The organism is Aeromonas sp. CD (assembly GCF_033349375.1).
Classification (GTDB): Bacteria; Pseudomonadota; Gammaproteobacteria; order Enterobacterales; family Aeromonadaceae; genus Aeromonas; species Aeromonas hydrophila.
On sequence record NZ_CP137631.1, the window covers coordinates 3,854,132 to 3,968,359 of the forward strand.

Here is a 114,228-nt window from a genome sequence, read left to right on the forward strand (position 1 = left end):
TCGGCGGCCGTGAGCCCGGCCTGGGCCAGCGCCATCTCCATGCAGAGCTGCATGGTCTCCTGCTGGGGCTGGGTCACGTGGGCGGCATCGCAGTTGGTGGCAAAGCCCACCAGCTCGGCGAGGATGGTGGCTCCGCGCGCCTGCGCATGTTCCAGCTCCTCCAGCACCAGGGTGCCGGCCCCCTCGCCTATCACCAGCCCGTCCCGCTGCCGGTCAAACGGACGCGGCGCCAGTTCGGGGTTGTCGTTCATCTGGCTGGTGGCAAACAGGGTATCGAACACCACGGCCTCCGACGGGCAGAGCTCCTCCGCCCCGCCAGCCACCATCAGGGTCTGGTAGCCGTGCTTGATCGCCTCATAGGCGTAGCCGATGCCCTGGCTGCCGGAGGTGCAGGCGCTGGAGGTGGGAATGACCCGCCCGCGCAGGCCGAAGAACAGCCCGGTGTTGACCGCCGCCGTGTGCGGCATCATCTGCACATAGGTGGTGGCCGTGATGCTGGCGGTGCTCTTGTCGTTGAGCATGACCCCGAAGGCGCGGATGGGATCCGTGCTGCCGGTGGAGGAGCCGTAGGCGATGCCGGTGCGCCCGTCGGTGAGCGCCGGGTTGTCCAGCAGCCCTGCCTGCGCCAGCGCCAGCTCGCTGGCGACGGTAGCCAGCTGGGACACCCGCCCCATGGCGCGGGTCTTCTTGCGCGGATAGTGGGCCGGCAGCGTGAAGTCCGGAATGGGGGCCGCCAGCCGGGTGTTGAGGCCGTCGTAGATGGCCCACTCCGGCATGTTCACCACGGCGTTGCGCCCCGCCTGCAGGCGGGCCCGCACACTCGGCCAATCCTGCCCGAAGGCGGTCACCCCGGCCATACCGGTCACCACGACCCGCTTCATACCATGCCTCCGTTGATGGAGATGACCTGACGCGTGACATAGCCGGCGATGTCGGACATCAGGTAGGAGACCAGCCCGGCCACCTCGTCGGCCTGCCCCATCCGCTTGAGCGGGATCAGCTTCAGCGCCTCCGCCTTCACCTCCTCGTCCACCATGCCGGTGTCGATGAGGCCGGGGGCCACGCAGTTGACCGTGATCTTGCGCTTGGCAAGCTCCAGCGCCAGCGCCTTGGTGGCGCCCATGATGCCCGCCTTGGCGGCGCTGTAGTTGACCTGGCCCCGGTTGCCCATCAGCCCGGACACCGAGGAGATAGTCACGATGCGCCCACCCCGGCGCAGGCCGATCATCGGCATGATGCAGGGCTTGAGCAGGTTGTAGAAGCCGTCCAGGTTGGTGTGTAGCACCCCGTCCCACTCCTCGTCGGTGAGGGCAGGAAAGGCGCCGTCACGGATGATGCCGGCGTTGCAGACCACGCCGTAATAGGCGCCGTGCTCGGCCATGTCGGCCTCCAGCTGCGCGCGGCAGCCCTGCCGATCGGCGATATCGAACTGGAGCAAGCGCCCCTGCCCACCGGCCGCTTGCAGGCTGGCCAGAGTGGCTTCGGCCCCGCCCCGATCGCTGTGGTAGTGCACCACGATGGAAAAACTGTCGGCCGCCAGCTTGAGGGCGATGGCGCGGCCTATCCCCTTGCTGGCGCCCGTGACCAATACGCTAGAGATCATGAAGCTTCCTCAGGCTAACAAATCGGACAATTCGCCGGAGCTCGGCTGGTAGGTGGAGAGTCGCGCCTGGGCGCACTCCTCCCCCGCCAGCAGGATCCGGCAATCAAAACTGGCCATGCCGCCGTCTTGCAACAGGCAGCAAGCCTCGATGGTGAGCAGGCTGCCGGCCGCAAAGGCGGGGCACAGGCAGCGATACTTGCGACTGCCAAGCAGCATGCCGATGCGCACCGGCTCGCCGCGCAGACGCCCCTGCATGCCGGCCCAGGCGGCGATGGTCTGCGCCATCAGCTCGATGCCGACCCAGCCGGGCAGGTTGCCCTCGCCATCCAGCAGCAAGGCATGGCGGGCACCGATGCGGGTCTCGCAGCGCGCCTGCTGGGCATCCGCCGCGCAGAGCCGATCCAGCAGCAGCATGGGGGCCTGATGGGGCAGCAGGGTCTCGATGGCGGGCAGTGAACCTGGCTCATTCATGGTGAACGCTCCCAAGCAGCAGGCTGACATTGTTGCCACCAAAGGCAAAGGAGTTGGAGAGCACCCGGGGCGCCGCGAGCGGCACTTCACCGCTCACCAGCCGGATGGGCGCCAGCGCCGGATCTGCCGTCGTCACCCGCTGGGGCGGTAGCGGCAGGGCGCGCTCCAGCAGCAGGCAGGCGAGCGCGGCTTCGATGGCCCCCGCCGCCCCCAGGGCATGACCGGTGAGCGGCTTGGTGGAGCTACAGGGTACCTCGGCTCCAAACAGCCGATGCACCGCCTGGCTCTCCATGGCGTCGTTGAGGCGGGTAGCGGTGCCGTGCAGGTTGACGTAGCCCACCTGCGCCGGCGTCAGGCCCGCCTGGGCCAGCGCCATCTGCATCGCCGCCTCGGCGCCGATACCGTCTGGATGGGGCGCCGAGATGTGCCAGGCATCGGACGATTCCCCCGCCCCCAGCAGTGCCAGCGGCGCAGGCGTGTTACTCAGCACAAACAACGCCGCCCCCTCGCCGATGTTGATCCCCTGGCGCGCCTCATCAAACGGCTGGCAGCGCGCACAGCTGAGGGACTCCAGGCTGTCGAAGCCGTTGAGAGTGAGCCCGCACAAACTGTCGGCGCCGCCCACCAGCACGGCGTCCACCAGCCCGGCCGCCAGCAGCCGCTGGCCGCTGATGAAGGCGCGCGCGCTGGAAGAGCAGGCGGTGGAGATAGTCCAGGCCGGCCCGGTCAGGCCGAGGTGGCGGGCCAGAAATTCGGACGGCGAGCCCAGCTCCTGCTGGCGATAGTCAAAGGCGGGCGGCACGGTCTCCCCGCGCCGGGCGGCGGCCACCGCCAGCTCGGCCTCACCGATCCCGGCGGTACTGGTGCCTAGCACAAGGCCGACACGGTCGCTGCCAAAGGTGGCCAGCGCCTGATCGAGGGCGGGCCGCACCTGGGCCAGCGCCGCCAGCAGCAGCTGGTTGTTGCGCGAGGCATAAGGGGCCAGCGCCGCCGGCATGGCCGGCAACTCGCCCTCCACCCGCCCCACCGGGGTCTGGCGGCCATCCAGCAGCGGCGCCCGGTGGCGATCCAGCGGGCTCACGCCCGACTGCTGCCAGGCCAGCAGCGCCTCGGCGCTGGCATCGCGCCCCATCCCCAATGCCGAGACGAGGCCATAGGCGGCGATATAACAGCTCATTGGCTCAGGGTCTCCAGTTGCAGGCGGTAGCGGAATACGTGCTGCTGCAGGCCGACCGGCTCGCGCACGCCGTCGACGTCGCGGTAGCGGATTTCGGTCACCAAAGTGCCGTCAGGGGCGCGCAGCCGGCGCAGCGGCCCTTCGTCACGCAGCGTCCAGCCCGGTGGCAACTGCGACTGCCAGCTGGCGAGCGGCCAGTAGCAGAGCATCACGTCCGCCAGCACCTGGCTCACCGGCGGCATGCCTGTAGTGAGCAGCGGGCTGAGCTGGCGGGTGGAAATCCCCTGCTGGTCATAGCGCACCAGAAACAGCCGCACCCCGCTCGGGGTCAGCCCCACCAGGGTCAGCTGGCGGCCGTCGGCCTCCAGCACCGTCATCAGCTGGTGAGTGCTCTCCCCCACGCTGGCGGTCAACAGCTGCTGGCGATAGAAGGGGGCGGCCAGCACGGGGGCCGGCAGCGTCATGACGGTCCCCTTGTCGAGATAGGCGGTCGGGGTCGGCTGGCTGCTGCAACCAGCCAGCAAGAGAATGATAAAGGCGAACAGTGGTCTCATGGTTGCTCCTGCTCCCGGTGGCCCTGCACCGGCGGGGTGCATGCCGGCTTGTCCAATCCCTGTTTATCCAGCACCAGAGGCGACAACAGGAAGGCGGTAAAGATACCGCCGCTCAGCACCAGACCAAAGCCCGCGATGGCAGAGGTGTGGCTCAGCGCCAACAAACCGAACGAAAGCTGGGTGGTCAGGTTGGCCAGCAGGATGGCGAACATGGTCGAGCGCTGGCGCAGGGGATCCCCCCCGCTGTAGGCAAAAAACAGGCTGTAGTCGATGCCGATGCCGAAGATGAGGCTCATGGCCAGCACCCCGAACAGGGTGAGCGGCTGGCCGCAGGCGGCCAGCAGGGCCAGCCCGGATCCCAACGAAAACCCGCTGATCAGCAGGATCCGCCCCCCCTTGCGCCAGCCGAAGCGGGCCCACAGCAGCCCCCCCACCAGGGCGATCGCCACCAGCAGCAGTTCGGTCAGCTTGACCCGGTAGTGGGCGAACAGCTGGCTCCACTGATTGCGCGGATCCTGCCAGAACACCCCCTCCTGCCCCTCGGCCAGGGCCGCCACGGCGGCCGCATCGGTCACGCCATTGACCGGCAGCCAGAGCGCCACCCGGCCATCGGCCATGGTATGCCACAGCAGCCGGCTGCCCTCGCTGACCGGGCTGGCCAGCCACTGCTGCGGGGTCAGAGGGTGCCAGGGACGAGGCTCGGCCTTGACCGGCACCCCGGCCTGGTTGAGCCGCGACACCACCTCGGGCAACAGACCCGTGAGGGCGGCGTGATCCGCCTGCTGCCGCGCCAGCGAGGACAGCCACTGGGCCAGTGACACGAAGCCCGTCAGCTGACCCTCTGCCTTGGCTTCGGCCAGTTTGCGGCCCATGGCCTCGAGCCGCTGCAGCGCCGTTTCACCATCGGCCGCCGTCACCAGGAAGCCGGTCATGCCCCCCTGCTGGCCGGTGAGGCGCTGGATCTGCCGCTCCTGGGCCTGCAGCTCGACGGGCAGCGGTTGCAGGCGAGCGATGTCGTCATCGACGGCCAGCCGGCTCAAGCCCGCGCCGATCAGGGCCAGCCAAAGCAGGGGCACACCCCAGCGCAAGAGACGCCACTCGCGCCACCATGTGAGCCAGAGCGCCATCGGCACCAGGATGCGCGCCTCCCGCTGGGGCAAGGCACCGAGCCAGAGCGGGAACAGGCAGAGCACGGTAATAAACGAGGCCGTCAGACCCACCAGGGCGCACAGCGCCATCTGCTGCAAGCCGGGGAAGGGGGCAAGCCAGAGCAGGCCATAGCCGACCAGGGTGGCGAACAGCGCCATCGAGAGGCTTGGCAGCAAACGGGCGCGGGTCTGGTGAGGGCTCTCCTGCAACCCATGCAGGCGCCGCTCGGTCAGGAAGTGGATCCCGTAATCTATGATGCCGACCAGGCTGGAGCTGATCACCAGGGTGAACATGTGCACCTCGCCAAACCACAGCAGCACCGCCAATACCCCCCAGGCGAGGCCGACGGCGATGGGCAGCAGGGAGATCCAGAGCGCCCGCAACGAGCGAAACGCCAGCCACATCAGCAGCAAGACCCCGACCGTGGAGCCGAGCCCTATGGTGGAGATGTCCTGCTGGGCCAGCTCGCTGGCATGCTGGCTGTAGAAGAGGGTGCCACGGCGCAGCAGCTCCACGCCCGGAAACTCGGCCTTGAGGTGTTGCTCCGCCTCGTTGAGCCGGCTCAGCAGCTCGCTGTTGCGGGCAAGGTCGAAGGCCGACAAGTCCAGCTCGGCGCGCAGCAGGTACCACTGCCGCCCGGCCTCGTCCCGGCTGATCAGCCAGCCGTGGTCGAGGCGCAGGGGGCTGGCCATCTGCCCCTGCACCGCGGCCCGAGTCAGCAGCAGGGGATCCGCCTGCCACTCGGTGCGGGAGACGCCGCCAAAGGGGCTGTAGATCTGGCCGAGCACCCACTGGCTCCAGACCTCTGGCCCTGCGGCCAGCCGCGCCCGGCTGCCATCGTCGAGGTGCTGCCAGCCATAGTCATAGATGAAGCCTTGCCAGGCGGAGGCCAGCTCCGGCTGGGCGGCGCGCACCGCGCTGAGCTCGGGCAGGGACTGCAGGTTGTTTGCCCACGCCTGCGCCGCGGCCAGCCCATCCTGCCCCGCCGGCAGGCTCAGCATCCAGACAAGCTGCCTGTCGACCTGGCGCAGCAAGCCCTCACGCAGGGCGGGATCCAGCGCGGAGCGCTCCTCGTGGGGCAGCAGGTCCATCAGGCTGGTGTTGATGCGGCTGTGGGAGAGTTGCCAGCCGAGCAGCGCCAGCGCCAACGCGCTGAGCAGCAGCCAGAGCCAGGAGAGCCAGCGCCAGGTGGTTTCAGCTTGCAGCAAGAGGGGCTCTCCTCGTCCCGGCGGGGGCGCCGCGCTGGCGCGTCATCGTGCTAGTGGGCAGCAAAGCGGGCCTGCTCCTCAGGGGTCAGCGGCAGGGCGCGATCCCGCCAGGCCGTGAAGCGGATGCGGGTGCTGTCACCCTGCTTGTCGGCGATGAGCAGCTGCTCCAGCTGCCCCTGCCCGCTCAGGGTGAGGCTGGCAAACACCTTGTCGAGCGGTGCCAGGGTCGGCACCAGCACCAGCTGCCAGCCCGCCTCCGTGCTGTGAAAATCGATGCTGAAGTAGCGGCTCAGGGTCGCCTCGTCCGAGCCGAACAGCGCCAGCAGCATCTGGCTGAACTCCAGCAGCTGCGGGTTGTCGATGACGGTGGCGGGCTGGCCCGCCATCTGCTGCACCATGCGCGTCGGCGTCAGGACAAGGGTCAGCGGGAAGGGTTTCTGCTGCTGCCACCAGAGCCCCTGATCGCGCACCAGCAGCAGCTCGCCGGAGGCTTTGAGCGGCTGGCTCAACCCCGCCACCTGTTTCTCCTGCTCGAAACTGGCCTGCTTGGCTTCGTTCAGGGCGAGCAGTTGCTGCACCTCGGCCCGACTCAGGGGCGCCGCCTGCAGCGGCCATGTCAGCAGCAGGAGCAGACCGGCCAGCAGCGGCCTTGTCAGCCGGCTCATTGGCTCACCCCCAGCTTGTCCAGCAGCACCTGGGGTGAGGCCAGGCACATCTCGCCGCTCGCCTTGCTGACCGCCACCTGGATGCTGTAACCCTTGCTGGTGCGGGTGCCGCTCACGGCGTCGCTCAGCAGGTAGTCGATCTTCAGGCGGTTCTGGTACTCGGTCAGGGTGGCGCGTACCCGCACCCGCTGGCCGAAGCGCAGCGGCGCCAGGTACTTCATCCGGGTGTCGATGATGGGCCAGAGGTAGCCGGAGGCCTCCATCTGCGGGTAGTTGTAATCGATGAGATCGAGCAGGGCGCAGCGGGCCAGCTCGATGTAGCGAAAGTAGTGGCCGTGCCAGGCAACCGCCATCATGTCCACGTCGTGGAACGGGATGGTCACCTCGATCTCGGCACTGATCTGCCAGGGTTCATTCTGCATGGCTTGTCTCATCAATAGTGACCTTGTCTCAGTTCCGGTTCGGCCCATAAAGGGGATAGTGGCGCTGGCGAATGCGGGCGATCAGCGCCCTCAGTTCGGGCTCGAGCCCCCGATCTTCCAGCAGCGGGGCAAACTCGGCCCGCACCTGCGCGACCATGGCGGCCAGCGCCGTGCCAAGCGGGCGGGTGAAGGGGGTCGGCCGGGCCAGGCGCAGCTCCACACCCTGCACCGCCGCCAGCAGGCAGGCGGCCGCCACCTGTTCGGTCAGGGTCAGCACCCGCAGCGCATCGCGCGCCGCTATGGTACCCATGCTCACCTTGTCCTGGTTGTGGCACTCGGTGGAGCGGGAGAAGACGCTGGCGGGCATGGTCTGCTTGAGCGCCTCCGCTGTCCAGGCCGAGACACCGATCTGCACCGCCTTGAAGCCGTGGTTGATCATCTGCCGCTCCTCTGGCGCGCCGGAGAGGTTGCTCGGCAGGCCGCCGTTGAACTTGCTGTCCACCAGCTGGGCCAGCTGGCGATCCAGCAGGTCGGCCAGGTTGGCGACGGCCGCCTTCATGCTGTCCATCGCCATGGCGATGTGGCCGCCGTAGAAGTGGCCGCCGTGCATCACGTGCTCCCCCTCGCCATCGATCAGCGGGTTGTCGTTGGCGCTGTTGAGCTCGTTTTCGATGAGCTGGCGCCACCAGGGCAGGCTGTCGGCCACCACCCCGATGACGTGGGGGGCACAGCGCAACGAGTATCTGTCCTGCAGCCGGTCGCTGTGGCGCGGCAGCTCGCCGGCCACCAGATCGTCCCTCAGCCAGGCCGCGATGCCTTGCATGCCAGGGTGCGGCTTGGCGGCAAACAGCCGCTCGTCGAAGTGGAAGGCGTTGCCCCCCATGGCGACGCTCACCAGGGCGGTGATCCGGGTCGCCAGCCGCATCAGGTAGTCGGTGCGGGCATAGGCAAGACAGGCCAGCGCCGTCATCACCGAGGTGCCGTTCATCAGCGCCAACCCCTCTTTCGGCCGCAGGGTCAGGGGGGCGACCCCCAGCTCCCGATAGACCTCGGCGGCGGGGCGCAGCACACCATCATGATGAAGCTCGCGCTCCCCCACCAGCACGGCGGCGACGTAGGAGAGCGGGGTGAGATCGCCGCTGGCGCCCACCGACCCCTCTTCGGGAATGCGCGGCACCAGATCCTGCTCCAGCAGCCAGCAGAGCCGCTCGAGCAAGGCCGGGCTGACCCCGGAGACCCCCTGCGCCAACGAGCAGAGCCGGGTCGCCAGCACGGCGCGGGCGGCATCGAGCTCGAGATCCGCCCCCAGCCCGCAGCCATGGAAGCGGGTCAGGTGCAGCGGCAGCTCAGGCACCAGCTCGGTCGGCACCGGCCGGGTCACCGAGTCGCCGTAGCCGGTGGTCACCCCATAGATGACCCCCTCTTCGGCCAGCAGCCGGTCGAGAAAGTCGGCGCCCCGCTGGATGCGGGCCATGAAGGCGGGATCCGGATTCAGTGCGGGGGTGGCGCGCCCTTCGGCCAGCGCCACCACGTCCTCTATGGTCAGCGGCTTCGCGCCGAAGGTGACCCTTCTCATCTCACTCTTGTTCATCGGTCAGCTGCCAGAAATCAAAAAAGTTGAACCAGTCCAGCGGGGCCTGCAGGCAGTGATGCTGCAGGCGATCGGCATAGGCCTGCACCCGGGACGCAAGAATCTGTTGGCGCCCTTGCCGTGGCAGGGGTTGGCCGTCGGCAAAGGGTTCGAAATGCACCCGAAAGCGGCCCTGCTCCTTGAGGCCGAACATCAGGTAGACCGGGCAGCCCAGCACGCTGCTGAGCACGAAGGGGCCGAGTGGAAAGGGCGCCGGCGCGCCGAGAAAGTCGGCCCAGATCACCCGCTTCTCCCGGGTCACCGAGGTGCGATCGCCGACGATCACCACCCACTCCCCCCGCTCCAGCTTCTCCTTGAACAGGATGGCGGTATCGGCCCCCAGCTCCTGCACCTGGATGAGATTAAGGTGCGAATCCGGGTTGATCTGTTTGAGCAGGGCGTTGAAGCGGGCCGCATGGCGGGTGAACACCAGCGCGTTGATGCGCAGCCCCTGCTTGCGGCTGCCAAGGGCGCGGCACAGCTCCAGATCGCCGAGGTGGGAGCCCAGCAGCAGCACGCCCTGACCGCTGTTGATGGCCGCCTGGTAGTGCTCCGCCCCCACCAGCTCCACCTGCTGCTCGGTGATGTCGCCGCGCCAGCCGGCCAGCTTGTCGAGTGCCGCCTCGCCAAAGCGCAGGAAGTGGCGAAAGCTCGATCGCGGCTCAGGGGGCAACGCCACACCGCTCCCATCGGCGAAGGACTCGAGGCGGGTCAGATAGGCTTGGGATGCCTGGCGCTGGGCACGGCCGGTCAGCCAGAAGTAGCCGATGACCGGATAGAGCAGCAGGGAGAAGCCGCGCCGCCCCAGCAGGCGATAGCTGGTCAGCATGATCTGCATGCCGAGCAGCGATCCCCGCTCCGGGGTGCGCGACCAGTGGGTGCGCCGCTCGCGCCACAGCTGCGCCGCCCGGGCGCCGAGGCGGCGGGGCCAGCGACAGAGGCGCAGCAGCTGATCCCACAGCAGGCGGCACACCAGCCGGGTATGCATCCAGGAAATGTCGCGGTTGTCGCGCCAGAGCTGGAAGTGGGAGCTGCCATCGGCGGGATAGATGACCCGGGTCGGCACGAAGCGCACCGCCACCCCGGCCCAGTAGAGGTGCACCATCACCTCGGTGTCAAAATCCATCCGCCGGCCGATCGCCACCCGTTCGAGCAGCGCGCAGGTGGCCGCCAGCGGATAGACCCGAAAGCCGCACATGCTGTCCTTGATGGCGAACGACAGCGTCTCGATCCAGACCCAGACATGGGTGATGTAGCGGCCGTAGAGGCGCCCCTTGGGCACGGAATCATCGTAGAGCGGGCGGCCGGAGACAAGCGCCGCCGGGTGCTTGTCCGCCTCGGCCAGCAGGGCCGGAATGTCCGCCAGATCGTGCTGGCCATCGGCATCCACCTGCAGGGCGTGGCTGAAGCCGAGTGCATGGGCGCGGCGCAGCCCCGTCATCACGGCGCCGCCCTTGCCCTGGTTGTGGGGGTGGCGCAGCAGGGTGACCCAGGGGTAACGCGCGGCCAGCGCAGCCAGCTCGGCGGCGGCGACCGACTCGCTGCCATCGTCGACCAGCAGGCAGGGCAGCCCGTATTCGGCCAGCCGTGCCAGCACGGCGGCCAGCGGGCCGGCGTGGTTGTAACAGGGGATGAGAATGCAGGGCGTCATGGGAGCAACCGCACCCGTCCGCTGCTCGCCGGCTCATCGTCGAGCAGATAGCTGAAGAGAAGCTGCCCCTTGTCCGCCTGCCACTGCAGGCGCAGGCTGCACTCGGCCCCAGGGCGCAGGGGGCGCTGGAACTTGAGCTGATCCACCCCGTGAAACGGCTGCGCCAGCTTGAGCAGGCTGGCGGCATAGTACATCACCCAGTGGAGCTGGGTCACCCCGGGCAGCAGGGGCGCACCGGGAAAATGGCCTGCAAACCAGGGCAAATCGGGATCGAGCCGCAGTTGCAGGCGCACCCCGTCGGCCAGCGTCTCGCAGGCCAGCACGGTGGGCAAGGTGTGCGCTGGCAGAGTGTCAACCGAGAGGCTCATCGAACAGCTCCTTGAGTTGTGACCAGGGGCGCTTGCCCTGGGCGTTGACGGGCATCTGCTCGACCCGGCGCACGCTGCGCGGCAGGGCGACCGGCTCGAGCCAGGGACGCAGCTGCTGGCGCAGGGCCAGCAGGAAACGCCCGGGACCGAGCTCGGCCCAGCGGGCGGCGCCCAATTCGCTCAGCACCAGCACGGCGCCGAGGATCTGGCGCTGGCCCTGCTGCAACGGCAGCACGGCGGCTGCCTCCACCTCCGCCAGCCCCTGCAGGCGCGCCTCCACCTCGTCGAGGGAGATGCGCTTCTCCTCCAGCTTGACCACCCGATCCTGGCGGCCCAGCAGCTCGAAACCGCCCTCGTGCAAGGCGATGCGATCGGCGCAGGCCAGCCACTCCGCCGTTGGCAGGAAGGGGGAGCGCAGCAGCAGACCCTGCTCCAGGCCGACTCGCACCTCGACCCCGGGCAGCGTCGTCCAGGGGGTCTGTACCTGGTGGCACTGACGCCAGCCGATGCCGCCGGTCTCGCTGCTGCCGAAGATCTCCACCGGCAGCTGACCGAACAGCTGTCTGGCCTGCTGGGCATCGCCCGGTTGCAGGGGACCGCCGGAGGAGACGATCAGCCGGCAGCCGGCGGCAGCAATGGCCGGATCGAGCCGGCTCAGAAATGCTGGCGAGGCGATCAGGCACCAGGGGGCCGTTTGCAGCGCCAGCTGCTCCGGGTAGTCGATGCTGCGGCGATCAAAGGGGCGGCCGAGGCCAAGCGGCAACAGAATGCGAAACAGCAGGCCGTAGATGTGCTGGTGGCTGACGCTGGCCAGCACTCGGGTGCCCGCCAGCCGCTCGCCCCACAGCGCCATCTGCACCCGCAATTCCGCCTCCAGCTGGGGCCAGGCCTTGGGGATTGCCTTGGGCTCGCCGGTGGAGCCGGAGCTGAACAGGGTGAGACTGAGGCGCTCGGGCGACAGAGCCTTGCCGTCTGCCTCCGGTTCGTCATCCACCGCCAGCAGCGGCAGCCTGAGCTGCGCCGCCGTGAGCGCCGTCCCCGGCAGCTCGCCGTCGGTGAGCAGGCCGTCGAACTGGCTCTGCAGCGCCTGCAGACCGGCCAGTCGCTGATGACCCGGCAGGATGGCCCTGTGCCCGCCGAGGGCGCAGGCGAGCAGCGCCTGGGCAAACAGCAGGCTGTCATCGAAACAGAGCGCCCAGCGCATGCCGGGCCGATCCGGGCCGGCCAGACGGGCCATTGCCCGCGCCAGCTGCAGGCTGCCGCGGCGCAGCTCGGCCAGGGTGACCTCGCCATCCGGGCCGAACGCCACCACGCGCTCGCCATCCCGCTGCCAGATAGTTTGCAGCAGGGTCATGGGGCCAGCCTCTTGAGCAGGCGGCGGCGCACCAGATATTCAGCGCCCATCAGGCCGCCCATCAGGGCGTAGCTGATGAGGCCGTTGTAGAGGCTCCAGAGCGCCAGATCCCCGTGCCAGATGGTGAAGGCCGCCAGTGCGCCGTTGATGACGAAGAAGCCGCACCAGACCTGGGTCACCCGCCGGGTGTAGCCGATGGCTGCCGGCGGCAAAGCGGGATCCTGCAGGCGGGCCAGCCGCTCCACCAGGCTCATGGGACGGGTCAGGCTCCAGCCGAACAGGCAGAGCAGCGCCAGGCTCACCGCCAGCGGGTAGTAGAGCAGCCAGTGCCGGGCGCTGAACAGGGCTGACAGCAGGGTCAGCCCCAAGCCGATGCAGGCCAGCAGGCGGCCCAGCCAGAGCCACTCCGGCAAGGGGCCGAGCCGGACCCGCCCCTTGAGCAGGCCGGGCAAGAGTCGCAGCGAGAAGATGAGCAGCAGACCGAGCAGCAGCGGGGTCTGACCGGCGTGGGTCAGCCCCCAGTAGACCGCCAGCGGGTAGAGCAGCAGGGCACCACCGGCCAGCCAGGAGAGCCAGCGCATCATGGCAGGGCGTGCACCGGCATCAGGCGTCGGCCAGCAGACGCTCGACCGCATCCACCACGTCGTTGACGCTGCGCACCGACTTGAACTCCTCCGGCTTGATCTTCTTGCCGGTCAGCTTCTGCAGGTGCACCACCAGATCGATGGCATCGATGCTGTCGAGCTCGAGATCCTGATAGAGACGGGCCTCGGGGGTGATGGCCTCTTCGTCGACCTCGAACAGCTCGACGAGGGCAGCCTTGATCTGGGCAAAGATGTCGTCACGGGTCATGGCTCAGGCCTCCCCTTTCGACTGGGCCTGCACCAGCGCGACCAGCGCCGCGACGGAGGCGAAATGACGACGGGTATTTTCATCCTCGGCGGAGAGCACGATGCCGTAGCGGCCCTTGATGGCAAGGCCCAGCTCCAGCGCATCGATGGAGTCCAGCCCCAGGCCGTCACCGAACAGCGGCGCCTGACTGTCGATGTCGTCAGGGGTGAGCCCCTCGAGGTTGAGGCTGTCGATGATGAGTTGTTTTATCTCTAGATGCAGGTCTTGCATAACTGTTCCACATGCTGTCATTGAGGCCCCGGTTGCAGGGCCTGGGTGAGAAACCGGGTCAACTGGCGGGCGGCCAGCGCACTGCTCTGGCCGGTGGCGACCACCTCGTCCGCCGCCACTTGCTGCAGGAATTCTATGGTGAAAATCGGCTTATTTTCCGGGATCTTGAACCATTTGTCCTGCTTGGTGAGAAATCGGGTGCTGCAGTGGATCCGCACCAGTTGCAACGGCACCTGGCTGCGCACCGCCAGCTGGGCCGCACCGCGCTGCAGCTTGATGGGTTCGCCCGGAGTGGTGCGGGTTCCTTCCGGGAACACCAGCAGCAGGCCGCCGGCCCGGATCCGTGCCTGGCACAGGGCCAGCAGATCCTCCCCTGCCACGTTGGGCAGGTAGTCGGCCGCCCGTACCACGCCGCCGATGAAGGGGTTGCGCCAGAGGGACTGCTTGACGATGCAGTCGCACACCGGCATCTCGGCCGCCAGCATGACGTAATCGAGCAGGCTGGGGTGATTGGCCACCACCAAGGCGCCACGCAGGTGAGCGGGCATGCCGCTCACGCGGTAATCGAGCACCCCCCAGCCACGCAGCACGCCGAGAAACAGCCGAAAGCTGTGGCGAATGGTGAGCTGGGCCAGGGTACGACGCCGCTCGCCGCGCAGACAGAGCGCCAGCAGCGGAAACCAGAACAGGGAGAGCAGCAGACCGCCCACCCCGAACAGGGTGAAGCCCAGAGCCGTGCCGATCAGCCGCCAACCCCGATTCAGCAACGCTGCCATGTCCACTCCTGACGGTCGTCAGCGAGGAGCAGGGTCGGCTCGCCTCGCAGCAGGGCACGCCAGCAGGCCAGACTCTGGGGCAGCGGGCGGGCGGCCGACTCGACGGTGCGACACGCCCCCGCGCAGCGCCACTCTTCGCCCGCCGTCAGCACCAGCCCCAGCGCGTAGGGTGGTGCCTCCTCCGCCAACCAGGGGCGGTGAAACGCGGGCACCGGCCCCTCGAAGGCCACCAGCAACACCCGACGGGCACCGGCCTGCAGGGCGCAGACCGCTTCGGTCAGGCCCGCCATCAGGCTGTTCTCCCCCGCGGCCAGCGAGGTCATGGGGATGGCGGCCTTGCCCTGAATGGAGCAGAGTCCGGCGGCGGTGTTGTGCACCGACATGGAGAAATCGGTGGGCGACAACGCCTGCCCGTCCGCCAACGCCTGCAGCAGGGTCATGGAGCGGGCCAGCTCGCCGTGGCGGCTGACGAAGACGGCACTGTCTATCTGGTGGCGGGCCAGCAGGCTCAGCCCCACCTGCACCGCCAGCCGGGCGCCCTGACTCAGGCGGCGCGCCATCATCATCGGCAGCAAGGGGGTGGCGGGAAACGGCGGGTCGACCGGCCAGCGGCCCTGCTGCGCCCACGCCTGCCAGGCAGCCTCATCGGCCAGACCGGGTGACAGGGCCTGACTATCCAGCAGCGAGAAAGAGAGCATGTTTCGGGCAACCTGTCCTTACATCGATGGGTGGACGCGAAGACGATAAAAGGCACTCACCCGGCGGGCAGTGCCTGCTCCACGACATTGAATGGCGTCATCGGCTTAATACCGGCGGATAATACCATTATTCATCAAAAATAATAGCCAGCGCAGATTATCAACCGCCTTGGTGATTGAAAATAAACTATTTGTGTTGTCTCATTGCCACGCCCAAATTGATGAATATCCTTCCCAAGGAAAATATTATGAAACTCATTAATAAAATATCCCTGCTGCTGGCCTGTGCCCTGCTTGCCGCCTGCTCCACCAGCCAGCCAATTCGCAATATGGCAGCCAATCCGGTGCCCTTCAATCTGACCGAAGAACAGGTGGCCAATGCCATTATTACGGCCGGCATCAGCAAGAGCTGGGTAATGCGCCAGGAGCAGCCAGGACTAATTCGAGGCCAGGTCAATGTGCGCCAGCATCAGGCGGTGATCAATATTCCTTATAGCGCTCGCGATTATTCCATTAATTATGTGAGCAGCGTCAATCTGGACGACAAAGGCAAGGGCAGCATCCACCGCAGTTATAACCGCTGGGTACTGGGTCTGAACCAGGCCATTCAGGCGGAACTCGCCCGCACCCAGAGCCGCTGATCCGGCAGGAGCCACCCCGTGAATCACTATCAGGCGGATCCCTACAACGCGCTGGAAGCCATCAGCGAGGCCCAGAAAATCGCCTTCGGGCCCATGCTGTTTCAGGCCAGCTGGTGCCTGCGTGAAACCGGGGTATTGGCCTATCTCGAGACCCGCGGCTCCCAGGGGGCCGCGCTGGCCGACATCGCCCAGGCGTGTCAGCTCAGCGAATACGGCGCCGGCGTGCTGCTGGACATGGGGCTCGGCGGCGGACTCTGCTATCTGAGCGAGGAGCACTATGTGCTGGGCCGGGTCGGCAAATACCTGCTGCACGACGCCATGAGCCGGGTCAATCTCGACTTCACCCAGCACGTCTGCTATCAGCCCCTCGCCCACCTGCTCGACGCCATCCGCGACGGCACCCCGGCCGGTCTGCAGGAGTTCGGCCCCTGGCAGACCCTCTATCCGCACCTGAGCGAGCTGCCTGAACCGGCCCGCCGCAGCTGGTTCGCCTTCGATCACTTCTACTCCGACTGGGCCTTCCAGCAGGCACAGGACAAGGTGTTCGGCTACGAGCCGCGCCACCTCTACGATCTGGGCGGCAACACCGGCAAGTGGGCCATCGCCTGCGCTAGGCGGGATCCGGCGCTGCAGGTCACCATCCTGGACTTGCCCGAGCAGCTGGCGCTGGCCCGCCGCAACATCGAGGAGGCGGGGCTGGCGGCGCGGGTGCATGGCCACCCGGTGGATCTGCTGCAGGCGGGCCCCCTGCCCGGCGAGGCGGATATCTGGTGGATGAGCCAGTTTCTCGACTGCTTCAGCCACGCGCAGATCGTCGCCATCCTGAACCGGGTCCGGCTGGCCATGAAACCGGACGCCCGGGTCTGCATCCTGGAGCTGTTCTGGGACAGGCAATCCTTTGAAGCCGCCAGTTTCAGTCTCAACGCCACCTCCCTTTACTTCACCTGTCTGGCCAACGGCAACAGCCGCTTCTACCACTCCAAACAGCTGTACCAGTGCCTGCGCGAGGCCCACTTTCACGTGGAGGCCGAGCACGAGATCCCGGGGCCCGGCCACACCCTGCTGGTTGCCCGCCCGTTGCACACGAGGCCATAATGCCGCCATCGGCATGGAGATGATGATGAAACGAAAAGGAGCACGGCATGAGGCGTGACTGCATGACCCTGATGGCGATCGGCCTGGTTCTGGGCAGCCTGCTCGGCGGCTGCGCCGACATCAAGGAGGCGGGCAGAACAGTGGGGCACACCACCCGCAACGTGACCCGCGAGATTGGCCACACCACCCGCGACGTGACCCGGGAGATCGGCCACGGCACCCGGGATACCGTCAAGAAGGTCGGGGATGAACTGAGCAAATGAAAACAGGGGCCGCGGCCCCTGTTTTCATGATGCTCATGACCAGGCTCAGTTGCCCCACATGGCCATCAGCTGAGACTCCATGGCCTCTTCCTGCTCATCCGGCAGCTCGGCGAAGAAGTCCAGCCCGGTCTGCTCCTCCACCGCATCCACCGTCACTATGTAGTCTGCCAGCTTGCTGGCCGACACGTTCTGCTGCGGCAGGATGAAGGCGATCGCCTCCTTGTTGGCCACATCCATCACCACCCGGTAATAGGCGTGGGGCACGGTCACGCCGTTGCCGATGGAGGCGTCGGAGTTGGTGAAGATGGGGCCGGTGATCACATAGACATCCTGATAGGCGATGGCCCACTGCCGGGTCTTCTCTTCCAGGATGCGCCAGGCCCCCTGGTTGAGCGCCGGCAGTTGCGGGGTCATGTTGGTCAGCAGGAAGCTCTGCTTCATGGTGGTGGCGGTGGAGCGCATGTCCGCAGCCGGTGCCTGATGGCCGCGGTCATAACCTGAGCCCTTGTAGTCGGCCAGGGTGGCGCGGAACTGCACCGGCACCTCCTTGTCCTCGGCAAAGGCATCCTTGCGCGGCACCTGGCCCTGGGCGCTGGTGGCCGTCATTCGATAAGAGACCCAGTCAGAGACCTTGGTGTCGTAGTTGTAACCGGCGGCATAGCCGTCCCGGCACAGCAGTTGACTGGATTGGCTGGGCACCCCGAGCTTGACGTGATCCTTGCATTGGAAGCCCGCCGCCAGGCTCGGGAAGGTGGTGAGAGTGAATCCGATAGCCAGAACTAATTTATTGATATTATTCATTATTATGCCACTCCTTGTATTAGGCGGAGTGATTTGACACCAGGTCGGATGAGTAAGGCAATCGAACAAATTGTGAGCGTGTCGGAAATGTGAAGAGGGCTGCAAATCGGTAAAATCGCCGTCGCCAGCTGGGGGATTGTCATCCCTTTGTCATTGTGTAGTGCAGTAACTTCGAGAGACTTATCAGATAGATAGGAACAAAAAAGCGGAGCCGGTGGCTCCGCTGTAATCATCACTCCCGCTCAGCTCTTGACCTGAGGCCTGGGGGTATCGGGTTGGGAGGGCGGCAGAATAGGCAACACTATCTGCGGCTGCTCGCCGGTCAGGCTCTTGAGGTAGGCGGTCATGTCGTCCGCCTCCTGCTCGCTCAGGGTCTGGCCGAGCTGGATGTCCGCCATGACCTGCACCGCCTCCTTCAGATCCCACACCGAGCCGTCGTGGAAGTAGGGATAGGTCAGCTCGATGTTGCGCAGGGTCGGCACCTTGAACCAGCCGATGAACTGCTTCTCGCCGGTCACCCCCCCGCGTCCCTGGGCCGGGTTGTCGGTCTTGAACGGCTTCACCAGCCCCATCTTCTGGTAGGAGTTGCCGCCGATGGCCACCCCGTTGTGGCAGGCGGTGCAGCCCTTCTCCTTGAACAGCTGATAGCCCTTCAGCTGCTGCGCGGTCAGCGCCTTGGCATCCCCCTTCAGCCAGCGATCAAACGGCGCATTGGGGGTGACCAGGGTCTCCTCGAAGGCGGCGATGGCATCGGTCACCTCGTCGATGCCGAAGTCCGCCTTGCCGTACACGGCGCTGAACCGGGCCCGGTACTCGGGCAGGGTGTGCAGGGTCTCCACCGCCAGCTTGTGGGTGAAGGCCATCTCCAGCGGGTTCTCGATGGGGCCCGCCGCCTGCGCCTGCAGATCCTTGGCGCGCCCATCCCAGAACTGCACGAAGTTGAGGCTGGAGTTGAGCACGGTGGGCGAGTTGATTGGCCCCTCCTTCCACTTGTGGCCGAGGGAACTGACCTGGTTGTCTACCCCGCCGGTGGCCAGGTTGTGGCAGGAGTTGCAGGAGATGGCGTTGGATTTGGAGAGCCGCGGCTCGAAGAACAGCATCTTGCCCAGCTCGACTTTTTCCGGTGCGCTCACCTTGGCCGCTTCCACCGGCTGGATCGGCTCGTTCGCCCACCCCATCCCTGGCAGGCCCAGCGCCAGCAACAGACAATATTTATTCATTTTTTCTCTCTCCCTTGTGGCTGTGCATAACAGCAGCCTCAGCCTGCCCGGGAAAGCCTGTGCATTATTTGTTCAAGATCAAATGAGACCAACAAAAACCATATTAAAAACAATGAATTAATATATTGCAGACGGACTGATGGCGGGGACTTGCGCGGCAAAAAAGAGCTGAATTCCGATGAGTGAATTATGAGCAAATTCATCTGCGATAACAGCCAATTAATTAGATTGCTGTCATTGAATAAAGCGATTATTCAATATGCAGGCGTGACCGCCCATTATTTAGATTCATCTTGAATGCATCATAAATATCGTCGGCGATCACCCAGCCAATAATAAAAATACCGTCTGATCTTCTGTATCCCGCAATTCAGATGATGCCTTCCGTTATTTCCTCGTCAATGCAGGAAACGGATCGCCGTGCTTTTCAATCAAGATAAGGATGTATGATGAGAAAGTCCCTGTTGGCCGCCGCCCTGTTGCTCTGCCCCGCCGCCTTCGCCGCCCCCCCCCATTGGGAATACAGCGGTGAGGCCGGCCCGGCGCAATGGGCCAGACTGACCCCGGAATTTGGCCAGTGCGCGGGCAGCAACCAGTCGCCGGTCAACCTCGACGGTCTGGTCGAGGCCAAGCTGGCCCCGCTGGAGTTTCACTACCTGGCAGGGGGCCGCAGCGTCACCAACAACGGCCACACGGTGCAGGTCGACTATGCCCCGGGCAGCCGCCTTGAGCTCGACGGCATGCGCTTTGAGCTCAAGCAGTTCCACTTCCACGCCCCCAGCGAAAACCTCATCAAGGGCCACTCCTATCCGCTGGAGGGGCACCTGGTGCATGCCAACGCCAAGGGTGAGCTGGCGGTGGTGGCGGTGATGTTCGAGCCGGGCCAGGCCAATGCTGCCCTGAGCCAGGCCTGGCAGGTGCTGCCAGCCAAAACGGGAGCGAGTCACGCCTTCAAGGAACCGATCTCGGCCGAACAACTGCTGCCCATCAAACGCGACTACTACCGCTTCAGCGGCTCGCTGACCACCCCGCCCTGCTCGGAAGGGGTCCGCTGGCTGGTGATGAAGCAGCCGGTGCAGGTGAGTCAGGCCCAGATCGACGCCTTCAAGGCGGTGATGCACCACCCCAACAACCGCCCCGTGCAGCCGCTGCACGGTCGACTGGTGCTGCAATAACGCCCCCGGCAACTCACAGAGCCAACATAAAAAAAGAGGGCCCGCGGGCCCTCTTTTTTGTTGCGACAGCGGATCAGAGGCTGGCGGCGATGCGCGCCCCCAGCGCGGCGTTGTTCAGTACCAGCTGAATGTTGGCCGCCAGCGAGTTGCCGCCGGTCAGTTCGCACACCCGGGCCAGCAGGAAGGGGGTGGACTCCTTGCCCTTCACCCCCTGCTCGTCCGCCTCTCGCAGTGCCTGGGCAATGGCAGCGTCGATGTCGGCCTTCGGCATGGCAAACTGGGTCGGGATCGGGTTGGCCACCACGGCGCCGCCCGCCAGCCCCAGCTCCCACTTGAGGCGCAGCGCCTCGGCGATCGCCGCCGGGCTCTCGAGGCGGTAATCCACCTTGAAGCCGCTCTCGCGGGTGTAGAAGGCGGGCAGCTCCTCGGTCTGGTAGCCGATCACCGGCACGCCCTGGGTCTCCAGGTACTCCAGGGTCAGGCCGATGTCGAGGATCGACTTGGCACCGGCGCAGACCACCGCCACCGGGGTCTGGGCGAACTCCTGCAGGTCAGCCGAGATGTCGAAGGTCTCCTGGGCACCGCGGTGCACCCCGCCGATGCCGCCGGTGGCGAACACCCGGATCCCGGCCATGGCGGCAATGATCATGGTAGAAGCCACCGTGGTCGCCCCCAGCCCCTTGTTGGCCAGCACGAAGGGAATGTCGCGGCGGCTGCACTTGGTGGCGGCATGACCGGCCCGGCCCAGCGCTTCCAGCGCCCCCTCATCCAGACCCACCTTGAGGCGGCCATCCAGGATGGCGATGGTGGCCGGCACGGCGCCGTTGTCGCGCACCACCTGCTCTACCTGGCGCGCCGTCTCCACGTTCTGCGGATAGGGCATGCCGTGGGAGATGATGGTGGACTCCAGGGCCACCACCGGCTTGCCGGCAGCAAGGGCTTCAGCGACGACCGGTTGGATATCGAGGTAAGCGTTCAACATGGGTACTCCTCCAGCATGCGTTCAACGGCGGCCTTGGATAGGCCGGAAAAGACGGTATCGGAACAATTGACGGTGAGGGCGGCACAACCGAGGGCGAACCGGGTTGTCTCCATGATGCCCTGCTCCTGCAACCAGGCGTGGGCCAGCCCTGCCATGAAGGCATCGCCGCCGCCGGTCACGTTGACGACCGGGCTGCCGAGCACGGGCAGATGGCCCTGGCACTCCCCGTCGCTATAGAAAATTCCCTGATCGCCGAGGCTCAGGAACAGCCGCTGCACCCCGGCGCGGTGGAACCAGGCCGCCGCCATGGGCCAGGTGTCGGATCCCTCGATGGTGAAGCCGCACAGCTGCTCCGCCTCGCTGCGGTTGGGTTTGAGGGTGTGGATGCGGTGCAGCCAGGGGCGGATCTTCTCCACCTTGGCCACCGAGACGGTGTCGACGAAGATGATGTGCTCACCCTGGCGCTCGAACAGCCAGTCGAGGGTGTGGGTGGCGAGGTTGGTGTCGAGCACCCAGAGCCGGGCCGCGCCGAGAAAACCGCTCAAGGGGGTGAGCCGGGCCGGGGTGAGCTGCTCGATGATTGCCATGTCGTTGACGGCGCAGCTCATCTCGCCGCTGCCATCGTGCAGGCTCAAGTAACAGGAGGTCGCCTGCCCATCCAGCATCAGCACCTGGCGCACGTCGACGCCGGCACGCTGGGTCACGTCCAGCAGATGATGGCCGTATTGATCGTTGCCCACCGCGCTCAGCAGCCGGGTGTCGGTGCCAAGCCGAGCCAGGTTCTCGGCGATGTTGCGCCCCACCCCGCCGGCCGAGGTGCGTACCTTGCCGGGGTTGGAGTCGCCGATGCGCAGGTTGTCGTGGCTGCAGCCGCAGATATCCATGTTGGCGCCGCCGATCACCACGGCGTAGGGCCCTTCGCGCAGCACGTAACCACGCCCCTGCACATAGCCCTGGCGCATCAGGCTGGAGATATGGCTCGCCAGCGCCGAGCGGCTGATGCCGAGCCTGTCTGCCAGCTCCTGCTGGGCAATCATGGGGTCCTGGCGCAGCAGGGCGAGGATCTCTTGCTCACGTTCCGTCATAGACAAACATCCAGTTACAAACGTTTGTCCATTATTTCCGAAAAACGTTTACCCGCCATCGCCTCGTGCAAAAATTGTCGACTTGCGCACAAAAAATCACCGGGCAAAACCCGGTGACAGGAAAACGGTTTTCAGATGGTGCCATTCACCCCAGCAACACCCAGACCTCGCCGGCACTGTGCATCACCGGCCAGCAGGCGACCCGCAATGCCGGGTCGTCCAGGCAGCGGCCATCTGCCAGGGCGTAACGCTGCTTGTAGAGCGGCGAGGCCACTACCGGCTCGCCGTCGCAATCCCCCACCAGGCCGCGGCCCAGTACCGCCACCCCGGTCAGGGGATCCACCGCGTCCAGCGCATAGACCCGCTCGCCAAGCCGGAACAGCGCCAGCGCTCTGCCCCCCAGCCAGGCGCTGCGCCCCGCCTGCTCCGGCAGGGCGGCCAGCTCGCATGCCCGCAGCCACTCGCCATGCTCCGATGGCAACATATCGTCCTTGAGTCTGTTCATCCCATTCTCCCGTTCCTTATGACTGCTGCCCAACTCACAGCTACCGTTCATACCCTCTCCTTGATGCCGATGGCTGGCTTGCAACCCGCTGACCCCGTTCATACCCTCTCCTTGATGGTGATGGCTGGTGTGCAACCCGCTAACCCGGTTCATACCACCGCCTTGACTGCGATATCCGGCACCCACTGACCCCGCTCCTCTCGCCGTGGCGGCGTCTGATCCTCGGGCCGGTTGACGAAGGCCTCGAACAGTTTGAGCTTGTCCGGATCCGCCAAGGTGCTCTTCCACTCGCACTGCCAGCTGCCGACTATCCCCTCCATCATGGCCTCCAGCTCGGCGCCGATGCCGAGCCGGTCCTCGATGATCACCGACTTGAGGTAGTCGAGCCCCCCCTCCATGCCCTCCATCCAGACCGAGGTGCGCTGTAGCCGATCGCCGGTGCGCACGTAGAACATCAGCAACCGGTCGATATAGCGGATCAGGGTCTGCTCGTCGAGGTCGGTGGCGAACAGGTCGGCGTGGCGCGGCCGCATGCCGCCGTTACCGCACACATAGAGGTTCCAGCCCCGCTCGGTGGCGATGACGCCGATGTCCTTGCTCTGGGCCTCGGCGCACTCCCGGGTGCAGCCGGAGACCGCAAACTTCAGCTTGTGGGGAGCCCGCAACCCCTTGTAGCGGTGCTCCAGGGTCTGGGTCAGGGTCATGGAGTCCTGCACCCCGTAGCGGCACCAGGTCGAGCCGACGCAGGACTTCACGGTGCGCACCGACTTGCCGTAGGCCTGACCGGTCTCGAACCCCGCCGCCACCAGCTCGCCCCAGATGGCGGGCAGCTGGTCGACCCGGGCGCCGAACAGATCGATGCGCTGGCCACCGGTGATCTTGGTGTAGAGGCCGTACTTGCGCGCCACCTCCCCGATGGTGATGAGGCCGTCCGGGGTGATCTCCCCGCCCGGGATGCGCGGCACCACCGAGTAGGTGCCGTCCTTTTGCAGGTTGGCGAGGAAGGCGTCGTTGGTATCCTGCAAGCCGCGGTGGGGCTGCGCCAGCACATGCTCGTTCCACAGCGACGCCAGGATGGAGGCGACCGTCGGCCGGCAGACGTCGCAGCCAAGGCCATGGCCGTGTTTGTCGCGCAGCGCCTCGAAGCTCTTCAGCTTGCCAACCCTGGCCAGGTGATAGAGTTCCTGGCGGCTGTGGGCGAAGTGCTCGCACAACCCCTTGTCCGCCTCAACCCCGAGATCCTCCAGGGTCTGCTCCACCACCTGCTTGAGCAGGTTGCCGCAGCCGCCGCAGCCGGTGCCCGCTTTGGTGCAGCTCTTCACCGCCGCCAGCTCGTGATTGCCCGCCTTGACGGCGGCCACCACGGCTCCCTTGCTGACGTTGTGGCAGGAGCAGAGGATGGCGCTGTCCGGCAGCACCAGGGGCGCCGCCGCGCCGCCCGCCGCCCCCACCAGCAGGGAGAGCGGCGGCTGGGGCAGTGCCACCCCATTCTGGTAGTACTGCAGCAGCCGCTCATAATCGGCACCGTCCCCCACCAGGATGGCGCCGAGCAGCCGGCTCCCCTCGCCGTCGGTCACCAGCTTCTTGTAGATGCCGTTGACCCTGTCCAGCAACAGCAGCTCCTGGGCCCCGGCGGTGCTGGCGTGGGCGTCGCCGATGGAACCCACGTCCACCCCCATCAGCTTGAGCTTGGTAGACATGTCCGCCCCCGCGAAGCGGCTCTCGCCGCCGCACAGGCTGGCTACGGCGGCCCGGGCCATCTGGTAGCCGGGGGCCACCAGCCCGAAGATGCGGCCCTGCCAGAGCGCACATTCGCCGATGGCGAGGATGGCGGGATCCGAGCTGTGGCAGCCGTCGTCGATGCAGATGCCGCCGCGCTCGCCGACGCTCAACCCGGCCTGCCGGGCCAGCCCGTCGGCGGGTCGGATGCCGGCCGAGAACAGCAGCACATCGGTCTCCAGGTGAGAGCCATCCTTGAAGCGCAGCCGGTGGCGGGCCTGCTCCCCATCCTCGATGCACTCGGTGGCCTTCTCCACCAGCACCTCGACCCCGAGCGCCCGGATCTTGTCCCGCAGCACGGCGCCGCCGCTCTCGTCGAGCTGCACCGGCATCAGCCTGGGGGCGAACTCCACCACCCGGGTGCTGAGCCCGAGCAGGCGCAAAGCGTTGGCCGCTTCCAGCCCCAGCAGGCCGCCGCCGATCACCACGCCGCTGCGCGCCCCGGCGCAGGCCTCGCGGATGGCGGCGAGATCTCCCAGGGTACGGTAGACGAAGCAACCGGCCCGCTGATGGCCGGGAATGGGGGGCACGAAGGGGACCGAGCCGGTCGCCAGCACCAGTCGGTCGTAACCGAACTGCTCGCCACAGGCCAGGGTCAGGGTGCGGGTGGCTCTGTCCAGCACCTCCACCTCGGCCCCCAGCCGCAACGCTATGCCCTGCGCCTCGTACCAAGCGGGATCCGCCATCCGCAGCGCCTCGGGCGCCTTGCCGCCGAATACCTCGGAGAGGTGCACCCTGTCGTAGGCGGAGTCCGGCTCAGCGCCGAATACCGTCACCTCGAAACGCTCGAGGCCACCGGCAGCCACCAGCTGCTCGACAAAGTGGTGACCCACCATGCCGTTGCCTACCACCAGCAGCCGCTGTTTCTCCATCCTCTCGGACGACTCGACGCAGTGATGGTCCATCTCATCATCCATGCCGTTACCCACCACCTGCACTCTCTGCTTGTTGTCCATATTTCTCTTCCTTGAATAGATGGGCTCAGGCCCGGCGCTGGCTGCGAACTGGCTCGGCCACCTTGAGGGGCGTCACCTTGCGCTGCTTCTCGTAGAGGAAGCGCAGCACCTGCTGGCGCAGCTTGTGATAGTGACCATCGTCCGCCAGGGCCACCCTGTCCCTGGGCCTTGGCAGGTCCACGGTCAGGATCTCGCCGACGGTGGCACTGGGGCCATTGGTCATCATAACGATGCGATCGGAGAGCAGCACCGCCTCGTCCACGTCGTGGGTGATCATGATGACGGTATTGCCGAGCTCGGCCTGGATCGCCATCAGGGCGTCTTGCAGATGGGCACGGGTCAGGGCATCGAGGGCACCGAACGGCTCGTCCATCAGCAGCACCTTGGGGGAGAGCGACAGGGCGCGGGCGATGCCGACCCGCTGCTTCATCCCCCCCGACAGCTCGTGGGGCATCTTCTGGCTGGCGTGCTCCATCTGCACCAGGGAGAGGTAGTAGTCCACCCGCTCCGCCACCGCCCGCCGGTTCGGCTCAACCTGCCCCACCGCCAGCGCCACGTTCTGCCGGACGCTGAGCCAGGGCAGCAGGGCATGGTTCTGGAACACCATGGCCCGCTCCGGGCCCGGCCCCGCCACCTCGCGCCCGTCGAGGATGATGCCCCCCGTGGTGGGCTCCAGCAGCCCGGCCACCAGGTTGAGCACGGTACTCTTGCCGCAGCCGGAGTGACCGATGAGGGAGACGAACTCCCCCCGCTCGATGCGCAGGTTGACCCGGCTGAGGGCCTCGAAGCGCCCCTGCTCCGTCTCGAACGAGATGCCGACGTCGCTTAACTGCAGATAACTCTTCATTGGCTCTTCTCCCGCCTGAATATGGAATTGGTTGTTAACGCAGCACCTGGCGCTTGTCCCAGGACAACCACTGCTGCAGGGCCAGCATGCCTTTGTCCAGGGCGCAACCGATGAGGCCAATGGTGATCACCGCCACCATGATGCGAGCCAGCGAGGCCGAGCCGCCGCTCTGGAACTCGTCCCACACGAACTTGCCGAGCCCCGGGTTCTGGGCCAGCATCTCCGCCGCGATCAGCACCATCCAGGCCACCCCCAGGGAGAGCCGCAGCCCGGTGAAGATCATGGGCAGGGCGCCGGGCAGCACGATGCGCCGCACGTGAGTCACAAACGACAGCCGCAGCACCCGGCTGACGTTGTGCAGATCCCGGTCCAGCCCCGCCACCCCGACGGCGGTGTTGATCAGGGTCGGCCAGAGGGAGCAGAGGGTCACCGTCAGCGCCGAGGTGAGAAAGGACTTGGCAAGCCAGGGAGTGGGGCTGGCGTAGAGGGCGCTCACCACCAGGGTGATGAGCGGCAGCCAGGCCAGGGGCGACACCGGTTTGAGCAGCTGGATCACCGGGTTGGCGGCGCGATAGAGCCCCTGATTCATGCCAAGCAGTACGCCGCACGGGATGGCGATCAGGGTCGCCAGGCCAAAGCCGCACAGCACGGTGAGCAGGCTGGTCCCTATCTGATCGAAGAAGGTGGGGCGTCCTGTGTAGGGACGCAACTTCACCTCGGCCGCCGGATCCGCGGCCAGCCGCTCGGCGTTGCGCACCCGCTGGCGCTCGAGGAAGGCGTTCGCCTTCTCCCGCTCGGCCAGGTGATCCTGACCCAGCGACCAGAGCTGGCTGGCGGTGGCGAGCGGCCCCGGCAACGTGCCCAGGCTGGTCTGTACCTGGCTCGCCCCCCACTGCCAGAGGCCGAGGAACAGCAGCATACCCAGCAGGGGCTGCACCAGGGTTTTCCAATCAATGACTTTCCACTGATGTCGTTTCATTGCGCGCTCCTCGCTCATTGCACCCGCTCATCGCCCTTGAGGCCGATGGCGAACTGCTGCAGATAGGCGTTGGGGTGGCGGCCGTCGTAGATGAGGCCGTCGATGAAGCCATCCTGAGGGCCGCGATAGCCCTGCTCGCTGGCAAAGTCGGGGAAGTCCTGCGCCTTGAGCTTGCCCTCGGCGATCAGCGCCTCGGCGGCCTGGCGGTAGACCTCGGGTTGATACACCGCCTTGGCCACCTGCTCGAACCAGGCATCCGGCTTGGCCTCGGGGATCTGGCCCCAGCGCCGCATCTGGGTCAGATACCAGATGGCGTCCGAGTAGTAGGGGTAGGTAGCGTGATGGCGAAAGAAGACGTTGAAGTCCGGCAGCTGGCGCACGTCCCCCTTGCCGTACTCGAAGGTGCCGGTCATGGAGCTGGCGATCACCGCCTCGTCGGCCCCCACGTACTCGGGCTTTGCCAAGAGTCTGGCCGCCTCGCGCCGGTTGCCGTTCTGCTCGGCATCCAGCCACCAGGCCGCCCGCAGCAGCGCCTTCACCAGCCGGATGTGGGCGTTGGGGTGGCGCTCGGCCCACTGCCGGGTGACGCCGAACACCTTCTCCGGGTTGTTGCGCCAGATCTCCTGATCGGTGATGACCGGCACCCCGATCCCCTTGGCAAGCGCCTGCTGATTCCAGGGCTCCCCCACGCTGTAGCCGGCGATGGTGCCCGCCTCCAGGGTGGCAGGCATCTGCGGTGGCGGGGTGACTGACAGCAGCACATCCGCCTGGCGCTGGCCCGAGTTGTCCCCCAGTTTGGGCGCATAGAAACCGGGATTCAGGCCGCCGGCCGCCAGCCAGTACCTGAGCTCGTAGTTGTGGGGGGAGACGGGGAACACCATTCCCATGTTGAACGGCTTGCCCGCCTGCCGGTATTGCTCCACCACCGGCTTGAGGGCGGCGGCACTCACCGGCGCCGGCACCTTGCCCGCCACCGGCTTGGGCAGTTGGGTCGCCATGGCTGCCCACACCGGCTTGGCCACCGTGATGGCGTTGCCGTTGAGATCCATGGCAAACGCCGTCACCAACTCGGCCTGGGTGCCGATGCCGATGTGGGCCGCCAGGGGCTGGCCCGCCAACATCTGGGCGCCGTCCAGCTCGCCATCGATCACCCGATCCAGCAGGATCTTCCAGTTCGCCTGGGCCTCGAGGGTGACATAGAGCCCTTCGTCCTCGAAATAGCCCCGCTCATAGGCCACCGCCAGCGGCGCCATGTCGGTCAGCTTGATGAAGCCGAGCTTGATCTCCTCCTGCTCGGGCGCCCCCACCACGGCCAGCGCCGGCAGTGACAGCACCGCCAGCAGCATCCCCGCACATCCTTGTCGTCTGTTCATGCCATTCCCTCGCTCGGTTCCTGTTCCGGGCTGCCGCCCGCCTGCCTCGTTGCAGGATGACGACCAAAAAAAAGCCCCACCGATCCGGGATCGGTGAGGCTTCTTTGCCCTGTTGCCGGTGGAGCCTTGCGGCCTCACCACTGCGTCTTGTTCTGTCTGTTCGTTAATTCACTTTCCGTGCCAATCTGACCGAACCACCGTTGGCGGGCCCTGAGCGGCCCGGGCGCCCATTCCCTCTCCGTTTCTGCGCCTCAATGAGGCGCAGTTGCACCAAAACGGTTTGCCAGTCCCTTCAGAACCGGTTCGCGATCTGTCACGAGAGGTCGTCAGCAAGGTAAAGAGCAGCGCAGGAACCGGAGTTTATAGACATAAATGAGGATTCCGAGCAGCACATGAGCCTTGATCACGGCCTCGCAGTAGGAGCGTGGACCCGGTTCTCAGGCGGGCAATGCCTGCAGCAGTTGCCGTGCCAGCTCCCCCAGGCTCAGGTGGCGGCTCATGGCGGTGCTGCGCATCAGCCGGTAGGCCTGCTCCTCGTCCAGCCCCTGATGGCGCATCAGCCGCCCCTTGGCCTGCTCGATCAACCGCCGCTCCACCAGTTGCTGGCGCAGCTCGCTTTCGGTTCGGGCCAGCGCCTGCACCATGGCCAGCTGGCTGCGGGCGAGGCGCAGCCACTGCTCCACCGGCTCCTTCTCCCCGCACGGGTGGGGCACCAGCAAGACTCCCTGTTGCAGCAAGGCCTGCTGCGCCTCGCCCCCCAGCCGCTCGCAGAACAGCAGGCGCGGCATGTCAGGCCAGAGGGAGAGACCGAGCCGCGTCTCGGCGTCGAAACGGCGACTGCTGACGAGCAGGGCATCTCCCTGCCCATCCGGGCTCAGCAGCTGGCGAGCGTCGAGGATCCTGGGCTGATGGCCATACTGGCTGACCAAGAGGGCCAGCCGGTTGGCCTGACCCGGCTCGTCGGCGTGGATCAGCAGTCGGGAAACGGGGCCAGCGGGGCCCCCTGAAGTGAGAATGGTCATGGCGCTCCTTGCCAACGGCATTCGATTGGTCTGCCACCACTGTGGTCTGTCACCACAGAGGCAACATGAGCGCCAACTGTTTGAATCTACCCCCTTTTTATTCCTCTGGAGGTAGTAGAGGTAGAGAGGGAACGGCGGCTCAGGCCACCCGATCCAGCGCCTGTCCCAGCAGGCCCTGCAGCTCGGCGCGCAGGCGCACCACCTCCCCCATGATCATCAGCACCGGGCTTTGGCCGAGCAGGGCCCCGGCGGCCTGCGCCAGCCCGTCCAGCCGGGTCGCATGCACCTGCTGGCGGGCGCTGCAACCGGCCACCACCAGCGCCACCGGCAACTCAGGTGAGGCACCGGCCGCCAGCAACCCCTGCCGGATCTCGGCCGCCCGCTCCAGCCCCATGTAGAACACCAGGGTGTGACCGGCCCGGGTCAGTCCCTGCCAGCCCTGATAGTCCCGCTCGTCCATCAGGTGGCCGGTGACCAGAGTCAGGGAACGGGCCAGCCCCCTGTGGGTCAGCGGGATCAGGCTGCTGGCGGCGCAGCCGAGCGCCGCCGTGATGCCGGGCACCAGCTCGGCGGCGATGCCGTGGCGCGCCAGGTGCAGTGCCTCCTCGCCGCCACGACCGAACACCAGGGGATCGCCCCCCTTGAGCCGCACCACCCGCTTGCCAGTGCGAGCCAGCGCCAGCAGCAGGGCGTTGATCTGCGCCTGACTCGGGCTCGGCTCGCCACAGCGCTTGCCCACGTCGAAGCGGGCCGCCCCCTGGGGAATGCGGGCCAGGATCTCCTCTCCCACCAGGCGGTCATAGACCACCACCTCCGCCGCCTCGATCCGCTGCAGCGCACGCAGGGTCAACAATTCGAGCGGACCGGGACCGGCCCCTACCAGACTGATTTGGCTCATCACAGACTCCTTGTATCCCGTCTTAAACGGTGGCGATAAAAACATGCTTGATCAACAGCTTGTCGATCTCTGGCAGGCAGGTTCCGCAGTTGCTGCCGCAGCCGAGCAGGGCCTGCAGCCCCGCCAGCTCGCTCACTCCCTGCCGCACGATGGCGTCGACGATGCGCTGCTCCGACACCCGCAGACAGGAGCAGATCAGCCGGCTCTCCCCCAGCAGGGCCGCGCTCAGGGTCTGGCTCAGGGCTCCCGCCTGCAGCGGGGTGCCGAGCAGACTCGCCAGCAGCTCGACCTTGATGTCCGGGCGCCGATCCCCCACCAGCAACAGGCCGTCGATGCGATCCCCGGCCAGCGCCACGGCGAGCCAGCCCGACGCCAGCGGCAGTCGCAGCCAGCGCCCCTGGGTTGCCAGCCGCTGCCACAGGGCGTCGGGCGCCTCTGACCAGGAGGCCAGCAGGGTGCAGTTGCCTTCCGGCAACGGGCGCCTGGCCCACCAGTCCAGCGGCTCGCCCCAGTCTCGCCGACCGAGCCAGAGCCCCTGCCAGCGAGTCGGCTGCGGCTCGGCCCACACCCGGCCCTGCTTGAACATGGGCTGGCCGGAGAGGGGATCCACCACCGCGGCAATGAGGCGATTGACCGCCCCCAGACTGCACTGGCTGTCGGTCCAGTGCATGGGCAGGAAGGCCTCCCCCTCCCTGAGCCCCTCGTCCAGCCCGACCAGCAGCCGCGCCTCCCCGAGCGCATTGTAGAGGCGCACCAGATCCCCCTCCTTGAGCCCCAGCGCCAGCAGGCTGGCGGCGCCGAGCAGCACCCTGGGCCATGGCTCGGCCTCCTGCAGGCGCGGTACGTGGCCGGTGCGGGTCATGGTGTGCCACTGATCCCGCAGCCGACCGGTATTGAGTAACAAGGAGAGGCCCGCCAGCGGCTGCACCGCTTCTGGCGCGGCGGCAGGCTCGGGAGGAAAGAACTGGGCCAGGGGCAGCAGACGGGCGCGGCCATCCGGGGTGGCGAAGCTCCCGTCCTCGAACAACCGGGCCCGGCCCCGTGGCCAGCGAGCATTGACCGGCCAGCTCAGGGGCGCCAGCGCCTCGAACTCGGCGCGGCTGAGATGCGCCAGCCCGGAGATGTCGAACTGGCGTTGCCCCTCGTTCTCAAAACCCGACAGGGCTGCATGCTCACAGAAGATGTCGTGCTCGTGCTCATAGGCAAACCCTTCGCCGAAGCCGAGCCGACGAGCCAGCTGGGTCAGCGCCCACCAGTCGGGTCTGGCCTCCCCCGGCAGGGGCAGGAAGGCGCGCTGGCGGCTGATGGTCCGCTCCGAGTTGGTGACGGTGCCGCTCTTCTCCCCCCAGGCGGCGGCGGGCAGCAGCAGGTGGGCGAGGCGCGCCGTGTCGGTGTTGGCGGTCACCTCGGAGACCACCAGCAGCTCGCAGCGAGCCAGCGCCTCGCGCACCCGGTTGCCGTCGGGCAGGGAGACTGCCGGGTTGGTGCCGAGTACCCAGAGTGCGCGGATCTCCCCCCGGTGCACCTCCTCAAACAGCTCGACCGCCTTGTGGCCAGGGCCACCCACCATGGTCGGGCTCTGCCAGAAACGCTGCACCCGATCGAGCTCGGCCTCGCCAAAGCCCATGTGGGCCGCCAGCTGGGTCGCCAGCCCGCCCACCTCGCGCCCGCCCATGGCGTTGGGTTGCCCCGTCATGGAGAAGGGGGCCGCCCCCGGCTTGCCGATGCGCCCGCACAGCAGATGGGCGTTGATGATGGCGTTGGCCTTGTCCACCCCCTGGTTGGACTGGTTGATCCCCTGGCAGAACAGGCTGACCGTTTTGGGGGTGCTGGCAAACAGCCGGTAGAAGCCGAGCAGATCCCCCAGCGCCAGATCGCAGCGCTGGGCCACCGCCTCCAGCTGCCAGGCCGGGTCATCCAGCGCCGCCGCCAGCGCCTCGAAGCCGCTCACATGGCGCGCCACGTAATCCTTGTCCCAACCGTCGTGATCGAGCAGATAGCGGCACAGACCGTTCCACAGCGCCACGTCGCTGCCGGGCCTGAGGGCGAGGTGCAGGTCCCCCTGCTCCGCCGTCATGGTGCGGCGTGGGTCCAGCACCACCAGCCTGAGCTCGGGGCGCCGCGCCCGCGCCTGCTGCAGACGACGAAACAGCACGGGGTGGGTCCAGGCGGTGTTGGCGCCGGTGATCACCACCAGATCCGCCAGCTCCAGATCCTCGTAACAGGCCGGCACCAGATCCTCGCCGAAGGCACGCTGATGGGCCGCCACCGCCGACGACATGCAGAGCCGGGAGTTGGTATCCACGTTGGCGCTGCCGAGATACCCCTTCATCAGCTTGTTGGCGACGTAGTAATCCTCGGTGGTGAGCTGGCCCGACAGGTAGATGCCGATGGCCTGTGGGCCGGATTCGGCCAGAATGGCGGCGAAACGCTCCGCCAGGGTATCCAGGGCCTGCTCCCAGCCGATGCGCTGCCCCAGCCAGCGCGGATAGAGCAGGCGATCGGGAAAGTCCAGACTCTCCAGCAGGCTGGCCCCCTTGACGCACAGAGCACCCGCGTTGGCCGGATGCCCCTCATCCCCCTGCAACTGCCAGCCATCTCCCTCCCGGCTCAGCCGGATGCCGCAGCCCACTCCACAATAGGCACAGGTGGTGTTCATTCCCTTGCTCCTCGTCGTCCGACTCCCCATCCCTGGGTCGCCGCTGCCATGGCCCATAAAAAAAGCGCCCGCCCCCGCAGGGGACGGACGCCTTTGTCCGGATAAGCCGCATTTACTCTCTCCTGGGATAACTGCAAGCCCCGCGCCAGGATGCAAGGTGCGCCTGGACGGCGATCGGCAGCGAGCGGCTGCGCCGGGACGGTGCAAGCGCCCCCTTGTTGGGCCCGTCAGGCGGGAGTTCATACCCAGGCTGGGCAAGGGGCGGTGCGGGAGTATAATGCGGCCGCCACAGAGGAGAGCGAGATGAGAGAGTCAGACCACGAATGCCTGCCACCACAGGGGAGCGAGCCGGAAGCGCACGGCGACGCAGGCTATTGCTGTATCGGGCTGGTCAACCCCAAGTCACCGGAGAACGTGGGGGCCGTGATGCGGGCCGCCGGCTGCTACGGGGCGGACGAGGTCTACTACACCGGCAACCGCTTCGAGCTGGCGCGCCGCTTCGCCACCGATACCAAGCAGATGGTGGAGAAGATCCCCCTGCTCGGGGTCGACGATCTGATGGAGATGGTGCCGGCCGGCTGCACGCCGGTGCTGGTGGATCTGATCGAGGGGGCCACCTCGCTGCCGGATTATGTGCACCCGGCGCGCGCCTTCTACATCTTCGGCCCGGAGGACGGTACCCTGGATCCCGCCCACTTCAAGGCGGTGCAGGAAGTGATCTACGTCCCGACGCACGGTTGCATGAATCTGGCGGCATCGGTCAACGTGATCCTCTATGACCGGCTGGCCAAGCGGCTGCGTGCCAAGTAAGCAGCAGAGGCTCTACGTAGCCAACCCAAGGGCTGCATGAACCTGGCGGCCTCGGTCAACGTGATCCTCTACGACCGGCTGGCCAAGCAACTGCGTGCCAAGTAAGCAGCAGATGCTCTACGTAACCATACCCCAGGGCTACATAAATCTGGCAGCCTCGGTCAACGTGATCCTCTATGACCGGCTGGCCAAGCAGCTGCGCGCCAAGTAAGCAGCAGGTGTTCTACGTAACCACACACAAGGGCTGCATGAACCTGGCGGCCTCGGTCAACGTGATCCTCTATGACCGGCTGGCCAAGCAACCGAGACGCTGACAAAAAAGCTCCTGAACAGGTAGCGCAGGGCGCTTTAGTTGCCAGGGGCTAGCCTCTGTTCCTGCTGTTCGATGAAATCGCGGTAGTAGTCATAAAGCCGGTAGCGTCGGTAGATCTCGGCCAGGGTGCCGTGTCGCACCAGGTTGACCATACCTTGATCCCAGAGCTGTTGCAGGCTGCGCCCCTTCTCGGTATCGGTAAAGATGGGGTAAGTCGGGATCCAGCGCAGGAAGATGCGCTGCATGTTGGCGGGAATGGAGTCCGCCGAGTAGAGCACCCCGGCAGTCAGGTAGTAGCGATAGCGCTCCTTGGCCAGCAACTGCAGCGCCATGTCGTGGCTGTCGATCTCGTGCCAGCGCATGGAGACCGGTATGTACTTGTCAAAGGCCCAACCCCGCAGCCATACCACCCCCTGCCCGCTCAAGCTGTGTTCCCCTTGCCACTGGGGCCGCCACTTCTTGAGCATCAGCACCGTCAGATCATCGGCCGAGGCGGGATGGTGGGGTTGCAGCACGCCGCTCACCTCATCCCGATAGACCCCCATCGCCATGTCGCCCCCTTTCTGGGCGATCACCGCCAGGGCCCGCTTGTAGGGCACGATACGCGGCATGACCTGGTAACCGTTGGGCTGATAGATGGCCCGCACTATGTCCAGATAGACGCCCCTGCCATCCGGCTGGCAGAAGCCAGGCCAGTCATCGCAATAAACATCGAGGGGATCGGCCCGACCCGGCCAGCAAATCAGCAACGTCAATGAAAGCAACAAACGAATCATGTCTTACCGTTTCTCCGCAGGCGATGCCGTTTGCAGACGCGCCCATACCATTCCTCATGATATGAAGATCTACCGGCAACGCACCTCTTTTTCCCGGTTTTGCGAGCGAGTCGAGGGTTATTGCCCGCTGAATCGGTATTATTGACAATAAGATTCATTAGTAACCCAACATAGGGGAGCCTTCATATGCCATCCATTAAAACCCTGCTCTGTCCGGTCGATTTTTCCCAGATGTCACAAGCCGTGCTCGACTATGCCGTATTCATGGCCCAGAGCCACAAGGCCGAACTCAAACTGGTCCACGTGGTGGATCAACTGCACGGCTTCGACAGCTACAAGATCCTGCACATGACCGCCATCGAGATCACCCACGAGATGGAGCGTCAGGCCAAGAGCCAGATGAAGGAGCTGATCGCCAGCCTGCCGATTCCGGCCACCTTCGAGGTGCGTTTCGGTCGCGCCGCCGACGAGATCGTCGTGCAGGCCAAGGAAGAGAAAGCCGACCTGGTGGTGATGGGCAGCCACGGCCGCTCCGGCATCAGCCATCTGCTGGTAGGCAGCGTGGCCGAGTCCGTGGTGCGCCATGCCCCCTGCCCCGTGCTGGTGGTGCGCAAGTAGCCGCCACGCCAGACTCACTGCAAAAGGCCAGCATTTGCTGGCCTTTTCTATTTAGGCTCCCGGGCCGGCCTCAGCCGTGGGCGTAGATGACACTGCCCCCCTTGATGATGTCGATGATGGCCCTGGATTGCTCCTTGGGCAGTGCGGGGCAGCCCCAGCTGCGGCCCAGCTTGTCATATTTGCGCAGATGGCGCGGGCTGGCATAGTCGGCGCCGTGCACCACGATGGCCCGCTTGCGGGCATTGCTGTTCTGGCCCGGGCTCAAACCATCGAGGCGCAACGAATAGCCGTGCTTGCCCTGATAGGTCTCGGCGGTGCGATAGACCCCGAGCGAGCTCTTCATGGAGTTGAACTGGTTGGAAAACTGGTTGGCGGCCAGCTCGCCCGAGTTGCGGCCATGGCTGACCCAGGTGTGGTAGAGCAGCTTGTGGCGCTTCACGTCGATGACGAACAGCCGGCGCATGGTCGAGGGTTTACTGTAGTCGATGATGGTGAGAATGGGTTTGCGCTTGTGGCGCACGCTCTGGTAACTGGTGATGGCCTTGCGAAATACCTGTTTGTCGAGCTTGCCGGCCAGCCCCAACTGGCGGTAGAGATCCTGATCCCAGCTGGCGTGGCTGTTGCTGCTGAAGCAGAGCGCCCCCAGCAGCAGCGGCAACCCCAGCCAGAGCGCGCCCCAACGCTTCATCCAATCTGTTTGCTTCATCCTTGAATCTGCTCCCGTTTTTGTGGCTAGCGCAGCGCTCAAAATATCGCCACACCTCGCTGGATAGTTATATGCAAGCCCCTGATAGCAGGCAAGAAAAAAGCAAAAAAATGCCGACCTGAGTCGGCATCTTCACACAGGACCACAAAGGCGTCAGGCGCGACTCAGATAGTCCGCCAATCCCACCCACTTGTAGCTGGTGAGTTCGGTCAACCCCATGGGGCCGCGGGCGTGCAGCATCTGGGTCGAGACCGCCACCTCGGCGCCCAGCCCGAACTGGCCACCGTCGGTGAAGCGGGTGGAGGCGTTGACGTAGACCGCCGCCGAACCGGCCCCGTTGACGAACCGCTCGGCATTGGCCAGATCGTTGGTGAGGATGGCATCGGAGTGGCCGGCGTTGTGCTCGCGCATATGGGCCAACGCCTCGTTCACATCCGCCACCAGCTTGACCCCCAGGGTCAGCGAGAGCCACTCGGTATCGAAGTCTTCCGGGCCGGCGGCACGCAGGCTGTCGGCGCCCGCCAGCAGCGGCATGGCCTCCGGGGTCGCGACCAGGGCCACCTTGCGCTCGTTCATCAGGCCCACCAGCTGCGGCAGCAGGGTCGCGGCGACCTTCTCGTGCACCAGCAGGCTGTCGAGGGCATTGCAGGCGGAGGGGCGCTGCACCTTGGCGTTGTCGATGACCGCCAGGGAGCGCGCCAGATCGGCGCTCTCGTCCACGAAGATGTGGCTGATGCCGAAACCGCCGATGATCACCGGAATGGAACTGTTCTCCTTGCACATCTTGTGCAGCCCGGCGCCGCCGCGGGGGATGATCATGTCCACGTAGCGATCGAGGCGCAGCAGCTCGCCCACCAGCGCCCGATCCGGGTTGTCGATGTATTGCACCGCATCGCGCGGCAGGCCGGAGGCCGCCAGCGCGCTCTGGATCACCCGCACCAGCTCCAGGTTGGAGTGGAAAGTTTCGCGGCCGCCACGCAGTATGCTGGCGTTGCCGGTCTTGAGGCAGAGGCTGGCGATGTCGATGGTGACGTTGGGACGCGCCTCGTAGATGACGCCGATGACGCCGATGGGCACCCGGCGGCGGGAGAGGCGCAGGCCGTTCTCCAGCACCCGGCTGTCGATTTCGGCCCCGACCGGATCGTCCAGAGAGATCACCTTGCGCACGTCCGCCACGATACCGGCCAGCCGGGCCGGGTTGAGCAGCAGCCGATCCAGCATGGCGTCTGACAAACCCGCCGCACGGCCGGCGGCGATGTCTTTCTCGTTGGCGGCCAGGATCTGGTGGCTGCGTGCCTCCAGCTCGTCGGCGATGGCGGCCAGCGCCCGGTTCTTCTGCGCCGTGCTGACGGTGGCCAGCTGATAGGCGGCTTCACGGGCCGCCAGCCCCATTTTCTCCAGACTCATCTCTCTTCCCTTTGGTTCTTGCGGGGCCGCCCGATGGTGGCGTCCCCCCTTATCTTGATGTGCCGCTGCCCTTGCGTGGCAGCGGCTGGCGACTCACAGCAGCACCATATCGTCGCGGTGGATGGCCACGGCACCGTAGCCGTAACCCAGCACCTGTTCGATGTTGTCCGAATGGACGCCGCGCAGCTTGTCCAGCTCCAGATGATTGTAACGGCAGATGCCACGCGCCAGCTCGGCCCCCTTGGGGTCGAGAATGCGCACCACGTCGCCACGCACAAAATCGCCTTTCACCGCCACTATGCCCTTGGGCAGCAGGCTGGAGCCCTTCTCCTGCATGGCGGCCACGGCGCCCTGATCCACCTGCACTTCGCCGTGGGGAGGAGGCCCTGCCAGGATCCAGCTCTTGCGCCCTTCCAGCGGCGACGCCAGCGCCGGGAACAGGGTGCCGATGCGCTCGCCCTTGGCGAGACGGCCGACCACTTCCGGCATCTGGCCAGTGGCGATCACCACGTTGACGCCGGCGCGGCGCGCCACGTCGGCGGCCTGCAGCTTGGTGGCCATGCCGCCGGTACCGAGCCCGCTGACGCTGTCACCCGCCAGCTTGCGCAGGGTGTCGTCGATGGTCTGTACCTCTTCGATGAGCTGGGCATCCGGGTTGGTACGGGGATCGGCGGTGAACAGCCCCTTCTGGTCGGTGAGCAGGATCAGCAGATCCGCATCGGCCAGGATGGCGGCGCGAGCGGAGAGGTTGTCGTTGTCGCCCACCTTGATCTCAGCGGTCGCCACCGCGTCGTTCTCGTTGATGACCGGGATGATGCGGTGATCGAGCAGGGTACGCAGGGTGTCGCGGGCATTGAGGTAACGCTCCCTGTCCTCCAGATCGGCGCGGGTCAGCAGCATCTGACCGATGTGCAGCCCATAGAGGTTGAACAGATCCTGCCATACCCGGATCAGCTGGGTCTGGCCGACGGCCGCCAGCATCTGCTTGTTGGGCAGGGTTGGCGCCAATGGAGGGTGGCCCAGATGCTCACGGCCGGCGGCGATGGCCCCCGAGGTGACCACCACGACCCTGTGGCCGTGACGGTGCAAGGCTGCACACTGTCTGACCAGCTCAACCATGTGGGCACGATTGAGCTGGGAAGATCCCCCGGTGAGCACGCTGGTGCCCAGTTTGACGACTATGGTTCTGTTTTCCATGGGAGCAAAAAGGCTGAAATATAAGGAATCCCTTTATACCCACGGCCCTGTTGCCCTGCAAGGCAATTAACACCAGGGCAGCGGCGGGGGCAGGCAAAGCGGAGCAAGCGGCAAAGAAACGCCCCGCCAGCCGATGGGTGGCTGGCGGGGCGGCGGGTCATCAGGCGGCGGTGACGGTCAGCTCGTTGGTGACCTGCTCGGCGGGAGCGAGCTGGCAACCAAGCTGGTGCAGCTTGTCACTGATGAGCTTGTAGAAGTGGTTGAGGGTACGTTCGACTTCAGCCTGATGTTTCTTGGGCAGCGGCTTGTTGAGCCACTCCCCTTCGGCGTTGTAGAAGCCGACCTGATAGTGATAGCTGAAGCTGTGATCCTGCTGCTCCAGCACCAGCCACCAGCCCCAGAATTCCCGTTTGTCCGGCGCCGGCTTGGCGCTGACACAGACGGAAAGGCAGTCGAAACGGTAACGCCCCTCTTCACACAGGTCCTCACGTAAATAGGGGCCAATCGCGGCAAACAGCCTCAGCAGTCGCTTGTAGGTCACTCTTTCTGACATGTTAACCTCCCTGTTGAACAAGCCACATCACCCTGGGATGACGTTATATTTTAGCGCTATATCATGTACATAGGTGCTTCTTGAGCCAGTCGACCATCTCTTTCAACGCCTCGTCGTATACCTCCAGCAAGGGTTGCTTGTCGAACACCACCGCCTTGCCGTTGCGGCTGGCGGACGCCAATGCCCGGACATCCTGCTCGGGACAAATAAAATCTTTCTTGTGTCCAATACTCAATATCGGCACGGAAGTGCGAGTCCCCAGCAATCCTTGCGTCTTGAGTGAAAATACCTGGCACTTGGTACGCAGCGACTCCCACTGGGCTGCATCGGCCCCCAGCCGGTTGGCCAGCCCGTCCCGCATCATGCGCGGGCAGCGGGCAAACATCTCCTGATTGGTAAACACCTGATTGACGCCGGCGCCGATGCAGACCACGGTCCTGAGCTTGAACGGCTCGATGAAGGCGAGGCGCGCCGCCACATTGCCCGCCAGGCGAAAACCCACCATGGCGATGCGCTGATGATCGACCCAGGCCACTTCGGACAGATGATTCAATACCGCCTGATGCAGCCGGCTGGTGTCCTGCACCAGCGGCCAGTGCTCGGCATAGCCGATGCCCGGCATATCGAGCGACAACATGCCGATGCCGTTGGGTTCCAGGCACTTGAGATAGAAATTGAGGAAATCGACCTGCAGCGAATCGATGCCACCGCTGACGATGACCAGAGGCACCGGCTTGTCGGTGGTCGGCAGATGCAGGTAGCCCTGAATGTGCTTGCCGCGAAACGGCACCTGCAGCTCCTTGAGCGGCACCTTGAACAGGCGTCCCGCCTCGCGGTAGGCCATGTTGCCGAGCAGCTGGGCCTGATCCGCCAGCTCGTCATTCTTCAGATGGGGATAGCTGGCGATGGAGTAGTAGCGCACCGCCTTGAGCAGGCTCTTCAGAGCGGCGGCCCGCTCGCCCTGTGCCACCAGCTCGCGACCCCGGTTGAAGTAGCGGCCGGCCAGCTGGCTCCACTCATAGACCCAGTTGCCGGGCACATAACCCTTGATGGTATCCAGGAAGCGCTCGTGGGTACGCTCGCCCTCTCCCATGGCGATGCAGGCCAGGGTCTGCTCCACCTCGACCGGGTCCGCCCCCTGCCAGGCCCAGGTCGGCCGGCGCAGCAGACGATACCAGCGCGATGACATGGAACCGTCGATGAAGGTCTCGTCGACAATGTCATCCTGCTCCGCGACCGGGCTGGAGTTGGAGACTTCCGAGGTCTCCAGCACCTTTTTTACCCGGGTAAAGAGCTTCTCGGTCAGGTTAAGGTCGTCGTTCAAGTCCAAAGCTATTACTCATACTGTCATGCAATGGCTCCATCTTAACCACTTTTCCCGCCCGGCAGCCAGTTGCACCACAAAAAAACAGGGCTCCATATAGGAGCCCTGTGAAGCTGATTCGCTGCTTACTCTTCGTCGCAGATCGGCGTGGCAAACTCCAGCGCCATATCCCACGGCTGTTCGATCCAGGTGTCTTGCGGGATGGCAACTTCGAAGTCATCCAGCAGTTGCTCACCCATCGGCTTGGCGAAGATCGCGATGAACTTGGCCTTGGGGTAGAGCTCGCGGATCGCCTTGGCGGTGGTGCCAGTGTCAACCAGATCTTCCACCACCAGCCAGCCTTCGCCGTCACCGGCGGTGGTGGCGGCCTTCACCACCACCAGATCACGCTGGTTGTTGTGGTCATAGCTGGAGATGCACAGGGTTTCGACGTTGCGGATGCCAAGTTCACGCGCCATCAGTGCAGCCGGTACCAGGCCGCCGCGGCTGACCGCGATGATCCCTTTCCACTGGCTGACGGGCAGTTGACGACGGGCCAGACGGCGCGCTTCACGTTGCAGGTTGTCCCACGACACATAAAACTTTTTCGGCATACTATCGATCTCAACGAGTTATAAAAACAATCACTTAAGACTTGAAACCCCGTGCTGATGCACGTGATTTCGTTAATGCTGACGGCCCTTTTTCCCAAATTCGGCTTGCACCGCGGCCGCCTCGGGAGAAGACCCTCGGCAGCGAAAACAGATGCAATGGAAGCAGGATGGGCAGAGCTGGCGGTCATGTCACAGAGGGGGCAGGACCGCAGACAGGCTGTTGGGCGGGCATGATACCATCGTTTGCGGATAAATTGACTGGCAAACGTATGCGAAATGCAGGAAAAAATCGAAGCAAGTCCGGCTGACTCCCTCTTTTTCCCTCTCCCGGGCTGAGTTCGCCGAGCAGCAGATAAAAAAATAGCAGGGGGAGGATGGATTCCTCACTCGCCTGCTGTTTTCGATCTGCCTGTCAGCCCGGCCGGCAACCTGCCTTAACGGCGGCTGGCGTAGGGGTTCGGATAGTTGAAACCCTGGGTATAAAGAGACTGGGCGAACCAATAGGTTGAATTGCTGCCTGACATCATAAACTCCTGATTGCTTAACAAGTTACGTACCTTAATGCGGGTTCAGATCCTTGAACGGACACTCGGTTCCATGGAGGCGCACTTGCTTTGCTTCGGTTCCCTGGAGGCATTCATCGTCATCCTGACGGGTGGCGAACCACGGTCGTTAATTTACCAGCCGGCGCCATAAACTCAATATTTTTGTGATGAGAGTCACAAATTTTCTTTTGTGCTGGTTCGTTTCATCCATACCGGAGCTGTACGCTGCCATTCCCCCGCTTGCCAGCACAAGCCGCCCGCAATTTGCGCTGATCGCTCACATTTTTGTGTGATTGACTGTATTATCGTTATCCTCTTGCTCGCCCCGCTACCGGGGCCCTGTCATCTTCCGTGCTGGTAAGGAGTCCCGACGTGGCACAGCTTAGTTCTCTCTCTCCCAAACTGATTTGGCATTTCTTCGAACAGATCTGCTCCATCCCCCACCCTTCCAAGCACGAAGCCCAGCTGAGCGCCTGGATCGTCCAATGGGCACAAGGGGAAGGTCTGGCGGTCAAGCAAGATGCCGTCGGCAACATCATCATCAAGAAACCGGCCACGCCGGGGATGGAAAACCGCAAGGCCGTGGTGCTGCAGGCGCACATCGACATGGTGCCGCAGGCCAACGCCGACACCCAGCACGACTTCACCAAGGATCCCATCGATGCCTACATCGACGGTGAATGGGTCACTGCCCGCGGCACCACCCTGGGCGCCGACAACGGCATGGGCATGGCTGGCTGCCTGGCCGTGCTGGCCGACAAGACCATCAAGCACGGTCCGCTGGAAGTGCTGCTGACCACCGACGAAGAGACCGGCATGACCGGCGCCTTCGGTCTGGAAGCGGGCTGGCTGGAGGGCGAGATCCTGCTCAACACCGACTCCGAAGAGGATGGCGAAGTCTACATGGGCTGCGCCGGCGGGGTGGATGCCAATATCCGTTTCCCGCTGGAGCTGGTCGCCGCTACCGAGGGTGAAGGTTTCGAGCTGCTGGTCAAGGGCCTGCGCGGCGGCCACTCCGGGGTCGACATTCATCGCGGCCGCGGCAACGCCAACAAGCTGCTGGTGCGTCTGCTTAAGGCCGCCGAGCCGCTGGGCGTGCGTCTGGCCGAGATCCATGGCGGCACCCTGCGCAACGCCATCCCGCGCGAGGCCCGGGCCAAGCTGCTGGTACCCGCCGCCAGCGTCAACGAATTCAAGGCCCTGGTTGACCGTTATACCGGCATCTACCAGAGCGAGCTCGCCGCCACCGAAGCCAACCTGACCGTGCTGCTCACATCCCAGGAGAAACCGGCCCAGCTGATGAGCGAGTCCCTGCAGGCCCGCCTGCTGGACTCCCTGATGGCCTGCCCGAACGGCGTCATCCGCATGAGCGATGCCATCCCAGGCGTGACCGAAACCTCCACCAACCTGGGTGTCATCAAGACCCAGGATGGTGAAGTGTACGTACAGTGCCTGATCCGCTCCCTTATCGACTCCGGTCGCGAGAGCGTCGAACAGATGACCCGCTCCCTGTTCAATCTGGCTGGCGCCAGTTGCGAGTTTACCGGCGCCTACCCGGGCTGGGCACCGAACGTGGACTCCCCAGTAATGGCGCTGGTACGCAACAGCTACCAGACCCTGTTCGGCGAGATGCCGAACGTCATGGTGATCCACGCCGGCCTCGAGTGCGGTCTGTTCAAGAGCGCCTACCCGGAGTGGGACATGGTCTCCTTCGGCCCGACCATCCGCGGCGCCCACGCCCCGGGTGAGAAGGTGCACATTCCGGCGGTCGAGCGGTTCTGGCAACTGCTGGTTCACGTGCTGGAACAGATCCCGGCCAAATAAGCCCGCAGGCCAAGGCCGACCGGCCACACCACATACCCCGCCAGGTGCGGGGTATTTTTTTGCCTGCTCCCGCCAGCCCTTGGCATGTTTCCCCTCAAAACCGCCGGACTGCTCTGCCGTCCCCCATCCGTGGCTCATCCAGACCCGTCAGCCAGACCACGGGGATCAATCTGAGAGCCTGCTGAAACCGTCTCCATAAGCAATCTTGGATTTGAAAACCCTTTCTATGATTTATGTAAATTTACAACACAAAAAGTTGATCCAGCTCACAGAAGACCATAGGATCAAAGCGTGATCCAGGTCACAGATAACAAATCAACGACAGAGCAATGAGGTGAATATATGTTTGAGAATCTGGCAGTTCTGTTCCACCTGAAGGGTGTAACCAGCAAGAAAGGCGTCGTAGAGAAAGATACCTATGCGCCGGCAACCCGCAACTACTACTTCCGCTATGGTGCCTGATGCCGCCAGCGGGCAATTTCGTGAAAGCGTGATCGAACATTTTAGTAGTAAAATTACAAAAAACAGCAATCCACACAGCAGCCATCCCCTTGCGGGGGAGCTGTCCTGCCCTGGCCAGATGTTCCACGGCCAAACCTGAACTCCAACCATGAAGATGGGGCCCGCAGGCCCCATTTTTTATTCGTTGTTTCCCGTGCCATCTTGCTGCGATGCGGGCACCGGCATCATACCGCCTTTCCCAGGGGGATCGCCTCGGCCAGCGGCAACGGCGTGTGGCAGGCCACCTGATGATCGGCCCCGTCGCACGGCTGCAGGCTCGGCGACTTGGTGCGGCACAGCTCGCCGGCGTAAGGGCAGCGTTGATGAAAGTGGCAGCCGCTCGGCGGCGAGATGGGAGACGGCACATCCCCCGTCAGCAGGATGCGCTGGCTGCGCCGACGCGGGTCCGGCACCGGAATGGCCGAAATAAGCGCCTGGGTATAGGGGTGGCGGGGTGCCAGATAGAGCGACTGGGCCTCGGCCAGCTCGACGATCCGGCCCAGATACATCACCGCAATCCGATCCGAGATGTGTTTGACCACCGACAGGTCGTGGGCGATGAAGATGATGGCGAGGTTCATCTCCCGCTGCAGGGTGAGCAGCAGGTTGACTATTTGGGACTGCACCGACACATCCAGCGCCGACACCGCCTCGTCACAGACCAGCAGCTTGGGCTTGAGGGCGATGGCCCGGGCGATCCCGATGCGCTGGCGCTGGCCGCCCGAAAACTCATGGGGATAGCGATCCACCGCGCTGCCGGGCAGCCCCACCTTCTCCAGCAGCTCCTGCACCCAGACGCGCCGCTGTTCGGCGTTGCCCTTGCCGTGGATGACGAAGGGCTCCTCCAGGATCTGCCCCACCGTGTGACGGCTGTTGAGGGATTCCGCAGGATCCTGAAACACGATCTGCATCTCCTGGCGCAAAGATCGCATCTCCTTGGGCCGGAGGTGGGTGATGTCGCGCCCCTCGAAGGTGATGGTGCCGGCGGTCGGCTCGAACAGCTTGAGCAGAGTGCGCCCCAGGGTCGACTTGCCGCAGCCGGACTCGCCCACCAGCCCCAGCGTCTCCCCCTGCTTGAGATCGAAGCTGATGCCGTCCACCGCGTAGACGTGATACTTCTTGCGCAACAAGCCACCGCCCAGCTGGAAGTGCTGCTTCACGTCGCGCACCGATAAAAGCGTCTTCATACGGCTAGCTCCCTCCAGTGGTGGCAGGCCACCCCATGCCGCTCGGCGAGCTGCTCGGTGGCCGGAATGGCGCTCACACAGATCTCGGTGGCATGGGGACAACGGTTGGAGAAACGGCACCCGGCGGGCATCTCGTGCAGGGCGGGCACCTGGCCCTTGATGGTCTTGAGCAGGCTCTTGGGCTCATCCTCGAGCCGCGGGATCGAGCTCATCAGACCATGAGTATAGGGATGGCGCGGGTGGTCAAACAGCTCGAACACATCGGCCTGCTCCACCGCCCGGCCGGCATACATCACCACTACCTCGTCACACAGCTCCGCCACCACCCCGAGATCGTGGGTGATGAAGATGATGGCCATGCCGGTCTGGGCCTGCAGCTCCTTCATCAGTTCCAGGATCTGGGCCTGGATGGTCACATCCAGCGCCGTGGTCGGCTCGTCGCAGATAAGCAGCGCCGGCTCGCAGGCGAGCGCCATGGCGATCATCACTCGCTGGCGCATGCCGCCGGAGAGATTGTGGGGATAGACGGCAAAGCGCTGGGCGGGCTCGGGGATCCCCACCTTCTGCAGCATGGCGATGGCCGCCTCCCTGCGCTGGGCCTTGTTGTAGTCGGGACGATGAAGGCGGAACACCTCCATCAGCTGATCGCCGACCGTCTGCACCGGGTTGAGTGCCGTCATCGGCTCCTGAAAGATCATCGAGATGCGGTTGCCGCGCACCTTGTACATCTGATCCGGTGACAGCGCGAGCAGATCCTCCCCCTGAAAACGGATGGAACCCGCCACCACCTGACCATGAGGCTTGGGCAACAGCCCCATGATGGCGAGCGAGGTGACGCTCTTGCCGCAGCCGGACTCGCCGACCACCCCCAGGGTCTGGCCGGGGGCAACCTGGAAGCTGACCCCGTCGAGCACCTTGATCTTGCCGTCGTCGACGGCAAATTCCACCTCGAGATCGCGCACCTCAAGAATCGGGGCCTTGCTCTGGCCATCATCCACGCCGAGCTGCCTCCCATGATCCCGGGCGCCCGGGTGGGGAGCCTGTGTGTTGGGCATGACTGCTGCTCCCTTCTGCGCCATATCAGTGACGTGCATAGGTCTTGTCGAGCAGGTTGATGGGCGCCAGCGCCTCCCCTGCCTCCTTGGCTTTCAGGGTATCTTCCTTCACCTTGGGATCGAGCCAGAGCAGGCCGCCACTGCTGTGGGGATAGCCGTCCATGGGCCAGTAGAGCAGATCCGGCGTGTTCTTAGTGGCGGGCACCTCGGGCAGCATCACGTAACGCCAGCTGCTGGCCCGCACGTAGTTGAGCTGCACCCCGGGCACGAAGATGGCCAAGTCATAGATGCGCTGCTGGATCTGGCGGGAGAGCTCGGCCCGCTTGGCCATGTCGAACTCGACGTTGTAGGCGTCGATCAGCACGTCGAGCTGTTTGTCGGCCACGTTGAACAGGTTGTTGGTCTGCGGCTTGTTGGCGTTGGCGGAGTGGAACGACTCCCAATACTGCGGATAGAGACCGCCGCCGGCCCAGCCCATCCAGGCCGCCTCGTGTTTCTTCTCCAGCATCGCCTTGAAGCCGGTGGCGCCGTCCACCAGGTTGAGCTCCAGATCCAGCCCCGCCTTCTTGGCCTCTTCCTTGAGCACGGTCAACCGCTTGGAGTGCTCCTGGCTGGTGTAGGTGAGCGCCAGGGTCAGCCGCTCACCCTTGTCGTTCTGCAGGATGCCGTCCGGCCCCGGCTTGCTGTAACCCGCCTTGGCAAAGTAGTCGCGCGCCTTGCTGATGTCATAAGCCCGTTCCGGCAGCTGCATGTCGGTGAACTCGCCAAAACCTGAGCCGAAGGTGGTGGCTCTGTCGTAGTCGCCACGCAGCACCGTCTTGATCATCTTGTCGATGTTGAGGGCATGCTGAATGCCGAGCCGCACGTTGATGTCCGCCAGCTTGGGAGTGGCGATATTGAGATGCAGCCCTTGCCCACCCTGCTTGGTGTCAGTCATGGCCATCACCTTCTGCACGTATCCCTGCTTGTACTCGGGGGTGACCGCTTTTTCATGCCACCAGTTGGGCAGGATCATCTCGAAGGTATCCAGCTCCCCTTTCAGGAAGTGACGGAAGGCGATGTTGTGATCGCGGATCACCTGCACCTTGATGGTATCGAGGTTGAACCTGTGCTGGTTGTAGCGATAGTTCTGGGCCCACCACCCCTTCTGCTTGCTGAAGGTGATGGACTTGCCCTTCTTCACGTCTGTCATCACGTAAGGGCCTGTGGTGGGCACCACGGCCCAGTTGTACTGCTTCACCCAGTTGGGGGTGAGCTTGTAGTAGTGCTTGGGCTGAGGCCACAGCTCGGTGGTGTTGAGCAGATCCAGTTTGGCCTTGCGAGTACCCGCCTTGACCAGGATGGTGTGGTCGTCAATCTTCTCCACCGCCACCACCTCGGTGGTGTAGTAGTTGTTGAACCAGGGCCCCTTGATGTCCTTGGAGCGCATCATCTCGTAGCCGAAGGTGTAGTCATCGGCGACCACCGGCTTGCCATCGGACCACTTGGCCTGCGGATCCAGCTTGAAGTAGACGGTCTGGTTGTCCGGCGCGATGGCCCAGTGGGTCGCCAGCGCAGGGATGGGGTTGCCGGTATTGGGATGGAAGCTGATGAGCCTCAGCTGGTTGTCCATGATGAAGGAGCGGAACGCGCCGTTGGAGTCGGGCCCCACGGTGCGAAACGTCAGCGGAAAGCTGTCTACAAACATGGTGATGCTGCCGCCGGGCAGCGCCTTGGGCGAGGCGAACACGGGGTCGGTGTCGTTGGTTTCCCACTTGAGATCCGCAGGCAGGCTGGCCGCCCACACCCAGGTCCCGTTCACCAACAAGAATAGAGCACCTATCCATTTGATTTTATTGTTCATGTTTGACTTCCTGGTCATACCCCTGCACTGGGGGTTTAGCAATTTAAGGGTGAGCAACCCGGCGCCTTGAGTGCGCCACAGGTCACTGATAACGGGTAAATTTGCGCGGGTCGAACGCCTCGCGGATCGCCTCGCCGATGAAGGAGACCATGATCAGCACCAGACTCACCGCCGCCACCACCGAGCTCACGATCCAGATGGCATCCAGGTTGTTGATGCCTTGGGAGAGCAGCTCCCCCCAGCTCGGTGTGGGCGGGGCCAGACCAAAGCCCAGGTAGTCCAGCGCCGTCAGGGTGGAGATGTTGCCCACCACGGCAAACGGCGCCAGGGTGACGATCATCATCAGGGTGTTGGGCAGAATGTGGTTGAAGATGATCCGCCCGGTACCGGCCCCCTGGGCCCGCGCCGCCATCACGTAGTCCCGTGCCCGCTCCTTGTAGGTGAGAGTGCGCATGTACCAGGTGATGCCCATCCAGCCGAACAGCACGTTGATGGCCACGAACAGGCCGAAGTTGGGCTTGGCCAGCGACACCAGGATCATGATGACGTAGAGAAACGGCACCTGGGACCAGATCTCGATAAAGCGCTGCAGCACCAGGTCAAACCGCCCGCCGAGGAAGCCCATCATGCAGCCGATGGTGACCCCGATGGCATAGCTGGCCACCAGCGCGATGAAGGCAAAACCGATGGCGATGCGAAAGCCGTAGACCAGCCGCGCCAGCACGTCGCGGCCGCTGGTGTCGGTGCCGAGCAGGTGACGCTCGGCCAGGCTGGGCGCGTAGGGTGGGTAGGCGTCCTGCTTGAAATCCTGCTCATAGGGGTTCCAGGGCACCGGTGGCAACACCACCCAATCCCCCTTGCCATCGGCGGCGAATTTGGCTTTGAGCTGGCGATAGTTGGTCTCGTACTCGTAATCGAGCCCGAACTGCTGACCCGGGATCACGTCGCCATAGGTGGGAAAATAGAGCTCCCCCTGATAGCTCACCATCAGTGCCCGGCTGTTGACCAAAAGCTCCGCCAGCAGGGAGAGCAGCACCAGGGTGGTGAAGATGATGAAGGAGTAGTAACCACGCTTGATCGACTTGAAACGCTTGAGTTTTTTTAAGGTGACAGGGTTCATGTTCACTCTCCGAACCGCACGCGGGGATCGACCAGGGCAACGCAGATGTCGGAGACGATATTGCCCACCAGCATCAGCATGGAGGTGATGGCCAGAATGCCCATCACGGTGGGGTAATCCCGCTCGACGATGGCCTCGTAGCCGAGCAGACCGATGCCGTCGATGTTGAAGATGGTCTCGATGAGAAAGGAGCCGCCGAAGAAGACGGTGAGCACCGACCCTAAGTGACTGGCGATGGGGATCAGGCTGTTGCGCATGGCATGATCGGTCACCGCCTTGCGAAACGGCAGCCCCTTGGCCACGGCGGTGCGCACGTAATCCGCCGACAGGTTCTCCATCAGGCTGTTCTTCATGGTCATGGTGAGGATGGCGAAATCACCGATGGCGTAGGCGATGAGCGGCAGCAGGGCATGGGCGAACACGGTGCGGATCTGATCCCAGCTGCTCTCCATGCCGTCAAACTCGTCCCCCGGAAAACCGCCCATCGGCAGCCACTCCAGATGAAACGCGAACACTGTGATGAGGAAGATCCCCACCACGTAGGCGGGCAGCGCATAGGCCATGTAGATGAGCATGGAGCTGAGCGAATCGAAGCGACTGTTGTGCCTGAGCGCCTTGGCCACCCCGAGCGGAATGGAAACGGCATAACTGAGCAGAAAGGTCGCCAGCCCGAAGAAGGCGGTCACCGGCAACCTGTCCTTGATGAGGCCCCACACCGGTTCGTAATAGCGGGTCGATTCGCCAAGATCCAGCACCGCCAGCTTCTGCAGCCACTCCCAATAGGCGACCAGCATGGGCTTGTCGAGCCCGTAAAAGGCCTTGAGCTCCTCGATCTGCTCGTCGGAGAGCGCCTGCGCCCCCTTGCTGCCGCTGGAGCGGCCCGATTCGTTCTGAGAAACCTGGGCTTGCAGCAGCATGCGTTCGACCGGGCCGCCCGGCACGAAGCGGGTGATGGTGAAGACGAGCAGGGTGATACCGAGAAACGTCGGGATGATCAAAAGCATCCGACGTAAGAAATACGACAGCATGGTGGAACCTCGTCCTTGTTGTTCTTTTGTGGCCAGTCACATCCGGTGACGGGCCTGTCCTTCCTGGCATTACTCACTGGATAGCCGGTTATTGACAGACTATCCGCTCGGTCACTGTAAAAGCTCTGCAACAAAAATCAAGTAGAACGAAGGGCATGACATGCCCCTTTGGCAAACAGTGGAATTTACTGTGAGTTTTTTATGAAAAAGCCAACTTCAAGATAAAAAACTGCGAGATGAACAATTTAAATAACGTTTAAAACTTAAATTAAATCCATAAAAATAGTCTCCACAAAGTGATTTTAAATTACAAAACAATGACATAGCTGAAAACCAAAATAAAAACTCCTTCTCTATATGCACAAACTGAAATCCGCTTCGACTATGCAATCTGAACCACAGCCGAACACGCCACCAAAACAGAAAATAATGCTAAAAAAGTCTTGATTAACAATATAAAAACTAGCGAGACATCCCCCTTATCGATAAGTTCAAAATTAATCAATAAAATGGAAACCTCTCATTTTAACATCGATTTTACATCGTAAAATATCATCAAGTCAGAATAAATCGCTGCGAAACAGGAAGTATTAAAACATAGTCAGCTTATTGCGCCCCCCTTCCCCATCCACACCGCCTCAATTGACGTCAACCGTCAAAGCTTGATAAGCCTTACGCATCGCTCCAACGAGGGCGGTATGGAAGCAAACAAAAAAACAACCAGGAAGGATATAAGCGATGCTTAGGAAAAGCAGACTCTCTGCTGCCGTAGCGTTTGCCTTGGCGAGCGCGGCAGTAGTAGCCACCCCTGTTTTGGCCGAAGAGGGCCAAAACGTCGAAAAACTCCAGAAGATCAAGGTTACCGGCTCCCGCATATCCCGTGTCGACGTGGAAGGCGCCACCCCGGTTGTCTCTGTCACCAAAGCCAAGATCGAACAGTCCGGTCAGCAGACCGTGGCCGACTACCTGAAACAAGCCTCCTACAACTCCTTCGGCGGCGTATCCCCCTCCTCCGGCAGCTCTTTCCAGTCTCAAGCCACCATTGGTCTGCGCGGCCTTGGCTCCGAGCGTACCCTGGTGCTGCTCAACGGCAAGCGAGTTGCCGGTTCTCCTACCATGGGCGGGACCTCCATCAACCTGAACACCATTCCCATGGCGGCTGTTGAGCGGGTGGAAGTCAACCTGGATGGTGGCTCAGCCATCTATGGCTCCGACGCCATCGGTGGTGTCATCAACGTGGTGCTCAAGGAAGGTTATGAAGGTCTGACCTTCCAGGGCAGGATCGGCAGTCCGACCGAAGATGGGGGCGATGAAAAGAGCGGCTCCATCGTGGCCGGTATTACCGGTGAAAAAGGCTCCCTGATGACTGTCTATGAGCACGACAAGAAAGACGTTATCTACAGCCGTGATCGTGACTACCTCGCCAAGCAAGGCAACGATTCTCCCAGCGTTTACGGCCGCAACGTAGAAGGCATCACAGGCCTGGACGGCAATGGCGATGCCATTTGGAAATACGGTCCACTGGCAGGTTCCACCAATCCAGACGGCACCTGTAAGGAACCCTTCACCAGTTTCGAGGGCGGTTGTAACTTCAACTACGGCCAGGTTGCCGCCAAGACCGCTTCCCGCAGCCGTGACACTCTCTATGTGAATGGCCGCTATCACATCAATGACAACGTCGACTTCGTGCCCCAGATCATTGGCTCACGGGTCGAGAGCTTTGGTCGTTACGCTCCGGCTGCAGGTGCATTCACCATAGACCCTGCCAACCCGAAAAATGCGCAGTTTTTCACCGAAAACGGCCTGGATGCCGCAGCAACCCAAGGGCTGGGGGAAGCCGCTTACGCCTACTACCGTTTCAACAACGTCGGTACCCGTGACAACCTGGTCACAGACACTACCGGCAGCATAAACCTGGGCTTCGAGGGCACCATTGCGACCGAAAGCGTTGGTGACATGCAGTGGAACGCCGGCTACATGTACTCCAAGACCGACAACAAGGAGAATGGCACTGGCTATGTGCTGAAGTCTGCCGCCCAGAAGGCCATCGAAGATGGCAAGTTTGTCGGTGGTGAGTTTGATGCCTCCACCACGGCCTCCATGGCTGCCGACACCAGCCGTCGTTCCACCATGGACTTCTATCAGTGGTACGCCGGAGTCCAGTGGGACATGGGAGAACTGCCGGCCGGGCCGGTCAGCTGGTACGCCGGCGCCGAATACAACGACTGGGTCTATGTCGACAAGTACGATGCCCAATCGGAAGCTGGCAACATCATAGGCTCCGCCGGTAACTCCTCCGGTGGTGTTCGTGACGTGACTGCCGCCTACATCGAGTCCCTGGTACCCATCACGGATCAGATTGAACTCAACGTGGCTGGTCGCTTCGACAAGTACAGCGACTTCGGCAGTGCCTTCTCACCCAAGACCAGTCTGCGCTACCAGCCGCTGGACAACCTGATGCTGCGCACTTCCTGGTCCCGCTCGTTCCGGGCACCCAGCCTGAGCGATCTCTACTCTGCAGATTCTGAATCTGCCGACTGGGCCAAGGACTATGTCTATTGCGAAGCAAACGGTATCTCGGCTGCCGCCTGCCCGAACCAGCAATACACCACCATTCGTACCGCCAACAAGGACCTGAAGGAAGAGACGGCAGATACCTGGAACTTCGGCGTGGCCTACAGTCCGCTGGATGATCTGAACCTGTCGCTTGACTACTACACCATCAAGATCACTGACGTCATTCAGCTGAACTCCCTGCAGTCCATCATCTATGACGAGCTGAACAACGGCAGTTCCAGCAACATAGTGCGTAACAGCCAGGGCAAGATCAAACAGGGCACAGCCCCCATGGTCAACCTGGGCGAGCTGAACACCAGCGGTCTGGATTTCAAGGCTGACTACAAGTACGACCTGAACGTGGCAACCATTCGTTATGACTTCGGCAGCACCTACATCCTGGAGTACAAGGAAGGTCTGTATGCCGGCGGTCCCGTCGTCGACAAGATTGGTCAGAACGGCAAGCCACAACTGCGCTTCAACACTGGGGTCGGGGTCAATGTGCCGCAGTGGTGGAACATGGACACCTACCTGAGCGCCAGCTACATCGACTCCCAGAGCCAGGACTACATTGCCGATACCGGTGAGGAAGTGGGTCATATCGCCTCCCAGACCACCTGGAACCTGAACGTCGGTGTGGATGCCCCCTGGGACGGCAAGATCCAGGTCGGTGTGAAGAACATGTTCAACGTAGGTCCGTCTCTTGAGAGCGATGGTTTCACCTACGACGAAGATGTGTACAGCATCGATGGTCGTATCTACTACCTCGACTACACCCAGAAGTTCTAATCAACTCCCGTTGAGATATAAACCCAAGCCGGCCCGGTCGGGCCGGCTTTGCCCAACGTCCAAGGAAGTTACGGAGATAGGGTAATCCTATGAAAAAAAGGACAATTACAATGAAGAAAGCGCTCCTCGGCAGCCTGGTTTCTGCTGCCTTGCTGACCAGCTTCAATCTGAGTGCCGCCTCTGCCAGCCAGGCTGTGGACGCTCAAGCCGCCACCGACAATGCATCCAAAGTGTCCCAGCAGAAGATCGACAACTACGCCGACTCTGCCGAATCCGCCCTCGCCCAGTACAAGGCCGCCCTGCGTCAGGTCGACAGCCTGCGTACCTACAACGAGCAGGTGGGCAAGATGGTCGACTCCCAGAGCAGCGAACTGGCCTCGATGCAGCGCCAGATCGCCCAGATCGATCAGACCAGCACCGAAGTGGTGCCGCTGATGCTCAAGATGATCGACTCCCTCGAGCAGTTCGTGGCGCTGGATCTGCCGTTCCAGAAGGTCGAGCGGGAGGATCGCGTCGCGGCCCTGACCGACCTGATGAACCGGGCCGATGTCACCATCTCCGAGAAGTACCGCAAGATCCTGGAGGCCTACCAGATCGAGGAGGGCTTCAGCCGCACCATCGAATCCTACAAGGCCAGCCTGGCCAAGGATGGCGGCGAGAAGACCTACGAGTTCCTGCGCGTCGGCCGCATCGCCCTGCTCTACCAGTCCCCGGACGGCAATGAGACCGGCATGTGGAACAAGAAGACCCGTCAGTGGGAAGAGTTGCCCCAGGAGTATCGCAGTGCAGTGGAACAGGGCCTTCGCATCGCCAAGAAGCAGGCGCCCCCCGCCCTCATCAAGCTGCCGGTTCAAACTGCGGAGAAAGCATCATGAAAGGAATCAAACTTGCCATCGCCTCGCTGATCGCGGGCGCTACCCTGATCACCCTGCCGGTGACCGCCGCCGAGAAACCGGTGGACCTGAACGCCCTGCTCAATCAGGTCAAGGCCGCCAGCACCACCGAATCCCAGCTCAACAAGGAGAGGGAAGCCCGCTTCCTGGCCGACAAGAACGAGCAGGCCGCCCTGCTGGCCAAGGCCAAAGCAGAACTGGCCGCCGAAACGGCCAAGGGTGAGCGGCTCAAGGCCACCTTCGATGCCAACGACAAGCAGCTGACCGAGCTGACCGAGACCCTGCGCCAGCGTGCCGGCAACATGGGCGAGATGTTCGGGGTGCTGCGCCAGTTCGCCGGCGAGTTCAAGGGGATCTTCAACGCCTCTGCCCGCCGGGTCGAACATCCGGAGCAGACCGCCCTGCTGACCCGCCTGGCCGAGAGCAAGGAGCTGCCCTCCAGCGACGACCTGACCGCCTTCTGGACCGTCACCCTCGGCCGCATGGTCGATGGCGGCAAGGTGAGCCAGATCCCGGCCACCGTGGTCTACGGCGAGGGCAACCAGGCCGAGAAGACCGTCACCCAGATCGGGGAGTTCAACACCGTCTCCGAAGGCAAGTACCTGACCTTCGTGCCGGAGACCGGCAAGTTCGAACAGCTGCCGCGCCAACCCGACAACAGCGTGCTGGAGCCGGTGGCTAAGTTCGAGCAGGGCGGCGGCGCCGTCGAGCCCATCTTCGTCGATCCGTCCCGCGGCGTTATCCTTTCCCTGCTGGTGCAATCCCCCACCTTCAAGGAGCGGGTCGATCAGGGGGGTGAAGTGGGTTACGTCATCATGGTGCTCGGCGTGCTCGGCACCCTGCTGGCGCTGTTCTGCGGCACTCGCCTCTCCCTCATCGGCGGCTCCATGCGCAAGCAGCTGAAATCCGACAAGATCGTCAAGGGCAACCCCATTGGCGAGATGCTGGAGGCCTATCAGAGCCATCGTGGCGACAACATCGAGGATCTGGAGTCCAAGCTCGACGAGATCATCCTGCGCAACGTGCCCAAGTTCGAGAAGGGCATCAGCATCATCAAGCTGATCGCCTCGGTGGCCCCGCTGCTGGGCCTGCTCGGTACCGTGGTCGGCATGATCGCCACCTTCCAGGCCATCACCCTGTTCGGCACCGGCGATCCCAAGCTGATGGCGGGCGGCATCTCCGAGGCCCTGGTCACCACCATGCAGGGTCTGGTGGTCGCGGTGCCCATGCTGTTCCTCTACACCATCGTGCAGACCCAGAGCCGTCGTCTCATCCAGGTGCTGGAAGAGCAGAGTGCCGGCTTCGTCGCCCGCTATCAGGAAAATCTGCACGCCGCCAAAGCCGCAGCCTAAGGAGTCACCATGTGGTTCTGGTTGATTGAAGAAGTCGAGTCGGTCCGCCGGTTTCTGGGATTGGGGGGCGACGTACTGGTCGCCCTGTTCTTCCTGACCCTGATGATGTGGGCCCTGCTGCTGGAGCGCTGGTTCTACTTCATGACCGTCTACCCCAAGCAGGTGAAACAGACCAAGGCCGCCTGGCTGGCTCGCAGCGACCATCTATCCTGGTCGGCCAAGCAGATCCGGCGCGAGCTGGTCTCCCGGGTCGCCATGGCGGTGGACAAGGGCATGCCGGTCATCAAGGTGCTGATTGCCCTCTGTCCGCTGATGGGGCTGCTCGGCACCGTGGTGGGCATGGTGCAGGTGTTCGATACCCTGGCCATCACGGGCACCGGCTCACCGCGGGCCATGGCCTCGGGCATCTCCAAGGCGACGGTACCGACCATGGCGGGCATGATTGCCGCCCTTTCCGGCCTGTTTTTTGTCAACCAGCTCGACCACAAAGCCAAGCTGGCGGTCGAGAAGCTGGAAGACAACCTGAAACACGGTTGATGCAGGATGCACTCCCCCGCCGAGCCCGGCTCTGGCGGGGGCACAGAACAAGCAAGGAGTTTTTGCCATGAGAAAACGTCACAGCGACAGCGGTGCTGATGAGGCGGCCATCGATTTGACCCCCATGCTGGACATAGTGTTCATCATGCTGATCTTCTTCATCGTCACTACCTCGTTCGTCAAGGAGTCCGGCGTGGAGATCAACCGTCCGAGCGCCAGCACGGCGGAGACGGTGAAGAAGGGGAACATCATGGTCGCGGTTCGCGAGAACGGTCAGGTCTGGGTCGACAAGCGGGTCGTCGAGGTGGGGGCCGTACGCGCCAACATCGAGCGTCTGCGCGCCGAGAACCCGGAGAGTGCCGTGGTGATCCAGGCCGATACCGAATCCCGTTCCGGTCTGGTGGTCCAGGTCATGGATCAGATCCGCATGGCCGGTGTCCAGAACATCTCCATCGCGGCGAGCAAGAGCAGCTGATGCCGGAGCGAGCACCATGAGATACCTGATAGCGATTACGGTCTCCTGTGTGGTGGTGTTCTTCCTGTTCCTGGGAATGAACAAGCTCATCACGCCGGATCACCGGGAGCTGACGGAGAGGGAAGACGTCACCATGACCGACTTCATTCGCCTCAAGCCCCAGGAGACCCTGCAAGAGAAACAACGGGAACTGCCCAAGCCGCCGCCTCCGAACCGGCCCCCTCCCCCTCCGGAGATGGAAGTGGCCAGCACGGACAGGCCGCAGATGGAGAGCTCGCCGATGGACATGCCCAAGCTCGACATTCCGGTCAACATCGGTGGCGGCAATGCCCTCGGCGCCTACAGCACGGGTGGTGGCGGCGGTGGCATGGGGGGCAACAACGGCGCCATTCCCATGGCGACCTTCGAGCCCATGATGCCCCGCAAGGCGGCCCTGGCAGGGCTGGCGAGCGGCAAGGTGCTGGTGGAGTTCACCGTCACCGAGCGCGGCACCGTCAGCAACGTGCGGATCGTCAAGGAAGAGCCACGCAGCTACGACCTCGGCAAGGAGGCCCGCAAGACCATCGCCAAATGGACGTTCAAGCCGGCCATGGTCGATGGCAAGCCGCAGGCCACCCGCATGCAGCAAGAAATCGAGTTTGCGGTCAACTAAGGAAGGTGGCGATGAAAAAGTTACATACCCTGATCCTCGCCCCGGTCGCCATGGCGGTGCTGCTTAGCACCGCCAGCTGGGCCGCCGAGCAACCCGCCCTCTCCGATCGCGCCTACCGCGCGGTCAACAAGGCGCAGGCGTTGATCACCGAAAAGAAATACGGCGAGGCGAATGCCAAGCTGCAGGATGCCCTGTCCGGCGTCGGCGAACGGGTCTACGACAAGGGGGTGATACTGCAGACCCTGGGCTTCGTGGCGGCGCAACAGGAGAAGTACGGCCAGGCGACCAAGTACTTCGCCGATGCCATCGCCACCGGCGGGCTGCCGCAACCGGTGGCCCAGCAGGTGCGCTACAACCTGGCCCAGCTCTACATGGCGGAGGGCAACTTCAAGGCCTCCATCAGCACCATGAACCAGTGGTTCGCGAGCCTTGGCAAGGACGAGAAGCCGACCCCGCACGCCTACATCACGCTGGCCAACGCCCATGTACAGCTCAAGCAGTACAAGGACGCCATACCGGCGGTGGATCAGGCCATCAAGCTGTCGGGGGGCAAGGCACCCGAGTCCTGGTACCTGCTCAAGATGGCGGCCCACTACGAGCTGAAACAGTACAAGCCGGCCACCGAGGTGCTCACCGCCCTCATCGACAGGTATCCGGAGAAGAAGAAGTACTGGACCCAGCTCTCTGCCATGCACATGCAGGCGGGCAACGATGCCAAGGCGCTGGCGGCGCTGGAGGGGGCCTACAACCTCGGCATGCTGACCGAGGCGGCCGAATTGCAGCGTCTGGCCAACTACCTGGCCTTCGCCGGCATTCCCCACCGCGCCGCCCGCGTGATGGAGAAGGCGATGAAGGAGGGGACCATCGAGAGCAACGCGGCCAACTACAAGGCGCTGGCCAACTACTGGCACCAGGCCAAGGAGCTGGACCCGGCCATCGATACCCTGGCCAAGTCCTACAAGCTGGCCCCCAATGCCGAGCTGCAGCTCAAGATGGCGCACATGATGATCCAGAGCAAGCGCTACCAGGATCTGGTGGCCTTCGCCGCCAAGCCCGCCGCCAATGCCAGCGGCGAGCAGCGGGCGGATCTGAAGTTCCTGACCGGGGTCGCCTATTTTGAGCAGCAAAAACCGAAGGAAGCGCTCTCCGCCTTCACTCAGGCTGCCCAGAACGGCAACGTCAGTGGCCGCGCGTCACCCTGGATCAGCTTCTTGAAAGAGCAGCAGGGCGGCGCCGTCACCCAATAAGCAACCCAGGCGTGCCGGCCCGGGGGAATCTGTTCCCGGCATGGCACGCAATGACACCCGGCAGGACGGGCACCCTCCCCGCCCTGCCGATCAGCAACAAGGGGGTCACCCCGCAGATTGCCTTGGTGGCAATTGGCCGCTCCCCGGAGCGGTCTTTTTTATGTCCCTACCTTTGTCATCGCGCCATAAAAAAATCCGGAGCCTGGGCTCCGGATTGGGTCATTGCCTTGCGAGAGGACAGGCTAGGCAGAGTGCCGGCCTGCCCCTCAAACGGTCATCAGTAGCTGCATACCAGCTTCCAGCTGCCATCGCTCGCCTTGGGCTCGCTGCTGGTCCACCAGTTGGCCTGCCACACCGCCTTGTTGTTGGTCATCCGGTCACCACCGTTGGCATGATCCCCCTGCGGCCAGGTCGGATAGGCCTTGTAGGCGGCCGGGTTGACGTTCTGGCTGCTGCAGGTAGTACCGCCCGGGTTCTCGCCGCCACCACTGCTGCCCAATACGGCCTCCGGCAGGGTCGGGAACTCGGCCTTGAGGCCGGCGGTCTGGGTGCCGCTGATGATACGGATACCACTCGGTACACCGGCGGCCGGCAGATAGTAGGTCATCGCCACTTCCACGTCGCTGCCCGGCGCCCATGCCTTCCAGGTCGGCAGCGTAAAGGCCGCCTTGTGGAAGTCCTTCTCATTGGCGATGCCGTCGGAGTTCTGGTTGCCACCGCTCTCCACCACTTTCAGCCCCATCCCGCTCTGGTCGGTGATGGTGTCGGAGGTGGAGGTGGGCACCAGGAACTCGATGCGAGTACCGCCCGGAATGGTCTGGGTCGAGTTGTTGGTGAGCTTCAGGGTCGGGTTGATCGGGTAGTTGGAATCCCCCTCCTTGAAGCCGGAGAGGCTCACCGCGATGTCGAGCTGGGCGGTTGGCGCCGCCAGATCGTTCTGCTGGGTGTTGTACTTGGCTGCCTTGGCGAACTTCTCGTAAGCGAGCGTGGTCAGCGTGCTGCCCATGCCGTACTCGTTCTTGGCCGGATCGAAGGCGTAGTCACCCGCCATCTCCCAGAACATGACCCCACCCAGACCCCGCTTGATGATGTAGTCGAGTTTGTGGCCCATGGACTCTTCATCTTCGGTGGAGAGGAACACCTTCTTCTCTTCGTTCCACAGCCAGGGCGCCTGCGCCTTGTCATCGTAGTAACGCACATACTTGCCCTGCATCACGTGAGCCGGGTTGTTGGGATCCAGACCCCAGGCCTGGCCGTAGCTCGGCATGGTGGTGATACCCAGGCTGGCGGCATTCTCCAGGTTCTTGGCATGCCACATGGGCACGGCGCCACCGCCGATCTCCTTGCCGTTCTTGTCGAGATCGTGCCAGATGTTGTCGATGCCGACCGCCCCGTTGCCGCACGGAATGGTGCTGCCACCGGTACCCGGCTGACAATCGCTCTGGCTCGGCAGGGCTGCCTTGCCGGCCAGGCCGTGGGTGCCGCCGCTGACCCCCTGCCAGCCGCGGGTGTAGTAAGGCACGCCCACGTTGATCTTGCCGGCCGCCAGGGCGCCACGGAAGTAATGGGCAGACCAGGCCGCGTTGAGGTAGCCGATACCGCCAAACTGGCTCTGGGTATAGACACCCCAGTGGGCGAGTTCGGCATCCGCCTTGTTGTCAAACAGGGCGGCGTTGTGACCGACGAAGTTGTTCCAGGCGCCGTGGAAGTCGTAGGTCATCAGGTTGACGTAGTCGAGGTACTGGGTGACCTGGAAGTTCTCCATGCCGCGCAGCAGGTAGGCCGAGGCCGGCGAGGCGATGGTCAGCATGTACTTGCGACCATCCTCGCTGCCGGCGCTGTCGAGCTTGCTGCGCAGGGTCTGCATCAGCACCTTGTAATTGGCAAACAGCTTGCCGCGGCACTGGTTGGAGAGCGGGAAGTCGTTGGGGTTGCCCGCATCCTTCATGGAGGTGGGGTATTCGTAGTCGACGTCGACCCCGTCAAAGCCGTACTGACGGATGAAGCTCACCGCCGAGTTGGCAAAGGCGTTGATGCCGTCTCTGTTGACCGAGCAGTCACCCTTGGTGGTGGCGGTATAGAAGCCGCGGGTATCGGCCCAGCCCCCCACCGAGATCAGGGTCTTCACGTCCGGATACTGCTTCTTGTACTTCGACAGCAGGTTGAAGTGGCCCTTGTAGGCAAACTCCGGATCCATCTCGGCACCTGGCACGCCGTCCCAGGTCATCTTGGTCGCCGAGTCGTCCACCTTGATGGTGTGGCTCTGCTCGTCCACCGCCGCGAAGGCATAGTTGATGTGGGTGATCTTGTCCCAGGGGATGTCGCTCACCAGATAGGAGGGCAAGCCGTTCTTGCCGGTGCGCCAGGAGGTGAAGTAGCCGATGACCCGACGGGCGTGGTCATCCCCCATGCACTCGTAACCGTCCGGGCGGTAGATCTGGCGGATATCGCAGGAGAGGTTGCCACCGGTGGGCGGCAGGGCCGCCTCTTCCACCTGCACGTCGACCTGGTTCGATTCGCCGCTCAGGTTCTCCTTGTCGGTCGCCACCAGCTTGAGGCCGGCCAGCCCCTTGCTCTGGGGCGTCCAGTTCACCTGCCAGGGGGCACTGGTGTCTTCGCCCACCTTCTTGCCATCGACGAACAGCTCGACCTTGGCGACGTCGTTGTTGGCATCGGTGACGTTGCCGCTCACCGCCACGCTGCGACCCAGGGTCACCTTGGCGCCGCTGGCCGGGCTGCTGATGCTCACCTTGGGCGCCTCTGGCGCCACCACGGCGGCGACGTTGAAGCTCGAATCCGCCTCGCTCAGCACCTTACCATCTTTATCCAATGCCCGTGCCTTGAGGGCGTGGGCACCGACACCGGCGGCACTCCAGCTGCCGTTCCAGGGCGAGGCGCTCGCCGTGGCCACCAGCTTGCCGTCGATGAGGTATTCCACCCGAACCAGCGCCGTCACCGGGCCGCTCAGGGTCACCGCCAGCGCGACGCTGGCCCCCTCGTTGAAACTGGCGCCGGCAGCCGGCGAGCTGACGGCTACGCCGAGCGCCGGGGGCGGCACGTCCCCACCATAGAGTTTCCAGGCATCGGCCCAGACCACACCCACCCCGGGGGCGTAGTGATAGGGCGAGGCCCCGCACCAACCGGAGTAGGGAAATTCTTTGCACTCATAGAGATTGCCGACGTTGCTGACGATGTCGCCGGCCTTGTAGGCGGTACCGGCCTGATAGGCGGGATAGGCGGCCTGTGCCCAGGCGGGCATGGCAGCCAAAGCCACCAGCATGGCAAGCCTGCTGGGCCTTAGGGTCTGTTGCATATTGTTATCTTCCTTGTTTTGTCTTGGCATTGGTCACCAAGGCAAAGAACAAGCGCAACCTGCGTGATGGGCGCAGACAACTGGCAATGGACCTGCCACAAACGTCACCCTCACCCTGGGAAGCCCCGCTATCTGGATCGCACGATCTGAAGACCGGAGGCATTGCGTCCCGGCATCTCGACCGGTTTGCCCTTTACCTGGGTTCCGTGAGGAACAAGCCGAGTATAGGAATCAACCAGCCGAGTCTCAATCTTCATTCTCGAGGAAAAATATGTGGATGACAGCCAGATCACATTTTCACTGACGCGACGAAATAACTGTTTTGTCATTAATTTCATACTGTTAGCCAAGTCAAAAAAACCGGCATTGCCCTCATTTGTATCCCCGTAATGTGCGTTGGCTCACTGGTATGACATGCCAGAAATGTGACAATGCGCGCCCTTGGCCGATGCGCCAAGGCTATGGAAACACTGGCAAAAAATAAAAAAGGAACAGTTATGAAAGGAACACGTACCCTGCTGTCGCTGGCCGTGGGGCTTGCGCTCGCCTCCCCGTCCGTCTATGCCGCCGGCTTCAGCTGCCCGGCCGACAGTGCCCTCACCCCGATCCCGGTCATTCAGGGCAGCGGCGACAAGAGCCCGCTCATTCCCGCCGACAAGTTCGAAAGCCCCCAGAGCGTCACGGTCAAGGCGGTGGTCTCTGGCCTCGGCGATGCGCTCAACAAGAGCAATGATCGGATTGGATTCTACCTGCTGGATGTGCAGGGTGACGGCAACCCCCAGACCTCAGACGGCATCTTCGTCTTCCTGAACGACAAGAACTTCGCCAGCAAGTACCCGGACATCAAGCCGGGTGCCGAAGTCTGCCTGGAGGCCAAGGTCGAGGAGTATTACAACCACACCCAGCTCAAACCGGTATTTGACAGCGGCACCCCGCGCCTGCAGGTCGTCGCCCAGGGCTCGGTCCCGGCCGCCATCCCGCTGCGGGTGCTGGAAAACGAAACCCTGGCCCGGGCGCTAGAGCGCCACGAAGGGATGCGGGTACGGCTCGATGCCGACAGCGCGCTCAAAATCAGCCGCAACTTCAGCTATGACTACGCCGCCCGGCGCAACAACCTGGTGCTCTCCCACCAGGCGCCGCTGATGAAACCGACCCAGCTGCACGATGCCGACAGCAAGGCCGCCAAGGCGCTGGCCAAGGCCAACGCCGGCAACCGGGTGTTCCTCGAATCGGACTTCAAGGCCGCCGACGGCAAACTGCCCTGGCTGCCGGCCTGGGAGCCTGAGCAGGGTTACCTGCGCATCGGCGACGCCCCGGTCAATCTGGACGCCATGGTGGGCTACAGCTACAACGAGTACCGGCTGATCGTGCCGCAGGATCAGGTGATCACCGCCGGCGATCTGCTGCGCACCAGCGACAACGACCGCCAGAGCGCCCCGGCCCGTGCCGATGGCACCGATCTGCGCGTCGGCAGCTTCAACGTGCTCAACTACTTCACCAGCCACTCCAGCGTGGGCGGTGCCCTCAACGTGCTGTGCAAGGATCAGGCGGATGCGGACAGCGCCAAGGGCTGCAACCGCGGCGCCAAGAACCTGGAAGATTTCCAGAAACAGCGCGCCAAGATCGTCAATGCCATCACCGAGATGGATGCCGACCTGCTCGGCCTGATGGAGATGGAGAACAACGGCTTTGACAGCCACTCCGCCATCAGCGACCTGGTACAGGCTCTCAACGCCCAGCAGAAAGAGGCGGGCAAGCAGTACGCCTTCGTCACCCTGCCCAAGGCGCTGCTGCAGGGCGAGCACTACTTCGGTGGTGACGCCATCATGGTGGCCATGATCTACCGGCCAGCCAAGCTGGCACCGCAAGGGGACGCCAACGTCATCACCCTGCCGGTGCAGAAATACCTGGATGCCAAAGGGGTCGAGAAACAGGCCTCCCAGCGTGACTCCCTGGTACAGACCTTCACCGTCGAAGGCAGCAAGGATCCGCTGACCTTGGTGGTCAACCACCTGAAGTCCAAGGGTTCAGGCTGCCTCGAGAACCTGGACGGCAAGGAGCCGGCCGATCTGCAGGGCAAGTGCACCGAGTTCCGGGTCAGTGCCGCCAAGGTGCTGGGCGACGCGGTGAGCAAGCTACCCGGCCAGGTGCTGCTGGTGGGCGACTTCAACTCCTACGCCCGGGAAGATGCGATCCGGGTGCTGACCGACTATGTGCCGACCGACGGTCAGCGCAAGATAGTCTCCGCCTCCCAGACCTTCCTCGGTGACAAGGTCTTTGAGCAGACCGGCAGCGAAGTGGCCAAGAGCTACGGCCTGGTGGACATGAACGTCAAATTCAACAAGGAGAAGGCCATCTCCTACAGCTACGAGGCCGAGCTCGGCACCCTGGACTATGCCCTCGCCAACCCGGCGCTGGCCGGCAAGGTGATCGCCGTGGCCGACTGGCACATCAACTCGTTCGAGAGCAACCTGTTCGAATACGGCCGGGACTTCACCGGCGACATGATCAAGTCGGACAACCCGTTCAGCGCCTCCGACCACGACCCCATCATCGTCGACCTCAAGCTGAAAGAGGAGAGCAACGGCGGTGGCGGAGCCATGGGTGCCCTGCTGCTGGCGCTGCTGCCGCTGGCCTGGCGTCGTCGCCACGGCTGATGACTCATCGCCATCAAACCAAAAGCCCGCAGCGATGCGGGCTTTTTATTGGCCGGCCGGCACGATCGGTGTGCCGAGCGCAAAACAAAAAGGCCACCGCAGTGCGGTGGCCTTTTCTACTTTCGTTACGAAAGATGGTGGAGCTACGCGGGATCGAACCGCGGACCTCTTGCATGCCATGCAAGCGCTCTCCCAGCTGAGCTATAACCCCAAATTCGGCACTGAATGAATGGTTCTGGCGGCCATTCATCCTCAATAATGGTGGAGCTACGCGGGATCGAACCGCGGACCTCTTGCATGCCATGCAAGCGCTCTCCCAGCTGAGCTATAACCCCACAAAGGTCGGCCTGGGTGATACACACCGCACTGCCCTGGGTACTTCATTTCAATCAGGAACCTGGTGGAGCTACGCGGGATCGAACCGCGGACCTCTTGCATGCCATGCAAGCGCTCTCCCAGCTGAGCTATAACCCCTTGGATTCCAGATTGTTCGAGGAGAATTTGGTGGAGCTACGCGGGATCGAACCGCGGACCTCTTGCATGCCATGCAAGCGCTCTCCCAGCTGAGCTATAACCCCAACTCACCTCGGCGCTACCAAAGTTATCTCCGGCAACGGAGGCGCATGATAGGCACCGACCGCTTTGCTGTCAACCCAAAAATAACGCCGATTCGCGCGTTTAGTCAAAATTCAAGCAGTTAGCCGATTTAACCGGCAATGACACAGCTATCTCGCTGTTTTATGTCACAAAACCGGCCTTTGGCCAAAAACAAAGGGCCCCCATACGGGAGCCCTTTCTCAAGCACTGGCTGGCGCTTATTCGGCGGCCATGCGCGCTTCGATGTACGCTAGGGCGCGGTCGATGCGGGCCAGTACCCGCTCCTTGCCCACCAGCGCCATCACGGCGTCGATGCCAGGGGAGAGATTACCCCAGACCGGTGACGGCAATGTGCGACGGCAAGCTTACTCGGCAGCCATGCGCGCTTCGATATACGCCAAAGCGCGGTCGATGCGGGCCAGTACTCGCTCCTTACCCACCAGCGCCATCACGGCGTCGATGGCGGGGGATAGATTACCCCAGACCGGTGACGGCAATGTGCGACGGCAAGCTTACTCGGCAGCCATGCGCGCTTCGATATACGCCAGAGCGCGGTCGATACGCGCCAGAACGCGCTCCTTGCCCACCAGCGCCATCACTGCGTCGATGCCTGGGGACTGACCCAGACCGGTGACCGCCACGCGCAGCGGCATGCCGACCTTGCCCATGCCCTGGCCCAGCTCGGCAGCAGTGGCTTCAATCAGCTCGTGCAGCGCTTCGGTGGTCCAGCTATCCAGGGCAGCCAGCTTGGCCTTGGCCAGGGTCAGCGGCTCGGCCGCAACCCCGCGCAGGTGCTTCTTGGCAGCCGCTTCGTCAATCGCTTCGTACTCTTCGAACAGGTAGCGGCTCTGGGCGGCCATCTCGACCAGGGTGTTGCAGCGCTCGGCCAGCAGGGTCACCACGTCGGCCAGCGCCGGGCCATTGCTGGTGTCGATCTTCTGGTTTTCCATGTGCCATGCCAGATGCTTGGCAACGTAAGCCGGATCCAGACTGCGCATGTAGTGGTTGTTCAGCCACAGCAGCTTGTCGGTGTTGAAGGCGGAGGCAGACTTGGAGATGGCATCCAGGCTGAACAGCTTGATCATCTCTTCCAGGCTGAAGATCTCCTGATCGCCGTGGGACCAACCCAGACGCACCAGATAGTTCAGCAGCGCTTCCGGCAGGTAGCCATCGTCGCGGTACTGCATCACGGAGACTGCACCGTGGCGCTTGGAGAGCTTGGCACCGTCGTCACCCAGGATCATGGAGACGTGGGCAAACTCAGGTACCGGCGCATTCAGCGCCTTGTAGATGTTGATCTGGCGCGGGGTGTTGTTGATGTGGTCTTCGCCACGCACCACGTGGGTGATCTCCATGTCCCAGTCATCGACCACCACGCAGAAGTTGTAGGTCGGCGCACCATCGGTACGACGGATGATCAGATCGTCGAGCTCGGTGTTGGCGAACTCGATGCGGCCACGGACGTGGTCATCGAACACCACGGAGCCTTCGGTCGGGTTGCGAAAGCGAATGACGTGCGGCGCATCGGCCGGGTGATCGTGGGCATGGTCGCGGCACTTGCCGTCATAGCGGGGCTTCTCGCCGTTGGCCATCTGGCCTTCGCGCAGCGCTTCCAGCCGCTCCTTGGAGCAGTAGCACTTGTAGGCGCGGCCGTCAGCCAGCATCTCGTCGATCAGGCCGTTGTAGCGATCGAAGCGCTTGGTCTGGTAGTAGGGGCCCTCATCCCAGTTCAGCTCCAGCCATTCCATGCCCTCAATGATGGCGTCGATCGCCTCCTGAGTGGAACGTTCCAGGTCGGTATCCTCGATACGCAGCACGAACTCACCGCCCTGGTTCTTTGCAAACAACCAGGAATAGAGTGCGGTACGGGCACCGCCGACATGCAAAAAGCCGGTCGGGCTGGGAGCAAAACGGGTTTTGACTTTCATCTTTAAGCCTTGTGTAGAGGGCCTTGGGCCAATTCGTTAAAAAAACCGTCGCATTTTAGCACCGACAATGACGGATGGGAAAACCATGCAGCCGCAGCGGGCAAAAGTAGGGGGTTGCACAGGCGTCCCAGCCGCTTGCCGCCTGATATTTGAAGGGGATCGCAAAACAAAATCCCGGTTTCCGTTTTGCTATGACAAGTGTTGGAGAGCTGCCTCCTCCGGCCGATATCCAAATAACGCTCACCAACAAGGAAGAGACGATGCAGTTCCGTTCTATCCAGAATCGCATTCTGGTGATGGCCGGGATCGCCATGACCGCCGCCCTGGTCATCCTGATCCTGCTCAACCAGTACTCGGGTCAACAGACCCAGAAGCTGACCATCAGCTCCAGCCGCGCCGCCCTGCAGCAGGAGGCATGGCAGAAGGTCAGCGCCAACGCCCGTGCCGAGGCCGCCACCATCACCCAGCTGCTGCAAAAGGGGCTCTCCTATACCCAGCAGATGGCCAGTGCCCTCGCCCTGCAGCAGGAGGGCAAACTGCCGCTGGATCGCCAGCAGGCCACCGACCTGCTCAAGGCCCAGCTCTCCCTCGAACCCCAGCTCTACGGCGCCTTCGCCGGCTTCGAACCCAACGGCTTCGACGGCCAGGATGCCAGCTTCGCCGGCCAGACGGCGCTGGGCAGTGACAGCAAGGGGCGCTTCGTGCCCTATTTCTATCGCGACAAGGAGAGCATCGGCACCGACCTGCTGCTCTCCATCGAGAAGAGCGATCCGGATGAGTTCGGCAATCCGGCCAACGACTACTACGCCTGCCCGAAACGAGAGGGACGCTCCTGCCTCATCGATCCCTTCAAGGTGGACATCAACGGCCAGCAGGTGCTGGTGAGCACCATCACCACCCCCATCATGGTGGGCGGCCAGTTCAAGGGGATCGCCGCGCTCGATCTGGCGGTGGACTCCATCAGCCGTCAGGCCCAGTCCCTCAACAGCAACATCTATGACGGCAAGGGAGAGACCCTGATCGTCAGCGCCGCCGGCGTCATCACCGGCACCAGCGGTGATGCCAGCCTGCTCGGCAGCCGCGCCGACAAGCTGCTTGGCAACGGCTGGCAGCAGTACCTCAAACCCGAGGTTCAGCGCCAGGAGCTCGACGATGCGTTTCGTATCTCGGTGCCCATCGCGGTGCCTGGCATGAGCCGCAACTGGGCCATCATCGTCACCCTGCCCTACAAGGTAGTGCTGGCCGGGGCCGACCAGCTGGAAGCCCAGCTGAGCGACATGAACCGGGCCGCCATGACCCAGCAACTGGTGGGCGCCGTCGTCGTGCTGGTGCTGGCGCTGGCCACCATGCTGGTCATTGCCCGCAGCATCACCGGCCCCATCCGCCAGATGGTCAGCCTGGTGAATGACATCGCCGATGGCGAGGGAGATCTCACCAAGCGGCTCAATACCCAGTCCCGCGATGAACTGGGGGATTTGGCCAAGGGCATCAACCGCTTTATCGACAAGCTGCAGGTGCTGCTGGGGGATGTGCTCAAGACCGCCAGCGAGGTCAACCGTCACGCCGGCGACACCGATCGCATCGCCGGCCAGACCGATACCAACCTGCAGCACCACCAGGCGGAGATGGAGCAGATGCTGACTGCGGTACAGGAGATGTCCTACGTCAGCCAAGAGGTGGCGACCCACGCCAACAACACCGCCGACTCGGCCAAGCAGGCCCAGGGGGCGGCGGATCAGGGCAAGGTCCGCTTCCAGCAGGTGATCCAGTCGATGCACAAGGTGGCCGCCGAGGCCGGCAAGGGTGCCGAGGTGGTCGAGGGGCTGGCCCACGACAGCGAGCAGATCACCAGCATCCTCACCGTCATTCAGGGGATCGCCGATCAGACCAACCTACTCGCGCTGAACGCCGCCATCGAGGCGGCCCGGGCCGGCGAGCAGGGCCGCGGCTTTGCGGTGGTGGCCGACGAGGTTCGCAAGCTGGCGGGCAACACCCAGCAGGCGGTACAGAATACCCAGGAGCTGATCGAGAAGATCCGCCACAGCTCGGCCAACGCGGTCAACGCTATCAACCAGAGCCAGCAGCTGACCCATCAGGCGGTGGGTGAGGCGGATCTGGCAGAAGAGGCGCTCGGCAGCATCTATCAGGCCATCTCCACCATCAACGACATGACCTACCAGATCGCCTCCGCCGCCGAAGAGCAGAGCTCGGTTTCCGAGACCGTCTCCGGCAACCTGTCAAAAACCAACGCACTGGCTAACGACATCGCACTGGATGCGACCGAAACGGCCAAAGCCAGCCAGGCGTTGCGCCAGGCGGCCGAGCGTTTACAGCAATTACTGGGACAATTTCGTCTCAGCTGATAATTTTCCACCTCAGGACTCTCCCCCTCGGGGGCGAGTCCGTTTACCATAGGCACGAATTTGCCTGATGGCAGGCAATGTAGTGAGAGGTAAATGCCGTGCCCACCCCGGACCGTCGCCCCCGTGGCCACAACAGACGAGCCCAGCAGCGTCGCCAAGACGAATCACAAGGATCCCTGCTCCATCGTATCAATGCCGCCACCCTGCCCCTGCGTCAACGCATCGGCCAGGGCATGAGTGAACTTGGCCAACGCGGCCAGGAAGCCAAAACAGGCAAGTTCAAGCTGGCGAGCCCGCTGCCGCGCAAGCACACCATAGGGCTGCTGATCCTGATCCCGCTCTGGTTGCTGGTGCTGGCCTGGGAGCCGGCAGTCCCCGCGCCCAAAGCCGCGCCGTCCGGTTCGCTGGCGGTCCCCATCGCCGTACCGGCGCAGGCCCTCACCGTCGGCAATGGCGCCACAGGCAGTGCACCGGCTGCTGCCAAACCGGTCGAAGAGAAGGTGGATGGCACCTGGCTGCAGCACGACGTGCAAGCCGGCGAGACCCTCTACTCCATCTTCCGCAAGTTCGAGCTGCCGGGCGCCGAGCTCAGCCGCCTGATCGCCATCGAAGGGCCTGATCGGCCGCTGACCCGCCTGCAATCGGGCCGGGCCGTGTTCATACTGATCGATGACACCCGCCGCATCCAGCGGGTCGAGATCCGCTCCTATGGTCAGGCCATCTACCGCTACGACCGACAGGGTGAAGGATTCGCCCTCAAGGAATGAAACAACGGGAGGCCTGGTGCCTCCCGTTTTTTTGACCTGAATCCATGAAATAAGCCGCTGAGTTCACAATATTTTTAGCTTGCTCAAAAAATGAAAAGTGCCAAATTGACAAGGGATCGCGCTCACGTACAATCGTTTGTGCTTTAGACAGGGATTGTTCTACATGCTACTGGGACAAATTGACGTGGTCAGTCATGCTTCAACCCCTGATTTCTAGGCAAATGCTGCCCAACAAGGCTTAGTTTCATTTTGTTATAGATAGGACTTACCACATGTCTGACATTCGCACCGGCCAAGTAAAATGGTTCAATGAGACCAAGGGTTTTGGCTTCATCGAGCAATCCCAGGGACCGGACGTTTTCGTTCACTTCTCCTCCATCCAGAGCGCCGGTTTCAAGACCCTGGCTGAAGGTCAAAAAGTCCAGTTCACTGTGACCCAGGGCAAAAAAGGCCCTCAGGCTGAGAACGTTACCCTGCTCTAAGCCACGCCAGTGAGCCTGTAGGAGGAGCCATCGGCCCTCCTATTTTTTTGCCCGCCGTTTCCCCTTCCCCGCCACGCTCACAAGCCTGCCCGCAGCAACAGCAACCCTCCCCACGACAATCATAAGCTTGCCTATAACCACAGCCCTCCCCAGCACCTGCGCACGAAGCGGCTACAGAAGACATGGGCCTGATCTGGCTGAACGCCGGGTACGACAAATCATCGCGGCGCGATGTAATGGGCAATTCAAAGGGATGATGAGAACTTCGAAGAGAGATTGGGTTCGTGAGCTTGGGGGAGAGAGATTGGAGCGGGAAACGAGACTCGAACTCGCGACCCCGACCTTGGCAAGGTCGTGCTCTACCAACTGAGCTATTCCCGCAACAGGATGTCATCTGCAAGTGATTGGAGCGGGAAACGAGACTCGAACTCGCGACCCCGACCTTGGCAAGGTCGTGCTCTACCAACTGAGCTATTCCCGCAACGGAATGTCACTTACAAATTTTTGGAGCGGGAAACGAGACTCGAACTCGCGACCCCGACCTTGGCAAGGTCGTGCTCTACCAACTGAGCTATTCCCGCAACATTAGGTTGTCTTGAGGCTGTGCTGATGATTGGAGCGGGAAACGAGACTCGAACTCGCGACCCCGACCTTGGCAAGGTCGTGCTCTACCAACTGAGCTATTCCCGCATCGGAACGTCATCAGCAAACTTTTTGGAGCGGGAAACGAGACTCGAACTCGCGACCCCGACCTTGGCAAGGTCGTGCTCTACCAACTGAGCTATTCCCGCAACTACCTTAAAACGGCCGTACAGCATTTGGTTGCTTGCGCTACTGTACGGGAGCCGAATTATAAGAGCAGACATTCCAATTGCAAGGGCTTTTTTGTCTGGTTGCGTGCGTTCGCTCAAAAGCTGGTCGAACTGTCGATTTTAACAACCGGGAGACCACAAGCCCTTGCCGCAGACTCAGATCTTGAAGACGTGGCTGCGGTAAAACTGCAGTTCGGCAATGGATTCGCGGATGTCGTCCAGCGCCTGATGGGTACCGCTCTTCTTGAACTGGTCCAGCAGCGCCGGCTGCCAGCGGCGCACCAACTCCTTGATGGTGCTGACGTCGACGTTGCGATAGTGGAAGAAGGCTTCCAGATCGCTCATGTGCTTGACCATGAAGCGACGATCCTGGCCGATACTGTTGCCGCACAACGGGCTGGTACGCTCCGGCACCCACTGGCGAATGAACTCGAGGGTCTCGGCGACGGCTTTCGCCTCATCGTGCTGGCTCGCCTTGACCCGGGCCACCAGACCGCTGTTGGTATGGGTGTTGACGTTCCAGTCGTCCATCTTGGCCAGCTCTTCATCGCTCTGGTGAATGGCGATGACCGGCCCCTCGGCCAGCACGTTCAGGTCCTTGTCGGTGACTATGGTGGCGATCTCCAGTACCACATTCTGCTCGGGGTCCAGACCCGTCATCTCCATGTCGATCCATACCAGGTTCTGCGCGCTGACTGTCATGATTGCTCTCTCTATTGGGAGGAATGGCGGAATTTTGCCAATTTGCATGTATCATACTGGCTTTGGATCTGTTCATAAACTGGCGAATCGAGTGGCAAAGAAAGCAAAACTCAATCTGGGTCAACAAAGGCGCGTCCAGGCCAACCGCGAGCGGCGGCTGCAAAAAGAGCACACCACAGTGGTAGATGACACCCTGTTTGGCCCGGCCATCGAAGGGGTGGTGATCAGCCGTTTTGGTCAGCACGCAGACGTCGAGGCAAGCGATGGTGCCATCCACCGCAGCAACCTGCGGCGCAGCAGCATCAGCAGCCTGGTGTGCGGCGACAAGGTGGTGTGGCGTCCCGGCCTCAATGCCGCGACTGCCGGCGTCATCGAGGCGGTGCATCCGCGTCACTCGGTGCTGACCCGGCCGGACTTCTACGACGGGGTCAAACCCATCGCCGCCAACATCGACCAGATCATCATCGTCTCGGCGGTGATGCCCGAGTTCTCCACCAACATCGTCGACCGCTATCTGGTGGCCGCCGAGGACGTGGAGATCCGCCCCCTGATCGTGCTGAACAAGGTCGACATGCTCGATGACGCGGCCCGTGCCCGTATCGAGCGCCAGCTCGAAACCTACCGCAAGCTCGGTTACGAGGTGTTGCTGGTAAGCTGCGAGAGCGGCGAAGGGCTCGATGAGCTGAAAGCCGCTCTGACCGACAAGATCAGCATCTTCGTCGGCCAGTCCGGGGTCGGCAAGTCGTCCCTTACCAACGCCCTGATGCCGGGGCTGGATGTATTGACCGGCGAGATCTCCGAAAACTCGGGGCTCGGCCAGCACACCACCACCACGGCGCGGCTCTACCACTTCCCGAGCGGCGGCGATCTCATCGACTCCCCCGGGATCCGCGAGTTCGCCCTCTGGCATCTGGAAGCCGACCGCATCACCTGGTGCTTCGTCGAGTTTCGCGACTACCTGGGTGGCTGCAAGTTCCGCGACTGCACCCACAAGGACGATCCCGGCTGCGCCCTGCGGGCCGCCGTCGACAGTGGCGCCATCAGCGCCGATCGCTTCCACAACTATCACCGCATCCTGGAAACCATGCAGGAAGCCCGTCACGGTCGCCAACAGGCGCGGCTGTGACCCTATTCAACCTACCTTGATGATGAACATGAGCATTACTGACAACCTGAAAATTGCCGGTCAATACTGTCTGCCCAAACACGCCCTCTCCCGCCTGGTCGGCAAACTTGCGGCTGCCGAAGCAGGCAACCTCACCACCAGGGTGATCGAGGCCTTTATCAAGCAGTACCAGGTAGACATGAGCGAGGCGCTGCACGAGAGTCCGGCCCACTACAAGAGCTTCAACGAATTCTTCACCCGCGAACTCAAGCCGGGGATCCGTCCCTTGGTCGAGGATGCCATGACCCTGGCGCTGCCGGTGGATGGCACCGTCAGCCAGCTCGGTCCGATCCAGCAGGGTCGCATCATCCAGGCCAAGGGCCACGACTACAGCGCCCGCGAGCTGCTGGGCGGTTATGAGGATCTGATGGCGCCGTTCAAGGATGGCGACTTCGCCACCATCTACCTGGCGCCCAAGGATTATCACCGCATCCACATGCCGCTGGACGGCGTGCTGGAGAGCATGGTGTTCGTGCCGGGGGATCTCTTCTCCGTCAACCCGCTCACCGCCGAGAACGTGCCCAACCTGTTTGCCCGCAACGAGCGGGTGGTGGCCACCTTCCGCACCCCGCACGGCCCCATGGCGCTGGTGCTGGTCGGTGCCACTATCGTGGCCAGCATCGAGACCATCTGGGCCGGCAACATAGCGCCGACCAAAGAGAAGCGCGTCGTGCGCTGGGATTACAGCGGCGACGAAGCCATCACCCTGCAAAAAGGTGCCGAGATGGGCCTGTTCAAGCTGGGCAGTACCGTGGTCTGTCTGTTTGGCCCGGGCATGCTGGCCGGTTTCGAGCCCCATCTGGCCAACGGGGTCACCACCCGCATGGGTCAGCCCTTTGCCAAGCTGGCGGCGCAGGCATGAGCGAGCAGCCCGCCTCCTCGCAGAAGAACAACCCGCTGCACGGGCTGACGCTGGAAGCCATCGTCACCGCCCTGGTCGAATACTATGGCTGGGAAGAGCTGGGGCAGCAGATCAATATCCGCTGCTTCACCCATGAGCCCAGCGTCAAATCCAGCCTGAAGTTCTTGCGCAAGACCCCCTGGGCCAGAGAGAAGGTCGAGAGCCTCTATCTGTACGTCCAGCGCAAGCAGGCCAAATCAAAGGAATAACGCCATGGCGTTCAAGATTACCTACACCTACGGCAAAAAAACCAAAGAGATTGGCTACGCCAACGACAAGTTCAACAGCATCTACGATGCCATTGCTGCTGCCGAGGGGATCAACCTGGCCAGCTTCCACGCCATGGAAGAGCAGCTGGCCCAGGTGTGCCGGCGCGATAAGAAGAGCGTGAAGGATTACCGGGAGAACTACTTCAAGGAGCTGGGCTTCTCCAACATCGTCATCGAGCGGGACGCCAAGGAGTAAGCATGCGCACCCTGACCCTGATGGCCGCCTCCCTGCTGCTGGCGGCCTGCAGTACCCCGGAACAACATCTGGTTGGCGCAGATCGCGACAGCCACGGCTGCATCGGCAGTGCGGGCTATCAGTGGTCGGCACTGACCAAGCAGTGCGTGCGGCTGTTCGAGCAGGGCATCCGGCTCAACCCGACCGATGCCGGCCAGACCAGCAGCGCCTTCGTGTTGTTCAACGCCGATCAGAGCCAGGCCGAGCTGACCCTGCCAAGCGGCGAGCAGCACCTGCTCACCCGCCAGGGGGCGGAAGGCAACTGGTCGTGGCAAGGCAGCGGCTATACCCTCTTCCCCTGGAAGGGCTATGTGCTCAAAGCTGGCGAGCAGACGCTGTTTCACGGCGACGTCGCCCGCTAACGCGGCAACCTTCTGCAAGCCCCCGGCCCCGCCGGGGGCTTTTTTATGCATGCCTCCCACCCCATAAAAAAAGCCGCACCCGAGAGGGTGCGGCAAACGGTAGGCAGGGTCACTCATCCACGTCTGGCCAGCAGGGTCCTGGCCGAATCCACCATGGCGATATAACCACACGCCAGCATCATGATGTCCTTCAGCACCAGCCGCCCCGCTCCCGACAGATAGGGGAAACCGTGGTGGGCATCCCCCAGCGCCGGCACCCAGGTTTCCGGCGTGAACACCAAAAAGCTGAAGGTAACGAAGGGGGTCAGAAACGCCATCAGGGCCCCGATCAATCCCAGCAGGGGAAAGCGGAAATTGGCCAGGATCAGCAGGGCGAACACCAGTTCCACCACGCCCAGGCCATGGGAATAGCCATAGGTGTTGTTCTGCTCGTGCCAGGCCCGGTTTTCCGGCACCAGCTCCCCCTCGTGATTGAGGTGCTGACGATACTGGTCCGGATGTTCATAGAAGAACGACATGAAGGGGCTGTTGGCCACGAAAGGGGTGATGCTGTCCGCCTCGTAGGGAATGAACTTCAAGAGCCCGATCCAGATGAACACGACCCCGACGGCAATGCGGCAGAGGGTCGCGCCCAGACGATCACCACCCGCGAGCACGGCCAGCAAGCGATTGAATATCAACATCCTTACTCCTCAGGGGCCGGCCGCAGCCGGCCCCGCACAGCCTCAACGATCGATGGCATCCAGCACCCGGGCGGAATAGACCATGGCGGCCCCGGCGTTCATGGCAACGGCGACGCCCAGTGCATCGGCGATCTCCGCCCGGCTGGCACCCTGCTTGAGGGCGGCATCGGCATGGACGGCGATGCAGCCATCGCAGCGGGTCGTGACGGCCACCGCCAGCGAGATGAGCTCGCGGGTCTTGCCATCGAGCACGCCGCTCTTGCTGCCGGCGGCCGACAACTGCTGATAGCCCTTGAGGGTATCCGGGCTCAGGGTGCCCAGCTCCATGACGCGGCCCATCAATTGTTTACGGTATTGATCCCAGTCTTGCATCTTGACTCTCCGGTTTGGCAGAACAGGCCCCTGCCTGCTCGATGAAACCAGTATTGCATCGAGGCCTGAGTCGTTTAATACTTTAAAGACGCAAATAACAGTCAAATAGAATCATGAACCAGATAGACCAGCTGATCAGCCAGGCCGGCATCCAGGGCACGTTCGACGTGCGCTGCCTCTATCGCGGCGGTTTCAGACTGCCCCATGAACAGAGCCCGGCCGGGGTGATGCCGTTCCATCTGCTGATGAAAGGAGAGATCCGGGTCAGCACGGCGCAGGGCGATGACGTGGTCCTGCGGCCGGGCGATCTGCTGCTGCTGCCCGGTGGCGAGCCCCATACCATCTGGCGGGAAGGCGATGCCCTGACCCTGGCCGAGCCGGGCGACGGGCTGCTGCCGCTAAGGGGCGATGGCGGCGATCAGGTGGAGTTTCTGTGCGGCGAGTACCGCTATCAGGGGCCGCTGCGACCGCTGTTGCTGGATGCCCTGCCCAGCCCGCTCTGCATCCCGCTGCTCGCCAGCGAGTCGCAACAGGCGCTGAGCCTGGTGCTCAGCCTGATCCACCAGGAGCTGCGGCGCGAGCAGCAGGGCTCGGGGGCGGTGCTGACGGCCCTCAGTCAGGTGCTGCTGGCCATGGGGTTGCGCGCCCATGCCAGCGATCCGCACGGGGCGCTTGGGCTGATCGGCGCCCTGCAGGACCCCAGGCTGGGACGTTCGCTGCAGGCCATGCTGGCCGACCCGGCCCACCCCTGGAGCGTGGATGAACTGGCGGCGCTGGCCGCCATGTCCCGCGCCACCTATTTTCGCCACTTTCGCCAACGGCTGGGCTGCAGCGTCTGGGAGTTCATGGTGCGGGTGCGGATGGTGCGGGCGGCCGAGCTGCTGCGCCACCCGGATCAGCTCCCCCTCGGCGAGGTGGCGCAGCGGGTCGGCTATCAGTCGGAGGCCTCCTTTGCCAAGGCATTCAAGCAGTCGAGCGGGATGGCACCAGGCCGCTTTCGCCAGCAGGGCTGGCCGGCCCTGCCCGGCTAGCGGGCCAAAAACAAAAACCCCGTTGCAGGCAACGGGGTTTTTGCTGGCACTCGGCGCGACTTAATTGCCGAGGGTGGAGAACAGGCTCTGTTCCAGGCTGCCGCGGGAGACGCACACCGGGGTGATGGAGGGTGCCAGCACCCGCTCGCCGGAGGACTCGACGAAGTAGAGCTGGGTGTTGCCCTTGACGTTGACGGTCGCCACGCTGTTGTTGCCGCTCTGGGTGATGATCAGGTTGATCTGCAGGTTGGGGTTGCCCAGTGCGACCTTGGAACCCATGGTACCGCAATCCAGCCACTCCAGACCGTCGGCCGAATTCTCGACGTTGGCGGTCATCAGGCCAGAGCCGCGCTGGCTGTTCTCGATGTTAAGACCGTGATCGCCAAACCACTTCTCGGCACGGGCCCACACCAGATCCACCGGGATCTGCATCTCCTGGGTGTTGTTGGTCGCCTTGGCTACCGGCGGGGTATAGCGGTACTGTTCGCCGCCATTGTTGTCGCTGGCACAACCGGCCATCAACAGGGCCAGTGCTACTCCCACAATCTTTTTCATGCTGCTTCTCTCATCCATATAATCCGGCCATCGGCCGACCGGCGGCTATTATGGCGTCAGCGACACAGACTGTCAGCAGGGATCGGCAGAAATGAGTCAGCCTTAACCCAAGCTTTACAAAACCAGCCTGCTATCATAGATTTGCTCGAAATTTCCCCCGTGAGTGTCTGTGTGAACTCCTTGCTCACCCTGCCCCTGCTGCAGCAGATCATCGACCAGCTACCCATGAATATCTTCTGCCGGGATACGGATGGGCGCTACCTGTTTGCCAACCGCGCCTTCACGGAGCAGGCGGGCCTGCCGCAACCGGCGGATCTCATCGGCAAGACCGATGCCGACATGCCCTGGGGCGACATCTTTCGGGAAGAGGATCTGCGCCTGCTGGCGGAGGGCAAACCGCTGCTCTATCAGCAGCTGCACTGCAGCAGCGGTGATGCCACCAGCTGGATGGAGATCCACAAGATCCCGCTCTACGACGGGCAAGGCAAACCGGTGGCCCTGTTCGGCATGGTCAATGAAATTGGCCAGCGCAAGGAGCTGGAGCAGACCTTTCGCCAGCAGCAGCTGCTGCAACGCCGCCTGCTGGATGCCATCCCGGATCCGATCCGGCTGGAAGACCACCAGGGGCTGCTGATCGACTGCAACCAGGCCTTTCTCGACTTCATGGGCATGGTGGCGAGCGAGGCGCTCGGCCAGCGGGTCGCCCACCGCCTCTCTACCGAGCTGCCGATGGGGCGCGGTGAATACTGCCTGGTGGATGCCAACGGCCAGGGCCGCCATCTGGAAGTGACCCGGGTCGATGTGCCGGATGACGAGGGCAACTCCCTCGGCATCCTCACCCTGAGCCGCGACATCACCGGGCTGCGCACCACCCAGGCCCAGCTGCAGCAGGAGCAGCACTACGACAGCCTGACCGGCCTGCTCAAGCTCTCCCACTTTCTGCAGACCAGCCGCCATCTCGGCGCCCGCAAGGCGAGCCTGGTGCTGGTCGATTTGCAGCACTTTCGCGAGATCAACGACCGCTTCGGCATCCGGGTCGCCGACCGGCTGCTCAATCAGGTGGCCCGCCGCCTGCAACAGCTGGCCCCGCCCCAGTCGCTGGTGTGCCGGGTCGCCGCCGACGATTTTGCCATGCTGCTGCCCGAGCTGAGCGAGCCGTTGACCAGCTGGAGCAGCCGCCTGCAGGGGGCGCTGATGGTGCCCTACCAGGTGGAAGAACACAGGATCCAGATCCCGGTGTTCCTCGGCATCGCCCACGGCAAGGCCAACGACGCCGAGCGCCTGCTGAGCCACGCCGAAGCCGCGCTGGCCCAAGGCAAGCGCCAGCAGCAGCACTGCACCCTGTTCGACCCAGAACTCGATGCCAAGCTCAAGCGCCGCCAGCTGATCGCCGCCCAATTGCCGCTGGCCATCAAGTCCGGCCAGCTGACTGCCGTCTACCAGCCCATCATCAGCACCCGCACCAGCCAGCTGCACGGGGCCGAGCTGCTCTGCCGCTGGCCCCACCCCGAGCTCGGCATGATCTCGCCGGACGAGTTCATCCCGCTGGCGGAGGAGCTGGGGCTCATCGGCCTGCTCGGCAGCCACATGCTGGAGCAGGGCTGTGCCCAGCTGGCCCGCTGGCAGGTGGCGGCACCGGATCTGGTGCTCTCCATCAACCTGTCGCCGCTGCAATTTCGCGACCCCGAGCTCTGCCCGCAGATCTTCGCCTGCATCGAACGCCACGGGCTCGCCCCCTGGCAGCTGGAGCTTGAGATCACCGAAGGGGTGCTGATGGAGAATGCCGACGAGATTGAGAGCAACCTCGCCAACCTGATCGAGGCGGGCTTTCAGCTCGCCATCGATGACTTCGGCACCGGTTACTGCTCGCTCGCCTATCTGCCCAGACTGCAGGTGGCCACCCTCAAGCTGGACCGCAGCTTCACACAAGGGCTGGCCACCAACCAGGCGACCACCGCCATCGTGCGCTCCGTCATCGGGCTGGGTCACGAGCTCGGCATCAAGATCACCGCCGAAGGGGTAGAGACACAGGAGCAGCAAGCGTGGCTGGTGCAGGCCGGCTGCGATCGGCTGCAGGGCTACCTGTTCAGCCGCCCCCTGCCCCCCGCCGAGTTTGCCCGCAGCTACCAGCTGCCGGAGCAGTAAGCCAGCAACAACAAGGCCACCCGAGGGTGGCCTTGTTGTTTTTGCAACGCGTGCGTGAGCGGGCGCCTTACTCCTGGAAGTAGGTGCCCCAGCCGTCGTAGTCCACGCCGTATTTTTCGAGGATGGGCAACATCTTGGCGATGTCCGCGACTATGGTCTCGATGTCCAGCTTGCACTCGGTGGTGGCGTCGAAGCAGAAGATGGTGGCGCCGTCATCCAGCTCCATCTCTTCGGCATCGGTCACTTCGAAACCGGCCTTGAACAGGTCGACCGCCGCCTTCTCCAGCAGATCGAAATCCTGGCAGGCAAAGTGGTGCTCAATCTCGTATTCCAGATCCGGGTTGCTGCCATCGGCCAGCAACTCGTTGACGATGGCGGTGGTCTCTTCGCGCCACTCTTGCATATCAAGACTCATATTAACCCCAGATGCGACTGTGTTGGTATCAAATGCCCGCGCGGGCGGGCGCCGTATTGGCTGCGCCCCTGCCCCGTAGGCATGGTTGCGGCAAAGCATACCCGCACAGCCACCTTGGCTCAATGCGGCAAGCCAAGATAAGCAGCTGGCAGCGGCCACCCCAAATGGGGTGCCATCACAAAAGGTTAATAAAGCGTAATCTTTTGCCGGGAATGAATTGCTCCATATGGAGCTTCAGCGAGACACGAGAAAACCGCACAACCCCCGCAACAAGCCGTTTGAAATCAGCAGGATCCACCAGCAGCACCCCGGTGACAAAGGCCATGGACGAGGTGTATCAAGGGACGCGGGCGGAGCACTGCCCGTACGGAAAGAGGAGCCAGCCAGGCTCCCTTTTTATCATGTGAAGGAGCACATAGATAATGCCTAAAAAAACAATAATGAGCCTGCTTGTCGGCTCAACCCTTATGATTGGAAACCAGGCCATGGCCGCCCCGGTCCACGGTCCGTTCGATGCCCCCTTGGCCGACGAGGTGAAGGTGCTGGAGATGCTCAAGAAGAGCGGCCGCATCCCCACCCTGGCCTCCCCCGAGCAGGAGCAGGCGGCCCTCGCCAGCTACTATCGCCAGAAGTCGCGGGCCTATCAGGGCAACAGCGGCACCCTGGCGGTGAAAGAGGGCAAGGTGCGCGAGACCATCCTCAAGAAGATCCGCCTCAACGGCACCGCCCGTCCCGGTGATCGGGTGCCCACTCTGCTGCTCAAGGCCATCGAGCGGGAGCACTACCAGGGCCAGATGCGCAAGGACAAGATCCTCGCCATCCTGGTGGACTTCCCCGACTATCCGAAGAACAGCGTGCGCCCCGAGCTCACCAAGATGTACTACCCGGATTACACCCCGGCGCACTACAACGACCTGCTGTTCTCGTCCAAGGGCTATGCCGGCCCGAACGGCGAGCGGTTCATCTCCATGCGCCAGTTCTACGAGCAGCAGTCCGGCCAGAGCTACAGCGTGCGCGGTCAGGTGGCGGGCTGGTATACCGCCGACAAGAACGCCGCCTACTACGGCGCCAACGCCACCCCGAACACCATCCGGGAGCTGGTGAAGGAGGCGCTGATCCAGGTGGCGAACGACCCTGCCATCGATCTGGCGCAGTTTGACCAGGAGGATCGCTACGATCTCAACGGCAACGGCAACCGCAACGAGCCGGACGGGCTCATCGACCACCTGATGATCTTCCACTCCAGCGTCGGCGAGGAGGCCGGTGGCGGCGATCTCGGCGAAGACGCCATCTGGGCCCATCGCTGGAATCTGGGCGCCCCCTACCCCATCCCCGGCACCAGCAGCCCGAGCCAGAACTTCGGCGGCCAGTTTGCCGCCTACGACTACACCATCCAGCCCATCGATGCGGCGGCCGGGGTCTGTGCCCACGAATATGGCCACGATCTGGGGCTGCCGGACGAGTACGACACCAAGTACACCGGCAAGGGGGAACCGGTGGCGACCTGGTCCATCATGTCCTCCGGCTCCTGGGCCGGGGTCATCGGTGGCACCGAGCCGACCGGGTTCTCCGCCTGGGCCAAAGAGTTCCTGCAGGCCTCCCTCGGCGGCAACTGGCTGCACGGCAGCAACGTGCAGCTCGCCGATCTCGGCCCCCGCGGCAACGTCTACATGCTGGATCAGGCCAACGACAAGGGGCGCAACGACGACGTGGTGCGCATCAACCTGCCGGCCAAGCAGATCCCGCTCAACCCGCCCTACGCCGGCCAGTACCAATACCATGGCGGCAAGGGCAACAACCTCGACAACCGCATGAGCCTCAAGCTGGATCTGAGCGGCAAACAGAGCGCCAGCCTCGGCTTCAAGGCCTGGTATCAGATTGAAGAGGGATACGACTACGCCCGGGTGCTGGTCAACGGCCAGCCCATCGCGGGCAACCTGACCACCAGCGACGATCCCAACGGGGTGGGCTTTGGGATCGGCATCACCGGCAACTCCAACGGCTGGACCGATGCCGAGTTCGATCTCACCCCCTGGGCCGGTCAGCAGGTCACCCTCACTCTGCAATACCAGAGCGATGGCGGCGTGGCCGAAAACGGGCTGTTCGTGGACGAGCTGCAGATCCTCGCCGATGGCGACACCCTGCTGAGCGACGGGGCCGAGGGCAGTTCTGCCTTTACCTTGGCCGGCTTTGTGAAGAGCAACGGCAACGAGGCCAAGGATCACTACTACCTGGCCGAGTGGCGCAACCACGCCGGGGTGGACAAGGGGCTGGCCCACATCAACGTGGCCGACCAGCTGATGCGCTACGAACCGGGCATGCTGCTCTGGTACGTGGACAACAGCCAGGCCAACAACTGGGTGGGTGTCCACCCGGGTGAGGGCTTCCTCGGGGTGGTGGATGCGGATCAGCGCACCCTCAAGTGGAGCGACGGCGCCGTGGCCGGCACCCGCTACCAGATCCACGACGCCACCTTCAGCCTGGGCTTCCAGCAGCCACTCAACCTCAAGCACCCGAGCGGCTCCCTGCTGCGCGACTTCTGGATCACCCCGAACCGGGTGTTCAAGGATTCCCGCAGCTACCAGAGCAAGGAGATCCCGGATGCCGGTCGCCTGCTGCCCGAATACGGGCTCAAGATCAGCGTCACCGGCCAGGCCCGTGACATGAGCACCGGGCGGATCATCGTCAGCCGCCACTGAGCACGACAGTTGTGACCAGGGGGGACTCAGGCCCCCTTTTTTATCTGCTGACCTGCCGCCCAGGATAAAAACGGGCCAAACCGCCCAATAAACGCCCTGATTGCTCACTTGTCGAGCGAACAGTCCGACTATCTGCGCCCTGCGGTTGACACATCCGTTCAGAAAGGGTTTAATGCGCGCCGTTGCCCAGATAGCTCAGTCGGTAGAGCAGGGGATTGAAAATCCCCGTGTCGGCGGTTCGATTCCGTCTCTGGGCACCACAATTCCTCCTTAGTTCAGTCGGTAGAACGGCGGACTGTTAATCCGTATGTCACTGGTTCAAGTCCAGTAGGAGGAGCCAAATTTAAAAAGCCCGCTCATCGAGCGGGCTTTTTTCATTTCGGTCAGCTGCCGTTGCAGGTTGCCAGCAGCAGGGTCGCTCCGCAGGTGGCACTGAACAGCAGCAAGCCGGTCTGCAGCATACCCTCCGGGTTTACCCGTTTCTCTTTTTTGCGAAATCGTATCCACTTAGGCTTCATCAAGCCCACCTCGTCCTGTTACGACCCCTGCCCCGTCGGCAGGCGAGCCATCTTTGTGCAGCCGCCCGGCGCCGTCAACTCCCTTGCCGACAATAAATTCATCACGCTGCCACCGTCCGTTTTCCCTTCGTGACAATGTTAACAATTTGGAAAACCGGCGTGACCCGTTCCCACGCCGGGGCTATGATGAGGCCGACGATTTTCCTACCCTCAGGGAGACCCCAGATGAGCAGCCCGTTGCGTTATGTGCTGGATGGCATCCATTGCGAGCCCCGCTTCTTCACCGTGCCCCTCGACCACCAGCGACCGGATGACGAGGAGACCCTCACCCTGTTCGGCCGCACCCTCTGTCGCCAGGACCGGCTGCACGACGATCTGCCCTGGCTGCTGTTCCTGCAGGGTGGGCCCGGCTTTGGCGCCCCGCGTCCGACCGCCGACAGCGGCTGGATCAAGCGGGCCCTGCAGGAGTTTCGGGTGCTGCTGCTCGATCAGCGCGGCACCGGCCACTCCAGCCCCATCAGCGCCGAGGCGCTGGCCCAGCTCACCGCCCCACAGCAGGCGGAGTACCTCGGCCAGTTTCGCGCCGACAGCATAGTGCGCGACGCCGAGTACATTCGCGAAGTACTGAGCCCGGGGCGCCCCTGGAGCCTGCTCGGCCAGAGCTTCGGCGGCTTTTGCAGCCTCACCTACCTCTCCCTGTTCCCGGACAGTCTGCACGAGGTCTACCTCACCGGCGGGGTGGCCCCCATCGGTCGCCGTGCCGACGAGGTCTACCGCGCCACCTACCAGCGGGTGGCGGACAAGAACCGTGCCTTCTTCGCCCGCTTCCCCCACGCCCAGGCCATCGCCAACCGGCTGGCCAACCACCTGCACAGCCATGAGGTGCGCCTGCCCAACGGCCAGCGTCTGACGGTGGAGCAGTTGCAGCAGCAGGGGCTGGATCTGGGTGCCAGCGGCGCCTTCGAGGAGCTCTACTACCTGCTGGAAGACGCCTTCATCGGCGAGCGGCTCAACCCCGCCTTCCTCTATCAGCTGCAGGCGATGCAGCCGTTCAACACCAATCCGGTGTTCGCCATCCTGCACGAGTCCATCTATTGCGAAGGAAGCGCCAGCAACTGGGCGGCTGAGCGGGTGAGAAGCGAATATCCAGCCCTGGCCTGGGCGCCGGGCAAGGATTTTGCCTTCACCGGCGAGATGATCTTCCCCTGGATGTTCGAGCAGTTCCGCGAGCTCATCCCACTGAAGGAGGCCGCCCACCTGCTGGCCCAGAAAGCGGACTGGGGTCCCCTCTACGACCCGGCGCAGCTGGCCCGCAACACCGTGCCGGTGGCCTGCGCCGTCTATGCCGAGGACATGTACGTGGAGTTCGACTACTGCCGCGACACCCTCAAGGGGCTTGGCAACAGCCGCGCCTGGATCACCAACGAATACGAACACAACGGCCTGCGGGTCGATGGTGAGCAGATCCTGGATCGGCTCATCCGCATGAATCGGGATCGCTGATCCCGCCGGGCTCGCGCCCACAGCAAGACGACAATATCGAGGGCGACCCATGAGTCGCCCCGCCCCTCTGGAAGCAGCACAAAATAATAAGGACACCCATTGGATCATCCGGAAATCTCGGCCGGCTGGCTGAGCCGCCTCTTCTATCACTGGACCGGCCCGCTGCAGCGCAAGGGGCTGAGCGAGCCCCAGGTCAACCTCGACGATCTCTATCCCCTGCTGCCGGAAGACAGGCGCGATGGCCGCGCCGACGCCTTCCTCGCACTCACCGCCGCCCAGCCGGTGCGCTCCTGGCCCATCACCGCCTTCATCTGGCGCCATTACCGCGGGCGCATTGGCCTGCTCACCCTGCTGCAAATGTTCGGCATGCTAGCCACCCTGGCCAGCCCCTGGCTGCTCAACCACAGCATGACCCAGCTCGGTGCCGGCGCCCCCACCGAGCAGAAATTGCTGCTGGCGTTCGCCCTGTTTGCCTCGGTGCTCGCCTCCGGCATGCTGGCGGAGCACTCGCTGCAACTGGCACTCAAGATGCACGTGCCCATCCGCCGCCTGCTGGCCGAGTCCCTGCTCGCCAAGGTGATGAAGCTGGGTGGCAAGAGCTTCGACGACCGGGCCGGTGGCCGGGTGCAGAACCTCATCAACCGGGACGTGTGGGACATCACCTGGATTCTTGCTGATCCCGCCATGCCGCTCACCATGCTGCTGCAACTGCTCGGCACCATCGCCCTGCTGGTGTGGCAGGTGGGCAGCGCCGGTCTGGTCGGCTTCGCCGTGCTCACCCTGCTGCTGCTCATCTCCACCCGGGTGGTGCGACGCATGAACCAGCAGGAGCAGCAGCTCAAGCGTCAACAGGACGAGCGCAACGGCATCCTGGCGGAGTACATCAAGAAGCTGCGGCTGGTGCGCCAGAACGGGCTTGGCGCCTTCTTCACCCGGGCCGCCGGCCACAAGCGCCAGCAGGAGCTGGGGGTGCTGGGGCGAGTGCTCAGGCTCGATGCCATCAACGAGAGCCTGATGCTGAGCACTCCGCTGCTGGTGACCCTGGCCACCTTCACCACCTATCTGGTCTCGGGCAGAGAGCTCACCCTCCCCCAGGTGTTCACCACCATCGCCCTGTTCACCGTGCTGCGCATCCCCATGATGCGGCTGCCCTACCTCATCCGCACCCTGATCAACTTCAACACCGGCTTCAACCGGCTGTGCGAGTTCCTCAACAGCCCCGAGCAGCACCGGGATCTCACCGACCCCAACTTGCCGGTGGGCGGCCTGCGGCTCGACAACGTCACCGCCCTGCACCAGCAAAAACCGGTGCTGGAGGGGATCAGTCTGCACATCGAGCCGGGAGAACTGGTGGGGATCACCGGTGCCACCGGGGCGGGCAAGAGCTGCCTGCTGCACCTCATCGCCGGCTTCGACAACGGCTTCGAGGGCAGCATCCGTCGCCACGGCCGGGTCGCCCATCTGGGCCACAAGCCCTGGCTGATGAACGACACCATCCGCAACAACATCCTGTTCGGCCAGCCCTGGCATGGCGAGCGCTATCGCTGGGTGCTGGGAGCCTGTGCTCTGGGCGCCGACCTCAGCCTGCTCAGCCACGGCGATCAGACCCTGGTGGGCGAGCTCGGCACCCGCCTCTCCGGCGGCCAGCAACAGCGGGTCGCGCTGGCCCGCGCCCTCTACGCCCAGGCCGACATTCTGCTGCTGGACAACCCGCTCTCGGCGCTCGACCCCATCGTCTCGGCCCAGGTGCTGGAGCAGGGGCTCGCCTTCAAGCCGGGGCCGACCCGGCTGCTGGTGAGCCATGACCCGGACGTGCTGGCCCACTGCGATCGGGTGATCCGCATCGAGCATGGCCGACTGGTGGAGCTCGATGCCCACCAGCTGGCGGATCTCATCCAGCATCCCCGCCCCACCCCGCCGGTGCCGCCTCAGGAGGCGGAGCAGTTCAGCGAGGAGAAGGTGGTGGAGGGCAAGGTGGACTGGGGGCTGTTCGGCTTCATGTGGCAGCGCCTGGCCGCCCCCGGCGCCATCCTGCTCGCCCTGCTGCTCACCCTGGGCCAGGAGGGGCTGCGCATCGCCTCGGATCTCTGGCTCGGCGGCAAGGCCGGGGTAACCGGGGTGAGCGAGCTGCTCGGCATCTATGTGCTGCTGGGGGCTGGCTCTCTCACCTGCATCATGGTGGTGCGGGTCATCAACTACAAACTCGGCCTCAAGCTGGCCTGGACCCTGTTTGACGGCATGCTGGGGCGTATCAGCCGTGCCCCCATGGCCTTCTTCGACAAGGTGCCGCAGGGGCGCATCCTCAACCGCTTCGATCGGGATCTGGGGGAAGCCCAGGAGATCCTGCTCTCCATGCTGATGGGGCTGTTCGGCATGCTGGTGTCGGTGGCGCTGCAGGTGGTGGTGATCGGCATCAACATGCCGCTGTTGCTGCTCATCGCCCCCCTTGTGGGCTGGGCCCTCTACGTGCTGCAGCGCCGCTACCGGGCGGTGCAGCTCAAGCTGCGGCGACAGGCGTCGGTGCTGCGCTCGCCGCTCTACATCAGCATCAGCGAGACCATCCGCGGTGCCCCCGCCCTGCGCCTGGCCGGGGCCGAGCGCTTCGCGCTGGATCAGGTGCTGCTGCACTATGACAACAACCTGCGCAGCTGGTACACCACTACCTCCATCAACCGCTGGCTCGGCATGCACCAGACCCTGCTCTCCGCCGCCCTGGTGGGCGCCGTGGCGCTGATGGTGGCCTTTGGCAACAGCTCGCTGCTGGGGGCCGTGGCCATCACCTACGCCTTTACCGCCTCCGCCATGCTCAACTCCCTCATCCGCACCTTCGCCGAGGTGGAGCAGGTGATGAACGCGGTGGAGCGGGTGCGCGAATACAGCGAAATAGAGAGCGAGCGTCAGGAGGGGGAGGCTCTCGCCACCCCTCACCCTGCGGTGCGTTTCGACAACCTGGGGCTGCGCTATCCGCAGGCCAGCCAGTGGGCGCTGCACAAGGTCAACTTCGAGCTGGCCCCCGGCGAGAAGGTCGGCGTGTGTGGCCGCACCGGCGCCGGCAAGAGCTCGCTGCTGGGGGTACTGCAGGCCATGTATCCCGCCTCCCAGGGGGAGATCTACTACGGCGAGCAGCCGCTGTCCCGGCTGGCACCGGAGGCGGTGCGCGATCTCTACGATACCGTCTCCCAGATCCCGCTCACCTTCTTTGGTACCCTGCGCGCCAATCTGGCTCCCCTGACCGAGCATGACGACGCGGCACTGGAGCAGGCGCTGGCCCGGGTCGGGCTGGCCGAGCGCTGCGCCGGCCGGCTGGACGAGGAGCTCGACAAGCTGCAGCTCTCCGCCGGCGAGACCCAGCTGCTGGTGATCGCCCGCATTCTGCTGTCGCGCCGCCCGCTCATCGTGCTGGACGAGGCCACCTCGGATCTCGATCACATCGGCATGCGCAAGATGGCGGAGCTGCTCTATCGCTACCGGCCCGAGGCCAGCTATCTGGTGATCGCCCACCATCTGGAGCCGCTGCTGTCGGTGGACCGGGTGGTGGTGATGGAGGCCGGCACCGTGGTGGAGCAGGGCTCGCCGGTGAGCCTGCTGGCCAACTCCCACTCCCGTTTCCACCAGCTGTTCGTGGGTCAGGTGAACCGCCAGGTGCCCCAGACGGTGTGAGGACCGAAAATGACAAGGGCTGCCCGCGGGCAGCCCTTGTTGCTTGAGGAGAGCCTCAACGCTCCATGATCTGGGTGACGTCATCCTTCTTGATCATCACCTCCCGCCCTTCGGTATCGTAATAGCGGTACATGCCGGTGCTCTCGTCCAGCTTGGGTTTGCTGTCGGTGGTGATCATCTTGCCATCCTTGGTGCTCATGATGTACTGGGAGCTGCACGCCACCAGTGCCAGGGCACACACCAGGATCATCATCAGTTGCTTCATCGCCTGTTTTGCCTCCCGCTTCACCCTCACCACGAGGGTGGTGTCTGAAGCCTAGTTCAACCAGATGAGCCCGTTTGCCGCCATTGCCGCAACGGGATCAACGTCAACAATCAGCTACTTGCGCCCACCCGGCTTGCCACTGCCACCGGTTCCCGGCCCGCAGCCGAGCGCCATTCTGTCTGCCGCCGCCTTCGCCTGCACCAGGCCGTAGCCATAGCTGTTGTCGCGCCCCAGCGCCCCCAGATCCTGGGCGCTGCTGCGCAGGGTCTGGCGCAGCTGATCGTTGCTGCACTCCAGCCGCTGTGACCAGACCAGCGCCGCCACCCCGACCACGTGCGGCGTCGCCATCGAGGTGCCGCTGTAGTAGGCGTAGCCGGTCGGCACGGTGGAGAGCACGGAGACACCGGGGGCCGCCAGCTCCACCTGATCGTTGCGCTGGGAGAAATAGGCCAGCTGCTTGTTGGCATCGATGGCGGCCACGCTCACCACGCTGCTGTAGGAGGCGGGATAGGACTTGCTGGTATTGCCCGCATTGCCCGCCGCCGCCACGCTCAGCACGTTCTGGCCATAGGCCTGATTGAACGCCTGCTCCTCGGTCTTGCTGGGAGCGCTGCCCCCCAGGCTCATGTTGATGACCATGCGGGTAAAACCGCGGTTTATCATCCCCTGCCTGCAGGCATTGAGCGCCCCCACCAGATTGGAGGAATAAGCCCAGCCGTTGGCCCCGAACACCTTGACGATCTGCAGCGGCACGCTCTGGTTCGGCAACACCCCGATTACCCCCAGATCGTTGCCGCCCACGGCGGCGATGGTGCCCGCCACGTGGGTGCCGTGGCTGTTCTCGTCGCTGCTCCAGCTGCCGGTACCGGCATCGTTGCTGCCCTGCACCTGGGCCCCGTGGGGCAGGTCCGGGTGGCCGCCGCTGTAGCCAGAGTCAATGATGCACACCAGCACCTCTCCCGCCGCCGCGTCACTGAGCTGCGGCGCCTGCACCATGGGAATGCCGTAGGGCAGGGTCTCCGAGCTGGCATAGCGTTTGGCGTCCGGCTCCACCCAGAGCACGTTGGGATTGTGCGCCAGCGCCGTGGCTGCCGCCGCCGGCAACCAGAGCGCCAGCGCGTGCTGCTCGGGCAGCGCCAGGGCCAGCTCGCCCCCCATTCCCTTGCTCTGGGCCACTACCGCCGCCTCCGCCCCCGGTTTCAGCTGCACCAGATAGCGATCCCGCTCCGCGGCCATCGCCCCCTGTCCCAGTACGCCTGCCACCAGCAGGCCTAGCCATATCCGTCTCATCAGTCACTCCTTGCATCGACCTGATTGTCACTCGCAAAGTGTAGTGTCCGGCTGGCGCAGGCCCGAGCGGGTACAAAAAGGCCGGACATGGGTCCGGCCTGTTTTACGATCTGTATCCGTTACTTGGCGGGCTTGCGCTCGCCGGTCACGATGGGGTTCTTGGGATCGGCGCTCCACTCGTACCAGCCGCCGTCGTAGACGCTGATCCGCTTCCAGTCCATCAGCCAGGCGTAGAAGAACGCCTCGGAGGCGCGCCAGCCGGTACCGCAGTAGAAGGCAGCCTGCTGGGTCGGCTCTATGTTCCACTCGTCCCACATGGCGAGGATCTCGCGGGCCGGCTTCATGGTGCCGTCCGGGTTGTGGAAGTCGCTCATGCTGTTGGCATCGACACCACCACGACCCCACTTGGCACCGGGAATGTCGCCCTTCGGCTTGATGTAGCTGTAGCCGGAGGTGTTGCCGACGAACTCGTCCCAGGTGCGCACGCTGACCAGGGCGCCGTCGGGCTGCTTGAGCAGTTCCTTGGCCTGGCTCAGGGTGGTGTAGTACTCGGGATGGGCCGGGATGGCGACGCCGAACGCCTTGGCCGGAGTGAACTTGTTGGCCAGCCCGGTCTCGGTGCGCAGATGCTGCACGAACCAGGCATCCAGGCCGCCGTCCAGCAGCCGCACGTCCTGCACGCCGGCATACATCATCAGGTGGGCCGCACGGGCCGCCGCCATGGTGTTGCGGCCGTAAAGGATGACGGTGGTGTCGTGGCGGATGCCATTCTCCAGCAGCAGCGCCTTGAGCGCCTCGTCAGAGACCTTGTTCCACAGCGGCTCCTCTTCCAGCCGGTTGGTGTCGATGTAGCCGGCCCCCGGGATGTGGCTCAGCAGATAAGCCTTGGGGGAACCCCACGCCACCTCGAACAGCTTCCAGTCGCCCCTGGGTGCAGCCACCACCGGCTTGCCCTCCTGCAGGTCAGCCAACCAGCGCGGGTAGACCAGCTGCTGCCAGCGGGCCAGATGCTCGCGCGGCGCGGTTTTCCAGCCCTGCAGCTCGAACAGCTGCTTGATGCCCTGCTGGCGCAGCAGGCGAGCCACTTCGGCCACCTCGCGCGGGGCACCGTAGAGCGCCACCGGCCGATCGGCCTTCAGCCCCTTGGTCGCCAGTGCCGCCGGCCACTCCTCATCGCTGTACTTCCATTCGGCGGAGAGGTTCTCGGCGCCGACCACGTGGCCGCCCTGCTGCTCGCCCTCCATCGGCCAGCCCTGATAGAAGTAGCTGGCACGGGTATCCAGAATGACCGCCTGCTTGGCGTTGGCATCCGTCAGCGAAAGCGGTGGCAGTTCGGCAGCCAGGGTCGGCAGGGCATGCCAGAGCAGCAAGGTTGCCAGGGTGGCCCGTAACAAGCTCATTATTCGTTTCATGGTGATCTCTCGATTCAGAGTGACAAGGTTAAAAAATAGAGCGGCCCAGACGCTCGGCCAGCAGTTCCAGCGCCGCCGTGCCCGCCAGCGAGTTGCCCGCCTTGTTGAGCTCGGGCGACCAGACACAGACGCACAATTCCCCCGGGATCAGGGCGATGATGCCGCCACCGACCCCGGATTTGCCCGGCATGCCGACCCGATAGGCAAAATCCCCCGCCTCGTCATAGAGGCCGCAGGTGGCGAGCAGGGCGTTGACCTGTTTGGTGGTGCGGGCCGGCAGCAACGGGGTCGTCGCGCCCAGCGGCACCCCGCGATTGGCCAGATAGATGAATGCCCGCGCCAGATCGACGCAACTCATGCGGATCGCACAGGCATTGAAGTAGCTCTGCAGCACCTTGTCCACTTCGTTCTCGAAATTGCCATAAGCCTTCATCAGATAGGCGATGGCCGCGTTGCGGGCAGAGTGCTGATATTCGGAGCGGGCCACCACTTGATCCGCCATGATGGCCGGGTTGCCCGAGAGGCGGCGCACCAGCTCCAGGGTACGCTGGCGCGGCGCGGTGAGCCGGGTCTCCAGCAGATCGCTCACCACCAGGGCACCGGCATTGATGAAGGGGTTGCGGGGAATGCCCTGCTCGAATTCCAGCTGCACCAGGGAGTTGAAGGGCTGGCCGGAGGGCTCCTTGCCGACCCGGGCCCAGATCTCCTCCTCCTGATAGAGGGTGAGCGCCAGCGTCAGGCTGAGGGCCTTGGAGATACTCTGGATGGAGAAGGGCTCGCTGGCATCACCGGCGGTGAACAGCTCCCCTTCCACGGTACAGACGGCGATCCCGAGCCGGTCGGCCGGCACCTGGGCCAGCGCCGGAATGTAGTCGGCCACCTTGCCCTGTCCGAGCAGCGGGCGCACCTCATCCAGGATGCTGGCCAGTAATTCGGATGACAACACCATAAGCGATTCCATAACTAACGTGGCGATCCCATCACCACCGACAAAAATCCCGCCAGCGGCGGGACTTGTCTATCTGCTGTCGCAGGCTGTCGACACCGGGGCACCTGCCACAGCCAGCCTGTCATCAGGCCGGTTCACCGTACCAGAGGTCGAACAGCTCGGTGACTACCACGGCTTCCATCCCCTTGCCTTCCAGCCAGGCTTTGACGGCAGCGCGGTCTTCTTCGCTGCATTTGCCCAGCTGCTGGGTGCAGATCATCCCTTCCCAGGCCAGGTGGCCGGAGCCGGCGAAGGCCAGCTTGCGGGGTTCGATCACTTCATCGATCATCGCGTCGACTACCGCATCGATGGTCTCTTCGGCGGTACCGACCGGGAAGTTGAAACTGATGTCGAAGCCCATTTCCTGGAATTCATCGACGCGCAGTTTCTTGCGCAGGCGGCGGCTACGATTGGCCATGATAGCTCCTTCAGTTAGTTGACACGTTTGAAAATCAGATCCCACACCCCGTGGCCGAGACGGTGGCCACGTTGTTCGAATTTGGTCAGCGGGCGCCAGTCGGGGCGCGGCACCCAGTTGCCGGTGGCAGAGGTGTTCTCATACCCCTCGGCGGCACTCATCACTTCCAGCATGTGCTCGGCGTAGTTTTCCCAGTCGGTGGCCATGTGGAACACGCCACCGATGGCCAGCTTCTGGCGAATGTCCTGGGCAAAGGCCGGCTGCACGATGCGGCGCTTGTGGTGACGGCTCTTGTGCCAGGGATCCGGGAAGAACAGCTGCAGGCAGGCCAGCGAGCCGTTCGGGATCATGTGCTCGAGCACCTCGACCGCATCGTGGCAGATGACACGCAGGTTGGTGACTCCCGCCTCCTGGGCGGTACCGAGGCAGGCACCGACACCCGGCGAGTGCACTTCGATGCCGATGAAGTTCTTCTCGGGGGCATTCTTGGCCATCTCCACCAGGGAGGCGCCCATGCCGAAGCCGATTTCCAGCACCACCGGGGCCTCGCGGCCAAACAGGGCAACCAGATCGAGCGGCTCCGGTGCGAAATCGATACCCATGACCGGCCAGAGCTCTTCCAGGGCCTTCTCCTGCCCTTTGGTCAGGCGGCCTTCGCGACGGACAAAGCTGCGGATCTTGCGCATGAACTTGCCGTCTTCGTTAAACACATCTTGGGTCACTGGCATAATCAAATTGCTCGTTATTGCATCGGTCTGGGTCACAGACCACATAAATGGATTGCTCGTTATCTCGTCGTGCTGGTCACAGACGATCGAGATGAATTGCTCGTTGTTTCATCGTTCCACCTCGCCGACGAGGCGCGAAATTGTTCGTCATTTCATCGCTCGGCGAAACAGGGTAGCGAATTATCCCAAGATAGGCTCAGGGCGCAAGTGTTTCGCACAACAAATCCCCCGCCACTGACCAATTCCGCCACCGCGATTGACAAATGCCACCCCCTTCACAGAATCTGCCAGGCGCCGGGTGCATGCTGACCTGCGCAAATAAAACCATACACAACAAAGGATTGCAGTATGAAACACACCGCATTGGCGTTTGCCATCACAGCCCTGCTGGCCGGGTGCAACACCTCCAGCAACGATTCACAGGCCCCCTCTGCCGCCGAGCAGGCCTATGAATACCTGGTGCAGCTGAGTTCCACCGCCGAGGGGATCGGCGCCAGACCCACCGGCAGCGAGGCCGAGACCCGCGCCGCCGCCTGGATCCAGGACCATCTGGCCGGCTGGGGCTACGAGGTGCAGAACCAGCCCTTCATCTACACCAAGAGCGGGGCCAGCAAGACCTCCCAGAACCTGGTCGCCGAGCTCAAGGGCAGCAGCGACAAGGTGATCCTGATCGGTGCCCACTATGACAGCACCGGCGACAAGAAGGGCTCCGAGGGAGCCACCGACAACGGTGCCGGCGTCGCCGCCCTGCTGGCGGTGGCCGAAGCGCTCAAGGGACAGACCCTGCCCTACACGGTGCGCTTCGCCTTCTTTGGCGCCGAGGAAAACGGCCTCAACGGCTCCAAAGCCTATGCCGCCAGCCTCGACAGCGCCGCCGTCGCCAAGCTGCTGGCCATGGTGAACTACGACACCATCGCCGGGGGCGACATCGTCTACGTTCACTCGGCCCACTCCGACGTGGCCGAGTACAACTGCGCCGATCCGAGCCGCTACAGCTTCGATCCCAAGGTGCGAGATCGCCTGCTGGCCATCTCCAAGCAGACCTCTACCCCGTTTGCCATCCACCCCAGCTACAGTGGCTACCCGGAAGGGGAGACCGGCAGCTGGTCCGATCATGCGCCGTTCGCCTGCCTCGGAGTGCCCATCGCCTACGTGGAGGCCACCAACTTCACCATCAACGGGGCGGATGGCTACGACGGCTACTCCCAGACCACCAATCCGGCGCTGTGGGACTGCTACGACGATGCCACCAAGAGCGCCTGCGATCGGGACAGCGAAACCCAGTGGGGCAAGATCTGGCATACCCAGTATGACCGCCTCGACAAGATGGCCGAACTGTTCCCGGGCCGGGTGCAGCAGCAGCTCGGTGCCAACACCGAGCTGATGATCCGCTTCCTCAAGGAGCCGGGACTGTAACGGGTCACGCCGGGGCTTTTGCGCCCCATGGCCGTCCCCGACCGATAAAATTCGGGCAGGTGCCAAACCTGCCCTTTTTTATCGATTTTTGTTACAGCCATTGCCTCATTTTTTAAATCTGATACAAACGGATAACTTGGCGGTCGAATGGAGCGACCGCTCACCATGCCAGAGAGAATCCTATGCAGCCGTTTTTTGCCCAGCGCTTCGAGAAGGTAGAGCCTTCCTTCATCCGCGAGATCCTCAAGGTCGCCGCCAATCCGGAGATCATCTCCTTCGCCGGCGGTCTGCCCAATCCGCACCTGTTTCCGGTCAAGGCCATCGACCAGGCCTGCCAGGACGTGCTGCGCGAGCAGGGCGCCGCAGCCCTGCAGTATGCCGCCACCGAGGGCTTCGCCCCGCTGCGCCAGTACATCGCCGACCGCTATCTGGCCCGCCACGGCATGCAGGTCAATCCGGACAACATCCTCATCACCAGCGGCTCCCAGCAGGCGCTGGATCTGCTGGGCAAGGTGCTGATCGACGAGGGGCAGGATCTCATCATCGAGGAGCCGGGCTATCTTGGCGCCATCCAGGCCTTCTCCGTCTATCAACCGGCCTTCAAACCCATCACCCTGGGTGAGGAGGGGCTGGATCTGGCGGCGCTGGATGCGCTGCTGGCGAGCGGCTCCAACGCCAAGCTGCTGTACGGCGTGCCCAACTTCCAGAACCCGAGCGGCGTCTCCTACAGCCGGGCCAACCGCGAGGCGCTTGCCGAGCGACTGGTCAGCCACGAGCTGCTGATGGTGGAAGACGACCCCTATGGCGAGCTGCGCTTCGAGGGCGAACACCTGCCCCCCATCGCCAAGCTGGCGCCGAACAATACCGTGCTGCTCGGCTCCTTCTCCAAGACCGTCGTCCCGGCCTTCCGCCTCGGCTGGATGCTGGTGCCGGACTGGCTGCGCAAGAAGGTGACCATCGCCAAGCAGGCCACCGACCTGCACAGCAACGCCTTCAGCCAGCAGGTGCTGCACCGCTTCCTGATCGACAACTCGCTGGATGCCCATCTGGAGAAGATCAAGGAGGTCTATGGCCGTCAACGTGCCGCCATGGAGGCCGCCCTGGCCCGTCACTGCCCGCCCGGCGTCAGCTACACCCGACCGGAAGGGGGCATGTTCCTCTGGCTGACCCTGCCTTCGAGCGTCAGCGCCATGGCGCTGTTTGACGAGGCGATCAAGGAGAAGGTGGCCTTCGTACCGGGCGCCCCCTTCTATGTGCGCCCCGAGATCCAGAACACCCTGCGCCTGAGCTTCTCCTGCGTGGATGAAGCCACCATCGAGGAGGGGGTCAAGCGTCTGTGCCGCGCCCTCGCCCGCATGCTCTGACCAGCCTCTGGACGAAAAAAAAACCAGCGACCTCGGTCGCTGGTTTTTTTATGGCTATGTCCCAATTATGTGTTGCATGGGGCGCCCCAGCGCCTCATGCAAGCAACGTGAGATATTCACTTCCCGCCCATAGCGCTCCAACATCCTCCTCCAACCCAGATAATTCCTCAGATAGTGGGTCGCGACCCCATGGAACCGCTCCATCCACTCCTTCAATCGCCTGTGGTACCCGTTCACATGTTGGATGTGATATGCACCCACCACCCGCTCTCCCGCTCGATTGCGCACCACTTGGTGTGTTATCCCCAGTCCCTCGCTGAAACTCGCATACACCCCGGCACCATCGCTGCACAGGACGGCATCCGGGGCGATAAGCGGCTCAAGCACCGCCTTCACCGCCCTGGCATTCAACTGTTCCAACTGGAAATCGGCCAGGTGGCCTGCTCTGTCTTGCACCACCATCACCGGGATGTAATCCGGTCCTGTGCCTCGGGTACGGCCTTTGCCTCCACGATGGCGGGCTGGGCGGGACAATCCGCGCTGGCCTTTGAACGACGCCAGGAAGAAGGTCTCATCGACCTCGACGATACCCTCTTCCCGTACCGCCTGGTGGCTGGCCATGGCCTTCAGGAAGCGGTGACGCCACAAAAAGGCGGTGTTTTTACCGACCCCACAGCGGAGCGCCGCCTGCCGGACGGTCAGACCGTCGATGAGGGCCTGTGCATAGTCTTCCCAGCATTGTGGCTTGCGAAGTCGGGCGAGAGGCGTGTTGGTGAGCACGGAACTGGTGCGCAAACACTGCTTGCAGCGATAACGGCGCAGCCCTCGAGACCAGCCCCAAGGAGCCAGTTGTGTGGCCTCGGCCTGACAGTGAGGGCAACATTGGCATGCGGGGAGGTGAGTAGCCAACGAGGTGATGGGGTGAGGGGTGGTGAGTTCATGTTGTGCGAGACGACGCTGACGCGAAGTGAGCAATGGGAAGAGGGACAGTAGCTGTTGAAAGGCTTGGGTATCCATGATGGCGGCCCTCAAGGTGATGACCTACTTCAAGGTTAGCCTTTCAACACGTAATTGGGACAGAGCCTTTTTTATGCGCGCAAGTTGGCTCAGCCCTGCGCCAGCAGGCCGGCAAACTCCTTCATCGGCATCGGCCTGCCATACAGATAGCCCTGCAGGAAGTTCACCTGACGCGCCCGCAGATAGGCGGCCTGCACCTCGTTCTCCACCCCTTCGGCAACCAGCAGCAGACCGAGCCGGGTCGCCAGATCGATGACGTTCTCCACGATGTGGCTGGAGAGGGCATCGGAGCCGATCATGCCGACAAAGCTCTGGTCGATCTTGAGAAAATCCACCTGGAACTGCTGCAGATAGGTGAGGCTGGAGTGGCCGGTACCGAAGTCGTCGATGGCGATGAAGACCCCCAGCTGATGCAGCTCGGCAAACAAGCGGTCGGTCGTCTCGTCCGCCACGATCAGTTCCCGCTCGGTCAGCTCCAGCACCAGCTTGATGGGGTTCTCCCGAAACGCGTTGATGAAGTCGCGGCAATCCTCCAGCAAGCTCATGTCCTTGCAGTGGCTGGCGCTGATGTTGAAGCCGAAGTGGAACCCTCTGGGCAGGCTGTGCACTCGGCCTGCGAACTGCTCGCGCACCTGCTCCATCAGCAGCCGGGTCATGGGCACGATGAGGCCGCTGTCTTCGGCCAGCGGAATGAAGCGATCCGGCGAGATGAGACCCTGACGCGGATGCTGCCAGCGCATCAGCACCTCGCAGCCGCTCCAGTGCGCGTCGTCACCGGTCACCACAGGTTGCAGGTAGGGGATGAACTCCCGCTGATCCAGCGCCCGCTTCAGCTCCTGGGAGGGAGAAGTCGAGCGGCCGGCCAGCCAGTAGACCAGGCAGCCCGCCAGCAGACCCAGCAATGGGTAGATGATGAGACTGGCCCGAGAGTAGATCCAGATATGGCTGCCGTACTCGTCGTGGGAGAGCTCCGTGACCACCCGAAACGGATACTTGCCGGAGGTCTGCTCCAGCGACCCCAGCGCCACGGGCGGCACCTCGTCGTGGATCTGGCCGTCGGCCAGCATGCTCTGCGCCCCGATCACCAGGGTCAGCGGCGAGTTGCGGCTGAGCATGTCGAGGATGTTGTGCAGGTAGTAGCCATCGATGCCGACCAACACGCTGTACTCCCCCACCGGTTGGCGATAGACCACCAGAGGCCGCCCCGGCGTCACCGGATTGCCCCGCATCAGATCCAGCTGGCCATTGGCATAATCGGCCAGCTTGAAGGGGCCCTGATAGGGACCGTAGAGGGAGGAGCAGTAGACCACTTCCCCTTTGGCCAGGTTGACGGTGCGCACGTCCGGCACGGTCGCCACCTGATCCCGCAGCCCCTGCACCACCTCCTCGCAGGGGCGCCCCACGCTGCCCTGCACCATGGCCGCCGCCTGATGGGCGTGATCCAGGGTGCGCTCCAGCATCTCCCTGGCATGAAGCAGGCGCTCTTCAGCATCCTGCTTCATGCCGGCAAAGGTCTGCCAGGAGACGATCAATACCCCGAGCAGCAAGGGGAGCAGGCCGGCCAGCAACGCCGCCCCCAGCCTGGTATAAAACTGGCGCAACCTCAAACGACGAAACGGCATACCCACCCTCGCGGCAACGGTGAAAAAGCGGACGAGTCTACTCCTATCCCCTTCTCTGACAAGCCTTTCTGACAACTCTGACGGCAGAGCGGGGCGCTCTGACCAACACTATATCGCGTCTGCAGCGGGGCGACAGCGGCAGTCGCTGCCATCCCTTCGCATGCTCGCGCGACTCGCTGCACGCCCCCTGGCGCGATGCGCCAGATGCCTGCAGTGACGATTATAATCTTTGCAAAAACAGCTGCTTGTTCATCTGGTGCCAGCCCACTAGAGTAGAGCCAACAGCGTCAGGGAGTCTGCATATGAAAATATTGATCACGGGAGGGACAGGCTTCATCGGTCGCCGTCTGGTGGCCCATCTCAAGGTGGCTCACGAGGTGCTGGTGCTGACCCGTCAGGGCAGCCGCGCCTATGATCTGCTCGGCCACGACGTCAAACTGCTCGACAGCCTGGATCGGCTCGACAACCTCAACGACGTGGACGCGGTCATCAGCCTGGCGGGGGAGCCCATCGCCAACGGCCGCTGGAGCGAGCGGCGCAAGCAGCTGCTGTGTGACAGCCGCTGGTTATTGACCGAACAGCTGGTCGACTTGGTCAAGCTCTCCGATACGCCGCCCAGGGTGCTGATCAACGCCTCCGCCATCGGCTGGTATGGCCGTCAGGGCGATGAGCCGCTGGACGAGCAGTGCCAGACCCCTCACGACGAATTCACCCATCAGCTCTGTCAGCAGTGGGAAACCCTGGCCCGCGAAGCCCGCAGCAAGCATACCCGGGTCTGCATCGTGCGCATCGGGCTGGTGCTCGGCACCGACGGCGGCGCCCTGCCCAAAATGTTGCCTCCCTATCGCGTCGGCCTCGGTGGCCCCATGGGCACGGGGCACCAGATCATGAGCTGGATCCACATTCAGGATCTGGTGCGCGCCATCCTGTTCCTGCTGGAACACGACGAGTGCGACGGCCTGTTCAACGGCACGGCGCCGCAACCGGTCAGCAACCGCGAGTTCAGCCAGACCCTGGCAGGCACCCTGCACCGGCCGCACCTCTTCTTCGTACCGGCCCCCCTGCTGCAGTTGCTGATGGGCGAAGCGGCCGATCTGCTGCTCACCGGCCAGAGGGTGCTGCCGACCCGTCTGCAGCAGGCCGGCTTCCACTTCACCTACCCGGCGCTGCCCCAGGCCCTTGCCAATCTGCTGAGCACGCCCCGCTGACCGGGCTTATCAGCCAACCGGATAACAGTCAGCCCGGCCATTGGCCGGGCTGACTGTTATTGCGCCTTGCGGCATCCGCACAGGATGCGGTGATCAGAGCAGGCCCTGCCCCAATCCACGCAGCCGATCGCTCAGGGTGCCCGCCAGCAGCTGACGCTGCATGCCCTGCCCCGCCAGCGTCACCAGCACGGCCCCCAGCAGCGGTAGACCGGCCCAGATGGCCCAGTGGAACTGCCACTGCCCCTCGAACCACCACCACTGCAGGCCGAGGGAGCAGAGTTCGACCACCATGGCGGCGCACAGCCCCGCCAGCAGGCCGCTGGCAACCAGCTCCCAGCGCAGCATCTTCCGAAGCAGCTCGCTGCCGGCCCCCAGGGTGCGCATCAGCAGCAGCTCCCGGCGCCGATGGGCCATGCTGGCCTGGGTCTGGGTCAGCAGCACCAGCAACGCCGCCACCGTCACCAGCCCCAGCATCAACCCCAGCGCCCGGCTCACCTGATCCGATACCGCCGTCAGCCGCACGATCAAGTCGTCCACATCGATCAGGCTCACCGTGGGGTGTCGGCGGATCAGCTCCACTTCGGCCACTCGCCCCTGCTCCGGCAGACGATAGCTGCCGAGCCAGGTCTGGGAGAAGGGCGCCAGCACGTCCGGCGAGAAGATCATGTAGAAGTTGGGCCGCATGTTGTCCCACTTGATGGCCCGCAAGCTGGTCACCTGCGCCTTGAAGCTGCGCCCCTCGATGGTGAAGCCCAAGGTGTCGCCGAGGGCGATGTTGAGCCGTTTGGCCAGATCCTTGTCTACCGATACCTGGCCGGGGCCATCCAGCCAGCGCCCTGCGGTCAGGGTATTGTCCGGCGGCAGGGTGGCGGTGGTGGTGAAGTTGAGCTCGCGATTGACCCCTTCGCGGCCATCTTCATCCGTGTCGCGCACCGCCTCGCTGGCGATGCTGACCAACCGGCCCCGCACCATGGGGTAGAAGTCCGAGGTCACGGCCCCCGCCTGGCGCAGATCGGCCAGGATCCCCTCCCGCTCCCCGTCTGCCACGTTGACCAGGAAGCGGTTGGGGGCATCCGCCGGCAACCGGGCCGAGAACTCGCCGAGCAGGTCGACCCGCGCCGCCCACAACAGGCCGAACAGCATGAGTGCCAGCGCAAAGCCCGCCAGCTGGAACAGGCCGCTGCCCCGCTCGCGGGAGAGATGGCTGATGGCCAGCCGCAGCGCGTGGGGTCCCTGCACCCGGCGTCCCAGCCGCAGCAGCAAGGAGGCGATCAGCGCCAGCAGCCCCATCAGCAAGCCCATGCCGCCGATCAGCCCCAGCGCCAGGGTCGCATCGGCGGTGAAGCCCCACACCAGCCCAAACAGGCCGAGCAGCGCCACCGGCAACGCCAGCCAGGGGGGGATCCCTGCCTCCAGCTCGCGCCTCAGCACCCGCAGCGGCGGCACCTTGAGCAGGCGCAAAAAGGGCACGAAGGCCAGCAGCAGGGTGATGAAGAAGGCCACCGCCAACCCCAACGCAAAGGGCCGCCACGACGGCGGCGGTAGATCCGCTGGCAGCAGGTTGCCCAGCAGATGCAGGGTCAGCCACTGCATGGCGCTGCCCGCCACCAGACCGAGCAGGGCGCCGACCAACGTCAGCGACAGCAGCAGGGTGCCCATCAACTGCCATAGCGAGCGGCGGGAGGCCCCCAGGGTCTTGAGCAGCGCCACCATGTTGGTCTGGCGCTCGGCGAAGTGACGCACCGCGATGCCCATGGCCAGCGCCCCCAGCAGCACTCCCGCCAGGGAGGCGAGCCGGAAGAAGCGCTCGGCATTGGCCAGCGAGCGGCCCACCTGGGAGCCCTGATCGTCCGGCTTGATCAGCTTCTGCCCCGCCTTGAGTCTGGGTTTGAGCCAGCGTTCATAATCGGCCACCTGCTCGCGGGTGCCCTTGAACAGGTAGCGCCACTGCTGGCGGCTGCCCGGCAGCAGGGCACCGGTCGCCTCCACATCGGCGCTGTGGATCAGCGCCCGCGGCGCCAGCAGGAAGGGGCTGAAGCCCTGATCCGGCTCCTGACCCAGTCCCCCCGCCACCTTGAGCACCGTATTGCCCACTTCCAGCTCATCCCCCGGCTTGGCCGCCAGCAGCTGCATCACCCGGGCGGAGAGCCAGATCTCGCCGGGCGCCGGCGCCCGCTGGGGGCTCAGCTCCAGCTTGCCGTAGAAGGGGAAATCCTCAGGCACGGCGCGGATGGAGGCCAGTTGCAGGGCATCACCATGAAACAGCATGCTGTTGAAGCTGACCGTGGTCTGCACCGCCAGGCCCGTTTTTGCCGCCTGCTCGAGCCAGGCGGCCGGCGCCGGCGTGGCCGAGCGCAGCACCCGGTCAGCACCGATAAAGTCCCGGCCGGAGGCTTTGAGCCCGGCATCCAGCCGATCCGCCACCAGGGCCACGCTCAGCACGCAGGCCACACTCAGCGCCAGCGCCAGCACGAACCAGCGCAGCTCGCCATTGAATCCTTCCCGGCGCAATAACTTGAATCCCAGTCGCCATTGACTCATGACGTGCTCCTCACCTGCGCCAGTCCGGGCTGCCCCTTGTCATTGACGCCTTCCCCACACCATAACTTGAATCCCAGTCGCCACTGACTCATGACGTGCTCCTCACCTGCATCAGTCCGGGCAGCCCCTTGTCATTGACGCCTTCCCCACACCATAACTTGAATCCCAGTCGCCATTGACTCATGACGTGCTCCTCACCTGCATCAGTCCGGACAGCCCCTTGTCATTGACGCCTTCCCCACACCATAACTTGAATCCCAATTGCCACTGACTCATGACAGCTCCCTGACTCTTGCTGCAGAGGCAGCTTCGGATGCTGACGCATCCGCCGCCAGCCGTCCGGCCGCCATCACCAGTTGCCGCTGGCAACGCTGAGCCAGCTCGTGATCATGGGTCACCACCACGAGCGTGGTGCCATGCTCGCGGTTGAGCTCGAACAGCAGCTCGATCACCCGCTCCCCGGTCTTGCTGTCGAGGTTGCCGGTGGGCTCATCGGCCAGCAGCAGGCTGGGCCGGGTCATGAAGGCCCGGGCGATGGCGACCCGCTGTTGTTCACCGCCGGAGAGGCGCGGCGGCAGATGGTGCAGCCGTTCGCCGAGGCCGACCGCCGCCAGCAGCTCGCGAGCCCGCGGCTCGCAGCGGGTCTCGCCACGCAGCTCGGCAGGCAGCATGACGTTCTCCAGCGCGCTCAGGGTGGGCAGCAGCAGGAAGGACTGGAACACAAAGCCAACCTGCTCGGCCCGCAGCCGGGCACGCCCCTCCTCGTCCAGCTGCAGCAGCGACTGGCCGAGGATCTCGATATCCCCCTGGCTCGGCAGATCCAGCCCGGCCAGCAGCCCCAGCAGGGTGGACTTGCCGGAGCCGGAGGCGCCGACCAGCGCCACCGTTTCGCCGCTATTGACTTGCAGGTCGATCCCTTCAAGGATGGTGAGGCTTTCCTGGCCCAGGCGCACTGTCTTGCCCAGGCCCTTGACGTTGATAATGGGAGTTGAATTCATGACGCGTTTCCTGTTTGCCTTGTGCTGCCTGGTGTCATCGGTGCAGGCCCAGACCCTGCTGGTACTGGGCGACAGCCTGAGTGCGGGTTATCAGATGCCGGCGGAGCAGAGCTGGCCTGCGCTGCTCAATCAGAAATGGCAGCAGCAGGGGGGTAAACATCAGCTTATCAATGCCAGCATCAGTGGTGAAACTACGCAAGGGGCGCTGGCCAGATTGCCGGCCCTGCTCAAGGAACATCAACCGGACTGGGTGCTGATCGAGCTGGGTGGCAACGATGGGCTGCGCGGGTTCGCGCCGGCCATCACCCGGGACAATCTCACCAAGATGGTGGCGCTGACCAAGGCGCAACAGGTAAAAACCGTGTTGACCCAGATCCAGCTACCCCGCAACTACGGCGCGCGTTACCTGCGCCAGTTCGAGCAGATCTTCCCGGAACTGGCCAGCGCCAATCAGCTGCCGCTGATGCCCTTCTTCATGGATGATATTGCGCTGCGCCCTGAACTCATGATGAACGATGGCATCCACCCCACCGCCGCCGCCCAGCCGCAGATCCGCGACCGGGTGGCCAGCTTCATCGAGCCGCTGCTGACCCAGTGATCCCGGTGTCATGGCCTTGCCTATCTTCCGGGTTCCAACCCCAATAAAAATCCCGCCTTGGCGGGATTTTTATTGCTCCGGTCTCAGCGTTCCAGGATCTGGCGCAGCCGCTCCTGGGCCACCCCGACCAGCAGGTCTGGCTGGAACTTGGAGATGAAGCGATCGCAGCCCACCTTCTTGACCATGGCCTCGTTGAAGTTGCCGCTCAGCGAGGTGTTGAGGGTGATGAAGAGATCGGACATGCGGGCATCGCTGCGAATTTCGTGGGTCAACCGGTAGCCGTCCATCTCCGGCATCTCGGCATCGGTGATCATCAGCAGGATCTCGTCGGTCACCTTCTTGCCCGCATCGCACCACCCCTTGAGCAAGTTAAGCGCCTGCAGGCCATCCTGGCATTCGATCACCTCCAGCCCCAGCTGGCCCAGGGTTTCGCGCACCAGATTGCGGGCCGTGCTGGAGTCATCGACGATGAGCACCTTGCGGCCGTGCATTTCCGGCAGGATCTCCCGATCCAGCACCTCTTCCGAGATGCGGATGTCATAGGTGATGATCTCGGCCAGCACCTTCTCCACGTCGATGATCTCGACGATCTGATCGACACCGTCCTCGGGAATACGGGTGATGGCGGTCAGGTAGTTCGCCCGCCCGGCGGAACGCGGCGGCGGCAATATGTCCTTCCAGGTCATGTTGACGATGTTGGCCACCTGCCCCACCAGAAAGCCCTGAATGGTGCGGTTGTATTCGGTAATGATGAGGTTGGACTCGGCATCGATGGGCATGGGGCGCATGCCGATGGCGCTGCGCAGGTTGATCACCGGAATGGAGGTGCCACGGATGTTGGCTACCCCGCTGATGTTGTGGTGCGCTCCCGGCATCTTGTTGAGATGTGGCAGCTTGACCACTTCCCGCACCTTGAACACGTTGATAGCAAACAACTGTTGGGATCCCAAACGGAACATCAACAGCTCCAGGCGGTTCTCCCCTACCAGCTGGGTACGTTGGTCCACTGAATCCAATATGCTCGCCATATAAAGCCCTTACGTCCGTTGCCCGAGTCTCGCCATAGTATAGAAGGGTCAGAATCCCAACACGACCCGTATTCTTATCCTATGTCGGCCAGATGATGCAGGAACTTGATAAAAAAAAGCGAGACCCAGCTCGCGGCCGGGCTCTCTTCAAGCTTGTCAGTAACCATTCGCTCACAATCCTCTGTCGACGGTGATACGGCCCTGATTATCCGATGAAAATCAGCGCCCCCTTCAATCCCATGACATAAAAAAAGCGGCAGATGACTCTGCCGCTTGTTGCCTGGGGTCGACCGGATTACTTGTCGATATCCAGCATGTTGTTGTTCAGCATGTAGTCGATCACCTGAGACGAGGTGGCCGACGCGCTGCCGGTAAGGCTGTCGAACGTGTGGTTCATCAGCACTATCTCCTGGGTCACGGGGGCGGCGCTGCTCTCCTTGACCTGCAGGTGAACCCCTTCGCTGTCCTGGAAGACAGAGAGCAGGCTCTTCAGATCGTTCTGGTTGCGAGAACCATCGTGATCCAGCAGGTCGCTCAGATCCAGCTTGTCACCTTCTGCCTTGGAGAAGTCAACCACGTAATCCTTGGCCACGCTGCCCGCAGCGGTATCGCCCTGCAGCCAGGTGAAGGTATCGGCTCCGCCATCCCCCTTGAGGATGTCATTGCCAAGCCCGCCGACCAGGATGTCATTGCCCAGACCACCGCTCAGGGTATCGTCACCGCTACCGCCGTACAGGGTGTCGTTGCCGCTGCCACCGTACAGGGTATCGTTGCCGCTCTCGCCGTACAGGGTGTCGTTGCCGGCACCGCCGAACAGGATGTCGTTGCCGGTACCGCCGAACAGGAAGTCATCGCCACCCTGGCCGAACAGGATGTCGTTGCCATCCCCGCCGATCAGCACGTCCGCCTTGTCGTTGTTGGAGGACTGATCGAACTCGCTGGCATGATCCGTGATGTAGTCATGAACCTGGGCATCGGTCACCGAGCCTGCACTCAGCTTGCCGGCCACATACTGCTTGATGGCCGCGTAGCCTTCACCGTTGATACCGGCGAAGTGGATGGCATCACCGAACAGGATGTCGTCACCGGCACCGCCGTCGATCCGGTCGCTGCCCGGCAGGTTGTTCACCGAGGTACCCAGGATGGCGTTGGCCAGGTCGCTGGCGTTGACACCGGTCATGATGACGCCGTCAGAGTCGTAGGACTTGAGATCGTTGTAGGAGATGTTGGCCCCCAGTCCGATCGCTTCCACCGTGACCCCCATGCCCGTCAGCAAACCAAAGCCAGCAACGGAGTTCGTAATTGTAGTATTGGTGGTATTACGGCCATCACCGTCCAATGTCGAGTAGGTATAACCACCCAGACCATCAGGGCGCATATAGCCAATCGTGGAGACCTTGCCTGAGGTATCGCTCTTGTACACGACGCCCTGACCATCAATCACGGTGAAGTTACCGTTCTTGTATACCTGACCGGGCACATAGCCATTTTGCAGCAGCTGATTGAGATACACGTCCTTGTTGTTGTTGGTGTAGTCATCAACCAGCGGGTTGCTGCCTTCATTGCTCAGATAGTAAGTCGGCTTACCATCGGTAATGAAGTAGGTCAGGTTCTTGGCATTGGTATTACCCTGTACGCTCGAGCTGTTGAACCAGTTGGCCGTAGTCTTGAACACATCCTCGTAGTTGGTGCCACCACCGCTGTTGGTGCTGCCATCCATGCTGTCGAGAATGGCTTGCAGCTGGCTCAGGGCGTTGCTGTCCTTCAGGTTCACGCTGACCGACTTGTTGGCCATGGTGTCGAAGTCCACCAGGAAGATGTTGACCGTCCCGGCGCCATCGGTGCCGGCGCTCGCCTTGAGGCTGGAGAACACCTGTGCCAGCTGGCTCTTGATGGTGTTCATGGCGCTGGTGCCGATACTGCCCGAGCTGTCGACCATGAAGGCGATGTTGTAGTTCTGGCCCGGCAGTACCACGCTGCCATCCAGATCCCCGACCACGATATTGTGCTCGTTACCATAGGTGCGGTTCTGATCGCCCGGCTCCCCTTCGGTGGAAAGGAAGTAGCTCATGCGGATCGAATCCTGATCCGATGCACTGCTGGTCTGATCGGTCGCCACTTCCTTGGCGATGGCTTCTACCTTGAGGTCGAACTGGCCGGCACTGCTGCCCGGAACCCGCAGGGTCAGACCGGTCAGCTTGACGTCCAGCGCGCTTTGGTTCCACAGACCGGTCAGCGTCAGCTTGCCGTCGGCTCCCACGGTGCCGAGCACGGTGGAACCCTGATACAGAGTCGACCCCGTCGGCATGCCGGTCAGTACCAGGCTGTCGAACTGCTCGCTGCCATCCCGGTCGGTCAGGGAAGCGCTGATCTCGAACGGGTAATCCACCACGCTCGGCTGTACCGCCGTCAGGGTGCCGTCGGTCTGGTTGAACTGGTAGATGCCGTCATCAAACTGTACCAGCTCGATGTCGTAGAGCGACTTGCTGATGGTGACGCCGTTCTCCTTCACCAGGAAGTTGAAACCACCGTCACTTCTGCGCTCGATGACATAGTTGGCACGCGAGCCCATCAGTACGGCCAGGTCGGTACCGGCGCCGCCATACAGGGTATCGCCACCCAGTCCGGCCACCAGGATGTCGTTGCCGGTGCCGCCGTCGAGGGTATCGCCGGAGACCGAGTTGCCGCCGACCAATACATCATTGCCCGCACCGCCGACGAAGTAATCGCCGCCCCCCTTCACGCTGACGATGTAGTCGTTGCCGCTGGTCCCCACCACGCTGTCCTGAGTGGTGGTGCTGTCGGTAAAGCTGCTGCTGATGCCAAAGTTGCCCTTGTTGAAGTTGCCGCTCTGGAACGCCCCGGTGGAGATGCCGGACGACGGGTACTGGGTATAAAGCGGGACGCCGTTGCCCGTCAGGCTGATGTCGACCACCGGCTTGTCCGCGACCGCCGTGATATCGATCACCAGCTTGCCGTTGTTGCTCAGGTTGGCGCCGTCGCTGATCTGGTAACCAAAGCTGGCGTAATCACCCTGCAGGTTGCCGGTCACGAGGCCATTGCCGTTGCTGGCATTGGTGCTCGACTCGTTGAGGCCTGGCACGAAGCGCAGGTGGCCGCTGTCAATATCGGCGTAGGAGACAAGATCCCCCACCTTCACCGCAATCCACTGGCCGGCTGCGTTCAGGTACTCCAGCTTGCCGTTCAGCGGCAGGGTGTTGATCTGCACGCTCAGGTCAGAAGCGGCCTGATCATCACTGGCACCAAACTGGGCCCACTTCAGCACCAGCAGCGTGTCTTCCTTGCCGGTACTGTAGCCACCCGTGGTCACCGGCGCACGATCGTTGTCGATGATGGTACCGATGCCGTTCTGACCGCCCACGGTCACCGTCAGGGTCTCATTCGCTTCGACCAGACGATCGTCTACCGTCGGGATGGTCACGGTAAAGCCCGACACCCCGGCCGGCACGGTGATCTTGCCGGTGGCGTTGTTGTAGGTCACCCCGTTGCTGAACTGGGCAGTACCCCAGTCAAAGCTGGAGGCCGGGCTGGTGCCGCTGCCCTTGATGCCGAAGTCATACTGGGTCGCTTCCTGGGTCGCATCAGACAGCGTCACCGTGTGCAGCAGGTTGCCGCCCTCGGCCGCACTCTCGCTGGAGACCGACTGTACGATGGGCGTAAACAGCGGCTTGGTTGCGAAAGAGCCCAGGCTGTAGTCGCCGTCGCCATCCACCACCTTGATCTGGAAGTCGATGTCGCCATCTCCCAGCGGTTTGGACATGTTCTGATACTGGAAGAACTCCCACTTGCCGGTGGCCGGGGTAAATTCCAGACGGAACACCAGGGTGCCATCGCTGGCCTTGCCGACCAGAGTATTGGCCGATTCCATCGTGGTGGTGATCAGCTTGCCGGTCGCCGTGGTCAGCCCGGTCTCGGTAGAACCGACCAGCTGCATGTAGCCCTTGCCGTCGGCGCCCCACTGCGGGGTGACAGTGCCGGAACCGTAGGCGATGGCCGGCGCCGTGGTGGCACCAAGGAACTCGATGCTCTTCACGGTGAAGTCGCTGTTGTCGCCATAGAGGCCGTTACCATTGTTGGTGGCCTTGATGACCATGGTATCGAAGCCACCCTGCTGCACCTGGAAGTTGCCGGCATAGTCGCCACCCGCCGCGTTGGAGCTGAAGGTCTGGGTACCAATCAACACGCCGCCGCGGTAGAACTCGACCACGCCGCTCTCCAGCTCGCCACCGAACATCTGGCTGAACTTGATGTTGGCGCCATAGGCCACCTTGCCCGCATCCAGCTTGACGATCAGCTGCTCGGAAGCAGAAGTACCGTTTGCAAAGTGGCGGAAGTCCACCTCGTTGGCGAGGTTGTGGTTCGGTGAACCGACACTGGAAACCCCCAGGCCAGCGCTGGAACCGTTGACATTGGCGGTGATAAGGGCCGAGTTGGTCGACGAGGTAAAGCCCAGCGCCGTGATGCTGAAGCCGCTCACGTTCAGGGTCGTCTGGTTGCTGCCACTGTACTTAGTCAGATCAAACAGGCCGGTCAGGGTATCCGGGATGTTGGTCTTGATGACGGAGACGGCCGCCATGTCACCGGCCACCGGCGAGTCATCCTCGACGGTGACATCCAGCTTGCCCTTGGTGACGCCGCTGCCATCGGAGACCTCCACGTCCAGCTGGAACGACAGCTTGTCTTCCGAGGTCGTATCCCCGTGGTCGAGGGGGCCCTTGAGGGTCACGTCATAGGTCCACTCTCCCTTGCCGCTGGCATTGGGTGCCGTCAGCTTGACCTCGACCACCGCCTTGTAATCGGCGCCGCCAATCGCTCCCGTGTAGCCGACCAGCGTCTTGCTACTCGCATCCCAGTTCCACTGAACCTTGGCACCACCGGACGTCAGCCCGGCCGGTCCGTTCAGGGAAATGTTGAGCGTGCTGCTGTCGATGTCGCCCACCGAGAGGGTACCGGATGCCTTGATGGCGTTGGTGGTATCCGGGTTGCCGATCGTGTCGGCAATGCCATTTGCCAGCCCCTCTTCAGAGACGACAGCCCCGTTGGAGATGGTCAGCGTCGGCAGATCGTTGACCGCATCCACCTTGATGGTCACGGTCGCAGGGCTAGCATCCACGGCGCCATCGTTGTCCACAGCCGCATAGTTGAAACTGGTATTGCCGTTCCAGTTGGCATTCGGAGTGAAGGTGAGCTTACCAGCATCCGCCACCGCAATGCTCTGATCCACCGTCACCGCTACCCCGTTCAGATAGAGGATGCCGTTGGCAGGCAGGCTCTTGATGGTGAAACTCACCACGCTGCCATCGATATCGCTGCCACTGAGGGTCGGGATGGCGATACTGGTTGCATCTTCCTGACCATTTGCCTGTTTATTCGCAGTCTCCGGCGCTTCATTCAGGATCTGCGCGTTGTCGCTGCCCGGCAGGGAGACGTTACCCGCCTTGTCGGTCTGGGTCGCCGTCACAGTCAACGACTTGCCGTTGGCCGGGGTCGTTTCCGTCCAGCTGATGGTGCCATTGTTGTAAACAAAGCCGCTTGCCAGCTGCCCGCTTGCCAACATCAGCACACCATTCACCAGCTTCAGCTCTACCGAGCTTTCGGTGCCGCCGTTATTGATGGTCAAGGTGACCTTGCCACCTGCAACTAGGTCACTATTGCTGACCTCTGCCCGCATCTGGATCTGATCATTGCCGATCTCGGCTTTGGTCAATATCTGGTCATTATTGGTGTCATCAACAATGGTCACGGTCGGCGCACCGGTCGCGGTGGTGTCGCCCATGGTGGCACTGTCGCTGCCCGGCAGGGAGACGTTGCCCGCCGCATCGACAATGGTGGCGGTCACGGTCAGTTTGTCGCCGTCCGCCGGACGGTCAAACTCGTAGCCCACCTTGCCGGCGCGGATGTCGTCTGCCGTCAGCTCGCGGTCAGGCTGGCCGCTCACCTTGAGGGTGTCCCCCGCCTTGGCCTCGCTCGGCAGGCCCACTTCCACGTTCACCTTGCCGCTGATCTCGGTGCGGTCGATGATGCCGTCGTTGTTGATGTCTTCGGTGATGACCACGGTCGGCGCACCGGTCGCGGTGGTGTCGCCCATGGTGGCACTGTCGCTGCCCGGCAGGGAGACGTTGCCCGCCGCATCGACAATGGTGGCGGTCACGGTCAGTTTGTCGCCGTCCGCCGGACGGTCAAACTCGTAGCCCACCTTGCCGGCGCGGATGTCGTCTGCCGTCAGCTCGCGGTCAGGCTGGCCGCTCACCTTGAGGGTGTCCCCCGCCTTGGCCTCGCTCGGCAGGCCCACTTCCACGTTCACCTTGCCGCTGATCTCGGTGCGGTCGATGATGCCGTCGTTGTTGATGTCTTCGGTGATGACCACGGTCGGCGCACCGGTCGCGGTGGTGTCGCCCATGGTGGCACTGTCGCTGCCCGGCAGGGAGACGTTGCCCGCCGCATCGACAATGGTGGCGGTCACGGTCAGTTTGTCGCCGTCCGCCGGACGGTCAAACTCGTAGCCCACCTTGCCGGCGCGGATGTCGTCTGCCGTCAGCTCGCGGTCAGGCTGGCCGCTCACCTTGAGGGTGTCCCCCGCCTTGGCCTCGCTCGGCAGGCCCACTTCCACGTTCACCTTGCCGCTGATCTCGGTGCGGTCGATGATGCCGTCGTTGTTGATGTCTTCGGTGATGACCACGGTCGGCGCACCGGTCGCGGTGGTGTCGCCCATGGTGGCACTGTCGCTGCCCGGCAGGGAGACGTTGCCCGCCGCATCGACAATGGTGGCGGTCACGGTCAGTTTGTCGCCGTCCGCCGGACGGTCAAACTCGTAGCCCACCTTGCCGGCGCGGATGTCGTCTGCCGTCAGCTCGCGGTCAGGCTGGCCGCTCACCTTGAGGGTGTCCCCCGCCTTGGCCTCGCTCGGCAGGCCCACTTCCACGTTCACCTTGCCGCTGATCTCGGTGCGGTCGATGATGCCGTCGTTGTTGATGTCTTCGGTGATGACCACGGTCGGCGCACCGGTCGCGGTGGTGTCGCCCATGGTGGCACTGTCGCTGCCCGGCAGGGAGACGTTGCCCGCCGCATCGACAATGGTGGCGGTCACGGTCAGTTTGTCGCCGTCCGCCGGACGGTCAAACTCGTAGCCCACCTTGCCGGCGCGGATGTCGTCTGCCGTCAGCTCGCGGTCAGGCTGGCCGCTCACCTTGAGGGTGTCCCCCGCCTTGGCCTCGCTCGGCAGGCCCACTTCCACGTTCACCTTGCCGCTGATCTCGGTGCGGTCGATGATGCCGTCGTTGTTGATGTCTTCGGTGATGACCACGGTCGGCGCACCGGTCGCGGTGGTGTCGCCCATGGTGGCACTGTCGCTGCCCGGCAGGGAGACGTTGCCCGCCGCATCGACAATGGTGGCGGTCACGGTCAGTTTGTCGCCGTCCGCCGGACGGTCAAACTCGTAGCCCACCTTGCCGGCGCGGATGTCGTCTGCCGTCAGCTCGCGGTCAGGCTGGCCGCTCACCTTGAGGGTGTCCCCCGCCTTGGCCTCGCTCGGCAGGCCCACTTCCACGTTCACCTTGCCGCTGATCTCGGTGCGGTCGATGATGCCGTCGTTGTTGATGTCTTCGGTGATGACCACGGTCGGCGCACCGGTCGCGGTGGTGTCGCCCATGGTGGCACTGTCGCTGCCCGGCAGGGAGACGTTGCCCGCCGCATCGACAATGGTGGCGGTCACGGTCAGTTTGTCGCCGTCCGCCGGACGGTCAAACTCGTAGCCCACCTTGCCGGCGCGGATGTCGTCTGCCGTCAGCTCGCGGTCAGGCTGGCCGCTCACCTTGAGGGTGTCCCCCGCCTTGGCCTCGCTCGGCAGGCCCACTTCCACGTTCACCTTGCCGCTGATCTCGGTGCGGTCGATGATGCCGTCGTTGTTGATGTCTTCGGTGATGACCACGGTCGGCGCACCGGTCGCGGTGGTGTCGCCCATGGTGGCACTGTCGCTGCCCGGCAGGGAGACGTTGCCCGCCGCATCGACAATGGTGGCGGTCACGGTCAGTTTGTCGCCGTCCGCCGGACGGTCAAACTCGTAGCCCACCTTGCCGGCGCGGATGTCGTCTGCCGTCAGCTCGCGGTCAGGCTGGCCGCTCACCTTGAGGGTGTCCCCCGCCTTGGCCTCGC

The 114,228-nt window shown here is 63.6% G+C and carries 96 protein-coding genes, 11 tRNA genes, 2 pseudogenes and 1 riboswitch (2 of these 110 only partly in view); of the genes and pseudogenes, 37 read left to right on the plus strand and 72 right to left on the minus strand.

Features of this window, described 5'->3' with window-relative positions:
• The 17 genes in view from R2E40_RS17790 to R2E40_RS17870 are tightly spaced (at most 50 nt apart) and all read right to left on the minus strand, a layout consistent with a single transcriptional unit that may run on beyond the window.
• Positions 1–881: the 5' portion of a beta-ketoacyl-ACP synthase gene (locus R2E40_RS17790; RefSeq protein WP_045528370.1), read on the minus strand. It extends 346 nt beyond the left edge of the window; 881 of the gene's 1,227 nt are visible here — the first part of the coding sequence; its start codon is at positions 879–881; its stop codon lies beyond the left edge, outside the window.
• Positions 878–1,603, minus strand: coding sequence for a 3-ketoacyl-ACP reductase FabG2 (locus R2E40_RS17795; protein WP_318164032.1), 726 nt, complete (start codon positions 1,601–1,603; stop codon positions 878–880). The genes R2E40_RS17790 and R2E40_RS17795 overlap by 4 nt, the downstream gene beginning before the upstream one ends.
• A gap of 9 nt (positions 1,604–1,612) precedes the next feature.
• Positions 1,613–2,074 (minus strand): hotdog family protein, encoded by a 462-nt coding sequence (locus R2E40_RS17800; RefSeq protein ID WP_318164033.1) that lies wholly within the window; start codon positions 2,072–2,074, stop codon positions 1,613–1,615.
• A complete protein-coding gene (locus R2E40_RS17805) occupies positions 2,067–3,251 on the minus strand; it encodes a beta-ketoacyl-[acyl-carrier-protein] synthase family protein (protein WP_318164034.1) in 1,185 nt (394 codons plus the stop codon). Before R2E40_RS17805 ends, R2E40_RS17800 begins: the two co-directional genes overlap by 8 nt.
• Positions 3,248–3,805 (minus strand): DUF3261 domain-containing protein, encoded by a 558-nt coding sequence (locus R2E40_RS17810; protein ID WP_318164035.1) that lies wholly within the window; start codon positions 3,803–3,805, stop codon positions 3,248–3,250. The genes R2E40_RS17805 and R2E40_RS17810 overlap by 4 nt, the downstream gene beginning before the upstream one ends.
• A complete protein-coding gene (locus R2E40_RS17815; protein ID WP_318164036.1) occupies positions 3,802–6,162 on the minus strand; it encodes an MMPL family transporter in 2,361 nt (786 codons plus the stop codon). The genes R2E40_RS17810 and R2E40_RS17815 overlap by 4 nt, the downstream gene beginning before the upstream one ends.
• Positions 6,163–6,212: 50 nt before the next feature.
• Positions 6,213–6,827: an outer membrane lipoprotein carrier protein LolA gene (locus R2E40_RS17820; protein WP_318164037.1), complete on the minus strand. Its 615-nt coding sequence runs from the start codon at positions 6,825–6,827 to the stop codon at positions 6,213–6,215.
• On the minus strand, positions 6,824–7,249 hold the full coding sequence (locus tag R2E40_RS17825; RefSeq protein WP_042007467.1) for an acyl-CoA thioesterase: 426 nt from the start codon (positions 7,247–7,249) through the stop codon (positions 6,824–6,826). The genes R2E40_RS17820 and R2E40_RS17825 overlap by 4 nt, the downstream gene beginning before the upstream one ends.
• Before the next feature lie 28 nt (positions 7,250–7,277).
• A complete protein-coding gene (locus R2E40_RS17830; protein ID WP_318164038.1) occupies positions 7,278–8,840 on the minus strand; it encodes an aromatic amino acid ammonia-lyase in 1,563 nt (520 codons plus the stop codon).
• On the minus strand, positions 8,827–10,530 hold the full coding sequence (locus tag R2E40_RS17835; protein WP_318164039.1) for a glycosyltransferase family 2 protein: 1,704 nt from the start codon (positions 10,528–10,530) through the stop codon (positions 8,827–8,829). The genes R2E40_RS17830 and R2E40_RS17835 overlap by 14 nt, the downstream gene beginning before the upstream one ends.
• Positions 10,527–10,898, minus strand: coding sequence for a hydroxymyristoyl-ACP dehydratase (locus R2E40_RS17840; protein ID WP_318164040.1), 372 nt, complete (start codon positions 10,896–10,898; stop codon positions 10,527–10,529). Before R2E40_RS17840 ends, R2E40_RS17835 begins: the two co-directional genes overlap by 4 nt.
• Positions 10,882–12,252 (minus strand): AMP-binding protein, encoded by a 1,371-nt coding sequence (locus tag R2E40_RS17845; protein ID WP_318164041.1) that lies wholly within the window; start codon positions 12,250–12,252, stop codon positions 10,882–10,884. The genes R2E40_RS17840 and R2E40_RS17845 overlap by 17 nt, the downstream gene beginning before the upstream one ends.
• Positions 12,249–12,836, minus strand: coding sequence for a hypothetical protein (locus R2E40_RS17850; RefSeq protein ID WP_016351791.1), 588 nt, complete (start codon positions 12,834–12,836; stop codon positions 12,249–12,251). Before R2E40_RS17850 ends, R2E40_RS17845 begins: the two co-directional genes overlap by 4 nt.
• Before the next feature lie 19 nt (positions 12,837–12,855).
• A complete protein-coding gene (locus R2E40_RS17855) occupies positions 12,856–13,104 on the minus strand; it encodes an acyl carrier protein (RefSeq protein WP_011707160.1) in 249 nt (82 codons plus the stop codon).
• Positions 13,105–13,107: 3 nt separating this feature from the next.
• Positions 13,108–13,374, minus strand: coding sequence for a phosphopantetheine-binding protein (locus tag R2E40_RS17860; protein ID WP_005297932.1), 267 nt, complete (start codon positions 13,372–13,374; stop codon positions 13,108–13,110).
• Positions 13,375–13,391: 17 nt separating this feature from the next.
• Positions 13,392–14,150: a lysophospholipid acyltransferase family protein gene (locus tag R2E40_RS17865; protein ID WP_016351793.1), complete on the minus strand. Its 759-nt coding sequence runs from the start codon at positions 14,148–14,150 to the stop codon at positions 13,392–13,394.
• Positions 14,135–14,848 carry a beta-ketoacyl synthase chain length factor gene (locus R2E40_RS17870; RefSeq protein WP_318164042.1) on the minus strand — a complete coding sequence of 238 codons (714 nt, stop codon included), beginning with the start codon at positions 14,846–14,848 and terminating at the stop codon, positions 14,135–14,137. Before R2E40_RS17870 ends, R2E40_RS17865 begins: the two co-directional genes overlap by 16 nt.
• 176 nt (positions 14,849–15,024) lie before the next feature.
• On the opposite strand from R2E40_RS17870, the gene R2E40_RS17875 reads away from it, so the two are divergent.
• The 3 genes from R2E40_RS17875 to R2E40_RS17885 are packed head-to-tail and all read left to right on the plus strand — an operon-like array spanning position 15,025 to position 16,847.
• A complete protein-coding gene (locus R2E40_RS17875; RefSeq protein WP_011707164.1) occupies positions 15,025–15,489 on the plus strand; it encodes a hypothetical protein in 465 nt (154 codons plus the stop codon).
• 18 nt (positions 15,490–15,507) lie between these two features.
• Positions 15,508–16,584, plus strand: coding sequence for a class I SAM-dependent methyltransferase (locus tag R2E40_RS17880; protein WP_318164043.1), 1,077 nt, complete (start codon positions 15,508–15,510; stop codon positions 16,582–16,584).
• Between the two features lie 47 nt (positions 16,585–16,631).
• A complete protein-coding gene (locus tag R2E40_RS17885; protein WP_042065899.1) occupies positions 16,632–16,847 on the plus strand; it encodes a hypothetical protein in 216 nt (71 codons plus the stop codon).
• Between the two features lie 45 nt (positions 16,848–16,892).
• Here the strand turns inward: R2E40_RS17885 and R2E40_RS17890 are convergent, their stop codons facing one another.
• Positions 16,893–17,648 (minus strand): DNA/RNA non-specific endonuclease, encoded by a 756-nt coding sequence (locus R2E40_RS17890; protein WP_318164044.1) that lies wholly within the window; start codon positions 17,646–17,648, stop codon positions 16,893–16,895.
• Positions 17,649–17,890: 242 nt separating this feature from the next.
• Positions 17,891–18,868 (minus strand): cytochrome-c peroxidase, encoded by a 978-nt coding sequence (locus tag R2E40_RS17895; protein ID WP_158196775.1) that lies wholly within the window; start codon positions 18,866–18,868, stop codon positions 17,891–17,893.
• A gap of 449 nt (positions 18,869–19,317) precedes the next feature.
• On the opposite strand from R2E40_RS17895, the gene R2E40_RS17900 reads away from it, so the two are divergent.
• Complete coding sequence (locus R2E40_RS17900; protein WP_318164045.1) at positions 19,318–20,043, plus strand: carbonic anhydrase family protein; 726 nt, start codon at positions 19,318–19,320, stop codon at positions 20,041–20,043.
• A 73-nt stretch (positions 20,044–20,116) separates the two neighbouring features.
• On the opposite strand, the gene R2E40_RS17905 is transcribed toward R2E40_RS17900, so the two are convergent.
• The 10 genes from R2E40_RS17905 to R2E40_RS17950 all read right to left on the minus strand — a co-directional run bounded on the left by R2E40_RS17905 (position 20,117) and on the right by R2E40_RS17950 (position 33,128).
• The gene (locus R2E40_RS17905; RefSeq protein ID WP_158196774.1) at positions 20,117–21,025 is read right to left on the minus strand and encodes a pseudouridine-5'-phosphate glycosidase; all 909 of its coding nucleotides are present in this window, start codon (positions 21,023–21,025) and stop codon (positions 20,117–20,119) included.
• Positions 21,019–22,110 (minus strand): PfkB family carbohydrate kinase, encoded by a 1,092-nt coding sequence (locus R2E40_RS17910; RefSeq protein WP_257685534.1) that lies wholly within the window; start codon positions 22,108–22,110, stop codon positions 21,019–21,021. The genes R2E40_RS17905 and R2E40_RS17910 overlap by 7 nt, the downstream gene beginning before the upstream one ends.
• Before the next feature lie 145 nt (positions 22,111–22,255).
• Complete coding sequence (nirD, locus tag R2E40_RS17915; RefSeq protein ID WP_024943588.1) at positions 22,256–22,615, minus strand: nitrite reductase small subunit NirD; 360 nt, start codon at positions 22,613–22,615, stop codon at positions 22,256–22,258.
• 149 nt (positions 22,616–22,764) lie between these two features.
• Positions 22,765–25,350 (minus strand): nitrite reductase large subunit NirB, encoded by a 2,586-nt coding sequence (nirB, locus tag R2E40_RS17920; RefSeq protein ID WP_318164046.1) that lies wholly within the window; start codon positions 25,348–25,350, stop codon positions 22,765–22,767.
• 25 nt (positions 25,351–25,375) lie between these two features.
• Complete coding sequence (locus tag R2E40_RS17925) at positions 25,376–26,197, minus strand: ABC transporter ATP-binding protein (protein WP_201885454.1); 822 nt, start codon at positions 26,195–26,197, stop codon at positions 25,376–25,378.
• A 34-nt stretch (positions 26,198–26,231) separates the two neighbouring features.
• Complete coding sequence (locus R2E40_RS17930) at positions 26,232–27,176, minus strand: ABC transporter permease (protein ID WP_318164047.1); 945 nt, start codon at positions 27,174–27,176, stop codon at positions 26,232–26,234.
• Positions 27,177–27,190: 14 nt separating this feature from the next.
• Complete coding sequence (locus tag R2E40_RS17935) at positions 27,191–28,549, minus strand: CmpA/NrtA family ABC transporter substrate-binding protein (RefSeq protein WP_318164048.1); 1,359 nt, start codon at positions 28,547–28,549, stop codon at positions 27,191–27,193.
• Between the two features lie 437 nt (positions 28,550–28,986).
• Positions 28,987–29,571 (minus strand): ANTAR domain-containing response regulator, encoded by a 585-nt coding sequence (locus R2E40_RS17940; protein ID WP_318164049.1) that lies wholly within the window; start codon positions 29,569–29,571, stop codon positions 28,987–28,989.
• Between the two features lie 139 nt (positions 29,572–29,710).
• Positions 29,711–30,469, minus strand: coding sequence for a uroporphyrinogen-III C-methyltransferase (gene cobA / locus R2E40_RS17945; RefSeq protein WP_318164050.1), 759 nt, complete (start codon positions 30,467–30,469; stop codon positions 29,711–29,713).
• Between the two features lie 22 nt (positions 30,470–30,491).
• Positions 30,492–33,128 carry a molybdopterin-dependent oxidoreductase gene (locus tag R2E40_RS17950; protein WP_318164051.1) on the minus strand — a complete coding sequence of 879 codons (2,637 nt, stop codon included), beginning with the start codon at positions 33,126–33,128 and terminating at the stop codon, positions 30,492–30,494.
• A 303-nt stretch (positions 33,129–33,431) separates the two neighbouring features.
• Here R2E40_RS17950 and R2E40_RS17955 point away from each other — a divergent pair, with 303 nt between their 5' ends.
• The 4 genes and pseudogenes from R2E40_RS17955 (at position 33,432) to R2E40_RS17965 (ending at position 34,252) form a co-directional block, all read left to right on the plus strand.
• The gene (locus R2E40_RS17955; RefSeq protein ID WP_318164052.1) at positions 33,432–33,938 is read left to right on the plus strand and encodes an RNA methyltransferase; all 507 of its coding nucleotides are present in this window, start codon (positions 33,432–33,434) and stop codon (positions 33,936–33,938) included.
• A 27-nt stretch (positions 33,939–33,965) separates the two neighbouring features.
• Positions 33,966–34,043 (plus strand): annotated as a pseudogene (locus tag R2E40_RS22945) (RNA methyltransferase); the annotation flags it as partial.
• 7 nt (positions 34,044–34,050) lie between these two features.
• On the plus strand, positions 34,051–34,149 hold the full coding sequence (locus R2E40_RS17960) for an RNA methyltransferase (protein WP_318164053.1): 99 nt from the start codon (positions 34,051–34,053) through the stop codon (positions 34,147–34,149).
• A gap of 7 nt (positions 34,150–34,156) precedes the next feature.
• Complete coding sequence (locus R2E40_RS17965; RefSeq protein WP_412055133.1) at positions 34,157–34,252, plus strand: RNA methyltransferase; 96 nt, start codon at positions 34,157–34,159, stop codon at positions 34,250–34,252.
• Between the two features lie 34 nt (positions 34,253–34,286).
• On the opposite strand, the gene R2E40_RS17970 is transcribed toward R2E40_RS17965, so the two are convergent.
• On the minus strand, positions 34,287–35,027 hold the full coding sequence (locus R2E40_RS17970; protein ID WP_318164054.1) for a hypothetical protein: 741 nt from the start codon (positions 35,025–35,027) through the stop codon (positions 34,287–34,289).
• Positions 35,028–35,213: 186 nt separating this feature from the next.
• On the opposite strand from R2E40_RS17970, the gene R2E40_RS17975 reads away from it, so the two are divergent.
• Positions 35,214–35,645, plus strand: coding sequence for a universal stress protein (locus R2E40_RS17975; RefSeq protein ID WP_011707183.1), 432 nt, complete (start codon positions 35,214–35,216; stop codon positions 35,643–35,645).
• 70 nt (positions 35,646–35,715) lie between these two features.
• Here R2E40_RS17975 and R2E40_RS17980 read toward each other — a convergent pair whose 3' ends face one another.
• The 6 genes from R2E40_RS17980 to gpt form a co-directional block, all read right to left on the minus strand.
• Positions 35,716–36,351, minus strand: coding sequence for a murein L,D-transpeptidase catalytic domain family protein (locus R2E40_RS17980; protein ID WP_076360490.1), 636 nt, complete (start codon positions 36,349–36,351; stop codon positions 35,716–35,718).
• Positions 36,352–36,504: 153 nt separating this feature from the next.
• Complete coding sequence (locus R2E40_RS17985; protein WP_318164055.1) at positions 36,505–37,758, minus strand: glutamate-5-semialdehyde dehydrogenase; 1,254 nt, start codon at positions 37,756–37,758, stop codon at positions 36,505–36,507.
• A gap of 93 nt (positions 37,759–37,851) precedes the next feature.
• The gene (proB, locus tag R2E40_RS17990) at positions 37,852–38,955 is read right to left on the minus strand and encodes a glutamate 5-kinase (protein WP_011707186.1); all 1,104 of its coding nucleotides are present in this window, start codon (positions 38,953–38,955) and stop codon (positions 37,852–37,854) included.
• A 160-nt stretch (positions 38,956–39,115) separates the two neighbouring features.
• Positions 39,116–39,508: a sigma factor-binding protein Crl gene (gene crl / locus R2E40_RS17995; RefSeq protein WP_318164056.1), complete on the minus strand. Its 393-nt coding sequence runs from the start codon at positions 39,506–39,508 to the stop codon at positions 39,116–39,118.
• Positions 39,509–39,569: 61 nt separating this feature from the next.
• The gene (gene frsA / locus R2E40_RS18000; RefSeq protein WP_318164057.1) at positions 39,570–40,838 is read right to left on the minus strand and encodes an esterase FrsA; all 1,269 of its coding nucleotides are present in this window, start codon (positions 40,836–40,838) and stop codon (positions 39,570–39,572) included.
• Positions 40,839–40,957: 119 nt separating this feature from the next.
• Positions 40,958–41,425: a xanthine phosphoribosyltransferase gene (gpt, locus tag R2E40_RS18005; RefSeq protein WP_011707189.1), complete on the minus strand. Its 468-nt coding sequence runs from the start codon at positions 41,423–41,425 to the stop codon at positions 40,958–40,960.
• Positions 41,426–42,342: 917 nt separating this feature from the next.
• Here gpt and R2E40_RS18010 point away from each other — a divergent pair.
• A complete protein-coding gene (locus tag R2E40_RS18010) occupies positions 42,343–43,794 on the plus strand; it encodes an aminoacyl-histidine dipeptidase (protein ID WP_017409363.1) in 1,452 nt (483 codons plus the stop codon).
• Between the two features lie 686 nt (positions 43,795–44,480).
• Here the strand turns inward: R2E40_RS18010 and R2E40_RS18015 are convergent.
• The 5 genes from R2E40_RS18015 to R2E40_RS18035 form a co-directional block, all read right to left on the minus strand.
• A complete protein-coding gene (locus R2E40_RS18015; RefSeq protein ID WP_043120859.1) occupies positions 44,481–45,482 on the minus strand; it encodes an ABC transporter ATP-binding protein in 1,002 nt (333 codons plus the stop codon).
• Entirely contained in the window at positions 45,479–46,537 is a 1,059-nt protein-coding gene (locus tag R2E40_RS18020) for an ABC transporter ATP-binding protein (protein ID WP_010633026.1), read from the minus strand. Before R2E40_RS18020 ends, R2E40_RS18015 begins: the two co-directional genes overlap by 4 nt.
• Before the next feature lie 25 nt (positions 46,538–46,562).
• Positions 46,563–48,380: an extracellular solute-binding protein gene (locus R2E40_RS18025; protein ID WP_318164058.1), complete on the minus strand. Its 1,818-nt coding sequence runs from the start codon at positions 48,378–48,380 to the stop codon at positions 46,563–46,565.
• An 82-nt stretch (positions 48,381–48,462) separates the two neighbouring features.
• Positions 48,463–49,506 carry an ABC transporter permease gene (locus R2E40_RS18030; RefSeq protein WP_318164059.1) on the minus strand — a complete coding sequence of 348 codons (1,044 nt, stop codon included), beginning with the start codon at positions 49,504–49,506 and terminating at the stop codon, positions 48,463–48,465.
• A complete protein-coding gene (locus R2E40_RS18035) occupies positions 49,503–50,528 on the minus strand; it encodes an ABC transporter permease subunit (protein ID WP_011707197.1) in 1,026 nt (341 codons plus the stop codon). The genes R2E40_RS18030 and R2E40_RS18035 overlap by 4 nt, the downstream gene beginning before the upstream one ends.
• 738 nt (positions 50,529–51,266) lie before the next feature.
• Between R2E40_RS18035 and R2E40_RS18040 the strand changes: the two genes are divergently transcribed.
• From R2E40_RS18040 to R2E40_RS18070, 7 genes are all read left to right on the plus strand, one after another.
• Complete coding sequence (locus R2E40_RS18040; RefSeq protein ID WP_318164060.1) at positions 51,267–53,873, plus strand: TonB-dependent receptor plug domain-containing protein; 2,607 nt, start codon at positions 51,267–51,269, stop codon at positions 53,871–53,873.
• Between the two features lie 110 nt (positions 53,874–53,983).
• Positions 53,984–54,748, plus strand: a complete 765-nt coding sequence (locus R2E40_RS18045; protein ID WP_016351821.1) for a DUF3450 domain-containing protein — start codon at positions 53,984–53,986, stop codon at positions 54,746–54,748.
• Positions 54,745–56,118, plus strand: a complete 1,374-nt coding sequence (locus R2E40_RS18050; protein WP_318164061.1) for a MotA/TolQ/ExbB proton channel family protein — start codon at positions 54,745–54,747, stop codon at positions 56,116–56,118. The genes R2E40_RS18045 and R2E40_RS18050 overlap by 4 nt, the downstream gene beginning before the upstream one ends.
• Before the next feature lie 9 nt (positions 56,119–56,127).
• The gene (locus R2E40_RS18055; RefSeq protein WP_286040793.1) at positions 56,128–56,655 is read left to right on the plus strand and encodes a MotA/TolQ/ExbB proton channel family protein; all 528 of its coding nucleotides are present in this window, start codon (positions 56,128–56,130) and stop codon (positions 56,653–56,655) included.
• A gap of 67 nt (positions 56,656–56,722) precedes the next feature.
• Positions 56,723–57,130 carry an ExbD/TolR family protein gene (locus R2E40_RS18060; RefSeq protein ID WP_005327075.1) on the plus strand — a complete coding sequence of 136 codons (408 nt, stop codon included), beginning with the start codon at positions 56,723–56,725 and terminating at the stop codon, positions 57,128–57,130.
• 16 nt (positions 57,131–57,146) lie between these two features.
• Positions 57,147–57,782: an energy transducer TonB gene (locus R2E40_RS18065; RefSeq protein WP_318164062.1), complete on the plus strand. Its 636-nt coding sequence runs from the start codon at positions 57,147–57,149 to the stop codon at positions 57,780–57,782.
• Between the two features lie 11 nt (positions 57,783–57,793).
• Positions 57,794–59,029: a tetratricopeptide repeat protein gene (locus tag R2E40_RS18070; protein ID WP_318164063.1), complete on the plus strand. Its 1,236-nt coding sequence runs from the start codon at positions 57,794–57,796 to the stop codon at positions 59,027–59,029.
• Positions 59,030–59,306: 277 nt separating this feature from the next.
• Here R2E40_RS18070 and R2E40_RS18075 read toward each other — a convergent pair whose 3' ends face one another.
• Entirely contained in the window at positions 59,307–62,342 is a 3,036-nt protein-coding gene (locus R2E40_RS18075) for a glycosyl hydrolase family 18 protein (RefSeq protein ID WP_412055134.1), read from the minus strand.
• Positions 62,343–62,457: 115 nt separating this feature from the next.
• Positions 62,458–62,543: riboswitch (cyclic di-GMP riboswitch) on the minus strand.
• Positions 62,544–62,839: 296 nt separating this feature from the next.
• Here R2E40_RS18075 and R2E40_RS18080 point away from each other — a divergent pair.
• The gene (locus R2E40_RS18080; protein WP_318164064.1) at positions 62,840–64,999 is read left to right on the plus strand and encodes an ExeM/NucH family extracellular endonuclease; all 2,160 of its coding nucleotides are present in this window, start codon (positions 62,840–62,842) and stop codon (positions 64,997–64,999) included.
• A gap of 135 nt (positions 65,000–65,134) precedes the next feature.
• Here the strand turns inward: R2E40_RS18080 and R2E40_RS18085 are convergent.
• The 6 genes and pseudogenes from R2E40_RS18085 to gltX all read right to left on the minus strand — a co-directional run bounded on the left by R2E40_RS18085 (position 65,135) and on the right by gltX (position 67,524).
• A tRNA-Ala gene (locus R2E40_RS18085) sits at positions 65,135–65,210 on the minus strand.
• A 48-nt stretch (positions 65,211–65,258) separates the two neighbouring features.
• Positions 65,259–65,334: transfer RNA gene (locus R2E40_RS18090), tRNA-Ala, on the minus strand.
• A 63-nt stretch (positions 65,335–65,397) separates the two neighbouring features.
• Positions 65,398–65,473: transfer RNA gene (locus tag R2E40_RS18095), tRNA-Ala, on the minus strand.
• 28 nt (positions 65,474–65,501) lie between these two features.
• Positions 65,502–65,577, minus strand: a tRNA-Ala gene (locus R2E40_RS18100).
• Positions 65,578–65,814: 237 nt separating this feature from the next.
• A pseudogene (locus R2E40_RS18105) lies at positions 65,815–65,950 on the minus strand (glutamyl-tRNA synthetase); the annotation flags it as partial.
• Positions 65,951–66,108: 158 nt separating this feature from the next.
• Positions 66,109–67,524: a glutamate--tRNA ligase gene (gene gltX, locus R2E40_RS18110; RefSeq protein ID WP_318164065.1), complete on the minus strand. Its 1,416-nt coding sequence runs from the start codon at positions 67,522–67,524 to the stop codon at positions 66,109–66,111.
• A gap of 260 nt (positions 67,525–67,784) precedes the next feature.
• Here gltX and R2E40_RS18115 point away from each other — a divergent pair, with 260 nt between their 5' ends.
• The 3 genes from R2E40_RS18115 to R2E40_RS18125 all read left to right on the plus strand — a co-directional run bounded on the left by R2E40_RS18115 (position 67,785) and on the right by R2E40_RS18125 (position 71,136).
• Positions 67,785–69,887, plus strand: coding sequence for a methyl-accepting chemotaxis protein (locus tag R2E40_RS18115; RefSeq protein WP_318164066.1), 2,103 nt, complete (start codon positions 67,785–67,787; stop codon positions 69,885–69,887).
• Positions 69,888–69,985: 98 nt separating this feature from the next.
• A complete protein-coding gene (locus tag R2E40_RS18120; RefSeq protein WP_318164067.1) occupies positions 69,986–70,654 on the plus strand; it encodes a LysM-like peptidoglycan-binding domain-containing protein in 669 nt (222 codons plus the stop codon).
• Positions 70,655–70,926: 272 nt separating this feature from the next.
• Positions 70,927–71,136 carry a cold-shock protein gene (locus tag R2E40_RS18125; RefSeq protein WP_011707209.1) on the plus strand — a complete coding sequence of 70 codons (210 nt, stop codon included), beginning with the start codon at positions 70,927–70,929 and terminating at the stop codon, positions 71,134–71,136.
• Between the two features lie 305 nt (positions 71,137–71,441).
• Here R2E40_RS18125 and R2E40_RS18130 read toward each other — a convergent pair.
• The 6 genes from R2E40_RS18130 to orn all read right to left on the minus strand — a co-directional run bounded on the left by R2E40_RS18130 (position 71,442) and on the right by orn (position 72,650).
• A tRNA-Gly gene (locus R2E40_RS18130) sits at positions 71,442–71,517 on the minus strand.
• A 24-nt stretch (positions 71,518–71,541) separates the two neighbouring features.
• Positions 71,542–71,617: transfer RNA gene (locus R2E40_RS18135), tRNA-Gly, on the minus strand.
• Between the two features lie 24 nt (positions 71,618–71,641).
• Positions 71,642–71,717: transfer RNA gene (locus tag R2E40_RS18140), tRNA-Gly, on the minus strand.
• 33 nt (positions 71,718–71,750) lie between these two features.
• A tRNA-Gly gene (locus R2E40_RS18145) sits at positions 71,751–71,826 on the minus strand.
• A gap of 25 nt (positions 71,827–71,851) precedes the next feature.
• Positions 71,852–71,927, minus strand: a tRNA-Gly gene (locus tag R2E40_RS18150).
• A 177-nt stretch (positions 71,928–72,104) separates the two neighbouring features.
• A complete protein-coding gene (orn, locus tag R2E40_RS18155; RefSeq protein WP_045526077.1) occupies positions 72,105–72,650 on the minus strand; it encodes an oligoribonuclease in 546 nt (181 codons plus the stop codon).
• A 91-nt stretch (positions 72,651–72,741) separates the two neighbouring features.
• On the opposite strand from orn, the gene rsgA reads away from it, so the two are divergent.
• The 5 genes from rsgA to R2E40_RS18180 are packed head-to-tail and all read left to right on the plus strand — an operon-like array spanning position 72,742 to position 75,582.
• Positions 72,742–73,776 carry a small ribosomal subunit biogenesis GTPase RsgA gene (gene rsgA, locus R2E40_RS18160; protein ID WP_039215125.1) on the plus strand — a complete coding sequence of 345 codons (1,035 nt, stop codon included), beginning with the start codon at positions 72,742–72,744 and terminating at the stop codon, positions 73,774–73,776.
• 28 nt (positions 73,777–73,804) lie between these two features.
• Positions 73,805–74,677 carry an archaetidylserine decarboxylase gene (gene asd / locus R2E40_RS18165; RefSeq protein ID WP_318164068.1) on the plus strand — a complete coding sequence of 291 codons (873 nt, stop codon included), beginning with the start codon at positions 73,805–73,807 and terminating at the stop codon, positions 74,675–74,677.
• Complete coding sequence (locus tag R2E40_RS18170; RefSeq protein ID WP_201885436.1) at positions 74,674–74,925, plus strand: VF530 family DNA-binding protein; 252 nt, start codon at positions 74,674–74,676, stop codon at positions 74,923–74,925. Before asd ends, R2E40_RS18170 begins: the two co-directional genes overlap by 4 nt.
• 4 nt (positions 74,926–74,929) lie before the next feature.
• A complete protein-coding gene (locus R2E40_RS18175) occupies positions 74,930–75,181 on the plus strand; it encodes a DUF2960 domain-containing protein (protein ID WP_011707214.1) in 252 nt (83 codons plus the stop codon).
• Between the two features lie 2 nt (positions 75,182–75,183).
• Positions 75,184–75,582, plus strand: coding sequence for a hypothetical protein (locus tag R2E40_RS18180; RefSeq protein ID WP_113995604.1), 399 nt, complete (start codon positions 75,184–75,186; stop codon positions 75,580–75,582).
• Positions 75,583–75,695: 113 nt separating this feature from the next.
• On the opposite strand, the gene rclC is transcribed toward R2E40_RS18180, so the two are convergent.
• Together rclC and R2E40_RS18190 are read right to left on the minus strand one after the other, a co-directional pair.
• Positions 75,696–76,265: a reactive chlorine resistance membrane protein RclC gene (gene rclC / locus R2E40_RS18185; protein ID WP_011707216.1), complete on the minus strand. Its 570-nt coding sequence runs from the start codon at positions 76,263–76,265 to the stop codon at positions 75,696–75,698.
• Positions 76,266–76,307: 42 nt separating this feature from the next.
• Entirely contained in the window at positions 76,308–76,637 is a 330-nt protein-coding gene (locus tag R2E40_RS18190) for a carboxymuconolactone decarboxylase family protein (protein WP_017410929.1), read from the minus strand.
• A 113-nt stretch (positions 76,638–76,750) separates the two neighbouring features.
• Between R2E40_RS18190 and R2E40_RS18195 the strand changes: the two genes are divergently transcribed.
• Positions 76,751–77,668: an AraC family transcriptional regulator gene (locus R2E40_RS18195; RefSeq protein WP_318164069.1), complete on the plus strand. Its 918-nt coding sequence runs from the start codon at positions 76,751–76,753 to the stop codon at positions 77,666–77,668.
• Positions 77,669–77,728: 60 nt separating this feature from the next.
• Here R2E40_RS18195 and R2E40_RS18200 read toward each other — a convergent pair whose 3' ends face one another.
• Complete coding sequence (locus R2E40_RS18200; protein WP_017410927.1) at positions 77,729–78,223, minus strand: hypothetical protein; 495 nt, start codon at positions 78,221–78,223, stop codon at positions 77,729–77,731.
• Positions 78,224–78,394: 171 nt separating this feature from the next.
• Between R2E40_RS18200 and R2E40_RS18205 the strand changes: the two genes are divergently transcribed.
• Positions 78,395–80,368 carry a putative bifunctional diguanylate cyclase/phosphodiesterase gene (locus tag R2E40_RS18205; RefSeq protein ID WP_318164070.1) on the plus strand — a complete coding sequence of 658 codons (1,974 nt, stop codon included), beginning with the start codon at positions 78,395–78,397 and terminating at the stop codon, positions 80,366–80,368.
• Positions 80,369–80,435: 67 nt separating this feature from the next.
• Here R2E40_RS18205 and rraB read toward each other — a convergent pair whose 3' ends face one another.
• Positions 80,436–80,783, minus strand: coding sequence for a ribonuclease E inhibitor RraB (gene rraB, locus R2E40_RS18210; protein WP_076360509.1), 348 nt, complete (start codon positions 80,781–80,783; stop codon positions 80,436–80,438).
• A 175-nt stretch (positions 80,784–80,958) separates the two neighbouring features.
• Entirely contained in the window at positions 80,959–81,108 is a 150-nt protein-coding gene (locus R2E40_RS18215; RefSeq protein WP_318164071.1) for a hypothetical protein, read from the minus strand.
• Between the two features lie 160 nt (positions 81,109–81,268).
• Between R2E40_RS18215 and R2E40_RS18220 the strand changes: the two genes are divergently transcribed.
• The 3 genes from R2E40_RS18220 to R2E40_RS18230 all read left to right on the plus strand — a co-directional run bounded on the left by R2E40_RS18220 (position 81,269) and on the right by R2E40_RS18230 (position 83,822).
• A complete protein-coding gene (locus R2E40_RS18220; RefSeq protein WP_412055135.1) occupies positions 81,269–83,482 on the plus strand; it encodes an immune inhibitor A domain-containing protein in 2,214 nt (737 codons plus the stop codon).
• 184 nt (positions 83,483–83,666) lie between these two features.
• Positions 83,667–83,742: transfer RNA gene (locus tag R2E40_RS18225), tRNA-Phe, on the plus strand.
• 4 nt (positions 83,743–83,746) lie between these two features.
• Positions 83,747–83,822: transfer RNA gene (locus R2E40_RS18230), tRNA-Asn, on the plus strand.
• Between the two features lie 43 nt (positions 83,823–83,865).
• Here R2E40_RS18230 and R2E40_RS18235 read toward each other — a convergent pair.
• Positions 83,866–84,000, minus strand: a complete 135-nt coding sequence (locus R2E40_RS18235; RefSeq protein WP_264083706.1) for a hypothetical protein — start codon at positions 83,998–84,000, stop codon at positions 83,866–83,868.
• A gap of 225 nt (positions 84,001–84,225) precedes the next feature.
• Between R2E40_RS18235 and R2E40_RS18240 the strand changes: the two genes are divergently transcribed.
• On the plus strand, positions 84,226–85,503 hold the full coding sequence (locus R2E40_RS18240) for an alpha/beta hydrolase (protein ID WP_029299141.1): 1,278 nt from the start codon (positions 84,226–84,228) through the stop codon (positions 85,501–85,503).
• Between the two features lie 99 nt (positions 85,504–85,602).
• The gene (locus tag R2E40_RS18245; RefSeq protein WP_318164073.1) at positions 85,603–89,163 is read left to right on the plus strand and encodes an ATP-binding cassette domain-containing protein; all 3,561 of its coding nucleotides are present in this window, start codon (positions 85,603–85,605) and stop codon (positions 89,161–89,163) included.
• 55 nt (positions 89,164–89,218) lie between these two features.
• Here the strand turns inward: R2E40_RS18245 and R2E40_RS18250 are convergent, their stop codons facing one another.
• The 6 genes from R2E40_RS18250 to trmB form a co-directional block, all read right to left on the minus strand.
• Complete coding sequence (locus tag R2E40_RS18250) at positions 89,219–89,428, minus strand: YgdI/YgdR family lipoprotein (protein ID WP_016351843.1); 210 nt, start codon at positions 89,426–89,428, stop codon at positions 89,219–89,221.
• Positions 89,429–89,542: 114 nt separating this feature from the next.
• Positions 89,543–90,718 carry a S8 family peptidase gene (locus R2E40_RS18255; protein WP_318164074.1) on the minus strand — a complete coding sequence of 392 codons (1,176 nt, stop codon included), beginning with the start codon at positions 90,716–90,718 and terminating at the stop codon, positions 89,543–89,545.
• A 119-nt stretch (positions 90,719–90,837) separates the two neighbouring features.
• On the minus strand, positions 90,838–92,130 hold the full coding sequence (locus R2E40_RS18260; protein ID WP_318164075.1) for a sulfurtransferase: 1,293 nt from the start codon (positions 92,128–92,130) through the stop codon (positions 90,838–90,840).
• Positions 92,131–92,158: 28 nt separating this feature from the next.
• Complete coding sequence (gene glsB, locus R2E40_RS18265; RefSeq protein WP_029299132.1) at positions 92,159–93,079, minus strand: glutaminase B; 921 nt, start codon at positions 93,077–93,079, stop codon at positions 92,159–92,161.
• A gap of 124 nt (positions 93,080–93,203) precedes the next feature.
• Positions 93,204–93,536 (minus strand): YggL family protein, encoded by a 333-nt coding sequence (locus R2E40_RS18270; protein ID WP_011707230.1) that lies wholly within the window; start codon positions 93,534–93,536, stop codon positions 93,204–93,206.
• Between the two features lie 14 nt (positions 93,537–93,550).
• Positions 93,551–94,264: a tRNA (guanosine(46)-N7)-methyltransferase TrmB gene (gene trmB, locus R2E40_RS18275; RefSeq protein ID WP_017410916.1), complete on the minus strand. Its 714-nt coding sequence runs from the start codon at positions 94,262–94,264 to the stop codon at positions 93,551–93,553.
• A gap of 348 nt (positions 94,265–94,612) precedes the next feature.
• On the opposite strand from trmB, the gene R2E40_RS18280 reads away from it, so the two are divergent.
• Together R2E40_RS18280 and R2E40_RS18285 are read left to right on the plus strand one after the other, a co-directional pair.
• The gene (locus R2E40_RS18280) at positions 94,613–95,680 is read left to right on the plus strand and encodes a M28 family metallopeptidase (RefSeq protein ID WP_318164076.1); all 1,068 of its coding nucleotides are present in this window, start codon (positions 94,613–94,615) and stop codon (positions 95,678–95,680) included.
• 182 nt (positions 95,681–95,862) lie between these two features.
• Positions 95,863–97,044, plus strand: a complete 1,182-nt coding sequence (locus R2E40_RS18285; RefSeq protein ID WP_139706236.1) for a PLP-dependent aminotransferase family protein — start codon at positions 95,863–95,865, stop codon at positions 97,042–97,044.
• 54 nt (positions 97,045–97,098) lie between these two features.
• On the opposite strand, the gene R2E40_RS18290 is transcribed toward R2E40_RS18285, so the two are convergent.
• Both R2E40_RS18290 and R2E40_RS18295 read right to left on the minus strand, forming a co-directional pair.
• The gene (locus R2E40_RS18290; RefSeq protein WP_253628266.1) at positions 97,099–98,061 is read right to left on the minus strand and encodes an IS1595 family transposase; all 963 of its coding nucleotides are present in this window, start codon (positions 98,059–98,061) and stop codon (positions 97,099–97,101) included.
• 89 nt (positions 98,062–98,150) lie between these two features.
• Complete coding sequence (locus R2E40_RS18295) at positions 98,151–99,683, minus strand: EAL domain-containing protein (protein WP_253628267.1); 1,533 nt, start codon at positions 99,681–99,683, stop codon at positions 98,151–98,153.
• 302 nt (positions 99,684–99,985) lie between these two features.
• Between R2E40_RS18295 and R2E40_RS18300 the strand changes: the two genes are divergently transcribed.
• Positions 99,986–100,891, plus strand: coding sequence for a TIGR01777 family oxidoreductase (locus R2E40_RS18300; protein ID WP_318164077.1), 906 nt, complete (start codon positions 99,986–99,988; stop codon positions 100,889–100,891).
• A 93-nt stretch (positions 100,892–100,984) separates the two neighbouring features.
• On the opposite strand, the gene R2E40_RS18305 is transcribed toward R2E40_RS18300, so the two are convergent.
• Together R2E40_RS18305 and R2E40_RS18310 are read right to left on the minus strand one after the other, a co-directional pair.
• Positions 100,985–103,432 (minus strand): ABC transporter permease, encoded by a 2,448-nt coding sequence (locus R2E40_RS18305; RefSeq protein WP_318164078.1) that lies wholly within the window; start codon positions 103,430–103,432, stop codon positions 100,985–100,987.
• A 272-nt stretch (positions 103,433–103,704) separates the two neighbouring features.
• Positions 103,705–104,430 carry an ABC transporter ATP-binding protein gene (locus tag R2E40_RS18310; RefSeq protein WP_045789088.1) on the minus strand — a complete coding sequence of 242 codons (726 nt, stop codon included), beginning with the start codon at positions 104,428–104,430 and terminating at the stop codon, positions 103,705–103,707.
• Here R2E40_RS18310 and R2E40_RS18315 point away from each other — a divergent pair.
• A complete protein-coding gene (locus R2E40_RS18315) occupies positions 104,429–105,028 on the plus strand; it encodes an arylesterase (protein ID WP_029304382.1) in 600 nt (199 codons plus the stop codon). The genes R2E40_RS18310 and R2E40_RS18315 overlap by 2 nt on opposite strands.
• 83 nt (positions 105,029–105,111) lie before the next feature.
• Here R2E40_RS18315 and R2E40_RS18320 read toward each other — a convergent pair whose 3' ends face one another.
• On the minus strand, positions 105,112–106,056 hold the full coding sequence (locus R2E40_RS18320) for a chemotaxis protein CheV (protein WP_017410908.1): 945 nt from the start codon (positions 106,054–106,056) through the stop codon (positions 105,112–105,114).
• Between the two features lie 295 nt (positions 106,057–106,351).
• Positions 106,352–114,228, minus strand: the 3' portion of a protein-coding gene (locus tag R2E40_RS18325; protein WP_318164079.1) for a retention module-containing protein. It continues 10,036 nt past the right edge of the window; 7,877 of the gene's 17,913 nt are visible here — the last part of the coding sequence; its start codon lies off the right edge, out of view; its stop codon occupies positions 106,352–106,354.

What these genes read in the sequence shown, in the direction of transcription:
- R2E40_RS17800 (WP_318164033.1), bottom strand. Translation starts at nt 2,074, where the DNA reads ATGAATGAGCCAGGTTCACTGCCCGCCATCGAGACCCTGCTGCCCCAT.
- R2E40_RS17975 (WP_011707183.1), top strand. Translation starts at nt 35,214, where the DNA reads ATGCCATCCATTAAAACCCTGCTCTGTCCGGTCGATTTTTCCCAGATG.
- R2E40_RS18170 (WP_201885436.1), top strand. Translation starts at nt 74,674, where the DNA reads ATGAGCGAGCAGCCCGCCTCCTCGCAGAAGAACAACCCGCTGCACGGG.
- proB (WP_011707186.1), bottom strand. Translation starts at nt 38,955, where the DNA reads ATGGAAAACAGAACCATAGTCGTCAAACTGGGCACCAGCGTGCTCACC.
- R2E40_RS17970 (WP_318164054.1), bottom strand. Translation starts at nt 35,027, where the DNA reads ATGATTCGTTTGTTGCTTTCATTGACGTTGCTGATTTGCTGGCCGGGT.
- crl (WP_318164056.1), bottom strand. Translation starts at nt 39,508, where the DNA reads ATGTCAGAAAGAGTGACCTACAAGCGACTGCTGAGGCTGTTTGCCGCG.
- R2E40_RS18070 (WP_318164063.1), top strand. Translation starts at nt 57,794, where the DNA reads ATGAAAAAGTTACATACCCTGATCCTCGCCCCGGTCGCCATGGCGGTG.
- rraB (WP_076360509.1), bottom strand. Translation starts at nt 80,783, where the DNA reads ATGAGTCTTGATATGCAAGAGTGGCGCGAAGAGACCACCGCCATCGTC.
- R2E40_RS17925 (WP_201885454.1), bottom strand. Translation starts at nt 26,197, where the DNA reads ATGAAGAGTTATCTGCAGTTAAGCGACGTCGGCATCTCGTTCGAGACG.
- R2E40_RS17855 (WP_011707160.1), bottom strand. Translation starts at nt 13,104, where the DNA reads ATGACCCGTGACGACATCTTTGCCCAGATCAAGGCTGCCCTCGTCGAG.
- R2E40_RS18200 (WP_017410927.1), bottom strand. Translation starts at nt 78,223, where the DNA reads ATGAAAAAGATTGTGGGAGTAGCACTGGCCCTGTTGATGGCCGGTTGT.
- glsB (WP_029299132.1), bottom strand. Translation starts at nt 93,079, where the DNA reads ATGGTGTTGTCATCCGAATTACTGGCCAGCATCCTGGATGAGGTGCGC.
- R2E40_RS17845 (WP_318164041.1), bottom strand. Translation starts at nt 12,252, where the DNA reads ATGACCCTGCTGCAAACTATCTGGCAGCGGGATGGCGAGCGCGTGGTG.
- R2E40_RS18125 (WP_011707209.1), top strand. Translation starts at nt 70,927, where the DNA reads ATGTCTGACATTCGCACCGGCCAAGTAAAATGGTTCAATGAGACCAAG.
- R2E40_RS17805 (WP_318164034.1), bottom strand. Translation starts at nt 3,251, where the DNA reads ATGAGCTGTTATATCGCCGCCTATGGCCTCGTCTCGGCATTGGGGATG.
- R2E40_RS18305 (WP_318164078.1), bottom strand. Translation starts at nt 103,432, where the DNA reads ATGAGTCAATGGCGACTGGGATTCAAGTTATTGCGCCGGGAAGGATTC.
- R2E40_RS17820 (WP_318164037.1), bottom strand. Translation starts at nt 6,827, where the DNA reads ATGAGCCGGCTGACAAGGCCGCTGCTGGCCGGTCTGCTCCTGCTGCTG.
- R2E40_RS18025 (WP_318164058.1), bottom strand. Translation starts at nt 48,380, where the DNA reads ATGAACAATAAAATCAAATGGATAGGTGCTCTATTCTTGTTGGTGAAC.
- R2E40_RS18050 (WP_318164061.1), top strand. Translation starts at nt 54,745, where the DNA reads ATGAAAGGAATCAAACTTGCCATCGCCTCGCTGATCGCGGGCGCTACC.
- R2E40_RS18240 (WP_029299141.1), top strand. Translation starts at nt 84,226, where the DNA reads ATGAGCAGCCCGTTGCGTTATGTGCTGGATGGCATCCATTGCGAGCCC.
- R2E40_RS18060 (WP_005327075.1), top strand. Translation starts at nt 56,723, where the DNA reads ATGAGAAAACGTCACAGCGACAGCGGTGCTGATGAGGCGGCCATCGAT.
- nirB (WP_318164046.1), bottom strand. Translation starts at nt 25,350, where the DNA reads ATGGACAACAAGCAGAGAGTGCAGGTGGTGGGTAACGGCATGGATGAT.
- R2E40_RS18065 (WP_318164062.1), top strand. Translation starts at nt 57,147, where the DNA reads ATGAGATACCTGATAGCGATTACGGTCTCCTGTGTGGTGGTGTTCTTC.
- R2E40_RS18180 (WP_113995604.1), top strand. Translation starts at nt 75,184, where the DNA reads ATGCGCACCCTGACCCTGATGGCCGCCTCCCTGCTGCTGGCGGCCTGC.
- R2E40_RS17840 (WP_318164040.1), bottom strand. Translation starts at nt 10,898, where the DNA reads ATGAGCCTCTCGGTTGACACTCTGCCAGCGCACACCTTGCCCACCGTG.
- R2E40_RS18280 (WP_318164076.1), top strand. Translation starts at nt 94,613, where the DNA reads ATGAAACACACCGCATTGGCGTTTGCCATCACAGCCCTGCTGGCCGGG.
- R2E40_RS17905 (WP_158196774.1), bottom strand. Translation starts at nt 21,025, where the DNA reads ATGTTGAACGCTTACCTCGATATCCAACCGGTCGTCGCTGAAGCCCTT.
- R2E40_RS17870 (WP_318164042.1), bottom strand. Translation starts at nt 14,848, where the DNA reads ATGCTCTCTTTCTCGCTGCTGGATAGTCAGGCCCTGTCACCCGGTCTG.
- R2E40_RS17985 (WP_318164055.1), bottom strand. Translation starts at nt 37,758, where the DNA reads ATGAGTCTGGAGAAAATGGGGCTGGCGGCCCGTGAAGCCGCCTATCAG.
- R2E40_RS18115 (WP_318164066.1), top strand. Translation starts at nt 67,785, where the DNA reads ATGCAGTTCCGTTCTATCCAGAATCGCATTCTGGTGATGGCCGGGATC.
- asd (WP_318164068.1), top strand. Translation starts at nt 73,805, where the DNA reads ATGAGCATTACTGACAACCTGAAAATTGCCGGTCAATACTGTCTGCCC.
- R2E40_RS17960 (WP_318164053.1), top strand. Translation starts at nt 34,051, where the DNA reads ATGCTCTACGTAACCATACCCCAGGGCTACATAAATCTGGCAGCCTCG.
- R2E40_RS17900 (WP_318164045.1), top strand. Translation starts at nt 19,318, where the DNA reads ATGAGAAAGTCCCTGTTGGCCGCCGCCCTGTTGCTCTGCCCCGCCGCC.
- R2E40_RS18215 (WP_318164071.1), bottom strand. Translation starts at nt 81,108, where the DNA reads ATGGCCTTTGTCACCGGGGTGCTGCTGGTGGATCCTGCTGATTTCAAA.
- R2E40_RS18270 (WP_011707230.1), bottom strand. Translation starts at nt 93,536, where the DNA reads ATGGCCAATCGTAGCCGCCGCCTGCGCAAGAAACTGCGCGTCGATGAA.
- R2E40_RS18315 (WP_029304382.1), top strand. Translation starts at nt 104,429, where the DNA reads ATGACGCGTTTCCTGTTTGCCTTGTGCTGCCTGGTGTCATCGGTGCAG.
- R2E40_RS18055 (WP_286040793.1), top strand. Translation starts at nt 56,128, where the DNA reads ATGTGGTTCTGGTTGATTGAAGAAGTCGAGTCGGTCCGCCGGTTTCTG.
- R2E40_RS17910 (WP_257685534.1), bottom strand. Translation starts at nt 22,110, where the DNA reads ATGACGGAACGTGAGCAAGAGATCCTCGCCCTGCTGCGCCAGGACCCC.
- R2E40_RS18035 (WP_011707197.1), bottom strand. Translation starts at nt 50,528, where the DNA reads ATGCTGTCGTATTTCTTACGTCGGATGCTTTTGATCATCCCGACGTTT.
- R2E40_RS17885 (WP_042065899.1), top strand. Translation starts at nt 16,632, where the DNA reads ATGAGGCGTGACTGCATGACCCTGATGGCGATCGGCCTGGTTCTGGGC.
- R2E40_RS18015 (WP_043120859.1), bottom strand. Translation starts at nt 45,482, where the DNA reads ATGAAGACGCTTTTATCGGTGCGCGACGTGAAGCAGCACTTCCAGCTG.
- R2E40_RS18040 (WP_318164060.1), top strand. Translation starts at nt 51,267, where the DNA reads ATGCTTAGGAAAAGCAGACTCTCTGCTGCCGTAGCGTTTGCCTTGGCG.
- R2E40_RS18080 (WP_318164064.1), top strand. Translation starts at nt 62,840, where the DNA reads ATGAAAGGAACACGTACCCTGCTGTCGCTGGCCGTGGGGCTTGCGCTC.
- R2E40_RS17935 (WP_318164048.1), bottom strand. Translation starts at nt 28,549, where the DNA reads ATGAACAGACGACAAGGATGTGCGGGGATGCTGCTGGCGGTGCTGTCA.
- R2E40_RS17850 (WP_016351791.1), bottom strand. Translation starts at nt 12,836, where the DNA reads ATGATGCGCTGGCTCTCCTGGCTGGCCGGTGGTGCCCTGCTGCTCTAC.
- gltX (WP_318164065.1), bottom strand. Translation starts at nt 67,524, where the DNA reads ATGAAAGTCAAAACCCGTTTTGCTCCCAGCCCGACCGGCTTTTTGCAT.
- cobA (WP_318164050.1), bottom strand. Translation starts at nt 30,469, where the DNA reads ATGAGCCAAATCAGTCTGGTAGGGGCCGGTCCCGGTCCGCTCGAATTG.
- R2E40_RS17825 (WP_042007467.1), bottom strand. Translation starts at nt 7,249, where the DNA reads ATGCAGAATGAACCCTGGCAGATCAGTGCCGAGATCGAGGTGACCATC.
- R2E40_RS17860 (WP_005297932.1), bottom strand. Translation starts at nt 13,374, where the DNA reads ATGCAAGACCTGCATCTAGAGATAAAACAACTCATCATCGACAGCCTC.
- R2E40_RS17835 (WP_318164039.1), bottom strand. Translation starts at nt 10,530, where the DNA reads ATGACGCCCTGCATTCTCATCCCCTGTTACAACCACGCCGGCCCGCTG.
- orn (WP_045526077.1), bottom strand. Translation starts at nt 72,650, where the DNA reads ATGACAGTCAGCGCGCAGAACCTGGTATGGATCGACATGGAGATGACG.
- R2E40_RS18020 (WP_010633026.1), bottom strand. Translation starts at nt 46,537, where the DNA reads ATGCCCAACACACAGGCTCCCCACCCGGGCGCCCGGGATCATGGGAGG.
- R2E40_RS18045 (WP_016351821.1), top strand. Translation starts at nt 53,984, where the DNA reads ATGAAGAAAGCGCTCCTCGGCAGCCTGGTTTCTGCTGCCTTGCTGACC.
- gpt (WP_011707189.1), bottom strand. Translation starts at nt 41,425, where the DNA reads ATGCCGAAAAAGTTTTATGTGTCGTGGGACAACCTGCAACGTGAAGCG.
- R2E40_RS18285 (WP_139706236.1), top strand. Translation starts at nt 95,863, where the DNA reads ATGCAGCCGTTTTTTGCCCAGCGCTTCGAGAAGGTAGAGCCTTCCTTC.
- R2E40_RS17810 (WP_318164035.1), bottom strand. Translation starts at nt 3,805, where the DNA reads ATGAGACCACTGTTCGCCTTTATCATTCTCTTGCTGGCTGGTTGCAGC.
- R2E40_RS17940 (WP_318164049.1), bottom strand. Translation starts at nt 29,571, where the DNA reads ATGACCATTCTCACTTCAGGGGGCCCCGCTGGCCCCGTTTCCCGACTG.
- R2E40_RS17930 (WP_318164047.1), bottom strand. Translation starts at nt 27,176, where the DNA reads ATGAAACGACATCAGTGGAAAGTCATTGATTGGAAAACCCTGGTGCAG.
- R2E40_RS17895 (WP_158196775.1), bottom strand. Translation starts at nt 18,868, where the DNA reads ATGAATAAATATTGTCTGTTGCTGGCGCTGGGCCTGCCAGGGATGGGG.
- R2E40_RS18260 (WP_318164075.1), bottom strand. Translation starts at nt 92,130, where the DNA reads ATGAAACGAATAATGAGCTTGTTACGGGCCACCCTGGCAACCTTGCTG.
- R2E40_RS18255 (WP_318164074.1), bottom strand. Translation starts at nt 90,718, where the DNA reads ATGAGACGGATATGGCTAGGCCTGCTGGTGGCAGGCGTACTGGGACAG.
- R2E40_RS17830 (WP_318164038.1), bottom strand. Translation starts at nt 8,840, where the DNA reads ATGAACAAGAGTGAGATGAGAAGGGTCACCTTCGGCGCGAAGCCGCTG.
- trmB (WP_017410916.1), bottom strand. Translation starts at nt 94,264, where the DNA reads ATGCCAGTGACCCAAGATGTGTTTAACGAAGACGGCAAGTTCATGCGC.
- R2E40_RS18235 (WP_264083706.1), bottom strand. Translation starts at nt 84,000, where the DNA reads ATGAAGCCTAAGTGGATACGATTTCGCAAAAAAGAGAAACGGGTAAAC.
- R2E40_RS18295 (WP_253628267.1), bottom strand. Translation starts at nt 99,683, where the DNA reads ATGCCGTTTCGTCGTTTGAGGTTGCGCCAGTTTTATACCAGGCTGGGG.
- R2E40_RS18320 (WP_017410908.1), bottom strand. Translation starts at nt 106,056, where the DNA reads ATGGCGAGCATATTGGATTCAGTGGACCAACGTACCCAGCTGGTAGGG.
- R2E40_RS17865 (WP_016351793.1), bottom strand. Translation starts at nt 14,150, where the DNA reads ATGGCAGCGTTGCTGAATCGGGGTTGGCGGCTGATCGGCACGGCTCTG.
- rclC (WP_011707216.1), bottom strand. Translation starts at nt 76,265, where the DNA reads ATGTTGATATTCAATCGCTTGCTGGCCGTGCTCGCGGGTGGTGATCGT.
- R2E40_RS18290 (WP_253628266.1), bottom strand. Translation starts at nt 98,061, where the DNA reads ATGGATACCCAAGCCTTTCAACAGCTACTGTCCCTCTTCCCATTGCTC.
- R2E40_RS18250 (WP_016351843.1), bottom strand. Translation starts at nt 89,428, where the DNA reads ATGAAGCAACTGATGATGATCCTGGTGTGTGCCCTGGCACTGGTGGCG.
- R2E40_RS18195 (WP_318164069.1), top strand. Translation starts at nt 76,751, where the DNA reads ATGAACCAGATAGACCAGCTGATCAGCCAGGCCGGCATCCAGGGCACG.
- R2E40_RS18175 (WP_011707214.1), top strand. Translation starts at nt 74,930, where the DNA reads ATGGCGTTCAAGATTACCTACACCTACGGCAAAAAAACCAAAGAGATT.
- R2E40_RS18300 (WP_318164077.1), top strand. Translation starts at nt 99,986, where the DNA reads ATGAAAATATTGATCACGGGAGGGACAGGCTTCATCGGTCGCCGTCTG.
- R2E40_RS17955 (WP_318164052.1), top strand. Translation starts at nt 33,432, where the DNA reads ATGAGAGAGTCAGACCACGAATGCCTGCCACCACAGGGGAGCGAGCCG.
- R2E40_RS17980 (WP_076360490.1), bottom strand. Translation starts at nt 36,351, where the DNA reads ATGAAGCAAACAGATTGGATGAAGCGTTGGGGCGCGCTCTGGCTGGGG.
- R2E40_RS18220 (WP_412055135.1), top strand. Translation starts at nt 81,269, where the DNA reads ATGGCCGCCCCGGTCCACGGTCCGTTCGATGCCCCCTTGGCCGACGAG.
- R2E40_RS17795 (WP_318164032.1), bottom strand. Translation starts at nt 1,603, where the DNA reads ATGATCTCTAGCGTATTGGTCACGGGCGCCAGCAAGGGGATAGGCCGC.
- nirD (WP_024943588.1), bottom strand. Translation starts at nt 22,615, where the DNA reads ATGAACAGACTCAAGGACGATATGTTGCCATCGGAGCATGGCGAGTGG.
- R2E40_RS18075 (WP_412055134.1), bottom strand. Translation starts at nt 62,342, where the DNA reads ATGCAACAGACCCTAAGGCCCAGCAGGCTTGCCATGCTGGTGGCTTTG.
- R2E40_RS17950 (WP_318164051.1), bottom strand. Translation starts at nt 33,128, where the DNA reads ATGAACACCACCTGTGCCTATTGTGGAGTGGGCTGCGGCATCCGGCTG.
- R2E40_RS18310 (WP_045789088.1), bottom strand. Translation starts at nt 104,430, where the DNA reads ATGAATTCAACTCCCATTATCAACGTCAAGGGCCTGGGCAAGACAGTG.
- R2E40_RS17890 (WP_318164044.1), bottom strand. Translation starts at nt 17,648, where the DNA reads ATGAATAATATCAATAAATTAGTTCTGGCTATCGGATTCACTCTCACC.
- R2E40_RS18190 (WP_017410929.1), bottom strand. Translation starts at nt 76,637, where the DNA reads ATGCAAGACTGGGATCAATACCGTAAACAATTGATGGGCCGCGTCATG.